Below are 115343 nucleotides of genomic sequence, written 5' to 3' on the forward strand. Positions count from 1 at the left end.
GCAGGGCCTGACCGAGAGCCCCACCATGCCCCTTGCGGACACCCTGCGGACCATGGAACTGCTCGACGGCGTGCGGGCCCAGCTGGGCCTGAGCTACGCCAACGACGCACGGCAGTAGTTCCTGAACGCAAAAGCAGGCCCCCACCGAAGTGGGGGCCTGCTTTTTTTGAGCTATTTCAACCGGTTAGTTCAACCGAGGGAAATTAGTTGCCCGTGAGCTTCTCGCGCAGAGCGGCAAGTGCTTCGTCGGAAGCCAGCGTGCCGGCGCCCGTCTCAGCAACAGCCGGCTCGGAGGAGTAGCTCGTGGTGCCGGATTCGGAAGTCTCCGAAGCAGCTGCGATGTCCTCGGAAGCGTGCTGTGCAACCTGCTTCTTGTGGGCTTCCCAGCGAGCCTGGGCGTCAGCGTACTGCTGCTCCCAAGCGGCACGCTGGGTCTCGTAGCCTTCGAGCCATTCGTTGGACTCGGGGTCGAAGCCCTCCGGGTACTTGTAGTTGCCGGCTTCGTCGTACTCTGCGGCCATGCCGTACAGAGCCGGGTCGAACTCGGTGCCTTCGGGGTCTACGCCCTCGTTGGCCTGCTTCAGCGACAGGCTGATGCGGCGACGCTCGAGGTCGATGTCGATGACCTTGACGAACAGTTCGTCTCCAACGGAAACAACCTGCTCGGCCAGCTCTACGTGGCGGACTGCCAGCTCGGAGATGTGGACCAGGCCTTCGATGCCGTCTTCGACGCGAACGAACGCACCGAACGGAACCAGCTTGGTGACCTTACCCGGCACAACCTGGCCCAGGGCGTGGGTGCGGGCGAAGGTCTGCCACGGATCTTCCTGCGTAGCCTTCAGCGACAGGGAGACACGCTCGCGGTCGAGGTCAACTTCCAGAACCTCAACGGTGACTTCCTGGCCAACTTCAACGACCTCGGAGGGGTGGTCGATGTGCTTCCAGGACAGCTCGGAAACGTGGACGAGACCGTCTACGCCGCCCAGGTCCACGAATGCACCGAAGTTGACGATGGAGGAAACAACGCCCGGACGAACCTGGCCCTTTTCCAGCTTGTTGAGGAACGTGGAGCGAACCTCGGACTGCGTCTGCTCGAGCCAGGCACGGCGGGACAGAACAACGTTGTTGCGGTTCTTGTCCAGTTCGATGATCTTGGCTTCGATCTGCTGGCCGATGTACGGAGCCAGGTCGCGGACACGACGCATCTCGACGAGGGAGGCCGGCAGGAAGCCGCGCAGGCCGATGTCCAGGATGAGGCCACCCTTGACAACCTCGATGACGGTACCGGTAACGACGCCGTCTTCTTCCTTGACCTTCTCGATGTCGCCCCAGGCGCGCTCGTACTGTGCGCGCTTCTTGGAGAGAATCAGGCGGCCTTCTTTGTCTTCCTTGGTGAGAACCAAAGCTTCGACCTGATCGCCAACAGAGACAACGTCTCCGGGATCAACGTCGTGCTTGATGGAGAGCTCACGGGAAGGGATGACACCCTCGGTCTTGTAACCGATGTCGAGCAGGACCTCGTCGCGGTCAACCTTGACGACGGTACCTTCGACGAGATCGCCGTCGTTGAAGTACTTGATCGTTGCGTCAATGGCGGCGAGGAAGTCCTCGGCAGTACCGATGTCGTTGATGGCGACCTGCGGGGTACCGGACTTCTCGGTGGTGGTGATGGTCATGTAGTTGGGACTCCGATGTGGAAGTTGTTTTGTATTCCGGATGCGCTCCCACCGAACTCAGAGCAGCCGTTCAGGCCTGCCTCAAGACAGTGCTTGTTTGTCCGGAGATGGACAGAATTGGTAATTACTGCGCAATTACGCGCCAGATCAGTCTAGCCGCAGCCTGCAACTCAGGTCAAAGCACCGGGACCACTTTAAAGGAAGTAGTCGGATTCCGGGTCAGAAATGGGTGCTGCAGTAGGGTGCCGGACCAGCGGTGAAAAGTGCATCAAGGACTTCCAACGCTGCTTGGCTGCCCCGTATTCCGCCCGCTGCCGCCAGCGTGGGGGCGCTGACACCGCCCAGATACAGCGATCCCAGAGCTGCAACGTCAATCTCGGCAGCCACGGTTCCCTCCTGCATAGTTCCCTCGTGCACGGTTCCATCCTGTATCGCGCCGGCTTCAACCGGCCTGGCACGCCCGCTGCCGCCCTCGACGTCCAGCTGCCACACGCCGTCGGCCATCCCCAGCGGATCCCGGACCGTGAGGACCACGGAGCCCGCCCCTGTGTAGTGCCGGGATTCAAGGGCTGCCCTGGTGTCCAGGATGCGCAGCCACAGGACGTCATCCACGCTGGTGACGGAGTACCGGCGACGGTCCGCCAGCATCCAGGGCAGCGGATCGGCGACGGGTGCCGCATCAAAGGTCAGCCGGTCCACCAGGTCCATGGAGCCAAGATAGCGCCAGAGTTCACGGTAGGCGTCGTCGCTTGCCGCCACCAGATCAGTGACCTTTACTGTGTGCGGCTCGGTCCGCCAGCCCAGGGACTTGTAGGCGGCGTAGCCGTCCGGGACGCCGTTGGCGTTGTAATGAAGAACACCGCGCAAAGCCTTGTCCGGCTCGAAGCTTTCTTCGCTCCAGGCGGCGGAAGCACGCATCCAGTAGCGGTGCTGGCGCCCCATGGCACCGTTCGTCCGTTCCAAGTGGGCACGGTAGATGTCCGGAGCCAGGAACCGCAGCTTGGCACTGTCCGCCACAGCAATGCTGCCCGTGGTGCCAGAGGTGAAGCCCAGGCCGCCGCGGGTATCCAGCCTGATCTCCGCCGTGGAGGTGGCAGCTCCGAACCCGAAGCGGCCGTAGATGGTCGCCTCAGAGGCCGTAAGCCCGGCCAGCGCCAGCCCCGCTTCCTTTGCCCGCTGCAGATCGCTGGTGATCATGCTGCGGAGGATTCCGCGGCGGCGGTGCGTCGGCCGCACCGTCACGGCCGTGACCAGATGCGCCGGCAGCAGCCGCCCGCCGCCCACGTTCAGGGAATTGACCATGGTGGCGTAGGTAGCCACCGGTACGGCCGGGTCCAAGGCGGAGTCCGGGGCCGTGTCGTCATAGACGGCGGTCAGGATGCGGCCGTCCCGCTGACAGGCGTCCACCTCTGCGGGGAGGTGCTTGGGATCGCCCCGTTGTTCATGGAACCCCAGGTTGACCGCCTCGAGCCAGTTGGCGGTTCGCGCGTCGTCGTTCTCCGGTGCAAAGGAAGTTGTCCGCAACCCGCTGCTCAACCCACTGGCCACTGCCGCATCCTGCATTATGTTCCCCCAGTTGAGTTCGCCAGTTGAGTTCGCGCTTGGTGCGCTTTAGTGGCCCGCCTCGTGCCAGCTGACGCCGACGCCCACGGAGACGTCCAACGGAACGGACAGATCCGCTGCCGAGCCCATCTGCTCCCGGACCAGCTTCTCCACGGCGTCCCGTTCCCCGGGGGCCACTTCGAGCACCAGTTCATCATGGACCTGCAGCAGCATGCGGGACTTCAGGCCCTGGGCCTTCAGCTCCGTGTCGACTCCGAGCATGGCTTTCTTGATGATGTCCGCAGCAGAGCCCTGGATGGGTGCGTTCAGGGCGGCGCGTTCCGCCATTTCGCGCAGCTGCCGGTTGTCACTGGAGAGGTCCGGCAGATAGCGGCGGCGGCCCTCAATGGTGGAGGTGAAGCCGTCCTTGCGGGCCTGCTCGACGACGCCGCGCAGGTAGTCGCGCACCGCCCCGAACCGGCTGAAGTAGTCACGCATCAGGGTGCGGGCTTCATCCACCGGAATGGCGAGCTGCTTGGACAGGCCGAAGGAGCTCAGGCCGTAGACCAGGCCATAGGACATGGCCTTGACCTTGGACCGCATGGCGCTGGTGACTTCCTCCGGCGGAACCCCGAAGATGTGCGAGCCGACAAAACGGTGCAGGTCCTCCCCCGCCTGGAACGCTGCGATCAGCCCTTCGTCACCGGACAGATGCGCCATGATGCGCATTTCCACCTGGGAGTAATCGGCAGTGAGGAGGGTTTCATACCCTTCGCCCACGGTGAAGACTTCCCGAATCCGGCGGCCTTCTTCGGACCGGATGGGAATGTTCTGCAGGTTCGGGTTGGTGGAGGACAGCCGTCCGGTGGCGGCCGCAGTTTGGACATACGTGGTGTGCACGCGTCCGTCGTCGGACACGGCCTTCCGCAGGCCCTCGACGGTCTGGCGCAGCTTAGTGGCGTCGCGGTAGGCCATCAGGTTGGCCAGGAACGGATGTCCGCCGGTCTTGATGATCAGATCGGAGAGGGCATCAGCATCGGTGGAATAGCCGGTCTTGATCTTTTTGGTCTTGGGCAGTCCGAGTTCATCGAAGAGCACCATCTGCAGCTGCTTGGGCGAACCGAGGTTGATTTCCTTGCCGATGATGCTGAACGCTTCGCTGCTGGCCTGCGCGATGGTGGCGCTGAAATCGTCCAGCAGCCGGTCCAGTTTTTCGGTGGACACTGCGATGCCGGCCAGCTCCATTTCGGCCAGCACCTCGGACAGCGGCAGTTCCAGTCCGCCCAGGAGCTGGTTGGCGCCGCGGTCCACCAGCTGTCCCGCAAAGTGCTCGCTCAGCTGCAGCGCCGCAAAGGCCTGCATAACGGCCGGCGACGCAACGTCTTCTTCCTCAAGCTGCAGCTGGAGCTGGTTGGTTCCGGGAGCGGACGGAGTCAGGGACATCCGCAGGTGGTGCTGGCTCAGGTCCGCCAGGTCATAGCTGCGGCGGTCCGGCTGGATCAGGTAACCGGAAATGGCGGTGTCGTCCACCTCTCCGGCCAGATGCAGTCCGCGCGCGGCCAGTGCCTTGTAGCTCTCCTTGAAATCGTGGACCACCTTGGGCGCATCCAGATCCGCCAGCCAGCCGGCAAGCACCTGCTCAGTGTCGGCGTCGATCTCCGTTAGCGGGATATAAGCGGCCGCATTGGCGGTAACCAAAGCCAGTCCGATGACGTCGCGCCCTGCCGCCGCACCCTCGGTGACCAGCTGCACGGCGGTCTTGGCCTGGTTGGTGGAGTCGATCCATGCCTTCAGTGCGGGAGCATCCGTGATCACCACATGCTCCGGAGGCAGCAGTTCGTTCCCGGCGGAGGTGGTTTCCTCCTCGCCGTAAACGTCGAAGAGGCGCTTGCGGAGCGCATTGAACTGCAGGGCATCAAAAAGGTCTTCGATGGCTTCGCGGTCGGGGCGCTGGGCCGCCATGGCGTCCAGGTCCACCGGCAGGTCCAGATCCCGCAGCAGGCGGTTCAGGCGGCGGTTGCGCTTGACGTCCTCAATGTTGGCGCGGAGGGAGTCCCCCACTTTGCCCTTGATGCTGTCCAGGTTTTCGAGAATGCCCTCGAGTCCGCCGTACTGCTTGATCCACTTGGCAGCGGTCTTGGGGCCCACCCCGGGCACGCCGGGAAGGTTGTCGGCGGATTCCCCCACCAGGGCAGCGAGGTCCGAATATTTATCCGGCGGGACCAGGTACTTTGCCTCGACTGCGGCAGCGTCCATGCGCGGCAGGTCGGAGACACCCTTCTTGGGATAGAAAACGGTGACGCGGTCATCCACAAGCTGGAAGGCGTCGCGGTCTCCGGACACCACCATGACGTCCCAGTTCCGGGCCGAGGCCTTTTCCGCCAGCGTGGCCAGGATGTCGTCTGCCTCGTAGCCGTCCATGGAAAGGGTGGGGATGCGCATGGCTTCCATGACCTTGATGATCAGGTCTATCTGGCCGTGGAACTCCTCAGGAGTCTTGTTGCGTCCACCTTTGTATTCCGTGTACTCCTCGGAACGGAAGGTGGGGGTGTCGAGGTCGAAGGCCACCGCCACGTGGGTGGGCTTCTCCTCCTTGATGAGGTTGATGAGCATGGAGGTGAACCCGTACACCGCGTTGGTGTGCTGACCGGTGTCAGTGGAGAAGTTTTCCGCCGGCAGGGCGTAGAAGGCGCGGAAGGCCATCGAATGGCCGTCGATCACCAACAGCCTGCTGTGTCCCCCGGCAGAAACGGTTCCGAGCGTTTCCTGGACGGCCGCGTCACTAGATGCGGGGGTCTGTTCAAGAACGGTTTCAGCAGGGGTTTCGGCTTGGATATCGGCCAGTTTGGTAGATTCACTCACAGGTGTAAGCCTAGTTGGCATGAGCGACATTTTCACGCCGGGCGCCGGCGCACCGGCCGAGCCAGCCAACGAGTACACCGATCAGTTGAACGAGGCGGGAGTCCCGCCTGAAATGCACAGCTGGCTGAGTGCCAACGGAGTCGGGCCCCTGGTCGTGAAGATGGGTATCCGTTTTTCGGAAATGAGTGCTGAGCGGCTGGTGGCCACCATGCCCGTGGCCGGCAACGAGCAGGTGGCCGGGATTCTGCACGGCGGCGCCCATCTGGTGCTGGCCGAGACTCTGGGTTCTTTCGGTGCAGCGCTGCACGCGGGCCCCGGGCGGCAGGCCCTCGGTATCGAAATCGGTGCCACCCATCACCGCGCCATCGCGTCGGGCACCGTTACGGGGACGGCAACCGCCATTCATCTGGGTGGCACCCTGGTGACGCATGAAGTGGTCATGACCGACGAAGAGGGCCGCCGCCTGAGCACTGCGCGCATCACGAACATGATCCGCGACGCCCGCTGAGACGCCCCCGCCGCTCGGTCACGCCACCCGAACTCCGGGAGAAGCAGGCGCTGCTGATCTGTAGCGGTGACCCGTGGGCGTGACGGTTTCAACGGTATGGGCGGCACCGAGCTCACCGTTCGATACCGAGCAGGCCCAACCCGGCGCCTCTTTGGCGTGATTGCAGGCCTCGCACAATCCCTGCACATTGTTGGCGGTGGTTGTGCCGCCAACATGCCAGGGTTTGATGTGGTCGAAGTGCCGGATGGGCGCCCCGCACCACGGCATCCGGCAGTTTTGGTCCCGTGCGGCTATGAAGCGCGCCAGTCCTGCCGGAACCAGCCGCGCCTTCGAATCCATGTCGACCAGCCGGCCGGTGGACGGAGCCGTAAACAGCCGCCGCAGCCACACCTCCGTTGCCGTGTTGCCGGAACTGCCGGAGTTGCGGGAACCGTCGTTGCTGACCGATGCTTCGAGCTTCCCCCGGACCAGATCACGGGCAAACTGTGCCGGGATTACCCCATACCCGGGAAGGACAGCAGGCTCGGCAACACCGGCCAGCAGCGTCTGATCCGTCATGACCAGCTGTACCTCCACGCGCACATCACCTGCCTTGGACCGCCCGGTGATGCGCTCCACCAGCGTGTCAGCCATGATTTGGCCGCGGCCCCGCGAATCCCCCGCCGCCCGCAGCCGGTCCGCCTCCCGTGCAAGCGTGGCGAAGACCTCCACCCCATGGGCGACAGGCAGCAGTCCGGTCAGATAGGTCATGGTGTCCGGAGCCGGACGGCAGGACACAAAACGCTCTGACTCGGCCTTGGCAGCCCGGTTCACCACTGACGCCGGATCCATCCCGTAGGCAAGGCCCTTAATCCGCGCGATCAGCTGTCTGTCCCCCAGCGCTTCGAGTTCTGCCGGATTCCCCGCCAGCATGTCATCGATCCGTTGCCGGTCCGCAAGTGTGAGACATGCGGTTTCCCTGGCAAGGATCGTTGCCCGCCATTCGCTGATGAATCCCCCGGACAGGGCCTGCAGGGTTTTCGGCATTTCCTTGGTCAGGATGCGGGCCAAACCAAGCAGCTGGGTTCCCCGGTGCGGTGATTCCCGTCGGGCGAAGCCAATTTGAGCCCCGATGCCTTTACCCAACTGCTCCTTTTGAACTCCGGCGTCCGCTTGACTGCGGCGTACCGCAGAGTCGACGAGGGCAGCGGCCCGCGCCTGGGCGGCCGACGCTGCAGCTTTGAGTTCTTCCAACGCGCGGATCTGGTCAATCAACTCCGGCCCCGCAGGGCATGCCGGGCCGTCCGCTTCTGCCGGCCCTGCTGCAACTTTGGCCAGCTCTTCCATCCAGATACGGATAGACGCATCCTGAGCTACAACCCGTGGTTTATCGAACATACGTACTATTTTATTGGTCCACGACGACGATAAACAGGGATAATCGCTTACAGAGTTACTGGTGATCTACTCGAATTAAGGGAAAGCCCCGGTCTTGCGCGCGTAGTGCAGCCACGCCGCCTCACCAGACTCACCAAGACTCATCTACCGGCGCAGATCATATCGCCGCTGCAGCACTGCACTCCCCAAGGAACGCTCCTTCACACCGGCAGGATCAATACCTTCCACCACGTGCGCCAGCTCGCGGCCGCTGCCCGGGGAAATGGGCAAAACGGTGACCACCAGTTCATCCACCAGCCCGGAATCCAGAAACTGCCCCGCCAGGTTTCCACCCCCGGTCAACACCACGTCCCTCTGGCCGGCGTCGTGCAGGATGTCCGGATGGAATTCAGCAACATCGCCGCGCACAAAAGTAATATCCGCCCCGGAAATCCCCGGAAACTCGTGATGGGTAAAGACCCACACGGGAATGCTCCCGAACGGCCAGGACCCGGGATCCGCCACGAAAGAGCGGTAGGTTTCAGCTCCCATCGCTACCGCACCGGCAGCGGCGAGGAATTCTGCGACGTGCGCCTCCGCCTCCGGGGCACCCGCATGCTCCGGGGCACCCGCAAACGTCCGGAGCCATTCCCCCGGGCCCGGCGCCTGCGCGATGAATCCATCCTGCGACGCTGCAACATAGTAGATAGTTCCGGCCATGCCGCCCATGCTAGCCGCGCGGCTCCGCAAGCACAGGCCCCGGCGCGGTCCTCCGCCTCGGCCCAGCTGAATCCCGCAGAATCGAGCTGAGGAATACCTCACCCTGCCCGCCGGTTGGGACCTACTGGAGAGCAGCGCGAACCACCAGCGCCGGGACCTGCCACTGGGCAACTGCGGCGCGATCTACAGAAAGACTTTTTTGTGAACCTTTTTTCACCGTTGACCCTCGGCGGCATTGAACTGCCCAACCGCCTGATCATGGCGCCGCTGACACGGACGCGCAGCGGCCGCGACGGCGTACCCACAGCCCTGATGGCCGAGCACTACAGCCAGCGTGCTTCCCTGGGCCTGATCGTCAGCGAGGGAACCTATCCCTCGTTCGCAGGACAGGGCTTCACGGGTCAGCCCGGCCTGGTGACGGATGAGCAGATTGCCGGCTGGAAGAACGTTACGGATGCCGTCCACGCTGCCGGAGGGCGCATTGTTGCCCAGGTCATGCATGCCGGCCGGGTGACCCACCCGGGAACCAACGGCGGCCGCGAGGTGGTGGCTCCCAGCGCCATCGCGATTGACGGCGTCACCCGCACCTACGACGGCAAGCAGCCCTTCCCTGTGCCCCATGCCCTTACCGAGGCCGAACTGCCGGGTGTCATCGACGAATTCGTTGCCGGTTCGGCGGCGGCCATGAAGGCAGGGTTCGACGGCGTCGAACTGCACGGCGCCAATGGTTACCTGCTCCATGAATTCCTGTCTGCGGAGTCCAACCAGCGCACCGACAGCTACGGCGGAACTCCGGAGAACCGCGCACGCTTTGTCATTGAGGTCTATCGGGCGGTGGCTGAAGCCATCGGCGCTGACCGCACCGGCATTCGGATTTCTCCGGAGCACAACGTCCAGGGTGCACTGGAAACCAACCCGGCAGAGGTCCTGGCAACGTACACCGCCCTGGTGGAGGGCATTGCACCCCTGAAACCGGCGTTCCTGAGCATCCTGCACCAGGACCCCTCGGACATCATGGTTCAGGCACTGCGCCGCAGCTTCGGCGGCCCGGTCCTCCTGAACTCGGGCTTTGGCGTCATCACGACCCGGGAAGAAGCCATTGGCATGATGGAGGACGACCTGTGCGACGGCGTGGTGGTGGGCCGGCCCGCAATCGCGAACCCGGACCTGGTGCGCCGCTGGCAGGAAGACCTGCCTCTGAACACCCCTGACCCGCGCACCTTCTACACTGACGGCGCTGCCGGCTACACGGACTATCCCGCCTACGCTGACGCCGTCTAAGGTCCGGGGGCAGCTGTAGGGGCACCGGAAACAAGCACGGAAAAGCCCGGCGACGACGGCCACCTCAGTGGCCGCCGTCGCCGGGCTTTAGTGTTTTCCGGTTAGCGCTAGGCGGCAGCCCTCCCGCTAGAAGTGCAGAGCCGGGACAATCAGGTAAACGCCGAACAGCACAGCCGCCCCGCACAGTGCAAAGCACGCGTACGCGCCGGCCTTGACCAGCACGAGCCTGCCCTGGGCTGCGGGGCTGGGCCGGGCATCGGATGAGATTGCATAAAGGCGTACGCCGGTTGAATACAGCCCGACGACGAGGAGTGTCGCCACAAGGGTGACCAGGGCCACCACAAGGTAGGCAAGCCAGTCGATGCTCATTTGGAGTGTTCCTTATCCATGGGTCGGGCGGATGCTTCCGGTGCCCCGGGGGAAACCGAGCTCCCGGAGCGGGACTTGCCCTTCTTGATGCGCACAGCACCGCCGGCATTGTCGATGTTGCTCACGGCATTGTCATGGCCCACCCGGTTGCGGCGGGACCAGAGGAAGATGAACAGGATGATGGCCAGGCCCAGGATGCCGTCAATGGTTACGCCGATCATTCCCGTACCGGCCACCGCTGCAGCCCCAGCTCCCATGACAGCAGCGGCCGGGAGGGTGAGCAGCCAGCCGCCGGCAATCCTGCGCGCCGTACCCCAGCGGACCTCGGCACCCTTGCGTCCAAGGCCGGATCCAATCACCGAACCCGAGGCGACCTGTGTGGTGGACAGGGCCATGCCCAGATGAGTCGACGCCAGGATCGCTGCCGCCGTGCTGGTCTCGGCCGCAAATCCCTGAGCCGGTTTGACGTCCGTCAGGCCGGTGCCCATGGTGCGGATGATCCGCCAGCCGCCGGCATAGGTGCCTGCGGCGATGGCGAAGGCACAGGCTGCAACCACCCACAGCACCGGGCCGGTTCCAACGGTCTGGAAACCGCCGGAGATCAGTACCAGCGTGATCACGCCCATGGTCTTCTGAGCATCGTTGGTGCCGTGCGCCAGGGCCACGAGAGAGGAGGAGAAGATCTGTGCGTAGCGGAAACCGCCGCGCTTGCGGGGCAGCTTGTCGCCGGAATCCGGATCATGCCGGCGCGTGATGGAGTAAGCCAGCTTGGTGGCCAAATACGCTACGGACAGCGCAATTGCCGGTGCGATGAACGCCGGCAGGATGACCTTGGACATCAGCACGGAATAGTCCACGGCGCCAAAACCCGCACCCACAACCGCCGCGCCGATCAGACCGCCGAAGAGAGCGTGGGAGGAGCTGGAAGGAAGACCCAGCAGCCACGTGATCAGGTTCCAGATCACAGCGCCAAGCAGACCGGCGAAGATCATGACCGGGGTGATTTGGATGCCGCCGTCGCCTTCGCGGATGATGCCGCCGGAAATGGTCTTGGCTACCTCTGTAGACAGGAAAGCCCCCACGAGGTTCAGCACCGCCGCCAGGGCTACGGCGGTCTTTGGCTTGATTGCGCCGGTGGCAATGGGGGTTGCCATTGCGTTGGCTGTGTCGTGAAAGCCGTTGGTGAAGTCGAAAAATAATGCGAGCGCAATCACCAGCGCCACCATGAGGGTGAGGTCCACCAGGTACCCTAACTGAAAAATAAGAAGGAAATAGAAGTCCGTCAAAACATTCGCGGCCGCATCCGGGGCCTTCGATACTGCAGACCGCGGCGGCAGCATATCTCCGGTGTGCGCCGAAACGCTCCTGATGTGCGGGCGCACTGTCCCCGAGGGGACCAGCACCCAGAATATGCCAGATAGATCCTATGCTCTGAACCAACCAGGGACACAAAAGCCGGGGTGTGTGTTTGGTCTCGAACAGGTGTGCCCAGACCGGCAGGCACCCCTGGACACGCCCCTAGATCCGCAGCCCTGTAGTGGGCGGCGCTGTGCCGAGTTCCACGTCAATCAGGGTGTTGGGCGCCGGGAGGATGACCCGGCGCGTGTGGGAGGTGGCACCGTCCGGCTCCACGACGGTCAGGATGTACGTTCCGGGACGGGGAAGCGGCAGCTCGTAGTTGCCGGCGTTGTCTGAGTGCACGGCAACTGTTTCTCCCTCCGACGGCCGTACAAGGACCACCAGGGCCCCGTCCACCGGACGGTTGTCGTGGGTGATCTTTCCGGTAAGGGTTAGCCGTGCCTTGAACCGGATGTCATGGCTGTGCGGAACTCCGGGAAAGGTGAGGGTCTCTGAAACGGGCCGCCACTGGTGCTGGGTCGCGATGAGGAGGTACTGGCCGTCTCCCGGGAGCACGACGGCGTAGCGCCCGCGGTCGTCCGCCCGGTCCCAGTCCACCTGCTGGCCCCGGCGGTCCGTGGCCAGGACCACGCCGCCGGGAACCGGGGTCCGGCCGTCGTCGGCCAACAGAGTTCCGGTAACCATAATCTCCTGCTTGGCGTCCACCGGGGGCGGCTGGACCTGGCCGGGCTCCGCATGCAGCGCCGGGTGTGTTGCCTCCCGGCGCACGGAGCGGGGAATGAAGCAGGAGATGCCCGTGGCCAGCAGCGCGGCACACCCGGCCATCGCGAAGATTGCCCGGAAAGCGTCCACCCCCGGAAAGACGGTGCCGTCCACTCTGATCGTGATGGAAACAAGAATGGTGGCAACGGCAGCACTGCAGGTTGAGGTACCCACCGACCTCAGCAGAGTATTCACGCCGTTGGCTGCTGCGGTGTCAGTGAGCGGAACGTTGCTCATGATGAGAGTTGGCATGGCTGCCATGGCTACGGCGGTTCCGACGGAAATGATCACGGCGCCGATAATGATGCCCGTGACGGTGTGGACAAGTACCACCCGTGACATGTAGCCCGCCGCCATGACGGCACAGCCCAGGACCATGGTGGATTTCGCACCGAAGGTATTGGTGACAAAGGCGGACAGCGGCGCAGCCGCCACCATGGCCAGGCCGGCGGGGATCATGGTGAGCCCGGCCACCAGCACGCTCAGCCCGAAACCGAATCCGCTCTCCTTGGACAGCTGCAGCTGCTGGGTTGTGACCAGCATGTTGGCATACATGGAGAATCCCACCAGGACGGTCGCCGCGTTCGTCAGCAGCACCGGACGCCGCGCCGATGTCCGCAAATCCACCAGCGGCTGCCCCTTGCGCAGCTCCAGGGGAAACCAGAACGCCAGGAGCACTGCGGCGGCAGCAAACAATCCGAGGATTGCGTCACTGGTCCAGCCCCAGACACCGCCCTTGCTGATCGCCAGCAGCAGCGCCGTCATGGCGCCCGAGAGCAGCAGTGCACCCTCATAGTCAAAGCGGCCGGGCGTGCGGACCCGGGACTCCGGTACAAAAACCACGACGGCGGCAAAGATGACCACCGCGATGAGGCCCACGACCCAAAAGGTCGCCTGCCAGCCCAGGTTTTCGTAGATGAATCCTGACAAGGGCAGTCCCAGGGCGCTGCCGATGCCGAAACTGGCACTCATGAGGGACACGGCCCCGGCAATTTTTTGCTGTGGCAGCGCGTCGCGCAGGATGCTGATTCCCACCGGGATCACCGCTCCGGCAAAGCCCTGGAGAGCACGTCCCACCAGTGCCCAGAAAAATGTTCCGCCGACGGATGCGGTGAAGGCGCCAACGACCATCATGGCCATGGCGATCAGCAGCATCCTTTTTTTGCCGAACATGTCGGCCAGTTTCGAAACGATGGGTGTCGCCACTGCGGCCGTGAGAAGGGTGACAGTCACGAGCCAGGACACGTCGTCGCTGGTCACACCGAAGATTCGCGGGTACTCCGGAAGCAGCGGCACCACCGCCGTCTTCTCCAGGGACACGGCGATTCCGCCGCATCCCAGGGTGGCGATGACCACCCAGTCCGGAAATTTCCGCCTGCTGCCCCCGTTGCCGGTGCCGGTCCGCTCCGATGGCGCGTTGCTCATCGGAGTGCTGCTAGCCGCGGGAGATGGGCACCTTGGTGGATGAAGACCCAACCTCAGGCACCGGCACCCGAACCTCCAGGACGCCGTCGTTGTAGGACGCAGTGACGTTGTCCTGGCTGGATCCGGCGGGCAGGGGAATGTCGCGCGTGAAGGAGCCGTAACGGAATTCGCTGCGGTAACCGTTCTTGTCCTTGTGTTCGGACTCTTCGCGGCGCTCGCCCTTGATGTGCAGCACACCGTCACTGACGGAAACGTCCAAGTCCTTGTCCGGGTCGATGTTGGGCAGTTCGGCCTTCACCACCATGCTGGAACCGTCCCGGTATTCCTCCACGGGAAACGCCGGCACCTCCCAGTCGCCCTCGAAGAATTTGCGCACTGGTTCGGGCAGTTCAAACCGGTCACGCCGCGCTAGTCCAGCCATGGGAAATCTCCTTGCAGCTCTGATGATGCGAGATAAAGCTCGGTCTGTGGAACACGCTGTGCGGTTCACACGCTACGCGCGGCACGCTCGCCCGCTCAACCATCCGAGGCCGTCCGGGCGTCTGAAGCACCGGAACAACATCTGTTTGCTCCGTCCCGGCGGCGGGGACCCCGTGGGGGCTGGTGTGGCCATTTTGCCGCACGTAGTGTTTTTGATGCGCGCCCCTTGAGATATTCCTGGCTGCCGTTCACTGCGGCCCGGTGCCGGTCTCGGCATCGCCGATGAAAGGTCACAACCCATGGCACAAAAACGGGACAAAAACACCCTGTCGGTTAATCCGCTCTTCGCCCGTCCGGGTGAAGACACCATTGCACTGAAAACCAAGCTGGCCGACGGACAGATGATGCCGGAAACGGCATATCAAATTGTTCATGACGAAACCATGCTGGACGGAAACGCCCGGCTGAATCTGGCTACGTTCGTAAGCACCTGGATGGACGACCACGCCAACAGGCTGTACGCCGAGACATACGACAAAAACATGATTGACAAGGACGAGTATCCGCAGACCGCCCAGATTGAGCAGAACTGCTGGAAGATTCTTGCCGACCTGTGGCACTCGCCGGACCCCGAAGGAACCATCGGCACCTCCACTGTGGGTTCCTCGGAGGCCTGCATGCTGGGCGGACTCGCGCTCAAGCGGCTGTGGCAGAGCGCCCGCAGGGCGGACGGGAAGCCAACGGACAAACCCAACCTGGTCATGAGTTCTGCAGTCCAGGTCTGCTGGGAGAAGTTCTGCAACTATTTCGACGTCGAGGCCCGGCTGGTGCCCATCAGCGAAGAGCACAAGTGCCTGGACGGCTTCGAACTGGAAAAGTACGTCGATGAAAACACCATTGGTGTGGTTGCCATCATGGGCGTCACCTACACCGGCATGTATGAACCGGTAAAGCAGATCGCCGCGAAGCTCGACGATATCCAGGCCTCGACGGGACTGGACATCAACATTCATGTGGACGCAGCATCAGGCGGAATGATCGCCCCGTTCATCCAGCAGGATCTTGAGTGGGACTTCAAGATCGACCGGGTCCACTCCATCAGCACCTCGGGCCATAAGTACGGGCTTGTGTACCCGGGACTCGGCTGGGTGGTGTGGCGCGAACGCCAGTGGCTGCCCGAGGACCTGATCTTCTATGTGAGCTATCTGGGCGGAGACATGCCCACGTTCGCCCTGAACTTTTCGCGGCCCGGAGCCCAGGTCGTCCTGCAGTTCTATTTGTTCCTGCGGCTGGGGCGCGAGGGGTACGCCAAGATCCAGCAGGCCTGCCAGGACGTTGCGGTCTATCTGTCCTCCGGCATCAGTGAAATGGGACCGTTTGAGTTGTGGAACGACGGCACGGACATCCCGGTGTTTGCCTGGCGGCTCAAAGAGGGCCACACGGACAAGTGGACCCTGTATGACCTGGCCGAACGGCTGCGAACCAGAGGGTGGCTGGTGCCGGCTTATCCCATGCCCAGCAACCTGGAGAAGCTGACAGTAGAGCGGATCGTCGTCCGCAACGGCCTCAGCATGGATCTGGCGGACAGTCTCCTGGAAGACATCCGGAAGGAAACCGAGTACCTCGATCGGCTTGAATCGCCGATGCCGCAGGAGTCAGCACAGCCTGGCTTCCATCACTAGCCTCGGGAGGTGAGTGCAATGAGTGATCCCACTGCATCGAGCGGTTCATCAGCGGCGGGTTCGGGCGCATCCGGCCCCAAGACACCTACGCCGACTCAGACATCGAAAAAATCCAAGCAGGCCGCGACCATTACCATTGGCGCCCTGGCCGTCATGAACATCGTGGCGGTGGTCAGCCTCCGGGGCCTGCCCTCGGAGGCGGAATACGGACTGAGCTCCATCTTCTACTACGTGCTCGCTGCCGTGGTGTTCCTGATTCCGGTATCCCTGGTGGCCGCAGAGCTGGCAACAGGTTGGCCGGAGACCGGCGGTGTCTTCCGCTGGGTCGGTGAGGCCTTCGGGCCGCGCTGGGCCTTCCTGGCCATGTTCATGCTGTTCATCGAAGTCACCATCTGGTTCCCCACCGTGTTGACCTTTGGTGCGGTGTCACTGGCTTATACCGGGGAGAACCAGAACATAGACGCGCAGCTGGCAGGCAACAAAGTCTTTGTCCTGGCCGTGGTGCTGGTGGTGTACTGGCTCGCGACGTTCATTGCCTTCCGCGGAGCAGCGGCCTTCTCCAAGGTCAGCCAGTGGGGCGGGATCGTCGGCACCATCATTCCGGCGATCATCCTCATCGTTCTTGGATTTTCCTATTACTTCGCGGGCAACACCCCGCAGATCCAGATGGGCTGGGGAGAGCTCATCCCTGATTTCTCCAACTTCTCCAACGTGGTGTTGGCGGCGAGCATCTTCCTGTTCTATGCGGGCATGGAGATGAACGCCATCCACGTAAAGGAAGTCAAGAATCCAACCCGCGATTATCCGATTGCTGTGCTCATTGCGGCGGCTGGAACGGTCATCATCTTTGTCCTGGGCACGCTCGCCATTGCGTTTGTGGTTCCCCAGGCGGATATCAACCTGACCCAAAGCCTGCTCACGTCCTACAACGACATGTTCGAGTGGGCCGGAATTGGATGGGCGGGCCCGATTGTCGCAGTCATGCTTCTGATCGGTGTACTGGCCGGCGTGGTCACGTGGGTGGCTGGCCCCTCAACGGGCTTGCTCACCGTCGCAAGGGCAGGTTACCTGCCCCGCTTCTGGCAGCACACCAACAAGCACGGCATGGGTACCCACATCCTGTTCTTCCAGGCCTTCGCTGTTACCGGACTGGGCTTCATCTACGTTGTTCTTCCGTCAGTGCAGGCCGCGTATCAGATCCTGAGCCAGCTCACGGTGATTCTTTATCTGATCATGTACCTGCTGATGTTCGCCGGCGCCATTTACCTGAGGTTCAGCCAGCCGAACCGGCCGCGCCCCTACCGGGTTCCGGGCGGGAACGTTGGCATGTGGCTTATTGGCGGTCTCGGATTCCTGGGGTCCCTGGTGGCCTTTATCTTCAGCTTCATTCCCCCGGACCAGATTTCCGTCGGATCGCCCGCTGTGTACGTGGGCATCCTGGTGGGAGGGGCGGCGGTGTTCGTGATCCTGCCGCTGGTGATTTACGCTCTGCGCAAGCCGCACTGGCGGGATCCTGAGAGCAACTTCGAGCCGTTCACGTGGCAAATCGAACACACCCACCCCGGCACGGTGTCCAAGTCCTCCGTTCCGACTTCGGTGCTTGTCGAACAGGCGCTCGCGGGCACATCGGCGTCATCCGGTTCGGACGCCGCAGCCGGACCGGCAACCGGAACAGCAGCGGGTGACTCCGCGGCTCAGCCGGGCGGGACCGGCGGCACCGGCAAACCACCGATTAGGCCCCGGCCCGGGCCCGCCGTAGGAGGGAGCGCAGCCCTATGATGCCGGACAAATCAGCTATCACCCGGGCCGTTCAAACGGCGTACTCGGACCATGCCAAGGACACCGGCGGTGCCAACGCCAGTTACATTCCATATTTGGCGTCCGTGGACCCGTCCCTGTTCGGCGTGTGCGTGGTGACGGCCGACGGCGACGTGTTCGAAGCCGGTGACACCGGATTCGAATTTGCCCTGGAATCCATTTCCAAGGTGTTTTCCATGACCCTGGCGATGCAGGACGTGGGGCTGCGGGAATTCCATGACAAAGTGGGTGCCGATCCCACCGGCGAGCCGTTCAACTCGGTGATGGCTGTGGCGATGCACGACAACAAGCCGGTTTCGCCGCTGGTGAATGCGGGGGCCATGTCCACCGTGTCACTGATCCCGGCAGAGTCCCCGGATGATCGGTGGGAGAAAATCCTGGACATGCAGAGTGCTTTTGCCGGCCGGAAAATCAAGCTCAGTGACGCCGTCAATGACTCCGAGCAGTCCACCAACTTCCACAACCGCGCCATTGCGTGGCTGCTGTACTCAGGCGGAACGATGTACTCGGATCCAATGGAAGCGTGCGAGGTGTACACCCGGCAGTGCTCCACGTTGGTGACGACCAGGGATTTGGCGGCAATGGGGGCCACCGTGGCTGCCAGGGGGCGAAACCCGGTCACGGGAAAGCAGGTGTTCGATGCGTCCCTGGTGCCGCCGATCCTGGCGGAAATGACCATGGAGGGAATGTACACGTCCTCAGGGGACTGGGCCTACAAGGTGGGCCTTCCGAGTAAGAGCGGCGTGGGCGGGGGAATCCTTGCCGTCATGCCGGGAACCCTGGCAATAGCTGCCTTCTCTCCCCCGCTGGATCCGGTGGGCAACAGTGTCCGGGGGCAGAAAGCCGTGGCGCAGGTGGCTGCGGCCCTGAACCTGAACATTTACAACTCGACGGACTACGCCGAGCAATAAGGCGACGCCCAGTAATAAGCAGCGAGCAGTTAGCGAAAGTTGAGGTCGGCCGTGATCCGTTCCGCGGCCGACCTCAACTGTGGAATAACCGTCTCCTCCAAGGACTCGTCGGGATCCCGATGGGTCTGCAGGGACACGTTGGCGGCCGCCACTACTTTGCCCGCGCGGGACACCGGCACGGCCACCCCGCGCAGGCCCCCTTCCAGTTCGTCGGTGACCCGGGACCATCCCCGGCGGCCGGCGAGTTCCACCTCCGCGCGCAGCTCTGCCGGACCGGAGACGGAGTGCGGAGTAAATGGCTGGAATTCGACGGCGGCCAGATGGGCTTCACGCTCGTCCGGTTCAAGTGCAGCGATCAGGACGCGCCCCATGGACGTCGCCCATGCGGGAAACCTCGTGCCCACGTTGACGGAGACGTGAACCAACCGGGGCGCCGTAAAGCGTGCCACGTAGACCACGTGCATGCCGTCGAGCACACAGAGGGACGTGGTTTCCCCCAGATCCGCGGCGAGAGCCTTCAAATGGGGCTCCGCGACCGATGGCAGGGTCAGTGTTGCCAGGAAGGCTGAGCCAATGTCCAGGGAACGCGGTGCCAGTTCGAACACGGTGCCGTCGCTGCGCAGGTATCCCAGGTCACGGAGGGTCAGCAGGAAACGCCGGGCCGCGGCCCGGCTCAAGTCCGTTGCCGCCGCCACTGCGCTAACGCTCAACCTCGGGTGCTCGGGCGTAAAAGAACTCAGCACCGCGAGGGTCTTCTCCGTCGACTTTACGTAGTATCCGTCTTCAGCCCCCATTTTGCCCATCCTAGCTGGCGCCGTCCCGGCTGCCGCTGCGCACCCGCTGATACTGCGAGGCCAGCCGCACCGGGGCGTTGGGCGCCCCATAGCCGTCATACCGCGACCGGCGCTCCACCACCTCGAAGAACACGTTTCCCACCGTTGCTGTGTAGAAATGCAGGAATTCACCGTCCTCGTCCCTGTCATACAACAGATTCAAGGACTGGAGGTTCTCCAGCAGTGCCGCGTCCAACCGGAACCGTGCCTGGAGATCCTCGTAATAGTTGTCCGGGACCGGCAGGAAATCCAGCCCCCGCTGCCGTGCCTGCCGCGCCAACGCGACCACGTCGCTGCAGCCAAAGGCCACATGCTGCGGATACTCCGGACCGCCGTGGGAACCCGACTGTTCCAGTGCCATCGGTGCGATGTTCAGAGCCAGCCGGACAGCCCCGTCACTGCTGCACATCACCTGGCTGCGAACCAGGCCCATGGGGCTCGGAACTTCCTGTGACGCGCGTGGCACCAGGGAAAGGGTGGACTCGTAGAACAGCACAGCCTCGTCGAAGTGCTGCCAGGGCTGGGAGAGGTTGATGTGGTCGATGTGCGTGATCAGCGGCTCACCTTCGACGACGCCGTCGGATCCAAACTCCTCCGCCCATGCAACTGTTCCGTCCCCTGTGGCCTCACACAGGAAAATTTCAGTGGAATCCGGAGCCGACACGGCTTGCAGGACGGCTTCGTCAGCCTGGCTGCGCCTGCTGACCGGCTGCGCTTTCAGCTGCACGGCCCGCGAAGCCGCAGCCGGTGGATCTTGAACATCAAGTCCCAGCGCGGAAATCGCGGGAGCCAGGCCGCGCGCCTGCTGCTGGTTGATAATCACCCGCGCCCCGCCGGCACTCCACAGCCGGACCGGCTTTGTCCGGTGGGTGCCCACACAGCTGAAACCCAGTTGGAACAGCATCCCTTCCACGTCACCGGGGTCCTCCGCCAGCACCTCGGCGAAATTGAAACCGGTTGGCTCGGCCACGGCAGGGAGGGTGGCGAGGTCCATGGGATACCTGCGTGAGCCGGCGTCGTTCCCTGAAAGCTGGTTCTGCTCCGCGAGGCGCACGGAAGTCCGCTCTTCCAGCCAGATCAGCGAGCGCATGGCGTCCACAGCAGTGCGGTCCTCGGAAGTCTGCCGAAAGACATCGTTGAAAACCTCCAATGACACCGGTCCGTTGTAGCCGCTGCGGACCAGATGCACCATAAAGGCCGTCAGGTCAAAGGCGCCCTCGCCGGGAAATACCCGGTAATGCCGGCTCCAGGACAGCACGTCGAGGGACAGCTCCGGGGCGTCTGCCAGCTGGACGAAGAAGATTTTCTCAGCCGGGATTTTTTCAATTCCGGACGGGTCCGCACCGCGGGAAAGGATGTGGAAGCTGTCCAGGCAGGTTCCCACATTGGGGTGATCCGCCAGGTCGACAATCCGCTGGGCGTGCTCGTAGTCATTCACGTACCGTCCCCAGGCCAGCGCTTCATACGCGAGCCGGATTCCGTACCCTGCGGCAACCTCCCCCAGCCTGCGCAGCTGGGAGGCAGCAACGCCGTCGTCGTCAATGCTGGCGGTGGCCACGTTGCTGCACACCAGCATCGTGTCCGCACCCAGGCGGTTCATCAGCGAGAATTTGGCCTCCGCACGGTAGAGGTTCGCCTCCAGGAGATCTTCACTGACGCCTTCAAAGTCCCGAAACGGCTGGTACAGATCCAGGCTTAGGCCGAGGCTGGCCGCCAGAGCCCGGATATCCTCCGGACTGTGCGGCGACACGAGAAGGTCCTGCTCAAAAATCTCGATACCGTCGAACCCGGCGGCCGCACAAGCCCTCATTTTTTCTTCCAGCGTGCCGCTTAGGCACACCGTTGCAATGGACGTACGCACAGTGCCCCTCCCTTACAGTCCGCGCTCGATCAGATCCAGGAAGTCTGCGCGCATCAGGTCCGGATCCGGCCGGATGCCGGTAATCAGTTCAAACGCGTCCACAGCCTGGCCCACGGCCATATTGCCGCCGTCCAGCACGGCGCAGCCCCGCGCACGGGCGGCCCGGACCAGTTCCGTCTCCAGCGGGCGGTAGACGACGTCGGCAACCCATTGCCGGGGTGACAGCAGTTCCGGGTCCAGGGGCAGCCCGGGGTGGGAGTGCATTCCCACCGGAGTGGCATGCATGAAGCCGTCCGCTTCAACCAGCACGGCAGGAAGATCCGCACTGTCCGCCGCGGCCACGGTCTGGCCGGGAAAGAGCCGGCCCAGTGCCTCGGCGCGTTCGGCAGCACGGGAGTACTCGACGTCGATCAGGGTCAGGTGTTTGGTGCCCGCCTTGAGCAGGGCATACGCGACGGCGGAGCCTGCGCCGCCCACGCCCAGCTGCACCACGCGGTCCAGGACCGCGTCAGGAAGACCCGTTGCCAGTGCGGACGCGAATCCGGAGAAGTCAGTATTGTGTCCGATGAATTTTCCGTCCCGGATCAGGACGGTGTTCACGGCGCCCAGCCGGGCGGCGTCGTCGGACACCTCGTCCAGGCAGCGCAGGACGAGCTGCTTGCACGGGTGGGTGATGTTGAAGGCGTTGAAGCCCAGATCGCGTCCGCCGTGCAGCAGGGACTTCAACGCGGCTTCGATACCCTCCCCTTGCCCGAGTACCGATAAATCCACGGGCCGGTAGAGATACCGCAGCCCCAGCCGGTCGGCGGCATGCTCGTGCATGGGCGGCGAGAGGGACGGCGTAACGCCCTCGCCAATGAGGCCAACCAAAAAAGACTCCGATGGATTACTCACGAAGCGCGTCCTTTCGCGGTGCGGGGCGGGGCTTCCCGCGCCGGCTGGGCGTAATACTGCGGCGTAAAAACGTTGCCGATGCCTGCAACTGTGAGCTACATTACTTGAACTGTTCGAAATATGCACACATGTGCGGATAGCGCACACTGTTCCGTTTACTCATTCCTGCAGCACACCCTCCACAGGAGACCCCCATGACTGAGACTGTCCCAGCGGACAAAGTCCACACCAAGACGCCCAAAAAGGCGGCGGCAGCCAGCTTCATGGGCAGCGCCGTTGAGTACTACGACTTTTTCATCTTCGGATCCGCCGCGGCCCTGATCTTCCCCTATGTGTTCTTTCCGGACTCCGGCACGCAGGCATCGATCATGTCGCTGGCAACCTTCGGCTTCGCCTACGTTGCCCGCCCGGTGGGCGCAGTGGTGCTCGGCCACTTCGGTGACCGGGTGGGCCGCCAGAAAGTCCTCATGTTCACCCTGGTCCTGATGGGAGCGTCGACCTTCCTGATCGGCTGTCTTCCCAGCTTCGACGTCATCGGCTGGTGGGCTCCGGCCCTGCTGGTGCTGTGCCGGCTGATGCAAGGCCTGTCCGCCGCCGGAGAGCAGGCCGGAGCCAGCTCACTGACACTTGAACATGCACCGGATAACCGCCGTTCCTTCTTCACCTCCTGGACGCTCACCGGAACCCAGGGCGGGCAGATTCTTGCCGCGCTGGTCTTCATCCCGGTGCTGGCCCTGCCGGATGAGATCAAGTACGGCATCGGATGGCGCATTCCGTTCTGGCTCAGCGCCGTGGTGGTCGTGGTGACCTACTTCATCCGCCGGTCGCTGCATGAAACCCCCACCTTCGCCGCAGCGAAGGCCAACAATGAAATCTCCCGGCTCCCCGTCGGTGACCTGCTGGCCCACCACTGGCGGGATGTACTGCGCGTCATCTGCTGTGCCTTCATTGCAGCGGTGTCCACCGTGTACGGCACGCTGGCCATCAAGTACGGCACCGAGGTGGGCGACGTCGACGCGAGCATCACCCTCTGGCTTGTGGTAGCCGGAAACGTTGTCGCGCTGGGTACACAGCCGCTCTTCGGCATGCTGGCTGACCGGATCGGACGCAAGCCCGTGTTCATCTACGGTGCCCTCTCGTCCGCTGCAGTGATGCCGTTCTATCTGTTGTCGATGGAATCGGGAAACACGCTGCTGCAGTTCGCACTGTCCGTGGCAGTGTTCTCCTGCGGCTACGCTGCCGCCAACGCGGTGTGGCCGTCCTTCTACGCCGAAATGTTCAGTGCCAAGGTCCGTTTCTCCGGGCTGGCAATCGGCACCCAGCTGGGCTTCCTGATGGCCGGCTTCGCACCGTCCATCGTGGCAGCACTGGGCGGACTGGAGCCGGGCGGCTGGGTGGTCATCAGCCTGTTCACCGCGGCGATCAGCATCATCGCTTCCGTATCGGCCCTGACGGCAAAGGAGACGTATCGGACGCCGACGGCGGAATTGGGAATGGCCAGGAGCACTCCGAAGGCGTAATGAGCACGTGCCGCGGCTGGATCTGAACACGGGGTCGGGAGCCATCCTTGAGGATGGCTCCCGCCAGCCGCTAGTACCTCCCCATCCGCTGCTTCCGTGCGGTCCAGGCCAGATAACCGCCCAGGGCACCGGTGGAGGCAAGGCCGGCAGTCATCAACGGGGCCTGCCAGGACTTCCAGCGCTCAGCGTCCCCCAACGCCAATTCGCCCACCCCGCGGATGAAGGCCGCCGCAAAAATGGCAGCAACCATCCGGTTGCCCACCTTCTCCAGCCGCACCACCAGCGGCGCGAGCTCTTCGGCCCGTAAATGGATCTCCAGGCCTTCAAAGTCCAGTGTCGTCAGCAGCCGACGCACCTGATCGGGGAGCTCCGCGCTGAGCTCCAGCGTCTCGGCACCGGCCTGCCCCAGACGCCGGACAAAGGTCACCGGATTCATCTGGCGCATGGTCATCCGCCGGGCGTACGGGGCCAGGGTCTCACCCATGCTGAAGTCCGGATCCAGCACCTCCCCCATGCCCTCGGTCATGATCAGCATGCGCAGCAGGAGCGCCATTTCCCGGGGCAGCTGCAGGTGGTGGTTGCGAATGATGCCCATTGCCGCGTTGATAATCCGGCCCACGGGCGCGTTTCCGAGTGTCCTCCCGTCATAGAGGCGTATCAGCTGCTGCAGGTCAAGGCGGAGCTGGATCCGGTCCACGCGGCGGGACGTTGGGCACATCCGGATCAGTGCCGAGGCCATCCGCTCCGAATCCTTGCGAAGCACCGCGACAAAGAGCGCCGAGAGCTGGGAGCGCAGCCTGTCATCCACCTCCCCCACCATTCCGAAGTCAATCAGTCCGATCCGTCCGCCTTTTTCCACGAAGATGTTCCCCGGATGGGGATCTGCATGGAAGAAACCGTCCTCGAAGACCATCTTCATTTCCGCGGCGGCGGCGTCGGCGGCGAGCGCCCTGCGGTCAATCCCGGCGGCATCGATTGCCGCGGTGTCCGTAACCTTTAGTCCGTACAGGCGCTGCTGGGTCAGGACCTTGGATGTGCTGAAATCGGCATACACCTTGGGAATGTGGACAGACGCACTGTCCTGGAAGTTCAGGGCAAAACGGTTGGTATTGCGGGCTTCCTGCTGGTAGTCCAGCTCCTCACGGAGGGTCTCGGCGAACTCCTCCATCAAACCCTTGACGTCGTAGTCGCGAGCCGCTTCCCAGTGCCTTCCCGCATAGCCGGCCAAACCCAGGAGGATATCCAGGTCCTCATTCACTTCCTCTTCCACACCCGGACGGCGGATCTTCACCACCACGTCGGCGCCGCTGCGCAGCCGGGCAGCGTAGACCTGCCCAATGGAGGCACTGGCCAGCGGCGCGGTGTCGAAGGCGGAGAACCTTTCCATCGCGTCCGAGCCCAGTTCCGCCTGCAGCACCGGCTGGATCTGATCCCAGGGCACAGGCTCGGCTTTGTCCTGCAGCTTGGCCAGTTCCTGCTGGTACCTGGGCGGCAGCAGGTCCTGCCGGGTGGACAGCAGCTGCCCCATCTTCACGAAGGTGGGACCCAGCTCCTCCAGCGCCCGGCGCAGGTATTCCGGGGCGTTTGCCGCGCCCGGCGGCCGGTCTGAAGGTTGCGGCCTGCGCCGGAAGGGCAGCCGGTTTTCCAGGCCCGAGGCAGCGACCAGGTAGCCAAACCCGTTGCGGTACAGGATTTCGGCGATCTGGCGGTAGCGGTCGAGGTGGGTCTTCATGCGTGGGCTCCCGTCCCGGAGGCAGGCCGTGGAACACTGCAACCGTATCTGAAACCCTACGGCCGGGCAGGGAGGTCCTAACAGGGTGCACCTGCCCTTTCACAGCCGGGGGCACGCGCTTAGACTCGGAACCCACCGATGAGGGAGACGTTCGTGGATATACCAGCCGCACTCCGGGACCTGAGCCTGGAGGACAAGATCGCACTTCTGTCCGGAGCGGGGTTCTGGGAAACCGTTGCCCTGCCCAACCATGGAATCCGCCCCCTGGTGCTCTCCGACGGTCCACACGGCGTCCGGAGGCCGTCCGGCGAAGCCGTCCTGGGGCTCGGTGAGTCCTTTCCGGCCACCTGCTTTCCCGCAGAATGTGCCACCGCCTGCTCCTGGGACCGGAGCCTGCTCACTGAACTTGGCACCGCCGTCGCACGCGAGGCCCGGCTCCAAGGCGTGGATGTCCTGCTGGGTCCGGGGCTCAACATCAAGCGCTCGCCCCTGTGCGGCCGCAATTTTGAGTATTTTTCGGAGGATCCGCTGCTGGCCGGGGAGCTGGGGGCGGCGTGGACGAGGGCGGTCCAAGCCGCCGGGGTGGGGACGAGTCCCAAGCATTTCGCCGCCAACAACCAGGAGGCGGATCGGATGCGGGTGGATGCAGTGGTTGACCAGCGAACCCTGCATGAGATTTACCTGCGTGCGTTCGAGATTGTGGTGCGTACGGCGGAACCGTGGACCATCATGGCTGCCTACAACAAGATCAACGGACTGCACGCCGCCGAGAGCCCGTGGCTGCTCGGGGTGGTGCTGCGCGGAACTTGGGGCTATGAGGGAGCCGTAATGTCGGACTGGGGTGCCGTGACCAACCGTGCGGCCGCGCTCGCTGCCGGACTGGACCTGGAGATGCCCTCCAGCGGCGGCCTGGGTGCCCGGGAAATCACCGCCGGGCTGGACGCGGGAATGGTCACGGAGGAACAGATTGACGCTGCGGCTGCCCGGATCCTGCGCCTCGTGGACCGCGTACCGCCCCGATCAGGCAGCGGCACAGCCGACACAGCGGGGACAGCCGACACAGCGGGGACAGCCGACAGCGGCGCAGCGGTGTATGCGGCCAGTCACGACCTGGCGCGGCGGGCGGCAGCGGCGTCGATGGTCCTGCTCAAGAATGAGGGCAGTATCCTTCCGTTGCAGACCGACGGCGCCGTGGCCGTTATTGGCGAGCTGGCCCGCACCCCCCGGTACCAGGGAAGCGGTTCCTCCAAGGTGAATCCGGTCCGCCTTGTCAGTCCGCTCGACGCCCTGCAGCAGGAGCTGCCCGAGCTCTTGTTTGAACCCGGATACGCCCTCCCCGCCAGTCCGGCTCCGGAGCCCGAAGCAACTCTCCTGAGCCAGCCCGGGGCCGGGCCGGTCGACTTGATCGAAACGGCCGCGGCGGCCGCCGCGGCAGCCGTTACCGCCGTCGTCTTCCTGGGGCTGCCCGACGAGGCGGAGTCCGAAGGTTATGACCGCACCACTCTGGACCTGCCCGACGAGCAGCTCGAGCTGCTCACCGCCGTTCTTCAGGCGAATCCGCGGACCGTGGTGGTGCTCTCCAACGGCGGGGTGGTGACCACGGCCTGGGCAGATCGTGTTCCCGCCCTCCTGGAAGCCTGGCTTCCGGGCGAAGCGGGCGGGTCGGCGCTGGCCGACGTCCTGCTTGGCCGGGCGGACCCCGGCGGACGGCTGGCCGAAACGATTCCCGTCCGGTTGGAGGACACCGCCGCTTACGGCAACTACCCGGGCGAAAACGGCACCGTACGGTACGGCGAAGGGGTGCTGGTGGGCTATCGCTGGTACGACACCCGGCGCCTGGAAGTGGCTTTCCCCTTTGGGCACGGGCTCTCCTACACCAGTTTCGGCTACACGGACCTTGATATCCGCAGCACCGGTGCCGGCGCAGACCAGGAAGTGCACGTGGAACTGACGGTCACCAATACGGGCCGCCGCGCCGGCAGCGACGTGGTGCAGCTGTACGTGGGCGCTCCGGATGACGACGGCGCCCAGCTGCGTCCGCTGCGTCCGCTGCGGGAACTGCGCGGGTTTGAAAAAGTGCACCTGGGTCCGGGTGAATCCCGCCGGCTGAGGTTTTCCCTCGATGCCCGCGCGCTGTCGCGTTTTGATCCGGAGAGCATGTCGTGGGTGGCCGACGCCGGCGAGTACCGCATTGAGGTGGGGGCGTCCTCCCGTGACCTCCGGCTGGCCGCGGTTGCCGCCCTTGACGGAACCGTTCCCGAGCCTTCGCTGAGCACGGCCTCCTCCATTCAGGAGTGGCTGGCGAATCCTGCCGCGGCTGCGGAACTGGTGTCCGCGCTAACCGCCGCGGCTATGGCGGGGATGGATGCTGCCGGTCAGGACAACATGGCCGGTCAGGACAACACAGGCGGCATGGATAATACCGGGAGTCTGGCTGCTTCCCTGGCACTGGTGGGCAATATGCCGTTGAACCGGATGGCACGGTTCCCCGGCAGCCCCGTAACGCCCGATCTGCTGAAGCAGCTGGAAGGTTGGCTGCAGGGCACCCGCGGCGCACAGTGATGTGCCCGGCTCCACCAGCTTTTAAGCGATGCCCCAGCCTTCGTCCGCAGGGAGGATGGCGCCCGTAACGTTGGCGGCGTCGTCGCTCAGCAGATAAGTCATGGGCGAGGCGATTTGCGCAGACTCGATGTCGGGGGACGTCAGCGACAGTGACGGAACCGGCCCGGCGCCGCCCAGTGAGCCGTAATTGGACTCAAGCGCAACCTTGGTGGGCCGGGGGATGACCGCGTTGACCCTGATGCCGCGCGGGCTGTATATGAAGGCCGCGCTGCGGGTCAGCCCAATGACGGCATGTTTGGAGGCGGTGTAGGCAGCTCCCGCGATCGAACCGCGGAGCCCTGCCTGGGAGGAGACGTTGATGATGGACCCGCTCCCCCGGGAAAGCATCACCGGAATCAGCGTCGCGACAAACGGAACGGTCCATCCACGTTGATGCGGAAAACGCTCTCCCACAGCTCGTCCTCCACCTCATGCAGCGCAACCATGTCGTCGGCGATTCCCGCTACGATGGCGAGTCCATCCAGCCGGTTTCCGACCTCCGCCGCAATCTTGTCGACACCGGATTGGGTGGAGATGTCAGCTACGACGCCGCTGACGTCCAGATCCTGATTGCGTTCCAGCAATGCTTCCATCCGCAGGGTGCTGAGATCGACGGCCAGCACGCGTCCGCCTTCACGGGCGACCCTCAACGCGGTTGCGCGTCCAATCCCCGACCCGGCACCGGTCACCACCACCGTCTTGCCGTCAAAACGGCCTTCGACCAAAGGCTCGCGCCAATCGTTGGGCGCCGGGGGCGGAGCAGACGGAAAGAGGTGGGCCGTTGCCGGATGAACCGACGGCTGATCGATGAGCCGGTTGGCCGCTTCCACCATGAGGTCCAGATGTTCCGTAGTGATGACGCCGTTGCTGAGCGTCGCCAAGGTGGAAAGCGGCAGCATGCGGATCGCATACAGTGCCCGTGCATCCGGACTGCGGCGGGCCAGCAGGTCGATCAAGACGGTGCGCCCCGTGGGGTGGTCAAGCCAGTCGCCAATCAGGGATTCAGCGCTGAGATGTTGTACGGGATCCGGCATCAAGGCTCCGTTCCGAGCGGCGTCAGCCGCGGCCCGGAAGGGTACTGGCCCGGTCCACGGCCGCAGCCGCACCTTGCATCCAAGGGCAAATGCTGCTGGGTCGAGTATCCCACGGGGGATGCTCCTGCGGCTCCCGCGGACGGCGCAAAGGGACCCCGGTGCAGCAAAACGGTCGCTGCCGGGTCCTGCGGTCCCTAGGCGTCGGCGGCGACGGCGACGGGGAGGTGCTCGGCGGGCAGCCGGTCCCGGTCGTAGGTGATCTCCGTATACCCGTGCGGGGCGGGATTGCCGTCCGGGCCAAGGTTCACGAAAACAATCCGGTCGATCGTCAGGATGCTGCGACGGGTCACCATGTTGCGCACCTCGGCCCGCATGGTCAGTGACGTGCGGCCAAATTTGGTGGCCCGCAAACCCATTTCGATCAAGTCGCCCTGCTGGGCGGAGCTGACGAAGTTGATCTCCGACATGAATTTGGTGACGACTCGACCGTTGCCCATCTGCAGGATGGCGTAAATTGTGGCTTCTTCATCGATCCATCGCAGAAGGCTGCCGCCGAACAGTGTGCCGTTGGCGTTCAGGTCTTCCGGACGGACCCATTTCCGGGTATTGAAGTTGATATTCTGGAGATCCATATTTCAAGGTTAGCGAGGCCCGGCGGGCTTAGGCGGACGGCTGTGACCGCGCAGACGGACGGCCGTCACACCCGTCACGCCGGTGTTTCGCTCCCGCCCCGGCGCTGCGCCGTTCCGCTGGGAACCCGGTGACTGAAAACACCCCGCCGTCGGGAGGGTTTCCGGTGCCCGGCTGCAGTCCTCCATGTTGACCGGATACGGACCCGGTGTTAGTTTCAGGCTCCAAAACCAACTTGGCTTATCACAGCGAAGATCCTCCGGCCGGGAGCCCTCCATGACCCTTTCCTTTGCCCAGATTGCCCTTGACTCCGTGGAGCCCCGCCGTCTGGCCGAGTTCTGGATCCAGGCACTGAACTACCGGGTTGACGAGGAAGAAGAGGGCGTCATTAGTCTGGTCCCCAGGAATGGTGACGGTCCGCCGATCGATATCCTGACCGTGCCGGAGCACAAGACAGTGAAGAACCGTCTGCACCTGGACCTGCGGGCCACGGGCTCCACGGGCTCCGAAGAAGTCCGGCGGCTGCTGGACCTGGGCGCCGTCCGGGCGGACGTCGGCCAGAATCCGGACGTCACCTGGACGGTGCTGGCCGACCCCGAGGGCAATGAGTTCTGCGTCCTCGGAACCTCCGGCGAATAGTCCCGGCCCGCGCAGAGGACTAGTCGCGGCTAGGGCGTCCCGTTCCCGTCGTCGGTCCCGGTTCCAGGTCCGGCCTGCCCAGTCCTGCGGCCTCGTCCCTGCGGTCGGCAGGACCCTGGTCCAGTCGGAAGGGCGGATACTCGTCCCGCATCAGCGCAGCATAGGCCAGCACCCGGTAGGACCAGCGGTTCAGTCCCATAATGAGGTCAAAGAGGTGCCGCGGATAGCTGCCGCGGAACAGCAGGATGACCGCCGCGATGAGGACCAGCAGCGCCAGCAGAGATAACCCCTGGCTGCTCACCACATCGGGGGCGCTCTCCCACCCGTTCTCCCAGGCATCGGTCCACATGCCGCCCGGAACCATCCCGGTCCAGTTTTCGGTTTCCTGCCCTCCGGAAACGTAGAACCTGTTGACGACAATTGCTGCTTCAGAGAACGCACCGACCACCAGTGCCTGCGGTATAACGAGGAGCCACCACTTCACCAGCACCAGCCAGCGGGAGAGCTGCCGGGGGTAGTCAACACTGAAGTCCGCCGGATAGTCCGTACGGTCCAGCGTGAACGGCGGATACCGGTCGGTGCCCAGGACACGGGTGGCATAGAACGTTACCCGCCAGCTCCAGCGCACCACGCCCACGTTGAAGTCAAACAGTCCGTGCGGGTACCGGCCGGTGAACAGGATGGCAAAACCGGCAACCACGGTGGACACGAAGAAAGCTATCCACAGGAAGAACAGCACAATGTAGTGCGGGATTGCCAGGAACCATTTGACCAGCCACATCCAGCGCGAGAGGTTCGGATCGATTTCTCCGTAGAGCCGCACCGGATAGCGCGGACCGGTCAGTCCCGGATCGCGCACGCCAACCCTTGCCGCTGCGGTGGCCCCGCCGGGCCTGACAGGGCGGTACCCGGAGCCCGGTGGCTGCCCCTGCCCGTAGCGGTCCTGCATCTGGCCGTAGGTCTGCGGGGTACCCGGCGTCTGAACAGGTTGCCCCGGCCCTCCAAGTTGCCCCGGCACACCAGGTTGCTCCCCTACAGCACCCGGCCCGACCGGGCGGCGGCGCAGCCCCGATGATCCGATCACCACGAGGGCAATTCCAGCTACGAGGAAGACGATGCTGGAGATCAGCAGGATCCAGGTGACCGGCTGGAGCAATTCGGAGCGTGCACCCACTTGAAGCTCCGCTGAGACCGGCCGGCTCCCGTCAGCATTCATCACCACTGCGGACCAGTCACCTTCGTCCAGGTTCCATTCCAGTGACTGCTCGCCGGTGCCGCTGGATGCCGCCGCCCAAAAGCCCTGCTCAACCGGAGGCGCAGGAGCCCGGGTTCCGTTCACCTCCTCGTACTCGGCGCGGAACGGACGGAAATCCACTTCCTGCAGCTCGCTGTACTGCACGTCAAGGAGGTAACGGTCCACCTCATCACTCGGGCCAATACCGATAAAGAGTTCCTGGCCGGACTGAGTTGGCTCTCCCTGCACCAGCAGGGTTGCCACCTGATCATCCGAGCGCACCCCGTTGACTTCAAGGTCCGGCACGATCAGGGCGTACGAGTCAACCTCGTAGACCTCCTCGGGAACGGAGAGGTAGCGGTCATCGCCCTGGCCTGCGTTGAATATCCCGACAGCGGCGGCTCCCACCGCCAGTCCCAGCCCAATAAGCATCAGCAAACAGCCGATGACGAACATGACAATCCTGCCGGTCCTCATGACGCTTTCCCGCCCGGTCCACCCCTATCCAAAGGGTTGTCCGGCCGCGCCGCAGAGTCAACACCGTGAACCCGCCACCCTCATCCCGGCCGGGATCCAGCGGCTCTTTGCACTGCGTCAAAAGTTGATCATGTGCCCGGTCAGGCCGTGGAACGCCTCCTGCAGTGCCTCGCTCAGCGTGGGGTGTGTGTGCACATTCCGCGCCAGCTCATAAGCGGTCAGGTCCCATTTCTGCGCCAGTGTCAGTTCGGGCAGAAGCTCGGACACATCCGGTCCGATCAGGTGTCCGCCAAGCAGCTCGAGATGCTCTTTGTCCGCCACCAGTTTCACGAAGCCGACCGGCTCGCCCAGACCGTGGGCCTTGCCGTTGGCCGTGAACGGGAAGGTGCTCACCACCACGTCATGGCCCTCATCGCGTGCCTGCTGCTCGGTGAGTCCGAAGCTGGCCACCTGCGGCTGGCAGAACGTGGCCCGGGGCATCATGCGGTAATCCCCCAGCGGCATGGTTTCCGCTTTGCCGATGGTTTCCGCCGCCACCACCCCCATGGCCTCGGCCACGTGGGCCAGCTGCAGCTTGGCTGTCACATCGCCGATGGCGTAAATGTGCGCAACGTTGGTCCGCATGAATTCGTCAATGGCGATGGCCCCGCGGTCGGTAAGCTGCACACCGGTCTTTTCCAGGCCGTAACCCTCCGTCCGCGGCGCAAACCCGATGGAGAGCATCACCCGGTCCGCTTCGATGGATCCGTCCTTGCCGTTCTTGTCCTTGTAGGTCACGGTCACCGAGGAACCGTTGTCGGTCACCGTTTCCACCTTGGTGGAGGTCAGGATCGGTATCCCCAGTTTCTTGTACTGCTTGGTGATTTCCTTGGACACGTCTGCATCCTCGTTGGGCAGCGCCCGGTCCAGGAACTCGATGATCGTGACGTCCACCCCGTAGCTGCGCAGCACATAGCCAAACTCCATGCCGATGGCGCCGGCGCCGACAATCACCATCTTTTTCGGCAGGTCCCGGTCCATGATCTGCGCCTCGTACGTCACCACGTTGTCCGAGAGCTCGACGCCGGGCAGCAGGCGCACATAGGTTCCGGTGGCAATGATGGCATTGTCGAAGGTAATGGTCTCGGAGCCGCCCTTGGACAGGGAGACCTCCACGGTGTGGTCATCGGTGAACACCCCGTGCCCGTCATATTCGGTGATCTTGTTCTTCTTCATCAGGAAGTGGACACCCTTGACCCGCCCGTCCGCCACCTGCCGGCTGCGGTCGAACGCAGCACCGAAATCGAAGCTGACGTCGCCGCTCATGCCGAATGTTTTCGCCTGGTTCGTGAAGATCTGGGCCAGTTCGGCATTGCGAAGCAGCGCCTTGGAGGGAATGCATCCCACGTTCAGGCAAACGCCGCCCCAGTACTTCTCCTCCACCACTGCCACGCTCAGGCCCAGTTGGGCGGCACGGATCGCCGCCACATAACCGCCAGGACCGGCTCCCAGGATAACGACGTCGTAATGTTCACTCATGCTGCCAACTCTCCTTATGCACACTGCGGTGGATTGAGGATGGGACTAAAGCTGGGTTAAGACTCCCACAGGGAGTCTGCGGACTCCATCACAAATACCCCCGGTAGCCTGCCCAGGCACGGCGACGCTCCGGAAAGGGATCGGATTCAATCCGGTCTTCACGGTCGAAGATCCGGGTCTGCCGCTCCACAGGCTCGTAGGGCGGCCAGTCCGGCCCCGGATCGCCCGTCTTCGCCAGGCTCAGCAGGGTTCCCTGGAACCGTGCCGATAGCTTTTTCAGGGCCGAGGCCCCTCCAAGGAGGGACAATGCACGGGTGATGGGCTCACCGGTTTCACCGAACATCACGGGCACGTCCATGGCGTGGGTCGCACCGAAACCCAGCAGGTTCATCATTGGCGTGGCGAAGTCATACCGGTAAGACCAGGTTGGAGCCACCAGGGAGTGGGACTCGGCCACCACAGTGGACGGATACCAAAAGACGAGGTCACCGCTGATTTCCACCGACCGCTGTTTGGACGGATAACCCGGATAAGCGGCCAGCACGCGCGACTGCGCCGCCGGGTCGGTGCCCGCGAACATCTTTTCGATGCGGTCCGGAGTTGAAGGAAGGATGTCCACCACTTTGGCGAACAGTGCCCCTTCCTGCGCCATCGTTCCCAGTACAAGCGGCACCGGAGCAGATTTGCCCTTCATGAAGGCGTCAAAGGGATGTTCCGGCAGGAATTCCCCGTCAATCACCGGTGACACACTCAGCGATCCCGGCTTGTCGGCCGGGCCTATTTTGGACGTCAGCCGGTTGGTTGCCTGTACCAGGGCGGCGGCCGGTAGGACGGTCAGGGCTTCGGCGGCGTCAGACAGGGGCACCTTGAGGATCTTCAGCAAATCCCGTGCCCAGGAGGCGTGGAGCTCCGGGGAGTACGCGCTGGAGGGCGCCGGGCTCTGGGCGTAGGCCTTGTGGAACAGTCCTCGGGCGGCCGGAATGCACATGAGCGACGTCACCGAGATGCCGCCGGCGGATTCGCCGAAGATGGTCACATTTCCCGGATCGCCGCCAAAGTTCGCGATATTGTCCCGAACCCATTCCAGCGCAGCCACCTGGTCCCGCAGACCGAGGTTTGAGTCGAACGTCCGTTGGGCGGTCGAGAAGGAGCTGAAATCCGTGAAGCCCAGGGCGCCGATCCGGTAGTTCAGAGATACGTAGAGCGCTTCGCCAGTCCGGACCAGATGGGAACCGCGGTAGGTTTTTACGGTGGAGGACCCGGAGCTGAAGGCGCCGCCGTAAAAGTACACCAGCACGGGAAGTTGGTCCGCGGCCGGTTCCAGGGGCGCCGAGATGTTGAGTGTCAGGCAGTCCTCGTCCATCGGTGCCCGCCTTCTGGAGCCGGTCAGGGACGGGTTCCGGGACTGCGGCGGCGCTGCCCCGAAGGCGCTGCCGTCCAAGACCCCGTTCCACCCGGCCGCCCGCTGCGGTGACCTCAGCCGCAGCTCTCCCACCGGCGGCGCAGCATAGGGGATGCCGCGCCAGGTCCGCACTCCGTTGGCCACAATTCCTCGGACCAGGCCGTTGTCCGTAGGAATCAGCAGGGATTTAAGGTCAGTGGTCATGAGCTGCTCGATTCCGGTCGGCGGTCACGGTGCGGCCCTAGAACCATAGACCCCGACGGCGCGCGTGTCCTAGACACGAGCCTCATCGGAGCTTCGATCACCGTCAACTCGTCTGCGGCCCGTGATGAAACCGCCGGCCGGACCCGGTTTTGGCACCGGGTCCCGGGTCATACCGTGGGCAGCACCCCGTGGGGATACTCCGCCGAACGGCCTTGGAATGCCAGGACCGCCGGATTCAGGATCCGCCCATTCCGAATTTCAATCGCACGCCGCACGCTCGACTCCTCATCCCAGGCGTCAGGCCCGGACATTACCGTGCGGAGGAAAGGAAGCACTGCCTCGCTGATTTCCCACGTCGCCGAGTCCCACAGGTGGGACGGACTGTGATCTACGGCGTAGTACCGGACGGCATTGCCCACCTCGAAGACGGGATCGGCAAAGCTGGTGGGCTTGGCCCAGGAGAAGCCCATGCCTTCGTCGCAGGAAACATCAATGATCATGCTGCCCGGGGCAAAAGCAGCCAGGTCGTCTTCCTGCAGATAGGTCAGGGGGGCGTTGGGGTCCTGCAGGGTGCAGTTGACCACCAGATCGAACCCGGCGAGGTACGGCGCCAGCGGTTCGCGGCCGTCGTCGGTAATGACGTGGCTGAGGTGGGGCAGGTCGGCGTCGCGCTCAAAGCGTGAGATCCGCGCGGAGTGGATGGGCGAGCCGACGGCGGCGGTGTCCCGGTTCGTGAGCACCTGAACGTCGTGGATTCCCAATGCATTCAGGGCGGTGACGGCGCCGCGGGCAGTGGCGCCGAAACCGATGACCGCGGCGCTGAGCCGCCGGCCGTAGTCGCCCGTTGACCCGGCAAGCTCCAGCGCGTGCAGAACCGAGCTGTAACCGGCCAGCTCATTGTTCTTGTGGAATACGTGGAGTCCGAATCCGCCGTCCGAGTTCCAGTGATTCATGGCTTCAAAGGCAATGAGGGTCAGCGACTTGTCCACGGCCAGCTGGGTGATGACGCTGTCCTGGACACAGTGAGGCCAGCCCCACAGCACCTGACCGTCGGAAAGTTCGCGCAGGTCCTGCGCCTGCGGCTTGGGCAGCAGGACCACATCCGACGCGGCTATGACCTCACCGCGCGGAGCCATCCCGCCCACAAGGGGAGCCAGCTGATCATCACCGACGCCAAACCGCTCACCGTAGCCCTGTTCAAGGATGATCCGGGCCCGCAGATCGGCGTCGATCCGTTCCAGATGGCGCGGATGCAGCGGAAGGCGCCGTTCATCGGTCTTGCGTGAGGTCGCAATGACCCCCAGGGTCCTCAGCGAGCTGTCCGTGAATGTGCTGCTCATGCGTACTCCCAAGTTTCACCCGGCGAGGTGCCGGGGCTACTGAGACTACTCCCTGCACCGCAGTAGCCAGCGGTACACAGCTAGGCGGCGGCGAAGGCCAGTTCGCGCGAACGCACCGTAGCCGGCTGCACCGTGGCGGCGGCAACGCGCTGCAACCGGCGATGCACCAGAATCTCCTTCAGGCACAAAAGGGCCACCGCAGCTACGTTGAGGGCGGCTTTGGTGCCGGTTGACCAGTCGGTCGTGACGCACAGGATCCAAACACTCAGCAGGACGGGCACGTCCATGACGCGCAGGCCCTTCACCGGTCGGTCCTTCCACGCAGTTGCTGCAGTGAAGCCATGATAACTACTCCCCCAAAAAGACCGAGACTAAAAACCGAGACCACGCAATTAAGCCGCATCCAATGCAGCGCATTCAATGAAGGGCAGGCAAGAAACAAACTGTCGGTAATTATTACCACATTCCGGCAGTGCGCCGGAACTCAGGACATCCTCACTGAATAGTGACGGAACCTCCGCCCACATTCCAGCGGGCATCGAGCCGGACATTTTCCAGCATCCGCCGGTCATGGGACACCAGCAGCAGGGCTCCCTCGTAACTCTCCAAGGCCTCTTCCAGCTGCTCGATGGCCGGCAGATCCAAGTGGTTGGTCGGCTCGTCGAGCACCAGCAGGTTCACCCCGCGCGCCTGCAGCAGCGCCAGCGACGCCCGGGTCCGCTCACCCGGGGACAGGGAGTCCACCCGGCTGGTCACCTGATCGGCCTTGAGCCCAAACTTGGCCAGCAGGGTGCGGACCTCGGCGCTGTTCATTTCCGGAACGGCCGCCTCAAAAGCGTCTCCCAGCGCCATTGCATGGTCCAGCTGCCCCCGGGCCTGGTCAATCTCCCCCACGGCCACTGACGACCCCAGCGATGAACTGCCGTCGGTAGGTTCCAGGCGTCCCAGCAGCAGCGCCAGCAGGGTGGACTTTCCGGCGCCGTTGGGACCGGTGATGCCGATCCGCTCCCCGGCATTGATCTGGACCGAAACCGGTCCCAGCGTGAATGATCCGCGCTGCACCACCGCGTTGTTCAAGGTTGCGACGACGGAGCTGGACCTCGGAGCTGAACCGATGGTGAACTGCAGCTGCCATTCCTTCCGCGGTTCCTCCACCTCATCCAGTCGCGCAATCCGGGATTCCATCTGCCGCACTTTCTGTGCCTGCTTTTCGGAGGATTCCATCGACGCCCGGCGCCGGATCTTGTCATTGTCCGGAGATTTCTTCATGGCATTGCGGACACCCTGGGAACTCCATTCCCGGGTCGTGCGGGCACGCGATACCAAATCCGCTTTCTTGTCAGCGAATTCCTCATACGCCTCGCGGGCATGCCGGCGTGCAACGCTCCGCTCCTCCAAAAAGGCGTCGTACCCGCCGTCGTACACAGCCACCTTGTTCTGCGCCAGGTCGAGTTCCACCACCGTGGTCACGCAGCGTGCAAGGAATTCCCGGTCATGCGAGACGAGGACCACGCCCCCGCGCAAACCCTGAACAAACTCCTCCAGCCGTGCCAGCCCGGCCAGGTCCAGGTCATTGGTGGGCTCATCCAGCAGCACAATGTCGAACCTGCTCAGCAACAGGGCAGCGAGCGCCACCCGGGCCGCCTGACCGCCGGACAGCGATGTCATCAGCGCCTCTGCGCCCACGTCCAGTCCCAGCTCGGCCAGAACAGCGGGAATCCGGTCCTCGAGGTCCGCGGCACCGCTGGCCAGCCAATGGTCCAGCGCGACGGCGTAGGCGTCGTCGGCCCCTTTGGCTCCGGATCCGAGGCCCTCAGCCGTGGCTTCCATCGCTTCCGTGGCTGCCGCTGCACCGGTGCGGCGCGCAATGTAACCGGCCACGGTCTCACCTTCCACGCGCTCGTGCTCCTGGGGCAGCCAGCCGATAAAGGCGTCGGCGGGAGCAGTGGACACGCTGCCGGCCAGGGGTTCCGCTGCACCGGCAAGCAGGCGAAGGAGGGTGGATTTTCCGGCGCCGTTGGAACCCACCACGCCCACGACGTCGCCCGGCGCGACAGTCAGATTCAGATGCGAGAAAAGGGTGCGGTGTGCGTAGCCGCCGGACAGATCCCGGGCTACGAGTGTTGCAGTCATACCTCCATCCTATTTTGTTTGCGGCCGCCGGTTTTTCGGCGGTGAAATTTGCCGTGTTGCCTGCCCACCCGTCGCCGTACCCTTATCCGGGGCACCGGTCCGGCGTAAGTTTGGCCCATGAACTCGACCTCTCCCACCGGTCCCGGCGCATTGCGCCTGATCTTTCCGCAGTGGCAGGGCGCCTCCGGGCCCGCCACCCACCAGTTGCATCCGGGGGTGGACGCGCACGACACCCAGTTGTCCTTCAACCTTGGTCCGGCCCTCCTGGAGCTGATGGCTCCGGACCATGACGGGGCCACTGCATATGTGCCCGTCAGCACGGACACCACCGACGAGGCGCTGGCAACAGTCGACGGCATCTACGCGCGCGACGCAGTGGTCCGCCAGCTGATGGAGGCACTGAAGATTCTGCGCGACGCGGAACCGACGTCGGTGGTGACCTTCGGCGGCGAGTGTTCGGTCAGTGTGGCTCCCTTCAGCCACTTGGCCTCCGTTTACGGTGACAGCCTTGCGGTGCTGTGGATCGATGCCCATTCCGATACCGGAGTCCCGGGCGATTCCTACACCGGATTCCGTTCCATGGCGCTGGCGACCCTGGCGGGTGAGGGAGATGCCGGAATTATCGCTGAACTGCCGGCGCTGATACCGCCGGCAAACATTCTGCAGGTCGGCCTTCGGCACTGGGACAGCGAGGGCATTGCGGTTAAGGAACGCCTGGGCATCCAAACTGTTGGCATTACGAGCACTCCCCGCGACAACCGCCAGGTGCTCGAATGGATTGCCGGAACCGGCGCACAGCAGTTGGCCATCCACATTGACCTGGATGTCATTGACCGCCGTGACTTCACCGGTTCGGTGGGCCAGGACACTGACGGGATGCGGATGTCCGAGCTCGTGAGCCTGGTTTCCGACGCCGCCGCAGTGGCGGATATTGTCGGGCTCAGCCTGACCGAGCATATTCCGATGGAACTGGTGCGGCTCGGCGGCCTGCTGCGGGATCTTCCGGTCTGACGGGACATCAACTGCGGCCGGCGCTGCGCATCGCTACCGCGCCGTTTTATTCCCGCCTCACCGCTGTTCCCGGAAGGCTCCGCGCATAGCGGAACAACTATGCATGAGAACCATCAGCGTGCTTATGGTGGGCACCGACACTGATCCCCATGAAAGGACTCACCATGTCACGCATTGCCATCATCGGAGGCCACGGCAAGGTTGCCCTGCATCTCGCCAGGGACCTGAGCGCCAACGGCCACCAGGTCACCTCGCTGTTCCGAAATCCCGATCACACGGCCGACGTCGAAGCCACCGGAGCCACCGCCGTCGTCGCCGATGTCGAGAATCTCTCCACTGACGAAATTGCGCAGAAGCTCGCCGGCCAGGACGCCGTGGTGTGGTCTGCCGGCGCAGGCGGCGGAACGGCTGAACGCACCTATGCTGTGGACCGCGACGCCGCCATCCGCTCCATGGACGCAGCCAAGGCTGCCGGTGTTTCGCGCTACGTCATGGTGTCCTACTTCGGCGCCGGACCCGATCACGGTGTTCCCGAAGATGACGGGTTCTATGCCTATGCCGATGCCAAGGCTGCGGCCGATGAATACCTTCGCGGCAGCGGACTGGATTGGACCATTCTCGGACCGAGCGCCCTGACCCTGGATCCGGGCACGGGAAAGATCGAAACCGGTCCCGGCGTCGAGGGCACCCAGGTCTCCCGCGAGGATGTGGCGCTGGTCGCCGCTGCCGTGCTGGACCGTCCCGCCACCATCGGGCAGACTATCGAATTCAACAACGGTTCGGTTCCGGTCGACGCCGCCCTTGACGCTTTGAAGGAGCAAAACTCATGAGTCTTGTTGTAGTTGCCACGATGGTGCCGAAGCCTGAGTTTCGGGATGACGTGATTGCGACTTTGGAAGACGTGATCGCACGCGTCCACGCCGAGGATGCCGGCTGCGAGGTCTACAGCCTCAACGAGGGACCCGACCGCCTGGTCATGATCGAAAAGTGGGCCAGCCCCGAAGATCTGCAGGCCCACTCGACAAGCCCTGCCTTCCAGGCCCTGACCGCTGCCCTTGAGGGCAAGATGGCGCAGGACATGGATGTCCAGATCCTTCAGCCCCATCCGGCCGGCACTCCCGGCCAGGGCCAGGTTTAGGCTTACAGCCGAGTATTCAGAGGCCCCGAAAACCCCTGCTCTGGGGTATTTCGGGGCCTCTTTGGCATCCCTGTGTGATCAACACCTTCTTTCAGTCCGCGCCCGGCCCGGTAAAATTGGTAGAAGAAGCCCGGATTCGTATGAAAGTTAGGAGCCATTGGACCTCACCACCACACTGCGCCGCATTGACTACGGCGAGCCTTCGGAGCACGGCGCAACGACCTATCTCCTGCACACCGCCGCCGGAACGTTTCGCACCCAGCCGGACAACATCCGGCCCCGGTCCCTGGCCCTCGCAGTGCCTGTCAGCTCCGATCTTCCCGCCCGGCCCCGCCTCACGCTGGTGCTCGACGACGAACGGAGCGTCGTGGACTGGCGGCCTGCCATTGAGGAAGAGCAGCCGCCGGGCGAAGTGTCACTGCAGGAAGTTGAGTGGGACGGGCACTTCGGCTTGGCTGTGGACTACTACGACACTGCCGCAGCGGCCGCGGCCGCACCGGACACCCGCTGGGCAGTCGTCCGCAGCGGCCCCGACCGCAGCTTCGTGATCGGCCCCACCGCCGACTATGCCGCAGCTTTCCGAGTAGCCCTGGATCACAATCTCTCCGACGACTACCGCGCTGATACTTTCGACGACAGGTACATGGTGATACAAGCCTCCCTCGCCGAGTGGGCCTGCTACGCCGCCGAGGGCCCGCGCGCTGACAGCTGAGAACGCGCTGACATCTGAGATCCCGCCCGCTGTGCAGCCGCTCAGCGAATGCTCTCGTACGCCTCGAGTGCGTGCCGGCGGGACTCTTTAAGGTCCACGAGCGGCTCGGGATAGGCGGGTGTCAGTGCGTCAGGCACCCAGCGGGCGATGTAGGCGCCGTCAGGATCAAAGCGCTTCGCCTGCGTTTGCGGATTGAAGATCCGGAAGAACGGAGCTGCGTCCGCGCCGGAGCCTGCGACCCACTGCCAGTTGGCGGGATTGCTCGCCGGGTCTGCGTCCACCAGTGTCTCCCAGAACCATTCCTCGCCCACCCGCCAATGGATGCCCAGGTTCTTGATCAGGAAGCTGGCAGCCACCATGCGCACCCGGTTGTGCATCCAGCCCATGCTCCACAGCTGCCGCTGGCCGGCGTCGACCAGTGGAATCCCTGTTCTGCCGGCCTTCCACGCGTCAAGGGCATCGAGGGCATCCAATTCATCCGGCCGGGACTCCGACGGCGCCGGCACACCCTTCCCGCGCAGGATCGCCGGGGTCTGCGGTCCGGAGCCCTCCGGATGTTCCCAGGGAAACCCGTCGAAGGCGGGCCGCAGGTTTTTGGTGGCCAGATCCGGGTTGTGGAAGAGCTGGTGCCAGCAGAACTCGCGCCAGCCGATCTCGGTGCCGAACACATCGGGGCCGGGTCCGTTCCCGCGGACGCGCGACAGTTCGTGCCAGACCTGGAACGGACTCACATGCCCCCACCGCAGGTACGGGGAAAGCCTGCTGGTTCCGGGCTTCGCCGGGCGGTCGCGGCCGTCGTCGTATTCCTGCACCGGGCCGGCCAGGAAGTCGCTGAGGGCGGACAGGCCGGCTTCCTCACCGGGGGTCCAGGCTTCCGCCAGTCCTGTAGCCCAGTCCGGATGCAGCGGCAGCAGGTTCCAGTCCGCCAGGTTCTCGCCGGCAGGGATGCCGGCTGGCGGAGCAGCGGCTCTCTCCGGCGCCGAGAGGGGTGCCCGGAAATCCATTGCGGAGACGGTCCGCCAGAACGGGGTGAAGACCCGGTAGGGTCCGCCGCCGCCCGTCCGCACGGTCCAGGGTTCGTGCAGCAGCGACGCCTGGAAGCTCTCCGCCTGCACATCCGCACCGGCGGCCCGCTCCTTGACCGCGGTGTCCACCTCCCGCTCCGGCCCGCCGTAGCGCCGGTTCCAGAAGATCCGCTCCGCACCAGCCTCCTGTACGAACGCGGGAACAACTCTGCCCGCCGGGCCCCGCAGCAGCACCAGCGGAATGCCCAGGGCCTCAAGGTCTTCCCGCAGCGTCTTTAGTGCGTGGTGCAGCCACCACTTCGCGGCGGCACCCAGCGGACGGATGCCCGGTGACTCCTCATCCAGAACATAGAGGGCTGCCGCGCCGCCGCCATGGGCTGCGGCCAGCAGCGCCGGGTTGTCCGCTGTGCGCAGGTCGTCGCGGAGCCAGGCGATAGAGACCACGGGCAGGTCCTTTCGTTGGATAACACGACACTACCCGTGGCCCGGGCCGAATGGCCCCGGCCATTACGGAACTGCCGTTTGGCCCTCGCCTGCGGACTCATCGAAATCTCCTGCCTGGCGCCGGAACCGGGTCAGGATCTCCGTCAGTGCTGTCAGGTCCTCCTGGCCGAACCCCGGACGGGAAAACACCTCCTGGTTCAGCGCCGAAGCGGCCCTGGGCACAAGTTCCCTGCCGGTAGGAGTGATTTCCACCAGCACGGTCCGCCCGTCGGACGGATGCGGCCTCCGTGCAGCCAGCCCCGCCTGCTCCAAGCGGTCCACGGCATTGGTGACCGACGTCGGATGCACCTGCAGTCTTGCCCCTGCCTTCGCCATCGGCAGCGCTCCGGTGGCAGTGAAACTCAGGAGCGCCAGCAATTCGAAGCGGGAGAAGGACAGCCCAAAAGGCTTGAGGACACTTTCAACCCGGGTCAGCAGGATCTGGGAAGTGCGCATGACAGCAGTCACTGCCGCCATGCCGGTGGCGGCGTCACTCCACCCGTGTTCCTCCCAGTGTCGCCGGGCCTCGGCTATGGGGTCCTGGACCAGAGGTTTCGGTGTCACCCGCGCAGCTCCGGGAACTCGTCATCCCGGTACTCGATCCCGGTCCGCACGGTGCCGCCGTCGTTCTCCAGGGCGCGCAGCTGAACCCGTCGGATCTTTCCGGACATGGTTTTGGGCAGCTCATGGAATTCCAGCCGCCGGACCCGCAGGTACGGAGCCAAATGTTCGCGGGCATACCCAAGGATCGCCAAAGCTGTGTCCCGGTTCGGCTCCCATCCGTCGGCGAGCGCAACGTAAGCCTTCGGCACCGCCAGGCGCAGTTCGTCGGGGGCCGGAACGACGGCGGCCTCGGCCACCGCAGGATGCTCAATCAGGACGCTTTCGAGTTCAAACGGGCTGATCTTGTAATCGGAGGCTTTGAACACGTCGTCGGTACGCCCTACATAGGTGATGTAGCCCTCCGGGTTCCGGACCGCCATGTCTCCGGTATGGAAATAGCCGCCCTCCATGGCTGCTTGGGTGCGTTCAGGGTCGCCCCGGTAACCGGTCATGAGGTTCAACGGGGTACCGGCAAGGTCCAGGCAGATTTCACCCTCGTCTGCCGCCCGGCCCGTTGCGGGATCGATGAGGACCACCGGAACGCCGGGCAGCGGACGGCCCATGGAGCCCGGGTGCAGCTCGGCTCCCGGAGTGTTTCCCACCAGGGCGGTGGTTTCGGTTTGGCCGAACCCGTCCCGGATGGAAAGCCCCCAGGCCGACTGCACTTTGGAAATCACCTCCGGGTTCAGCGGCTCGCCGGCACCGATGAGTTCACGCAGGTGTTCCGGACGTTCCCCGAGGCTGGATTGAATCATCATCCGCCAAACCGTAGGCGGCGCACACAGGCTCGTCACTCCGGCCCGGTGCATCTGTTCCAGCAGCGCCGCCGGACGGAACCGTGCGTAGTTGTAGATGAAGATCGTGGCCTCGGCGTTCCACGGGGCAAAGAAACTGCTCCAGGCGTGCTTGGCCCAGCCCGGGGAGCTGATGTTCAGGTGCACGTCCCCCGGCTGCAATCCCAGAAAGTACATGGTGGACAGATGCCCCACCGGATAGGACACCTGGGTGTGCTCCACCAGCTTCGGCCGGCTGGTGGTGCCGGAGGTGAAGTAGAACAGCAGCGGATCCGCGGCATCGGTGACAGTTTCCAGCGGCACCGGCTCCGCAGCGTAGGCCTGCGCGTAGTCCAGCCATCCGCTGTGCAGCGGCGCGGCGTCCCCTCCGCCCACCAGGATTCTCTTGTAGGACCCGGGCACGTCGTCGAACTTCGCTGCATCGCCCGCATTCGCGATCACCCAGCGCGCTCCTCCGCGGCTGATCCGGTCCGCGAGGTCCGTGCTTCCGGCAGCGGAGGCCGTTGGCATGATGACGGCACCCAGCTTCATGGCCGCGAGCATGGTCTCCCACAGCTCCACCTGGTTGCCCAGCATCAGCATCACGGGGTCGCCCTGCTCGACACCCTGGGCCGAGAGCCAGGCGGCTACCTGGTCGGAGCGGCGAACCATGTCATCGAAGGTGTACTTCTGCTCCGATCCGTCCTCTTCCACAATCCACAGGGCACAGGCGGCGTTGCCGCGGGCCATGGCGTCGAACCAGTCCACAGCCCAGTTGAACGGCCCCTCCAGCCGCGGCCAGGAAAAGGATTCCACGGCCTTTTCATAGCTGCCGGACAAGGCCAGCAGCTCGTCGCGCGCGGTACGGAACGTAGTGGTGGCGCTGTTCTGGTTCATCGTGCTTCTTCCTCGTCTTTGGGGGTGCCGGCTGTGATAGTTGATGAGGCGTGGCCCGGACCGGTCCAGGTGAACACCGGCTCTTCCTTGGCCAGGAAGGCGCGGACACCAATGACCGGATCCGGTGCCGCCGCCATGTGCTCCTGCCAGCGGTTGCTGGCCTCCTCCAGCGCGTTCCGGCTGCCGGGGACCGCGATAATGTCCACCAGTTCCTTCATCGCCTGCAGGGAGAGCTGGGATCGGCCGGCCAGACGGTGCGCAAAGGAGGCGACGTCGGTCCAAAAATCGGCCTGCGGAATAACCCGCTCCACCAGGCCCAGCCGCAGCGCCTGTTCGGCCGGGACAAAGTCGCCGCTGAACAACAGGTATTTGGCGGCGCCGGGACCGGCCAGCCGGACCAGCCGCTGGATCCCGGAGAGCGGATAGACAATGCCGATCTTGGCCGGCGTGATGCCAAAAACGGCCCGGTCCGAGGCCAGCCGGAAATCGCACGCTCCGGCCACCTGCCAGGCTCCGCCCAGGCAATAGCCGTCCACGGCGGCAATGACCGGCTTGGGGAACGCGGCAATGGCCTCCTCCCCCGCCGTGACATCACCGCCGTCGTGCAGTCCATTGTCCGGATTGTGCAGGATGGCCTTCAGATCGGAAATATCCGCACCGGCAGAGAAATCTTCTCCGCCGCCGCGAATAATCACCGTCTTGACGGCGGGATCCTCCGCCAGCGGGGCGAGCAAGCCGGCGAACTGCCGCCACATGCGCGAGGTCAGGGCGTTGCGGCGGCCCGGATTGGACATGCTGACCGTGGCCACCGGACCGTCCATAGTGACCTGCAGGGTGCCTTTGCTCATGGAGTTCCCAGCCTGTTCCCCAACGCCTCAGCCGCGCAGCTTAACGTTGATCTGCTTGGTCTGGGTAAACCCTGCCAGCATGCCCTCCAGCGACACTTCGCGGCCGATGCCGCTTTGCTTGTAGCCGCCATAGGACTGACCCACCACCTGGCCGCCGCCCTGGTTGACCTGTACCCAGCCGGCGTCGACCCGGTGGGCGGTGTTCAGGGCATTGTCCAGGTTGTGCGACCAGACATAGGCAGCGAGCCCGTAGTGGGAATCATTCGCCATCCGGATCACGTCTTCCGTATCCCGCCACGGAATGGCGACCAGCACCGGTCCGAAAATCTCTTCCTGTGCGAGACGGAAATCGTTGCGCCCCCCGCCGAAGACGGTGGGCAGGTGGAAGTAGCCCTCCGTGAGCGGCCCCTCCGTGGGAACGTCGCCGCCCAGCAGGGTCTTCATGGAGCTGCGGCCGTCGTCGAGGTAGCCGCTGATGGAAGAGAACTGGCTGTTGTTGATGATGGCGCCCATGTCCGTGGCCTCATCCAGCGGGTTGCCCACCACCAGGGCGCCCAGCTTCACGGTGAGCCGTTCCAGGACCTCGTCGTAGATGTCCTCGTGGAGGAACAGCCGGGACCCGGCCGTGCAGCTTTGGCCCTGGCGGGTGAAGCGCGAGGCCAGGAGCAGTCCGTCAATGAGGTCCTCGTCCACGGCATCCGGAAAGACGATCGACGGGTTCTTTCCGCCCAGCTCCAGGGACACATGGGCCAGCCGTTCACCGGCGGTGCGGGCGACGCCGCGGCCCACCTCGGTGGAACCCGTGAAGGAGACCTTGTCCACGCCCGGATGCTCGGCCAGGGCCGCGCCAATGACGCTTCCGCGGCCGGTGATGGCGTTGACGGTTCCGGCCGGAAGGTGCCGGGAACAGATTTCGGCCAGCAGCAGGATGGTGAGCGGCGCGTCGTCGGCAGCTTTCAGGATGACCGTGTTTCCGGCCGCCAAGGCAGCGGGCAGCTTGAATCCGGCAATCATGAGCGGGGAGTTCCACGGCAGGATACAGGCCACGACGCCCAGCGGTTCCAGCCGCGTGTACTGCAGCTGACCGTCCCCGGCCGGCAGCGTCACGCCCTTAACCTCACCGGCGATGCCGGAAAAGTAGCGGAACAATGCCACCAGAGTGGTGACCTCCGGACGGGCCTGGGTGCGCAGGGCGTTGCCGGTGTCCAGGGCCGTGAGGCGGGCGAAGTCTTCCGCCCGCGCCTCGATGTCATCCGCGATCAGTGACAGCGCCCGCGCCCGGGCGGTGAAGTGGAGGTTGCGCCAGCCCGGAAATGCTTCCCGCGCGGCACTCACCGCACGGTCAACATCCTCGGGACCTGCGGCGGGAACCCGTGCAATCACGGTTTCCCGCTTGGCGGGGTTCATCACGTCGCGCCAGGAGCCGGAGACGGCTTCCACCGGTTCCCCGCCGATCCACATGGGCTGGTCGACGCCGGACAGAAACGAGCTGTAGTCCGAAGTCTCGTGAGCTTCGGCCGCCGAATCCGACGGAATGTTGAGCTGGGTCATGATGCCTCGTTCTCGAGTGGGATGGGCGGGGAAACTGGCAGTGCTTACTGGCGGTGCTTATTAGCGGTGCTTGAAGTCCGGCTTGCGCTTCTCAATGAACGCCGCCATGCCTTCTTTCTGGTCTTCCAGGGCAAAGACGGAATGGAACACCCGGCGCTCCAGACGGATGCCGGAGTCCAGGCTGGTTTCAAAGGCGGCATTCACCAGTTCCTTGCCGAGCATGGCCACGGGAGCGGACATGGAAGCGATCGTCTCGGCGGTGGAGCGGGCGTCGTCGAGCAGGTCAGCGGCCGGCACAACACGGGAGACCAGGCCTGCGCGTTCGGCCTCTTCGGCGCCGATGGTCCGACCCGTGAGGATCATTTCCATAGCCTTGGCCTTGCCCACCGCACGGGTCAACCGCTGCGATCCGCCGATGCCGGGGATAACGCCGAGCTTGATTTCGGGCTGGCCAAACTTGGCCGTATCCGCGGCAATGATGAAGTCGCACAGCAGCGCCAGTTCACAGCCGCCACCCAGCGCATGGCCGGCGACGGCGGCAATCACCGGGGTGCGTACGGCAGCCAGGGTGTCCCAGCCACGGAACCAGTTCCCCAGGTACATGTCCATATAGGTCTTCTCGGACATTTCCTTAATGTCGGCGCCGGCGGCAAAAGCCCGTTCGGATCCGGTGATGACAATGGCGCCGACGTCAGGATCATTGTCCAGCTCCGTCGCGGCCGACACCACGTCCTGCATCATCCCGAAGTTCAGGGCGTTCAGCGCCTTGGGCCGGTTCAGGGTAATGATGCCAACCCGTCCGCTGCGCTCCAGGAGGATGTTTTCGTACTCGCTCATACTGCTCCGCTCTGTTCTGCCGGCTGCTGGCCGGCGGTATTGCTGTTAATGTCACCGGTGCTGTTAATGTCACCGGTGCTGTTAATGTCACCGGTGCTGTTCGTGCCACTGGATCCTGCACGAATGGTTTTGATGACGGCGGAAAAGTCTTCTCCCCCGCTGCCGGATTCCGTAAGCTCCCGGAAAATCTCCCCGGCTCTCCGGCCCAGTTCGGCGCGGACACCGGTGGAGTCCAGCGCATCTGCGGCGAGACCCAGGTCCTTGGCCATCAGGGCCGCGGCGAAACCGGGCCGGTAATCCCGGTTGGCCGGGCTGGCCGGAACCGGACCGGGAACCGGGCAGTTGGTGGTCAGCGCCCAGCACTGGCCGGATGCCGCCGAGGCAACATCAAACAGTGCCTGATGCGTCAGGCCAAGCTCTTCGCCCAGGACAAACGCTTCGCTGACGGCAATCATGGACACGCCCAGGATCATGTTGTTGCAGATCTTGGCTGCCTGGCCGGCTCCCGGCCCGCCGCAGTGGACCACGCGCCCGCCCATCACGTCGAGCAGGGGCAGCGCGGCGGCAAAGTCCTCCTCCGCGCCGCCCACCATGAACGTCAGGGTTCCGGCCTCGGCACCTACCACTCCGCCGGACACCGGGGCGTCCAGTCCGCGGTGGCCGGTCTCCAGCATCAGGGCGTGGGCCGTGGTGGCGTCGTCCACCGAAATGGTCGAGCATTCCAGGAACAGGGCATCGGGAGCTGCTGCCGCGAGCAGACCCAGCATGTCGCCGTCTCCTGACAGGGCATTGAGCACATGCGTTCCCGTGGGCAGCATGGTGATGACGATGCCGGCGCCGGTCACCGCTTCGTCAGCGGAGGCAGCCATTCGAACCCCGGCTGCGGCGGCCTTCTGCGCTGCGGCCGGAACCGGGTCATATCCGGTGACGGAATAACCGGCGGCAACCAGATTGGCGGCCATGGGGCCACCCATGTTGCCCAGCCCGATAAAACCTATCTGCATTCCCTGCTCGTGCGTCTGCGTAGCCTGCTCGTCCGTCATCGCTGCTCCTGGCTGATCAATTCGTCGCTGCTGATCGCGTTGTCGTTGCGGATCGCTTTGTCGTTGCTGGTCACTGTGTCGTTGGTTCCATGGGCCTTCCGGTGCTCCCACAGGTCGGGACGGCCGTCGAGCGGAGCAAAATAGGAATCGACGTCCCCCTGCCTCACCTCCGCCAGTGTGGCCGGCATCCACTGCGGACTGCGGTCCTTATCGATGACCTGGGCCCGGACGCCCTCAGCGAAGTCCGGCGCGGTTAGGGCATGGAGTGAAACGCGGTATTCCTGTTCCAGCACGCTGCGCAGATCCGGAAGATCCCGCGCCCGGCGCAGTGACTGCAGCGTTACCTTGAGCGCCGACGGGGACTTTGTCAGCACGACGGCGGCCGCCGCGTTCGCGTCCCCGGACTCCGAGCGGAGCAGTGCATCAATGATGGTCTCCACATCGTCGTAGGCGAAACACTCGTCAATCCATTCCCGGGCTGCCGCCAGGGACGGCTCCGGTGCCTCCTGCGCAAAGTCCTGCAGGACTTCATCTGCCTGCCGGTGCTCCAGCTCAGCAGACAGTTCCCCAAGCCGGGAGCTGTCCACATAAACATCCGCCAGACCCAACAGCAGGGCGTCGGCTCCGGTCATGGTTCCGGCGGTGAGGGCTGCGTGAGTGCCCAGCTCGCCGGGTGCCCGGGACAGCAGGTAGGTGCCTCCGATGTCGGGAACAAAGCCGATTCCCGTTTCCGGCATACCCACTTTGGTGCGTTCAGTGACAACCCGGTGCCGCGCATGCGCGGAAACGCCGACGCCGCCGCCCAGCACAATGCCGTCCATCAGAGCGACATACGGCTTGGGGTAACTGCTGATCCGGGCGTTGAGTTCGTACTCCTCGGCCCAGAAGTCTGCTGACTCCCTGCCGCCGTTGCCGGCATCGCGGTACAGGGCCACAATGTCACCGCCGGCGCAGAGCCCGCGCTCTCCGGCACCGGACAGCAGGACGGTGGCCACGCCGTCGTCGTGCTCCCAGGCATCCAGGGCTTCCCCGATCAGGGACACCATATTGGCCGTGAGCGCATTGATTGCCTTGGGGCGGTTCAGGATGAGGTGTCCGAGATGCCCGCGGCGTTCGAGACGGATCTCAGGCTCGGACGTTTCAGGTGTATTGGGTGCTTCGGTCATTTCAGGCCTCCGCCAGTGTTCGCCCGACAATGAGCTGCATGATCTCGTTGGAACCTTCCAGTATTTGGTGGACCCGCAGGTCCCGGACAATTTTCTCCAAGCCGTACTCGGAGAGGTAGCCGTAACCGCCGTGCAGCTGCAGCGCTTCATTGGCGACTTTGAACGCATTGTCAGTGGCCACCCGTTTGGCAATGGCACAGAGTTTGACGACGTCGTCAGTACCCCGGTCCAGTGCATCGGCACCCCGCCACAGCATGGTGCGTGCTGTCTGCAGATCCATTTCCATATCCGCCAGACGGAACATGAGGGACGACTGTTCGATGAGTGGTTTGCCGAAAGCCGTGCGCTCCTTCAGATAAGCCACGGTTTTGTCCAGCGCGGCCTGCGCACCGCCCAGAGAGCACGCTCCCATGTTGAGGCGTCCGCCATTCAGACCTTTCATGGCAATGCCGAAACCGGAGCCCTCTTCACCGAGGCGGTTGGCTACCGGCACCCGCAGATCGGTGAAGATCACCTGTGCGGTGGGCTGCGCGTTCCAGCCCATCTTGCGTTCGGACGGCCCAAAGGAAAGCCCCGGCGTGTCAGCCGGCACTACGATGGCGCTGATGCCGCGCGGGCCTGCACCGCTGGTGCGGGCCATGACGATGTAATAGCTGGAGGACCCGGCCCCGGAAATGAACTGTTTGACGCCGTTGAGGACATACTCATCGCCGTCGCGTTCAGCCTTGGTGGCGAGCGCAGCCGCATCCGAACCCGCCCCGGGTTCCGTCAGGCAGTAGCTTCCCAGCGACTGCATGGACGCCAGCTCCGGAACCCACCGGGCACGCTGGTCCGCATTGCCGAAGGTGTCGATCATCCACACCACCATGTTGTGGATGGAAATATAGGCGGCAATGGAGGGATCCGCTTTGGAGAGTTCTTCGAAAATCAGCACGGCATCCGACCGGGAAAGACCGGAGCCGCCGTATTCCTCTGCAGCATAGATGGCACCCATGCCAAGTTCTCCGGCCTGGGCCAGCACGTCCACCGGGAAATGCTTTGTTTCATCCCATTTCGCCGCGTTTGGCGCGAGGGCGTCGGAAGCGAATTCCCGAACCATATCCCTAATGGCCTGCTGGTCCTGCGTCAGTTCGAACATGGTCCGCCCTTCATTGGTGCCGTGACGCCCAACATACTTGGACTCCCTAGTAATTACTAGGGGTTCCAAGGACTCTTTCTTCCGGGCACCTCTGCTGCGGCGGTTGTTAGCGGACTTTCCATTGCGGACAGCGTCATAGTTAGACCACCACGGGCAGTGTCTGCAAGAATTCCCGAACCGGCTGTTACTCCCAGAATCCCGCTGCGCCGCCGCCGTTGAGTGCGGCCCTCAAACGTCCGATATCAGCTCTTTATTCCCGCCCCGTCACGGGGCTTCATGCGCGTTCACCCGGCGCCATGATCCTTGGCATGCCCCTGCCGCGGGGCCTAGCGTTGCGAAGCTGCGGGCAGTTCTCCCGCACCCCCATGAACCCAGCTGGAATTCATCCCGCTGGATTCACCTCCCCCGCCAAAGGAGTACCCCCATGCTTATCTCCGGCCTTATTGTCGGCATGGCCCTGGGCTTTGTCATGCAGCGCGGGCGCTTTTGCGTCACCGGCGCCTTCCGCGACGTCTGGGTCACGCGCAACACGCGCTGGCTGACCGCCTTTCTTGTGGTGGTGGCGGTCCAGAGTGTAGGCGTTTTCGCCCTGGACGCCGCCGGCGTCATTACCCTCGCTTCCGGCCCATTCCCGTGGCTGGCCACCATTGTTGGCGGTTTCATTTTCGGATTCGCCATTATTCTTGCCGGCGGCTGTGCCACTGGAACGTATTACCGTGCCGGTGAAGGACTGGTGGGGAGCTGGCTCGCGCTCATCACGTACGCGCTCTTTGCCGCCGTCATGAAGACGGGACCGCTTTCCGGCTTCAATACCTCCATGCGCTCCGTGACCATTGAACAAAGCAACTTCTATTCGGTGCTCAACGTCTCACCATGGGTCTTTGTGGCCCTTCTGGTGGCCGGGGTAGCCCTGGCGGTGCGCCACCACCTGAACAAGCCGCGGTTCAAAATGGCCGCACCGCCGGCGTCAAAAACCGGACTGGCACATCTGTTGTTTGAAAAGCCCTGGAATGCCTTTGCCACCGCAGTGGTTATTGGCCTGATCGCCATTGCCGCGTGGCCGCTGAGCTGGGCCACCGGCCGGGAGGCCGGGCTGGGGATCACCACACCGTCCTCCAACGCGGTCAACTACCTGGTTACGGGAGATCCCGAACTGGTGGACTGGGGCGTACTCCTGGTTGCCGGCATTCTTCTCGGCTCCTACATCGCCGCCAAGGGCAGCGGAGAGTTCCGCATCCGGGTTCCCGACGCCGCAACAGTGGTGAAGAGCCTGAGCGGCGGTGCCCTTATGGGGATCGGAGCTGCACTGGCAGGCGGGTGCACCATCGGCAACGCCATGGTCGAGACCGCACAGTTCAGCTTCCAGGGCTGGACGGCACTGGTGTTCATGATTTTGGGCGCCGGGCTGGGGGCACGGCTCACCATTATGAACCGCCGCCCCTCCTCCGGATCCGGTCCGGCCAAGGTTCCCGCCCGCGCCGCAGCGCACAGCTAGTCAGGTAACTAACACCCCCGACAACAACCGTCCCGCCCATAAACCGGCGGCTCCCGAAAGGAAACATCCCCATGGCACAGGTAACCCTCGAAACCAACGGACAGGTCTGCCCCTTCCCCCTCGTCGAAGCCAAGGACGCCATGACCACCCTGGCAGCGGGTGACGAACTGGTGATCAACTTTGACTGCACCCAGGCCACCGACGCCATTCCGCGCTGGGCCGCTGAAAACAACTACCCGGTCACCGATTTCTCCAAGATCGGTCCGGCGGAATGGTCCATTACGGTCCAGAAGGCCTGAGCCTCCTGAACTCTGACTTGCGGCACCCCAGAAAACCCGGGGTGCCGCAGTCAGTTCTAGCCGCAGTCAGTTCTAGCTGGCAGTCAGTTCTGGCTGTTGGATCGTGCGGCAAAAGCAGCGAGCCGCTCCCGGGTGTCCGCTGAACCCGCCATCGACGCGATGGTTTCAGCTTCCTCCTGCAGGTGGGCCTCATAGGCTGCCAGGCTCCGCGCACGCAGCAGCCGCTTGGTGGGGCCGAGCACGGCAACGGCTCCCGCCGCCAGTTGCTGTCCCAGCTCCTGTGCCCTGCGGGCAAGGTCCTCCGCGGCCGCCACTTCGTTGATCAGACCCCACTCGAGGGCATCGGCGTGATTGGCCACCCTACCCGTGAGACACATTTCGGCTGCGCGTCGCGGGCCCGCCAGTTCGGGCAGCAAATAGGACACCCCGCAGTCAGGCGTCAGTCCCACCCCGGCATAGGCGCTCAGGAACCGGGCCCGCGGCGAGGCAAGAACGAAATCCGAGTTCAGCGCCAGGCCCAGACCCGCACCGGCTGCAGGTCCGTTCACCACCGCGATGCTGATCAGGCGGGAGTTGGCCAGCGCCAGGACTGCTTCATGCAGCTTGCCGGCCAGCTCCTTCAGGAAACCGCCCTGATCCGCGGCTGCAGCCATTGCTGCCACATCACCTCCGGCACAGAAAAACCGGCCGTTGCCCTGCAGCAGCAGGACATGGCAGTCCGTGCGGGTTTCCGCCTCGGCGAGCGCTGCGTAAAGTTCCTCAGCCAGGACCAGGCCAAGGGCATTCGCCTGGTCCGGGCGGTTCAGTGTCAGCCGCGCCAGCGCGCCGTCGTACTCGAGCGTGAGATGGCGGTAGGTCATGCGGCAGGTCTCCTCGTGCGTGGGCGGTCATCCGGCTGCGTGCCAGTCTAACCGGGCAGGTCAACATCTTCCCCTCCGCCGCCCGCTGGGACAGAATGTGGGCCAACAGGTCCGCTGATGCGCATTGGTGCTGACGCGGCAAGCAGTCGATTATGGGGGTACCGCGTGTCCGTCAGTCCGCTTCTTTCACTGTCCCGCAGCCAGACGCTGGGCGATCTTCCCCGACGAAGCGCTCAGCGCTTTCCCACCCGGACCGCCGTCGTTGACGGCACCACCCGTCTCACCTTCGCGGACTTCGAGCGGGCGGTAGCCGCGGCAGCTTCCGCCCTGCAGGCCCACGGAATCGCACCGGGCGACCGGCTGGCCCTGCTTTCCCGCAATACGTGGCAGTTTGCGGCGCTGGCCTTTGCCACCGCCCGCGCCGGTGTGGTCCTGGTGCCGATCAACTTCATGCTCGGACCCGACGAGGTGGCCTACGTGCTGGATCACAGCGGCGCCACCGCATTTGTGGTCCAGGACGCGCTGGTTCCGGTTGCCGAGGCCGCCATGAAAGCGGCGGAAACCGACGTCGTCGTTGTCCGTTCCAGCATCTGCAGCGGTCCGGTGCCGGCTGGCTGGGAGGATGTGCAGGATTGGTTCGCATTCGGCGGCGGGACAACGGAGCCTCCCCTGGTGGCGGATGATGATCCGGTGCGGCTGATGTACACCTCGGGCACGGAGTCACGGCCCAAGGGGGCTCTGATGTCCAGCCGGTCGCTGATGTGGGAGTACGTCTCCGCGGTGGTTGACGGCAACATGAGTTCCGATGACGTTGATCTGCACACGCTGCCGCTGTATCACTGCGCCCAGCTGGACTGTTTCCTGGGCCCGGACATCTATCTCGGTGCCACCAGCATCATCCTTCCGGCACCCGACCCGGCGGCCATCCTGGCAACCATTGAACAGGAAAAGGTCACTAAGTTCTTCGCTCCCCCGACGGTTTGGATTTCCCTGCTGCGCTCGCCGCGGTTCGACACAGCCGACCTGTCCTCGCTGCGCAAGGGCTACTACGGCGCATCCGCTATGCCCGTACAGGTGTTGAAGGAGCTGCAGGAGCGTCTGCCGGACGTGCGGTTCTGGAACTTCTACGGCCAGACGGAAATGGCGCCGGTGGCCACCATCCTCGGTCCGGAGGACCAGCTGGCCCATGCCGGGTCAGCGGGCCGGCCGTCGCTGAACGTGGAGACTGCCGTGGTGGATGATGAGGACCGGCCTGTGCCGGCCGGCACCGTCGGCGAGATCGTACACCGCAGCCCGCACGCCACCCTGGGCTATTACCGCGATCCTGAGCGGACCGCCGAGGCTTTCGCCAACGGCTGGTTCCATTCGGGTGATTTGGGGTATTTCGACGACGAAGGCTACCTGAGCGTGGTGGACCGCAAGAAGGACATGATCAAGTCCGGCGGAGAGAACGTGGCCAGCCGTGAGGTGGAGGAGGCCATCTATCTGCTCGACGGCGTTGCCGAAGCTGCAGTGTTTGGGGTCCCCCATCCGCACTGGGTGGAAGCCGTCGCCGCGGTGGTGGTTCCGCGGCCGGGCGTTGAGATGATGCCGGAAGAGGTCATGGCGCACACCCGCAGCCTGCTGGCCGGTTACAAAACACCCAAATACGTGGTTATCGCCGAGTCGCTGCCCAAAAACCCCAGCGGCAAAATCGTCAAGCGGCAGTTGCGCGATCAGCACACAGGACTGGGTACTGTGGTGGCGTGAGACGGATCACACTCGATAACCGGTAAAAGGAAGCGCACCTCCATGGAACACAGGTACCTCGGCAACAGCGGGCTCAAGATCTCCGAAATCATCTACGGAAACTGGCTGACCCACGGCTCCCAGGTGGAGAACGACATCGCCACCGAGTGTGTCCGTGCCGCACTGGAAGCCGGGATCAGCACCTTCGACACCGCTGATACCTATGCCAACACAGCCGCGGAGACGGTCCTGGGTGCCGCCCTGAAGAATGAGCGCCGGGAATCGCTGGAGATCCTGACGAAGGTGTACTGGCCCACTGGTCCTGCCGGACACAACGATTCCGGCCTGTCCCGCAAACACATCATGGAATCCATCAATGGTTCCCTGCGGCGGCTGCAGACGGACTATGTCGACCTGTACCAGGCGCACCGCTATGACTCGGAGACGCCCCTGGAGGAAACCATGCAGGCCTTCGCCGACGTCGTACGGCAGGGCAAAGCCCTGTACATCGGTGTCAGCGAGTGGAACGCCGAGCAGCTCCGTGCCGGACAGGCACTCGCCAGGGACCTGGGATTCTCCCTGATCTCGAATCAGCCGCAGTACAACATGCTGTGGCGGGTCATCGAGGCAGAGGTGGTTCCGGCGTCGGAAGAGCTGGGTATTTCACAGATTGTCTTCTCCCCCATGGCCCAGGGTGTCCTCAGCGGCAAGTACAAGCCGGGAGCGGACCTGCCCGAAGGCAGCCGTGCCACGGACTCCAAGGGCGGCGCGAAGATGATTAGCAGGTGGATGAACGACGACGTGCTGGCCGGTGTGCAGAAACTGCAGCCGATTGCCGATGAAGCCGGCCTGACGATGGGCCAGCTGGCTGTCGCCTGGGTGCTGCAGAATCCGAACGTGGCGGCCGCTATCATCGGCGCCTCCCGGCCGGAGCAGGTCACCTCGAATGTCCAGGCGGCGGGAGTGGAACTTAAACCCGATGTCCTGGCCCGCATAGACGACGCCGTGGGCTCACTTGCCGAGCGTGATCCCGCAAAGACCCATACCCCGGAGAGCCGTCCCTCCTAGATGCCTGATGAACACTTGAAGACACCGCCTCCGCTGGCTGGCCGCACGGCAGTCATCACCGGAGTCAGCCGGCGACGAGGGATCGGCTTTGCCGTAGCGACCCGACTGGCACGGATGGGCGCGAGCCTTTATCTGGCGCACTATTCCCCGCACGATGCGGACCAGCCATGGGGCGCAGACTCGATTGACGACGTCGTCGGCGCACTGCAGGGCTTCCTCACCGACGGGGCGCAACTGGAGCACGCCAGCATCGACTTGGCGGATGCCGGCGGTGCGGAACAGCTCATTCGAAACGCTGCCGCTGCCCTGGGACATCTGGACATACTGATCTGCAACCATGCGCGCAGCGGCGGTGACGGAGCGCTGGCGGAGATGACAGCCGAGAAGCTCGATGCCCACTGGCAGGTCAATACCCGCTCAACCCTCCTGGCCACCCGCGGGTTTGCCCGGCAGCACGACGGGCGCCCCGGAGGGCGGGTTATCTGGATGACGTCGGGGCAGATCAACGGCGGGATCATGGAGGACGAGATTGCCTACGCAACGTCCAAAGCCGCTCTGGCGGGGATCACCCCATCGGTGGCAGCGGACCTGATCCGCCGGGGAATTGTCCTTAACACCGTGAACCCCGGCCCGGTGAACACAGGCTATCTGGACCTTGAGACCGCCGACCGTTCCCCGGAAGTCGTTGCCGGGGTCCTTTCGCGGTTTCCCGGCGGCCGCTTCGGTGAACCGGATGACCCCGCCCGCCTCATCGCTTGGCTGGTCAGCGACGAGGGACGGTGGATGGTGGGACAGGTGCTCACCAGTGACGGCGGGTTCCGCTAAACAGTCCCCCGGGAATTACCGGGGTTTAGCCGGAAGCTAACCAGGTCTGGAAGGGTGTAACCAGGTCTAGAAGGGTGGCGGGTCGTCGCCGTAGTCGGTTGGGTCCGGGTCCGCGGCCGGTCCCTGAGACGACCGTCCGATTGCAGCGGGTCCCGCGGCTTCCCCATCTGGTCTCCCGTCTGGTCCGGCGCTAAGTCCTGTGGCCAGGGTGAGGTGCGGATCGGTCCGGTAGGTCCGGCCTCCCGGTGACGTCCACTCAATAATTCCGGGACTGTGTTGGTGTGCTTTCCAGAAGCCCCGGGACTTGAACATGTGATGCCGCTTGCACAAGTGCTCCAGGTTGTCATGATCGGTGCTCCCGCCGTGGGACCAGGGTTTGGTGTGATCAATTTCGGCGATCACGGCGTTGGTCCGGCATCCCGGGAACCGGCAGGTTCCGTCCCGGGCCCGCAGCCAGCGCTGCAGCCCGGCAGGTACTTTCCGCCGCCGCCCGACCCGCAGGATCTCGTCAGTGGCCGGGTTTCGTTCCACCGGGGTCCAGTGCGCTGCCTGCCGGGCCAAACGGCGGGCAGTTTCGGGGCTGATCGGCCCGTATCCGTGCAGTTCGGCAGGCTGTTCATCAGCACCGAACAGGGTCTCGGCGGTGATCAGGACCAAGATCTCGGTGCGGGCCCGGGCACGTGCCCGGGCATGGTTGTCCTTGGTACCGCGGCTGTCCCTGACCCTGTCCCTGCGGTCCCGGTCGCCCGGGCCGTTGCCGTTGTGGCCGGCTTGGGTGTTCCGCCGGTCTTTGTCGCCAGAGCCGGGGTTGCATCTGTCCCCGTCACCGGTGTCCGCTTCGCTGGCAGGCTCACTTCGTTCGAGGTTATGGCTGTGCGTTGCATCCTCGTCACCGTCGAGCAGGTCAGCCAGAATGTCCGCCCGCAGCTGATCCACTCCCCGCGGATCCCCCGCACCCTGCTCACCCCGCGCCGCCGTGGTCAGCTGCGTATAAACCAGCTGCGCCCTCGCAGCCGGCAACAACGCCGACAACCACGACATCCCGTCCTCATCCGGCACCAAACACACCCGCCGGCGTTCAAAAGCACTCTTATGCCGGACCGGAACGGTCTCCGGATACCGATTCTCCCGCAACCTTCTGGCCTTCACCCGGAACTGGGACGATGTCTGCCCCGCACCCGCGGCCTCCAGCAGGGAAGCCTCGAAGGCGGCCAGTTCGGAGTCTGGGACGTTCTGGGATTGGTCCAGCACCGTCTGCACATGCCCGTAACCCAGGGCCCCGTCCTCCAGCCGGGCCAGGGTTGAGGTGTGGGTGGTGCACAACCGTCCCGCCTCACTCATCAGCATCTTCGCGGTGTTCGTGGGAAGGTGCAGGATGGCTGCGGCTTCCTCCGCGGCCAGGCTAAAGGTCAGGGTCGGATCTTCCCGGCCAACATCTTCGAGCAGCTCATCACGGAAGAGGGTTTCCATCCGGTGCAGCACCTTGGCCTGCTGGGCCTGCGCCCACCGCACCAACGCATCCAACCGGGACAACACCACACTGGCTTCATCCTGGGTCAAGGCCTCCGCACCCTGCAGGACCAACGAACCGGTAAGACCGTCGCGGTACGACGGATCTATGTGAGCGGTACCGGGATCCCTCGGGGCACTGTCCGGCTCAGCGTTGTAAATCGACAGGCTCGGGCCGGCATGCTGCCCGGCACCGAATGCTTCACCGGTGCCGCCGCGTCGAAAAGATCCGTTCTGATCCATGACTTCAGGCTGCCACCTGCCACCGACATTTCCGTCCCGAAAACAGCCCCAAAAGCGCCCAAAACAGAGACTTTCGAGAGCTCAAGATACCCGTCTTTTCGGAAGAACTACTTGGGAAAGGGAGCGCTTACCTGCGGAGCAGTCGCCAGAGGATGCACATCTGGGTCATTGAAGGGCTCGGTCCCAGCACAGCCAACCGAACCAACACAAAAGCGTGGACCACCCCCTGAATAACCAGGAGCCGGTCCACGCTTCGTGCCTGAGAGTCAGGAAGCTTCGAAACCCGTCAGCCCGCGTGAGCCACGGCAGGAACCTTCAGCAGGTCCTCCTTGGCCGGACGGATCATAAAGAAGCCAATCGGTGCGGCCAGAAGAATCGCCGCACCTGCCCACATGAATGCCGACGAATATCCGCTGACCAAGGCACCGGCCTGGGCTCCGGGGAGCACCTCGTTGCTGCTGAGGTACGCCGTCATGGCGGCGGTATAGATAGCCGTGAACAGGGCCGTGCCAATGGAACCGCCAATCTGCTGTGTGGCGGAAACAGCGGCACTGGCAACGCCGGCGTCGTGCTCGTCAATCCCGGCGAGCGCAACGTTCTGCAGCGGAACAAAAATCATCGCCAGGCCGAAGCCCAGAAGAATCAGCCCGGGCAGGACCTCCAGGGCGTAGTTGCCCTCCACAGTAATGAAGGACAACCAGAAGAGGCCGACAGCGCCAACCACAGGCCCCACCGTCATCGGCAGGCGGACACCCGTGCGGGGCAGGAACTTGGACAGCACGCCTGCACCAGCGGTGATAGCGAGCGTCATCGGAAGCGACGCCAAGCCGGACTTCAGCGGTGAGTAGCCCAGGACAATCTGGAAGTAGAAGACGAGGAAGAGGATTCCGCCCAACAGGGCTGCGCCGGTCAGGGCCGAAATCAGGAAAGCACCGCCGCGGACCCGGTTGGCCAGCACGCGCAGGGGAAGCAGCGGGTTGGATACCTTGGATTCCACAAACACGAAGGCAGCGAGAACGACGGCGCCGGCTGCCAGGAAGCCGATGGTTTCCACCCGCGCCCAACCGTTTTCAGCCTGGGCGAAACCGTAGACCAGCGAGGCGAGTCCGGCAACGACGAGGATGGCACCGGGAAGGTCGTAGCGAGTGTTGCCGTGGGCCTTGCTCTCACGGATCAAAGGCAGACCGGCAGCCATGGCGACGACGGCGATGGGGACGTTCACGAGCAGGCACCAGGTCCAGGAAGCGTACTGCGTCAGGACGCCGCCAAGCAGCAGGCCGATGGCTGCACCGCCGCCGCCAATCGCGCCGTACACGGCGAAGGCTTTGATACGGTCCTTGCCCGACGGGAACGTGATGGTCAGAATTGCCAGCGACGCCGGTGCCAGGAGTGCAGCAAACGCACCCTGCAGGCCACGGGCGGCAAGCAGCATTTCAGTACTGGAAGCAAAGCCGCCCAGCGCTGAGGCAAGGGCAAACCCAAACATGCCCACCATGAAGGTGCGCTTGCGGCCCCAGTAGTCCGCGATGCGTCCGCCAAGAAGCAGCAGGGACCCGAAGGCCAGGGCGTAAATGGTGACTACCCAGGTCCGGTCGCCGTCGGACATGCCGAGATCCAACTGGGCGTCCGGCAGGGCGATGTTGACGATTGTCCCGTCAAGGACCACCATCAGCTGGGCCAGGGCGAGAACAGACAAGAGGAGCCAGCGGTGCGGATGCGCCGAGTGGTCAACGGCCGGAGGCGATCCGGCGGGGGTGGTGCGGTCCATGTACGGGAAATCCTCATTCAAAACGAACTGGTTGGTTGGCTTAGCTAGACTACAGGCATGAGAAGCGACGGCGAAGCAACACGGGCCAGAATCATGGCTGCAGCACGGACTGAGTTTGCCCGGTATGGACTGGCCGGCGCACGTGTGGACCGGATAGCCGCGGAGGCCAAAGCCAGCAAGGAGCGCCTCTATGCCTACTTCGGCGACAAACGCTCGCTCTTTGCCGCTGTGCTGAAGGACAACCTGCAGGAAACTACGGATCAGGTTTCGAGGGACGCCACAGACTTGCCGGGATTCGTCGGCGCGATGTTTGACCACGCCGTGGAAGAACCCGAGCACCTGCGCATGCTGGACTGGGCACGGCTTGAAGAGGAGCCCAACCTGCTCCCGCCGACACCGTGCGGCCGACCAGGCCCCCGCAACGAAGACATCGTCAGCGCCCAGAAACAAGGCCTCATCGATCCAGACTGGGACCCGGACGAGTTAATGGTTCTGCTCTTCTCCCTGGCCACGGCCTGGGCACAGTCACCTGAAACCCTCTTCACGGGAAAGCCGGAAGGGTCCGGCAAATCACGGGACCGGCGCCGAAAAGCTGCCGTTGCCGCGGCCCGCCGCCTCCTGGAGCCAACGCCGCAGACCCAACAGAGGCACTGACCGCGAACGGGTGACACCAGCTACCGCAATACGGCGACTTGGTTCATTGGCTCATCCCCCGTGCATTGCCATACTGGGAAAGTCTTCGCACGATTCCTCCTCTGCCGAAAGGCCACCCTGTGCCAGAGCGAACCATCGTCATCACCGGGGCAAGCGACGGCATCGGTGCCGCAGCAGCCCGCAGCCTGCACAGCTTAGGCAACCGGGTCGTCGTCGTCGGCCGGTCGCCGGAGAAGACCGCCGCCGTAGCCCGGGATCTGGGCGGCGCCGACTATTACTTGTCGGATTTCTCCCGACTCGACGACGTTCGCGCCTTGGCTGCCACACTGCTGGAGCGCTATCCGCGCATCGACGTCCTCGCCAATAATGCCGGCGGCATCATGGGCCGGCGTGAAGAAACCGAGGACGGCCACGAAAAGACACTGCAGGTGAATCATCTGGCCCCGTTCCTGCTCACCAATCTGCTGCTGGACCGGCTGACGGAATCACAGGCAACCGTCGTCAACACGTCCAGCGCGGCCAACAGCATCTTCGCCCGTTTCGATATCAACGATCTGGAGTCCCGCCGAAACTACACGCCCAACCGCGCGTACGGAAACGCGAAGCTGGCCAACATCCTGTTCACCCGGGAACTGGATGCCCGGTACCGTGCCCGGGGCCATTTCAACCGCAGCCTTTCATCCCGGCGCGGTGGCAACATCTTTCGCCGCTGAATCCACCACAATGATGCGCCTGGTGTACCGGACGGTCCTCAACCGATTCCTGATTTCCCCCGAGCAGGGCGCAGAAACGCTGGTATGGCTGGCCACTGCGGACCCGGGACAGGACTGGCAGCCCGGCAAGTATTACTACAAGTGCAAAATCTCCACCGCCAATAAGGACGCTTACGACGCAGCCCTGTCCGCCCGGCTGTGGGCAGAAAGCGCCCGGATGGTGGGACTGCCGGACGACTGACGGGTCGTGGCGGGGCTTGGCCTCTGTTACCCGCGCACAGGCTTGGCTACCGTTGGAGAACGGGGGTGGCCGCCGAGGAGTGAGCACCTATGTACGACTCATCCGGCATCAACGTTTCAGTGCCGCCGTCCGGGCCGGGCTGCGTGGAATGCAGTGCGGACGGGGGCTGGTGGTTCCACCTGCGCCGGTGTGCCGAATGCGGCCATATCGGCTGCTGCGACAACTCTCCGGGACAGCATGCCACCGGCCACGAGCAGTCAACCGGCCATCCGGTGATCCGCAGCTATGAACCCGGTGAAGCCTGGTTCTGGGATTACCGGACCAGTTCCGTCTTTGCGGGCCCGGAGCTCGCGCCGCCGCTAAGCCATCCGCTGAGCCAGAGCGTGCCCGGGCCCGCTGAAAAAGTTCCACCCGGTTGGCAGAGTGAACTGCACTAGTCAGCGCCGCCCGCTGACCTGGGTTTCAGGCGATTGGTGCACAAATCACGTCAGTCAAAACCGCACGTGCCGCTGGCGTAATCTGGAGTCATGGCACGCACATACATAGTCACTGGATCAGGATCGGGAATCGGCGCCGCTACAGCCGAACTGCTGCGCGAACGCGGCAACACCGTTGTGGGAGTGGATCTTCGCGGTGCTGAGGTCGAAGCGGACCTGAGCACTGCCGAAGGCCGCCGCACAGCGGTTGACAAGGCTGTGGAGCTCGCCGGCGGCAAGGTGGATGCAGTCATTGCCTGTGCAGGCATCTCTGCACCCGCGCCCATCACGGTTGCCGTCAACTTCTTCGGAGTTACCGAATTCCTCGAAATGCTGGCCCCCACGCTGGCCAAGAGCGATGCGCCGCGGGCGGCCGTCGTCAGTTCCATGGCGTCGCTCCAGCCCAACTCCCCCGAGCTCGTTGACGCAATGCTGGCAGGCGACGAGGCCCGTGCGCTGGAAATCGGTGCCGCCCTCGCCGAGCAGGGTCCCCGCGTTGGATACCTCAACTACCCCTCCTCCAAGCGGGCACTCAGCCGCTGGGTTCGCCGCGCAAGCGTCACCGACACCTGGGCCGGCGCCGGCATCCCCCTGAACGCCGTTGCCCCGGGCACCGTGCTCTCGGCAATGACCAAGGAACTGCTGTCCACCCTCGAGGGACGCGAAATGGTGGACTCCTCAGTCCCCATGCCGCTGAACGGGCATTCCGACCCCATTGTCATTGCACGCCTGCTCGCCTGGCTGACCAGCGAAGAGAACACGCACACCACGGGTCAGACCATCTACACCGACGGCGGCGCAGACGCCACGCTGCGCGGAGACGACATCTGGGGCGCATAGCAGGTACCCCCTGACCGGCTGTTACTTCTGTCGGACAACCGTTGAAGCAGCCCCGGAACTCTTGTTCCGGGGCTGCTTTTGCTTGCGGCGCAGGATGCCCAGCCGCAGGGACAGGTACGCAAGGCCCCCCGCAGGGATCGGCAGCCAGAACTGCACCAGCCGCCAGGACAGCACTCCCAGGACGGCAGCATGGTCCGGCGCGCCAAAGGCCACGAGCATGGGCACCAGCACTCCCTCCACCAACCCGAGGCCGCCCGGGGTGAGCGGCGCCAGGGCCACCAGGTTGGCGAGCGAATAGGCCAGCAGCAGTTCTGCGGGATGAAGGACGTGCCCGTAGGCGGCGAGGAAAACCCAGAGGCACGCAGCGTCGAGCACATAACGCAGCGCGGCGAGGACCACCGCTGCCGCGAACCTGCGCGGGTCCCCGCGGAACATCTGAACCTCGGCAGCGATCGTCCGCACAAACTGCTCGGCTGAGGCGGGAGAAATCACCCTGATGGTTCGGGCCGCACTGCTTGCGATGCGGACAGCTCCGTCCAAATGCCGGTCCAGCACCGTGAGCACGGCCACGGACAACACCAGCAGCCCCAGGACCACGGCCCCGGCAGTACTGAGATAGCGTCCTGCCGCAGAGGTGCTGTGAACCGTCAGCAGTCCCGCACTGAACAGACCGGCCAGCACCAGATTGGCTCCAACCACCTGGACGGTCGCGGCGCTCAGCGCGTTTTCTGACTGCACTCCGCACCGGGTAAGCAGGCGGAAGCGGGCGGCCGCCGACGTCGTCCCGCCGCCGGGAACGGTGTGGTTGACGGCCAGGTCTGCGAGATCAATGCGGAACAGGGTGAAGAATCCCGGACGCTCCTCTCCCGGCAGTACCTCGCGGGTGAGCCAGCTGTAGCTGGCCAGTGATCCCGTCTCCAGGAGTACGGCGAGAAGAACAAGGATGACCGGCAATCCCAGGACGGCGGAAACAATATTCCCTGATCCAGCCAGCTGCGGCAGGACGATGTATTCGACTACCAGCACGACAGCCAGTACAGCGGCCGCCCACCTCAGCAGCCGTGAATGCGCCAAACGGTGCCAGGCCTGGTGCAGGTGCTGGGGCATCCTTCAAGAACAGCAGAAGGGCGGCGTCCAGACCAGAGCGGAGGGGAACGCGCCCCCTGTGAAGTTCCATCACAAGAGAGCCGGGCCCAAACTTGCCCTCCGCAGCAATTTTCTGACACGATGTTGGCATGATGCTGACACAGTGTTGGCATATGTATCCACAACCCACGGAGATTCCCATGTTTTTAGCGCTGCGTGAACTGCGCTTCGCCAGGGCCCGGTTTGGCCTGATGGGCGGCGTCATTGCCCTCATCGCCATCCTGATGGTCCTGCTGTCCGGCCTGTCCTCCGGTCTCGTCAATGACGGCGTCTCCGGGCTCAAGTCCATGCCCGCCACAGCTTTCGCTTTCAATGAAGGCACCAAGACCGACAACGCGTTCTCGCGAAGCGTCGTCGATGAGTCCCAGGCCGAAGCATGGCGCAGCCAGCCCGGCGTTGCGGATGTCACACTGATGGGTGCTTCCATGATGAACGGCACCACCGGTGACGGCACCCAGGTTGACCTTTCCCTCTTCGGTGTTGATTCCGACGCCTTCCTCGCGCCGGAAATCGGTGAGGGACGCGCGGTGTCCGCGCCGAACGAAATTGTTGTCTCCCCTACGGGAGCAGATGAAGGGCTGGAGCTGGGCTCCGTTGTCACCCTGGAGCGGATCGGCACGGAGCTGACCGTGGTTGGCTACACAGCCGATCAGGCCACCTTCGGGCACGTGACCGTTGCCTACCTTCCCCTCAGCACCTGGCAGTACATTGCCGGCGGCGACGCGGCCCCCGGGGCACCCTCGGAGGCCGACACCTCCGATACGTCGTTCAACACGGCCAGCACCGTGGCGCTGCTCGCCGAGGACGGTGCCGATATTGACTTCGCTGCAGGTGACGAAGCTGCCGGAACCGTCACATCCACCCTGAAGGAATCCTTCAATGCGTCCCCCGGCTACAGTGCAGAAACCCTGACCCTGCAGATGATCCAGGTTTTCCTGTACGCCATCTGCGCACTCGTTGTCGGAGCCTTCTTCACCGTGTGGACCGTCCAGCGGAAGCACGAACTGGCCGTCCTGCGTGCCATCGGCGCCTCAACCGGCTACCTGCTGCGCGACGGTCTGGCCCAAGCTGCCATCGTCCTGGTTGGCTTCACCGCCGCCGGCGTGCTGCTTGGCCTCGGGATGGGTGCCGGGTTGTCCGGCACTGCCATGCCGTTCGCCCTGGAAGCCGGCCCCATTGGCCTCGCCACGGCTCTGACCATCCTGCTGGGACTGATCGGCGCCGCCGCCGCCATCATTCGAATTTCCCGGGTTGACCCCCTGGCTGCTCTGGGAGGACAGCGATGAATACAACGACCGAACCAATCACGGACACTGCCCTGGGGCTGGTGATCGAGGGAGCCAGCCTGGCCCTCGGCGACGGTGACGCCACCGTACAGGCCCTGGATAATATCTCCCTCACGGTTCGCCCGGGCGAGCTTGTCGCCGTCGTCGGACCCTCCGGAGCCGGCAAGTCGAGCCTTCTCGCCGCGGCCGGCGCTCTCACCAGCCCCGACGCCGGAACCATCTCCATCAACGGAACAGACCTCGCAACGCTGAACAGTGCTGCCCGCGCCCGCTTCCGGCTGCGTAACATCGGCTTTGTCTTTCAGTCCGGGAACCTGATTCCGGCACTGACGGCCGGTGAGCAGCTGGAACTGGTGCACCGGATGGCGTTCGGCAAGAAGAGCTTCGACCCGCGGGAGCTGCTCGCAGCAGTTGGAATGGACCACAAGCTCAAGAGCCGGCCCGACCAGCTCTCCGGCGGTGAACGCCAGCGCGTGGGAATTGCCCGGGCCCTCGTGACCCGTCCGCCGCTGCTGCTGGTGGACGAACCCACGGCTGCCCTGGACCGGCGCCGCAGCCAGGAGGTCGTAGCTCTGCTGGCCCGCGAAACCGCTGAGCGCGGCGTTGCTACAGTTATGGTGACGCACGATCATGACGTTCTCCACCACTGCCACCGCGTGGTGGAGATGGTTGACGGACGGCTCATCAGCTAGATATCAAACACAGCAAGTAACAGGAGAGCATGTGCCCCGCATAACCGCCCCCACGGTCGCAGAACACCGTGCGGCCCAGCAACGGGCGCTTCTTGATGCGGCACGCACTCTGCTGGCACGAACGGGTGAGGCTCCCAGCATGGCCGATGTGGCCGCGCTGGCGGGCCTCGCCCGCCCCAGTGCCTACCAGTACTACAAGTCCAGGCAGGACCTCCTGCATGCACTTGTCCTGGATGTCTTTCCCCGCTGGGCACAGCGGGTGGAAGAAGCCATGCGTGCCCAGCCCGAACCGGCCGACCGCATTCTCGCCTACGTCCTGACCAATATTGCCCTGGTTGCCGAAGGCGAGCATGCCGTGGGCAATGCACTGGCCGCCGTGGCGCCCAGTGAGGAACTAAACACCCAAAGCGCCATCATGCATTCACAACTTCTGGATCCGCTGGTCGGCACGCTCCGCGAGCTGGGCGCCGAGGACCCGGCGGCCACGGCGGAACTGATCAACGGCATTGTTCACACAGCCACCAAGCAGCTGGAGTCAGGCACACCGCAGCAGGCCGTGAATGCACGCGTCACCGAGCTCCTGGAACCCTACGTCCGGCAGCACCGCAGCGAAGATGCCGGAGAGCAGCAGCCATGAATGACCCCCGCACCGGGACCAACACCGCCTCCCCCGGCACCTCTGCCGCTGAGTCCCCGTCCCGCACCGGCCGCAGCAGCAGGACAGTGATTCTGGCCCTCGACGTCGTACTCATCATCCTGTTCGCCGCGCTGGGACGGGACACCCACGAGCACGGGCTGGATCCGGCCGGCATCCTCGTCACCGCCTCTCCGTTCCTGGCAGCCTGCCTGGCCGGCTGGGTACTCCTGGCCCGCTGGAACTCCCCGGCGTCGCTGTGGCCGGCAGGTGTCGCCCTGTGGCTCATCACCGTGGTTGCCGGACTCGGTGTGCGGGCGCTTTTCGGCGGCGGCGTCGCCCTGAGCTTCGCCGTCGTGACACTGTGCGTCCTCGGCGCCTTCCTGCTGATTCCGCGCGCGGCCGCGCATCTGTGGGCCCGTAGGAAGCGCTGACCCGCTGCTTCTTCCTGCAGCAAGCGCCGGTGCTTCCGATAGGCTCGCAGTAGTGCGGCCTCCAGCACCGAAGCATCAGCCTCCACCCCAGCCAGCATTTTCGAAAGGCTCACCATGATCACCGCTTTTGTCCTCATCCAGACTGACTCCGCCCGCATCCCCGAGTGTGCCGAGGAGATCTCGGAGATCGAAGGCATCAGTGAGGTCTACTCAGTCACCGGCGAATGGGACCTCATCGCCATCGCCCGGGTACGCCGCCACGAGGATCTCGCCGACGCGATCGCCAACCGGCTCTCCAAGGTCAACGGCGTCATCGGCACAACCACCCAGATCGCTTTCCGCGCGTACTCCAAGCACGATTTGGACGCCGCTTTTTCCCTGGGATTCGATAGCTGACATCGCCTGATTCCGCGTTGCATATCACAAAATAGCGGCAGGCGGAACACGATTTCATAACAATTCATAAGGCCCTTACCTCCCCCGGCCAGGGTGGGTAAGGGCCTTTCCCGGATGATGTCCGGCACCATATCTGTCGTTATGGGGACACATTTCGGACGCGAAAACCGACGCACCCGGCGGGACCAAAACGGCTGAATAGAACCAGGTTTTTTCTTCCCCCGGTACTACTGGGTGACCTCGATCCAACGGTCAAGAGCCGCCTGGGCCGCACCGGAGTCGATCGCCTTTTCTGCACGGCGGATCCCCTCCGCCAAACGTTCCGGCAGGCCCGCGTCCGCCTGCGGGTCCAGTGCAACCAGCGCGGCACCGGCGTTGAGGACAACGGCGTCACGGACCGGCCCCTTGTCACCGGCCAGCACACTGCGCACCACTGCGGCGTTCGCGGAAGCATCCCCGCCCCGCAGATCGTCCAGGGTCGCCCGGGGGATCCCGAGGTCCAGGGGATCCACCGTTGACACCTCTACGGCCCCGTTACGGACTTCCCAGACAGTGGAGGCGCCCGTCGTCGTCATTTCATCCAGGCCGTCATCCCCGCGGAAGACGAGGGCGCGAACTCCGCGGGCCGCCAGGACTCCGGCCATCAGGGGTGCCAGCCGAGCATCGGCCACCCCGATCGCGGAAGCGGCGGGGCGGGACGGGTTGGTGAGCGGTCCCATGAAGTTGAAGGCAGTGGACACACCCATTTCCCGCCTCGGCACAGCTGCGTGCCGCATGGACGGATGGAAGACCTGAGCGAAACAGAAGGTGATGCCGGCCGTGGCCGCTGCCTCCGCCACCCGGTCTACGGGGAGGTCCAGGCGCACCCCGAGTGCCTCTATGACGTCAGCGGATCCCGACGACGACGACGCTGCCCGGTTGCCGTGCTTGACCACTTTCGCTCCGGCCCCGGCGCAGACGAGGGCGGCCATGGAGGAGATATTCACTGTGTTGTGCCGGTCACCTCCCGTGCCGACGATGTCCAGGGTCTCCCCCGGAATATCGATGGGACGGGAGTTCTCCAGCATGGCCTCCACCAGGCCGGTCAGTTCCTGGACCGTCTCCCCCTTGGACCGCAGGGCCACCAGGAAGCCTGCCATCTGGGCGTCCGAGGCTTCGCCGGCCATGATGGAATTCATTGCCCATCGCGTCTGTTCAGTGCGCAGATCCTGACGCAAAATCAGGGCGTTGATGAGCGTCGGCCAAGTGTGTTCGGAGCTCGGATTCGTAGTCACATCCCCTAGGTTATCTACGAATCGTAGAAAAAGCGGATTTGTTTCTGACGAGCCACTTCCGCGCCGTTACTGGGATCCGCGGGGTTTCGGCACTATTTTGACGCGCCGACCGTCTATATCTGTTGGAGAACTGGAGAGTTTTACGTCCATAATGTCTATGTGACAACAGCGACCCATGCCCCCAGTACCCCGGCTCACCCCACGCTGAACCGCCCCAATATGGTTTCCGTCGGAACCGTAGTGTGGCTGGCCAGCGAACTGATGTTTTTCGCCGCTCTCTTCGCCATGTATTTCACCCTTCGCTCCACTTCGAGCGATCTGTGGGCCATGGAGACCGAGAAGCTCAACGTTCCGTTTGCGTTGGCGAACACGGTGATCCTTGTTCTTAGTTCCGTTACCTGCCAGTTCGGCGTCTTTGCCGCAGAACGTCTTCAGCCGCGCCGCACGGGAGGACTCTTCCAAGTTTCCCGCTGGGGCATGGTCGAGTGGTTCCTCCTCACCTTCCTCATGGGTGCAGTCTTCGTGTCCGTCCAGGCTTACGAATACGCGATGCTCGTTACCGAAGGGGTGTCGATCTCCTCGAACTCCTACGGTTCCTCGTTCTACCTGACCACGGGCTTCCACGGCCTCCACGTCGCCGGTGGACTCATCGCGTTCCTGTTCATCATCGGACGTGCCTACGCAGCGAAGCGTTTTGGACACTTTGAAGCCACCTCCGCGATCGTGACCTCGTACTACTGGCACTTCGTGGACGTAGTCTGGATTGCCCTGTTCGTCATCATCTACTTCCTCAAGTAACACCTGCTTGAGTCGGCAATTACCAAAGAAATCCACAGTGGCACCAGCACACCAAAGACCACACAAGTTAGGAACCACCAAGTGAAGGCACTATCGCAAAGGCGACGTCATCCCCTAGCAGCAGTTGCGCTGCTGCTGCTGGGACTCCTCGTTACGGGTGGGCTCTACGCAGCTGTCAGCGGGGCCAATGAGGCCCAGGCTGCCAGCACCGCCTACACGGCCGATGACGAAGACCAGGGCGAGAAGCTCTTCATCGCCAACTGCGCCACCTGCCACGGCATGGACGCATCGGGATCCGCCAACGGTCCCTCGCTCATCGGCGTGGGAGCCGCATCCGTCGACTTCCAGGTCGGCACCGGCCGTATGCCCATGGCCATGCAGGGCCCGCAGGCACAGCAGAAGCCCGTTCAGTTCACTGAAGAACAGACCAGCCAGCTTGCCGCTTACGTGGCAAGCCTCGGTGCCGGTCCTGCCGTGCCGGACGCTGAAACCGTCGACGCAGCCGGCGGCAACGCTGCCGAGGGCGGCGAGCTGTTCCGCGTCAACTGCGCCATGTGCCACAACGCAGCAGGCGCCGGCGGTGCCCTGACGCAGGGCAAGTTCGCTCCCTCCCTGGAGGGCGTCTCGGAGAAGCACATCTACGAGGCCATGGTCACAGGCCCGCAGAACATGCCCGTCTTCAACGACGCCAACGTCTCCCCCGAGGACAAGCAGAGCATCATCGCCTTCCTGAAGAACATTGAAGCCAACGGCTCCCCGGGCGGTGCCGAACTCGGCTCGCTGGGTCCGGTTTCCGAAGGCCTGTTCATCTGGACGGCCGGCCTCGGCCTCGTCATTGCTTTCACCATTTGGTTGACCTCCCGGTCTTCCTAGACATCACCCGCGCTCACCCCCCGGGGTGACATCACAGTTACACATAGGTCTATAAATGCAGTTTCAAGAGAAGGATGAGGGGGATCATGGGCGACCATAGTCACGGCAGTCCGAACACCTCGGGCACCGTCGCTACGGCTGGCCAGGACGGCGAAGAGAAGTTCCGGAATCCCGGTCTTCCTCCGCACCGTCCTCGCCTGGCCGATACGAATCCCCAGGCTGAGAAGCGCGCCGAAAAGCAGGTGGCGGCACTGTTCGTCATCTCCATCATCGGTACGCTCGTGTTTTTCATCGGGTACTTCGGCATCAAGCTCGAAGGCGGCCACACCATTGCCGACATCCGGGTGCAGAACCTGCTCCTGGGGCTGGGTACCGCCTTCGCCATGCTGGGTATCGGCGTCGGTATTGTGCACTGGGCCAAGACGCTCATGCCGGACCACGAAGTCACCGAGGAACGGCATGAAATCCGTCCCGAGGAAGACCGTGTTATTGCAGAGAAGATGGTGGGCGACATCATCGAGGAAACGGGCATCAAGCGCCGTCCGCTGATCCGCAACACGCTTCTGGGCGCAATGGTCCTGGCACCGCTTCCGGCCATCGCGGTCTTCCGCGACCTCGGCCCGCTGCCCGGAGACACCCTGCGGCACACGATGTGGGCCGACGGCGTGCACCTGACGCGCGATCCCAGCGGAACCCGGATCAAGGCTTCGGACGTAACCCTGGGTTCGGCCTTCCACGTCATTCCCGAGGGCCTGAACGAATCCGAGCACAAGCTCGAGGAAAAGGCCAAGGCTGTTGTCCTGCTCATGCGCCTGGACCCGGAATCGCTCAACCCCTCCCCCGGACGCGAAGACTGGAACGTGGACGGCATTGTCGCCTACTCCAAGATCTGCACCCACGTTGGCTGCCCGGTGGCGCTGTACGAACAGCACACCCACCACCTGCTGTGCCCCTGCCACCAGTCCACCTTTGACCTCACGCAGGAATGCAAGGTCATTTTCGGACCGGCCGTTCACCCGCTTCCGCAGCTGCCCATCGCAGTCGATGAAGACGGTTACCTGATCGCCACCAGCGATTTCCATGAACCCGTTGGACCGAGCTACTGGGAGCGTGGCTAAACCATGAGTGTTCCCTCCGCTACCCCCTATGAGCCCAAGACCCGTCTTGGCCGCGTCACCAACTTCGTCGACTCCCGCGTCAGCGGTTCGGCCATGGTCAAGGAGTTCGGCCGCAAGGTCTTCCCGGATCACTGGTCCTTCATGTTCGGTGAAGTTGCTCTGTACTGCTTCGTCATCCTGCTGCTCTCGGGCACCTTCCTGACGTTCTTCTTCGACCCGTCCATGGCCGAAACGCACTACCACGGAAGCTATGTTCCGCTGCAGGGCGTTGAGATGTCCGTGGCCTACGAGTCCTCGCTGAATATCTCCTTTGATATCCGCGGCGGCCTCTTCATGCGCCAGGTGCACCACTGGTCGGCACTGCTCTTCGTAGCCGCCGTCTCCGTGCACATGCTCCGCGTGTTCTTCACCGGCGCATTCCGCAAGCCCCGCGAGCTGAACTGGGTGGTGGGCGGTGTCCTGCTGATCCTCTCCCTGGCTGCAGGCTTCACCGGTTACTCCCTCCCCGATGACCTGCTGTCCGGCAACGGCCTGCGCATCATCGACGGCGTCATCAAGTCGGTGCCGGTGGTTGGCACGTACATCAGCTTCTTCCTCTTCGGAGGGGAGTTCCCGGGCACCGACATCATCGGCCGCCTGTACATGCTCCATATCCTGCTGGTTCCCGCCCTGATCCTGCTGATGATTGCCATCCACCTGTTCATGGTTGTCATCCACAAGCACACTCAGTTCCGCGGCCCCGGCCGTACGAACATGAACGTAGTGGGCTACCCGGTTGGTCCGGTTTACGCTGCAAAGGCCGGTGGATTCTTCTTCATCGTCTTCGGCATCATCGCCATCATCGCCGGCCTGTTCACGATCAACCCGATCTGGAACTACGGCCCCTACGATCCCTCCCCCGTTTCCGCCGGTACCCAGCCTGACTGGTACATCGGCTGGGTTGACGGCGCACTGCGCCTGATGCCGGGCTGGATTGGGAACATCCCGATGGAGTGGAACATTCCGTTCCCGTGGGGCACCAACACCCTGTCCTTCAACGTTCTCTTCCCGGCGCTGGTACCGGCAGGCATCGTCTTCACGCTGCTGTTCACCTGGCCGTGGATCGAAGCCTGGCTGACCAAGGACAAGCGCGTCCACAACCTGCTGGACCGTCCGCGCAACGCTCCGTTCCGCACCGGCGTCGGCGTTGCCGGCATCATCTTCTACTGCACCATGTGGGCTGCCGCCAGCTCCGACCTCATCGCCACGCACTTCCACGTGTCGCTGAACGATGTGACGTACTGGCTGCGCTTCCTGGTGATCTTCGGACCGCTGATCGGTTTCGCCGTGGCTCGACGCATCGCCCTGGCGCTGCAGCGCAAGGACCGCGAGATCGTTCTCCACGGTGTGGAAAGCGGACGCATTGTCCGTCTGCCGCACGGTGAATACATCGAGGTTCACGAACCTGTGGACGAGTTCAAGCGCTACAAGCTCGTTGACTTTGACTCCCCCGAAGCGATTCCGGCCCAGCCGGACGCCCGCGGCAAGGTCTCGGGCAAGGAGAAGCTGCGCGGCCGCCTGTCAAGGTTCTTCTTCGAAGACCGCGTTGCTCCGGTGACGCCTCGCGAGCTCGAGGATGCGCACCATCACGAATCACCCGCTGAAGTTGAAGCGGCTGAGGAAGACCAGAATTCCATCACGAATCGGTAGTCCTGAGCACTGATACCCAGTACGGCTAAAGGAGCCGGCCAGCAAATGCTGGCCGGCTCCTTTTGTCTTGTGGCCCCGGCTCTTGTCCGGTTACCGCTGCAAAAGCTTGAGGGGAGGTTCCCGGCATCTGCCGGGGACCTCCCCTCAAGCTTGTCTGTCTTTAATCCAGCGTAAGTTGTTAGTCCAGAGTGAACGGGCTCTTTGCCGGAAGCGGGTGCCTGCGCTTGAACGCAGACGGCTCGGCAACCGGGGCGGAACCGATCCCCAGCTTGGTGAAGTCCAGATTGGCGTCCCGAAGCACCACCAGCATGCCCTTGACCGCCTTGGGCACGTCCGGGACGAGACAGAATATGTTCAGTTTTCCGGCAGTGAACTCGCTCTCCTCCACCGTGCCCAGTCCACGCCAGGAAAAGTAGGACGCCAGTGCGGTCCGGGCCTTGTACTCGAGGTACCGGTCGCGTTCCGTGCCCTCGGCGGACTTGAGCGCGTATTGTGCAACAACCCAGAACTGTTCCTCAGCGGGAATTTCCGCATAGCCCAGTTCGGCTGACTTAGCTGCAAAGGCGGCGAACTTCACGTCGGCAGCGGCTTCGTCGACTCCGGCAGTGGCGCTGCCTGATCCCATGAATCCAACCTTGCCCTGGTTGAGCATGAACTCCTGGGAATCCTCGTCATACATCGCTTCGCGGAAGTGCAGAACCCCCTTGTTGTCGCGCCGGTACATCACGGTGATGCTCATGTAGGTAGCCTTTCTGGCTGGTGTTGGTCATTGGGGTTCCGGCCCGCCACCCTCTGCGACTCGTTGCGGAGGGTAGGAACAGGAGCAGGAACCCGGTTACAGGGTCCTCAGGAGCCTTGGTGCCGGTGCGGATGGTAGGAGCGGGGCGTACGCATTCCAGGCCGCTGCAGGGGCACCCAGAGCTTGTAGCGGTCAGCGCGGTAGTAGGAGACTGAATAGTCCACCATGGTCCGGGACACGTAAGCGTGGCGCTGAATCTTCAGCAGGGGCGCGCCGAGCTCAACATTGAGCAGCCGCGCGGTGGAAGCCGAAGCAGCAGTCGCTTCGATGGTGTCCTCTCCCCACTCCATCACCATTCCGTAGCGTTCACTCAGCACCCGGTAGAGGGAGGTGGGCGGCTCCTCGTCAAGCATTCCCGGAACATGGACAGCCGGGATGAAGTTCTCATCAACACTCATGGGCTCGCCGTCGGCGAGCAGTTGCCGGCGGAAGCGGACAACCGGCTGGCCCGGATCGATCTGGAGCTCACGCGCCACCAGACGGGATGCGCCCACCTGCTCGAAGCTGAGGACACGCGCGTCGGGAACCATGCCGCGGCGGGCCATCTCCTCGCTGTAGGACGTGAGCTTAACCTGCAGGTCCAGCTTGGGGCGGGCAACAAAGGTGCCAAGACCAACCACCCGCTCCAGAACCTCATCCGCCACCAGAGCATCGATGGCCTGCCGCACCGTCATCCGGGCCACACCAAAGTGGTCTGCAAGCAAACGCTCTGACGGAATCGCTGCACCCGCCGTCGCCTGCTCTTCCACAAAACGCCGCAGGATGCTCTGCAGCTGCAGATGCTTGGCCACGCCTGTTCCGGCGTCGATAGTCTCCTGCATTCCGCGCAGGGCCTGCTCCGTCATCTTTGCCCGGTCCCGGAGTCCGTTCTGACGCGCATGCGGTCCCTTCCCTTCGTGCTGGTGCTCCTCCAAGAATAGCCGGATCCCCGGGCCTCCGTGTCCCGGACCGGACTCCGCCCGGCACCCCGAGCACCGCCGCCCGGGCGCACGACAAAGGGCCCGCAGTTTCCTGCGGACCCTTTGTACCTAGTTCTATGCAGTTATGTTGTGGTGCAAAGCCCTAGTGGGCGTGGGCACCGCGGCTGTACTCGTACACCCAGCCGACCAGCGCGATGAGCGCCAGGCCTGCACTGATGAACAGGACCCACCAGCCAACAGCCATGCCCAGGAAACCGCCTGCGGCGGAAAGGCCGAGCAGCAGCGGCCACCAGCTCCAGGGGCTGAAGAAACCCTGTTCGCCGGAACCCTCATGAATCTCGGCGTCGAGCCGGTCTTCCGGACGGGGGCCGACGCGCTTGCCGGTGAAGCCGATGTAGAAGGCAATCATGGCGGACATGCCCGCGGTCAGGAACAGGGCCAGGTAGCCCACGGGTTCCATCCACTCGACCATGTAGCCGTAGACAACGCCCACCACGAGGAAGAACGGTGCCATATAGGCGAAGAGCTTGGTCTCTACCTTCACTTGGCCTTCTCCTTACGATCAGCAGCGCCCAGAACCTTGCCGGCGGCCGAATCATCGGTCACGGTCTGCTGCAGTTCAGGGTGGTGCAGGTCCAGTGCGGGACGTTCCGAACGGATCCGGGGCAGGGAGGTGAAGTTGTGGCGCGGCGGCGGGCAGGACGTGGCCCACTCGAGCGATCCGCCGAAGCCCCACGGGTCATCAACTTCAACCTTCTTGCCGTGGCGCCAGGTGATGTAGACGTTCCAGAAGAACGGAATCATGGACGCACCCAGCAGGAAGGAGCCGTAGGTGGAGAACTGGTTCATCAGCGTGAAGTTGTCTTCCACCAGGTAATCGGCGTAGCGACGCGGCATGCCGATGACGCCCAGCCAGTGCTGGATCAGGAACGTGGCGTGGAAGCCAACAAACAGCATCCAGAAGTGGATCTTGCCCAGACGCTCGTTGAGCATCTTTCCGGTCCACTTGGGCCACCAGAAGTAGAAGCCGGCGAACATGGCGAACACAACGGTTCCGAAGATCACGTAGTGGAAGTGTGCCACCACAAAGTAGGTGTCAGAGACGTGGAAGTCCAGCGGCGGCGAGGACAGGATGATGCCGGTCAGGCCACCGAAGAGGAACGTGATGAGGAAGCCGATGCTCCAGAGCATGGGCGTCTCGAACGTGATGGATCCCCGCCACATCGTGCCGATCCAGTTGAAGAACTTCACGCCCGTAGGCACCGCAATCAACATGGTCATGAACGCGAAGAACGGAAGCATGACGGCGCCGGTGACGTACATGTGGTGGGCCCACACGGTGACGGACAGGGCAGCGATGGCGATCGTTGCGTACACAAGGCCCTTGTAGCCGAAGATCGGCTTGCGGCTGAAGACCGGGAAGATCTCCGAGACAATGCCGAAGAACGGCAGGGCGATGATGTAAACCTCGGGGTGGCCGAAGAACCAGAACAGGTGCTGCCACAGGATGGCACCGCCGCGCTCGGGGTCAAAGATGTGTGCTCCGAACCGCCGGTCCGCACCCAGTGCGAACAGTGCTGCTGCCAGGGGCGGGAACGCCATGAGGACCAGGATGGCCGTAACCAGCGTGTTCCAGGTGAAGATCGGCATCCGCCACATGGTCATGCCCGGGGCACGCATGCAGATGATGGTGGTGATGAAGTTGACCGCACCCAGGATGGTTCCGAAACCTGACAGAGCCAGGCCGAACACCCATAGATCCCCGCCGACCCCCGGCGAGAACGTGGTGTTGGACAGCGGCGCGTAGGCGAACCAGCCGAAGGAGGCGGCACCCTGCGGAGTGATGAAGCCGGCAACGGCAATGGTGCTGCCGAAGAGGAAGAACCAGAAAGCCAGGGCATTCAGTCGGGGGAACGCGACGTCGGGAGCCCCGATCTGCAGCGGCATCATGACGTTGGCGAAGCCGGAGAACAGCGGTGTGGCGAACATCAGCAGCATGACCGTGCCGTGCATGGTGAACAGCTGGTTGTACTGTTCCTTGGTCTGCACAATCTGCATGCCGGGTTCAAACAGCTCGGCACGGATGACCAGAGCCATCACGCCTGCGAGACAGAAGAAAATGAATGATGCGATCAGGTACATGTACCCGATGGTCTTGTGGTCAGTGGAAGTGATCCAGCTGACAATAATGCGCCCCTTGGAGACGGGGACGACGCGCGGTGCAACCTGAGTTTCTTCCGAAGTGTATTCGAGAGTAGTCACAGCTTCCTCCTACCTCCTTACTTCGCTTGATTCTGAGTTGTACACGCGGTCGTACTCGGAACCGACCTGACCGTCGGGCAGGCTAGCCACATACGCGTCATATTCGGCTTCCGAAACTACCTTGACGTTGAAAAGCATTTCCGAGTGGTACTCGCCGCAGAGTTCGGCGCACTTGCCTTCGTAAGTGCCCTCGATGCCGGGAGTGATGTTGATGTAGTTCGTCCGTCCCGGGTAGAGGTCCATCTTCTGCAGGAAGGCGGGAACCCAGAAGGAGTGCTGCACGTCGCGGGAGTTCAGCTGGAGCTCAACGGTCTGGTTAACCGGCAGGTACAGGGTCGGCATTTCCGACTCTGCCTTCTCCTGGCCGTCCAGGTTCACCTGGACGTTGAGGTCATATTTGTCCTCGGTGACGTAGTTGAAGTCCCAGGACCATTGCTTTCCACGGACGTCCACAACGACGTCGGGGTCATCAACGCGCTCACTGATGGCGCGGATGTCCTGATCCGTGAAGTAGAACAGCACCAGGACCATGAACAGCGGAATGGCCGTGTAGAAGATCTCCAGGGGCAGGTTGTAGCTGAGCTGCCGCGGGTAGCCGGTTTCATTCTTCCTGCGCCGGTAGGCAATGATGCACCAGAGAATCAGCGCCCAGGTGAGCACACCAACCGCCAGTGCCGCGATCCATGAATTGACCCAAAGGTCCATGATCCGGCCGGTGTGGTTGGTAGTGTCGCGCTCCGTGGGCAACCATCCCCGTTGGGCTTCTGCTGAACAACCCGATAAAAACAACGCGCCGGCCGACGTTACGGCTGAGATCTTAAAGATCCTGGCGCGTCGGCTGCTGGTTCGGTCCTGCGAACTCACAGACGGCCCTTCCTCTTGTTACGTGCAAGTGCGGCACAGCGGACAGACGAATCCCCCAGCTGCGCACGATCAGTTTTACTACTACGTGTAGAGCTTACCCGCACGCGTGGCCATCCAGTGACAGACCGCACCGCGTCCTTGGCAAAATACCGTGTGTTACGGCCAACAGCCGCACGGCCCCGTCAGTGAAACGGGGCCACGGGACGCAGCTTAGTGGAACGAGTCTCCGCAGGCGCACGAGCCGCCTGCGTTGGGGTTATCGATGGTGAACCCCTGCTTGGAAATGGTGTCCTCGAAGTCGATCGAGGCGCCGGACAGGTACGGAACGCTCATCTTGTCCACGATGACCTCTACGCCGTCGAAGTCGCGGACAGCGTCGCCGTCCAGGACACGCTCGTCAAAGTAGAGCTGGTAGATCAGGCCGGAGCAGCCGCCGGGCTGAACGGCCACGCGAAGCCGCAGGTCGGTCCGGCCTTCCTGCTCCAGGAGGCTGCGGACCTTTCCCGCAGCAACATCGGAGAGTGCAACTTCGTGGGTGGGCAGCTCTGCTTCGGGAGCGGCTGCCGCATCCACGCTGGTGCCGGTTTCGCTGGTGGAAGTGCTCATTGCTTCTCTCTTTCCTCACGTGGACCGTGCACGGGAGGGCAGTTGCTCCCCCGAAGGCTCCGGGCCAGGTCCTTCTCCATGGTACGTCGGTGCTTACACCCAGACGCAACGCGTCCGGGCACGAAAAGATTTCCATGCCCGGACGCGGCGCGTTTTCAAAAGAGCAGGCTAGGACTTCGATGCCTGACCGAGGCTGGCCAGCAGCAGTGCTTCGGCGAGCACGGCGTTACGGAAATCACCCAGGTCCAGTGACTCGTTGGCGCTGTGGGCACGCGAATCCGGGTCCTCGACGCCGGTAATCAGGATCTGCGCCGAGGGGAACAGCTCCGTCAGGTCGGCAATGAAGGGAATGGAGCCGCCCATGCCCGATTCCACCGGCTCGACGCCGCCCCAGGCTTCGCGCAGTGCCCACAGGGCGGTGCGTGCCGCCGGAGCAGAGGTGTCTGTGGCGAACGCCTGCCCCTGCTCCCCCGGGATGAAGGTGACCTTCGCTCCGAACGGCGCGTGTGACTGAACGTGGCGTTCGACGGCGGTCATGGCCTCCGCCGGATTCTGTCCCGGCGCCAGGCGAAGGCTGAACTTGGCCCGGGCCTTGGGCTGAATGGTGTTCGAGGACATGTCCACGGACGGAACGTCGATGCCGATGATGGACAGCGCCGGCTTGGTCCACAGCCGGGACGCGATGGACCCGGTACCGGCCAGCTGCACGCCGTCGAGCACCGAGGAATCCTCGCGGAAGTCCGCCTCGGCATATTCCACGGCGGCGGTGTCGGAGGACGCAAGGCCCTCAATGGCGACGTCACCGGCGTCGTTGTGGAAAGTGGAGATCAGGCGCGCCAGCAGCGTGGGCGCATCCAGCACCGGCCCGCCGAACATGCCCGAGTGCACGGCATGGTCCAAAACCTGGACCTCCACCGTGCCGTCCACCAGTCCGCGCAGGCTGGTGGTCAACGCCGGGACGCCCACTTTCCAGTTGCCGGAGTCCGCCACCACAATGACGTCCGCTTCGAGCAGATCGCGGTAGGTTTCGAGGAAATCGCGGAACGTGGGAGAACCTGCTTCTTCCTCACCCTCGATAAAGAGGGTGATGCCGACGCCGGAGTCCTCCCCCAGCACCGTATCCAGCGCGCGGAGGGCACCAATGTGAGCCATGATGCCGGCTTTGTCATCGGCGGCCCCGCGCCCGTAGAGCCGTCCGTTGCGCTCGGTGGCGACAAACGGCTCCGTCTCCCACAGGGACAGGTCCCCGGGAGGCTGGACGTCGTGGTGTGCGTAGAGCAGGACTGTCGGCTTCCCGTCGCGGGCCGGGCGGCGGGCGACAACAGCGGGGCCACCTGGTTTGCCGTTATTGTCCACCCGCAGGATCTGCACATCGGTGAGTCCTGCCCCGCGGATCAGGGCGGCCACGGCCTCGGCGCTTTCGTTCAGGCGTTCCGGGTCAAAGGAGTCCCACGCGATGCCGGGGATCGAGACGAGGGACTTGAGCTGCTCAACCGTGCGGGGGAAATCAGCTTCCACGGCGGAGCGCAGAGCATCCACATCCACTGACGGCGAAGGGGTTTCTGGTATCAAAGTCATAACAAAACAGTACATGCGCCCCTGCCGGGTCAGCATAGGGACTGTGAACCGGTTCCGAACCCGGCCGCTGAAGGCCGGCGTCAAGGTATCCTAGAGGGGTGTTCGGACGAAAGAATGAAGCGCCCACCGCGCAGGAAACTGTGGACCAGGCTGCTGCGGCAGCCCAGACCAGCTCAGCCCGCACGGCCGCGGGGAAGGGAGTTCCCACCCCCAAGCGCCGGGACCAGGTTGCAGCGCGCCAGCGCCCGCTGGTCCCCACAGACCGCAAGGCGGCGAAAAATGCCAGCCGTGAAGCGATGCGCGAGGAACGGCTGAAGACCCGCGCCGCCCTCGACACCGGCGACGAGCGTTACCTTCCGCTGCGTGACAAGGGACCCCAGCGCCGGTTTATCCGCGACGTGGTGGACTCCCGCTGGAACCTGGGTGAGTTTGTCATGATCGCCGCCCTTGTCTTTGTGGTGGTCAGCTTCATCCAGAACCTCACCGTGCAGAGCATTGTCATGCTGGCCTTCTGGGTATTGATCCTGGCCGTCATCCTCGACAGCTTCATCCTGCGGGCGATCATCCGCCGCCGCCTCACCGAGAAGTTCGGCAGCCCCAATTCCGGTGACGTCTGGTACGGCGTCTCCCGCGCCCTGCAGCTGCGCCGCTTCCGCCTTCCGAAGCCGCAGGTCAAGCGCGGCGAAAAGCCCGCTTAATTGAGGTTCTGCGAGCCGGTCTAGCTTGGCTGCTCCTCAGGACTCAACGACATAAAGGAAGGGTTGCTTCCCCGGTACTCCGGGAAGCAGCCCTTCCTTTTGTGTATTACTTCCCTGAGCGGGCCAGCTGCCGGTTGATCCTGGCTGCCCAGAACGGTCCCTCATAGAGGAACGCGGTGTAGCCCTGCACCAGGGTGGCCCCCGCAGCCAGGCGTTCCCGTACATCCGCTGCTGTTTCGACTCCGCCCACGGAGATGATCACCGGACCGTTGGGACCGAGTGCGGCGTGCAGCCGCTGAAGGACTTCAAGGGACCGGCGGCGCAGCGGAGCACCGCTCAGCCCGCCCACTCCACAGTCCATGACCTTATGCGGGTCCGTCACCAGATTCTCGCGGGTGACGGTGGTGTTGGTGGCAACCACGCCGTCGAGGCCGAGGTCCAGGGCCAGCCGGGCAACGTCGTCGATATCCTCGTCGGTGAGGTCGGGGGCGATCTTCACCAGCAGGGGAACGTGCCGGCCGGCGGCGGCGTCAGCGGTCTCGGAGACGGCGGAAAGCAGGGGGCGCAGGGAATCAATGTTCTGCAGCAGGCGAAGCCCCGGCGTATTGGGCGAGGACACATTGACCACCAGGTAATCGGCCTGGGGAGCAAGCTCCCGCGTGCTTGTCAGGTAATCGTCCACCGCATCGGCCAGGTCCACGGTTTTGGTCTTGCCGATATTGACGCCGATGATTGGCCGGTTTTGGCCCCAGGCCCGCTCCAGCATGCGACGGGCACGCGCCACGCGCGGAGCAACAGCGGCGGCGCCGTCATTGTTGAAGCCCATCCGGTTGATGACGGCCCGATCTTCGACCAGCCGGAAGAGCCGGGGCTTCGGGTTGCCCGGCTGCGCGCGGCCGGTTACCGTCCCGATTTCCACGTGGCCAAAACCCATGTTGGTCAGCGGAACAATACCCGAGCCCTCTTTGTCGAAACCTGCGGCCAAACCGAAGGGTGACGGGAAATCGAGTCCCAGAGCCCGTACTCGAAGCTTCGGGGACGGCCGCATGAAGCGGCGCATTACCGGTCCGGCGGGAGTCAGAGCTGCCGCCTTGATGAGGTCAAAACCGATTTTGTGGGCCTTTTCAGGATCCATGCCGGAGAAAACAACACGGAAGAAGGCGGGATAAACGCGCATGATTTCATGCTTCCACTGCGGGGTCCCCGTGCCAAATTCCGGGTCAGCGCCGGATGGACGATGACGCACCCGCCTGCAGATATAGGAAGATGGAGGGATGGATGCGCAGTGGAGACCGGACTTCCTCGGGAACGGCTTCCAATGCCTGACCCTGGACCTTGGCGAAGACGAAGAGGGTCCAGTCGTCGCCACCCTGGTCTCCCATACGCCTGAGCCGCCGCCTCCGCCCACCTTCGGCGGCCGGGCACGGGAACTCCTGCGCCGGCTGCATGCCCCCGTTCCGGCCGAACCGGTGCAGGCCGTCCTGTACATCCACGGGTGGACCGACTACTTTTTCCAGACCGAGCTGGCGGACTTTTGGGCCGGACTGGGGGTGGCGTTCTACGCACTGGATTTGCGCAAGTACGGCCGCAGTCTTCGTCCGGGCCAGTCCGAGGGGTACATCACGGACCTGCAGGAGTACGACGCCGACATTGAGGCGGCAATGGCCGCCCTGACCGAGCACATACGGTCCCGCCGGGGAGCAGACACGCCGGTGCGGATCAGCCTGATGGCCCACTCCACCGGCGGACTGGTGGCCTCACTCTGGGCCCACCGGAACCCCGGCCGCATTGAAGCACTGATCCTGAACAGCCCCTGGTTGGAGCTGCGGGGTTCGTGGATCGTGCGCACTGCCACCGCCGGGCTGCTGGAACCGCTGGCGCGCCTGCGGCCCAAGGCTCGGCTGAAGGTTCCCGAGCTCACCAATTACTGGCGCAGCATCAGCCGCCAGGGCGACGGCGAATGGGACCTGGATCCGCAGCTGAGGCCGCCCTCCAGCTGGCCGATCCGGGCCGGCTGGATCAGTGCGGTACTCAACGGGCATGCCCAGGTGGCGCGGGGGCTGGATATCAGGGTTCCGATCCTGCTTCTGGCCTCCGCCACCTCCACGGTGGCCGTCTCCTGGAATGAGGCCATGAAAACCTCGGACAGTGTCCTGGACGTAACCCTCATGGTTCAGCGGGGCCTGCTGCTGGGCCCCCAGGTCACCGTCTGCAGATTCGAAAACTCCCTGCACGACGTACTGCTCTCAGCCCTGCCGGTCCGTCGCCGGGTCTACGGGAAGATCGAGCAATGGGCACGGGGCTTTGTGCTCCTGTCCCCGCCGGACCGCCGCCGGTAGAGCCCTAGGCCGGAGCGGCCTGATCCACGGCTCCGCCGTAGCGCCGGTCCCGCCGGGCGTAGATTTCCACTGCTTCCCACAGAGTGCGGCGGTCCACATCCGGCCACAGGGTGTCCATGAACACCATTTCCGCGTAGGCGGACTGCCAGAGCATGAAGTTGGACAGCCGCTGCTCGCCGGAGGTCCGCAGGAACAGGTCCACATCCGGCAGATCAGGTTCATCCAGATACTTCTGGATGGTCTTTTCCGTGATTGAGCCGGGGCGCAGTTTCCCGCGCGCCACGTCGGCCGCAATTGCTGACACCGCGTCGGTGATCTCGGCCCGGCCGCCGTAGTTGACACACATGTTCAGGGTGCACACCGTGTTGTCTTTGGTGGCTTCCTCGGCGATTTCCAGTTCCTTGACCACGGACTGCCACAGGCGGGGCCGGCGCCCGGACCAGCGGATCCGCACGCCCCATTCGCTGAGCTGGTCCCGCTGCCGGCGCAGCACGTCGCGGCTGAAGCCCATGAGGAAGCGGACCTCTTCCGGGGACCGTTTCCAGTTCTCGGTGGAGAAGGCGTAAACGGATACGTGCCGGATGCCCATTTCCACGGCGCCGGCCATCACATCCAGCAGGGCCGCCTCGCCTGCGCGGTGTCCTTCCGTTCGCGGCAGTCCGCGCTGGTTGGCCCAGCGTCCGTTGCCGTCCATCACGATTGCCACGTGCCGGGGCACCAAATCGGCGGGCACGGACGGCGGCACCGCACCGGAGGGGTGCGGTGCGGGACGCACCGGTGCTTGGGACTTCGAACGCACGTTCAGACACGCTCCACATGTTGAAGGGATTTGACGACCCGTTCCAGGTGCCATTGAAGGTATCCGCCGACGAGGCCAGCGGATTCGCGCCGCGCCTGCTGTCCGGCGGCATCGGCGGTTGGCCAGTCTCCGGAGAGCAGGGCTGCCAACAGCACCATGGTGTCGGGTGAGGGGGAGGCCGATCCGGGCGGACGGCAGGCTGAGCAGACGGCGCCGCCCAGGGCAGCGGAGAATGCCGTGTGCGGGCCAGGGGCACCACAGCGGGCGCAGACGGTGAAGCTCGGCGCCCAGCCGGCCGTGGCCAGAGCCCGCAGCAGGTAGGAGTCCAGGATCAGCTCCGGAGCGTGGGCTCCGCGGTTCAGCGCCGCCAGGGCACCGATGACCAGGTGATAGTGGGCGTTGGCGGACTCGCCGTCGACGTCGGTCAGCCGCTCGGCAGTTTCGGCGATGGCCGCAGCGGCAGTGTAGCGCGCATAGTCAGAGACGATGCCGTGCCCGTAGGCGCCCAGCGTGGTGGCCTGCGTCACGATATCCAGGTTCCGCCCGGAAGACAGCTGCAGGTCCGCCACCATGAACGGTTCCAACCGGGCACCGAACTTGCTTGAGGTCCGCCGCACGCCCTTTGCCACGGCGCGCACCTGCCCGTGGCCACGGGTGAGCAGCACCAGGATCCGGTCCGCTTCGCCCAGTTTGTGGGTGCGCAGGATGACACCCTCGTCCCGGTATGTCCGGGATGCAAATGATTTTCCTGCCACGAACCCTATTTTCCCACGGTTTGGTGCTGCTGCGGCGCACCCGGGCCCACGGCTCCGGCGCGCCGCAGCAGCACGCTCTGTGTCAGGCCCGGTCGCGGATGGCCCGGTTCACGGCCGAGATTACTGCCTTGAGCGCAGACATGGTGGTGTTGGCGTCGATGCCGACGCCCCAGAGCACCCGCTCCCCCACAGCCAGTTCCACGTAGGCCGCTGCCGCGGCATTGCCGCTGGCGGACAGGGCATGCTCGGTGTAATCCAGCAGCCGCACGTCGATGCCGTCCTCACCGAGGATTTCCAGCAGGGCGGCGATCGGGCCGGTGCCGGAAGCCGTGCGCTTCTGCTGCACTTCTCCGTTCATCAGCACGGCCGTCATCTTGAAGGTGCCGTCCTCCGCTGTGTCCGCGTTGACCGACGAGAGGGCGTAGTGTCCCCAGGGTTCGCCGTCGGACTCCGGGGTGGAGGGCAGGTACTCATCCTGGAACACCTTCCACAACTCGGCGCCGGTAATCTCGCCGCCGGCGGTGTCGGTGCGGCGCTGGACCACGCCCGAAAATTCGATCTGCGCACGGCGGGGCAGGTCCATATTGTGCTCGTTCTTGAGCAGGTAGGCCACGCCGCCCTTGCCGGACTGGCTGTTCACCCGGATCACGGCCTCGTAGGTGCGGCCAATGTCCTTGGGATCGATCGGCAGGTACGGCACCGCCCAGGGAATGCCGTCCACCGTGGTGCCCGCGGCGGCAGCATCCTTTTCCATAGCCTCGAAGCCCTTTTTGATGGCGTCCTGATGTGAACCGGAGAAGGCGGTGAAGACCAGGTCTCCGCCGTAGGGGGAACGCTCGGGGACGGGCAGCTGGTTGCAGTACTCGACGGTGCGGCGCACGTGGTCGATGTTGGAGAAATCGATCTCAGGGTCGATGCCCTGGCTGAACATGTTCATGCCCAGCGTCACCAGATCCACGTTGCCGGTGCGCTCTCCGTTGCCGAAGAGGCAACCTTCGATGCGGTCGGCGCCGGCCAGATATCCCAGTTCGGCGGCCGCCACCCCTGTGCCCCGGTCATTGTGCGGATGCAGGGACAGGATGATGGAGTCGCGGTTCGCCAGGTTGCGGTGCATCCACTCGATGGAATCGGCGTACACGTTGGGCGTAGCCATTTCCACGGTGGCCGGCAGGTTCAGGATCATCTGCCGGTCCGGGGACGCCTCCAGGACTTCGGCGACGGCGTTGGAGATGCGCAGGGCAAAGTCCAGTTCGGTTCCGGTGTAGGACTCGGGCGAGTATTCGTAAGTGACGTCGATGCCGCGCAGCTGCTCTTCATACTTTTTGCACAACCGGGCACCGGTGAGCGCTATGTCCACGATCCCGTCCTGATCGGTGTTGAACACCACTTTGCGCTGCAGGATCGAGGTTGAGTTGTACAGGTGGACGATCGCCCGGTCCGCACCCTCAAGGGAATCATAGGTGCGCTCGATCAGGTGTTCCCGGGACTGGGTCAGGACCTGGATGGTGACGTCATCGGGGATACGGTCCCCCTCGATCAGCTGGCGAACAAAGTCATAGTCCAGCTGGGAAGCGGACGGAAAGCCCACCTCAATCTCCTTGTAGCCCATTTCCACCAGGAGGTCGAACATCTTGTGTTTGCGTTCCGGGCTCATCGGGTCGATCAGGGCCTGGTTGCCGTCCCGCAGGTCCACGGCGCACCAGCGCGGGGCTTTGGTAATGAGCTTGTCCGGCCACGTGCGGTCAGGCAGCTCAAAGCTGACCTGTTCCTGATACGGAACGTATTTGGAGACGGGCATTCCCGAGGGCTGCTGTGCATTTCGCATGTCTGTGGGGCCTTTTCTAGGAGTTCAGAAGAGCGGCCGGGCAACACAAACTCCGCAGCGAGGGGTCGGCCTATACGTTGGATATGGCCTCGCCGCGGCAGCTAAGGAGAAGGAGCTCTGCGCGCACGTGACCACCCTAACAGCGCAGCAGGGGCCAACCCAATTATTAATTGCCGAATGCGGTCTGGCACGTAACCTGGGCGGCGGTCTGTCCGGACAGGCCGCCCACATCGCCGGCACTGGGCATGGTGTTTCCGGCGGCGAAGTCCTCACCAACCTGCACACTCACGCCAATGACCAGATTGCTGGCAACAACCTGGACAGCCGGGATGCCCAGAGCGGCAGCCACCTGCTCCGCCATTTCCTGATATCCGGGTCCGTAGAAAACCTGGGTGGCGGGACTGGAGACAGCCGCCTGTCCCCCCGCGGACGCCTGGGCGTATCCCTCGGAGAGCAGGTAGGCGGCGAGTTCCTGGTCGCGGCTGCCGGCGTCGCCGCTCTTCCCGGTGGCGTCCAGAATGGTGACCGGAACGGCCGCGGGGTCAATGACAGCCGGTTCCTCCGGCGCTGCCGGAGGAACCGTTCCCTCATCAGAGGGACTTTCCGGGGCCGGCTCCGCAGTGGGCTCGGTGATGTCCCGGTCCTGCACCAGGGCTTTGAACAGCGGCGTGGCCGCGGCTTCATCCAGGACCAGGCGGTTGTTGTCGTATTCATAGGGAACCACCGGCGCCGTCACGAACGCGACGCGGTCCAGGTCAACATCCTTCAGCCGTCCGGCCAGGGCGATGAGCGAGGAAACTTCGGTCAGTTCCTTGTCCACCGTCAGGTTGCGGGTGACGGTTTCAGCAATGGAGTAGAGCTTGGGAAGGTTGTTCAGCGTGCCTTCTTCGTTGACCTTGCGCACCATGGAGGCCAGGAAGCTCTGCTGGGCGCGGATGCGGCCCTCATCGCCGCCGTTGCCAAAGCCGTGGCGGGTGCGCAGGAAGGCAAGCGCCTGGTCGCCTTTGACGCTGCTGACGCCGGCGGGAAGGCTCAGCCCGGACAGTTCATCCTCCACGGGCTGGTTTACGCAGACCTCCACGCCGCCCAGGGTGTTGGACAGTTCCTTGACCGCGTTGAAGTCCGCCATCATAAAGTGGTCCACGCTCAGCCCGGTGAGCTCGTTGATGGCGGCGACGGTGCACCCCGGCCCGCCGTTGCCCAGGGCTCCGTTGAGCTGGCCCAACTCCATGGCCGGGTAGACGTCGCCGGTTTCCGGGTCCAGGCATTCCGGCAACGGCACCAGCAGGTCACGCGGGAAGCTCACCACTGTGACATGGGACCGGTCGGCGGCCATGTTGACCAGCATCATGACGTCGGAATTGTTGCTGTCCTGTCCTTCGCGGTTGTCCGTGCCCAGGACCAGGATCTGCAGCGGATCGGTGTTGGCGTCCACCGGGAGGGCGGATTCCTGATTCGAGCCGAGGTTCAGCGGACGGGTCTCGAAGTTCTGCTGCAGCCGGATGGCCTGCACGGCCACGAACACCAGCCCGGAGACCAGCGTCAGTGAAAGCACCAGGGCGATCGTCCGCAGCACCGGGTGCCCGACGCTTCGGCGGCCCAGATGCCGGCCGCCCGGAGCGGCTGCCGGAGAGAGGCCAAAAGCTGAGTTCCCGGAGGGCCCGGCACCTGTATCGGCACGGCGAGATGACATGAGCCGGTCCCCTTCAATAATTCGCGTTCAGCAGTTCAATCGGTGGTGCCGGCAGTTGCATCTGCGCCTGCGGCAGTTCAAAGTGTACGCGGCGCCCCTGAGAATCATCTCCAGGGGTGCCGCCGCACGGTGGAGCTAGAAGCCAAGTTTTACCAGTTGCTTGGGGTCCCGCTGCCAGTCCTTGGCAATTTTCACGTGCAGGTCCAGATAAATCCGCGTACCCAGCAGTGCTTCGATGGCCACGCGTGCATTGGTGCCGACTTCCCGGAGCCGGGCGCCGCCCTTGCCAATAATGATGGCCTTCTGCGAGGACCGCTCAACGTACAGATTTACCCTGACGTCCAGCAGCGGATTGTCATCCGGACGCCCCTCACGCGGAACGATCTCGTCCACCACCACGGCCAGCGAGTGGGGAAGCTCATCCCGTACGCCTTCCAGGGCAGCCTCACGGATGAGCTCGGCAACCATGACGGCCTCAGGCTCGTCGGTCAGCTCCCCGTCCGGGTAAAGCGGCGGAGACGACGGCATGTAGCCGGCAAGCACTTCGGCCACAGTGTCCACCTGGAAACCGTCAGCGGCGGATACGGGCACCACGTCAGCCCATCCTGCTTCGCCCAGGACCTCGTTGCCCAGTGCGGTAACGGACATCAGCTGCTTGGCCAGGGCGGCCCGGTCCACCAGGTCCGTCTTGGTGACCAATGCCACGACGGGCTTATTCTTCAGCGCCGCCAGCTGCTTGGCAATGTAGCGGTCACCCGGACCCACGGCTTCGTTGGCCGGCAGGCAGAACCCAATGGCATCCACTTCGGCCAAGGTGTCCGCCACGAGGTCATTCAGGCGCTTGCCCAGCAGCGTGCGGGGGCGGTGCAGGCCGGGGGTGTCCACCAGGATCAGCTGGGAATGCTCGCGGTGCACAATGCCGCGGATCGTGTGGCGGGTGGTCTGCGGCTTCGCCGAAGTGATGGCAACCTTCTGGCCCACCAGGGCATTGGTCAGGGTGGACTTGCCGGCATTGGGCCGGCCCACCAGGGAGACAAAGCCGGCGCGGAACTGTGGATCAGTCATTACGTGGTACCAATTCTGTTGAGGAGACGCGGGATGAGGCCCTGCCGTCGTCGGAATGTGTTTCTGGATCGGCGTCGTCGGGCTGTTTCCAGGCGATGATGTGGGACACCCGGTTGCGGCGCCCTTCCAGGCGCTCGGCGTGCAGGACAATGCCGTCAACCACCACTTCGCTGCCCACAATGGGCACGCGGCCCAGCGCCTTGGCCAGCAGACCTCCCACGGTGTCCACTTCATCGTCCTCGAGGTCGACGTCGAACAGCTCGCCGAGGTCATCGATGCCGGCACGGGAGCTCACGCGGTAGCGGCCGCCGCCGAGGTTTTCAATTTCAGGCCGTTCGGAATCATACTCGTCCACGATCTCGCCCACGATTTCTTCAATCAGGTCCTCGAGCGTGACCAGGCCGGCGGTGCCGCCGTACTCATCGATAACCACCGCCACATGGGTGGACTCACGCTGCAGCTCCTGCAGCAGTTCGCTGACCGCCTTGGACTCCGGTACGTAGCGGACGCCGCGGGCAAAATCCTCTACGCGGTGCTGCCCCGGCTCCCCCGAGCCGGAATGCATCTGCGCCGCCACATCCTTGAGATAGAGGATGCCCACAATCTGATCTGCGCTGTCCTCGATCACCGGTACGCGGGAGTACCCCGAGCGCAGGAACAGTGACATGGCCTGGCGCAGGGTGGAACCGGCCTCAATGCACACCATGTCGGTGCGCGGCACCATCACCGAACGGACCTTGGTGTCACCGAGTTCGAAGACCGAATGGATCAGCTCCGCTTCGGTGTTCTCGATCATGTCCGCCTCCGAGGCGCGGTCCAGCAGCTCGCGGAACTCCTCTTCGGTGAAGAACGCGGCGTCCGGTCCCTGTGTGCCGGGAGCAACGGCGGTGCCCAGCCGTACGAGCCATCCGGGAACCGGGCCCAGGACAACCCGGAGGAAACGCACCAGCCCGGCGGTAAGGACAACGACGGCGGTAACGTGCTTGCGGCCGATCTGGCGGGGAGAGACTCCCACCAGAACAAAACCGATGGCTGCCATGACCACGGTGGCCAGCAGCCCTGCCAGCCAGATGTTGTCCAGGAGCATCTGGAACAGGGTGGCCACCGTGACAGCGGTGGCCATTTCGAACCAGACGCGCCAGAACCGGAGCGCATGCATGTGCGCCACCGGGTGCTGCAGGATCCGGCGCAGCGGTTTGCCCGCCTTGCCCTGCAGCAGTGCTTCGGCTTCATGCCGCGGAAGGTATCCGTAGGCGGATTCCGCGGCAGTGAGCAAGCCGGCCAGGACCATGAAGGCCACGGCCATGAAAATCAGCAGGGCAACGCTCAACTGCGCGTCTCCTTCGGAGCCTCACGGCCCAGATAGGAGGACAAAAGCTCACGCTGGAGGCCGAACATTTCCTTTTCCTCTTCGGGTTCCGCATGGTCGTACCCGAGCAGGTGCAGCACACCGTGAGTGGTCAGCAGCAGCAGCTCTTCCTGCATGCCGTGGCCTGCTGTTTTTGCCTGCACGGCGGCTACCTGCGGGCACAGCACAATGTCGCCCAGAACCCCGGCAGGTGTCGGACGTCCCGGAACCCCGGGACGCAGCTCATCCATGGGGAAGGACAGCACGTCGGTGGCGCCGGGAATGTCCATCCACTCGATGTGCAGCTTCTCCATGGCTTCCTCGTCCACCAGGATGATGGACAGGTCCGCTTCCGGATGCACGTACAGGCTTTCCAGGAGGTAACGTCCCAGCCGGGACAGTTCCTCTTCGTCCACCTCGACGGCGGATTCGTTGTTGACTTCGATGCTCACTTGGCCGGACCCCGTCCTGCTGCGGCTCCGCGGGCAGGGCCCGCTGACGACGCGCGCCGGGATTCGTCCCATTCGCTGTAAGCGGTGACAATGCTGCTCACGAGGGAATGCCGGACTACGTCCGAGGCATGCAGTTCCGAGAACGCAACGTCATCAATGTCGCCGAGGATGTCGTGGACGATGCGCAGTCCGGAGGCAGTGCCGCCGGGCAGGTCCACCTGGGTCACGTCTCCCGTTACCACCATCTTGGAGCCGAAGCCCAGGCGGGTCAGGAACATCTTCATCTGCTCCGGCGTGGTGTTCTGGGCTTCATCCAAAATGATGAAGGCATCATTGAGCGTGCGTCCGCGCATATAGGCCAGGGGTGCAACTTCAATGGTTCCGGCAGCCATCAGCCGGGGAATGGAATCCGGGTCCATCATGTCGTGCAGGGCGTCATACAGGGGACGCAGGTACGGATCGATCTTGTCGCTCAGCGTTCCGGGCAGGAAGCCAAGCCGTTCGCCGGCTTCGACAGCCGGGCGGGTCAGGATAATCCTGTTGACTTCCTTCTGCTGCAGCGCCTGCACGGCCTTTGCCATGGCCAGGTAAGTTTTGCCGGTGCCCGCCGGTCCGATTCCAAACACAATGGTGTTTTCATCAATCGCGTCCACATAGTTCTTTTGGTTCAGCGTCTTGGGACGGATGGTGCGGCCGCGGGTGGAGAGGATGTTCTGCGTCAGGACTTCCGCCGGGCGCTGGGCGCTCTGGTCCCGGAGCATGGTGATCAACTGCTCCAGCAACTGGGGCGTGACCTTGGTCTGGCTCCGTGCCAGGATCCGAACTTCGTTGACGAGACGGAGGGTCAGTTCAACAACAGCAGCGGGTCCCGAGATGGAAAGCTCGTTGCCGCGGACGTGAAGATTGGCCTCCGGGTAAGCGGACTCAATGATCTTGAGCGCCTCGTCGTTGGCACCCAGAGACTGGACCATGTGTTCCGTGGAATCAAAGATGATGGTCTGGCGATCCAGTCCGATGGTGCCAATTCCTGAGGATTCAGTCATATATTCGGCCTTCCCAGGCCTTTCATCGCCCCTTTTGAAGAGTGAGTTGTTTGTGCTTGGTGTGGTGCCCCGGCCTAACAAGTTATGGGACCGGCAATCGGGAGCTCGGCAAGTTAAGACAGGCACTTCAATATTACTTGATACCACGGCTCACCGTCTGCTCCAGCCGGTGAGCCGTTTTGTCCGCCTGTGCCGGATGCGGCCGCGGCGGGCGGCCGACAACACGGTTGGTGCTCCGGACGCCGGGTCTCAATCGGGTCTCAGTCCGGTCGCAGGACGGTTAAGAGCGCAAATCCGGCCTTTCGCATGTGCCAAGCTGGGGATGACCGTTCAGCGAAAGGAGGACAGAAAATTGCATGAAGCACCGCAACGGCGCCTGCCGCACCGCCGGATCGCCCTGGGCCTGCTCGCAGCATCTTCACTCCTCCTCAGTGGCTGCGGCGTAGTCGCAGCCACCCCCACCACCTCCATGCCTACGCCCTTTGATGAGGCTGCAGGTTCCGTGTCCGCCCCGCTGAGCGTTACGGCTCCTTCGGAAGGAAAGCCGGCGCCGGGACGGCTTCCGGTCTACTGGCTCGGAGTGAACGGTTCAAATGTTCACCTCTACCGGGAGTTCCAGCCCAGCGAAACGAGCGGTGATCCGATAGTCGAGGCTGTAGTTGCCATGACGTCCGACAAACCGGCTGATCCGGATTACTTCAATCCCTGGAGCAAAGCCGGCAGCGTCACAGCCTCAATATCCGGCAAGAACGTGATCACGGTTGATATCTCCTCGGACGCTTTCAAGACTTCCCTCGATGCCGGCATGGCGCACCGCGCCGTCCAGCAGCTCGTGTATACGGCAACCGCTGCGGCTTCAAACGCCGGGCTTACCACGGTGAAGTATGAGCCCTCAGTGGTGCTTCTGGTGGACGGCAAAGCAGGTTACCGGGCATTCGGGCATGAGCGCCTGGAAGGGCAGCTCCAGCGGGATGCTTCACTGATGGCCCCGATCTGGATCATTGATCCGCAGCAGGGGGACGGAACCGGCCCTTCGCTGCGGGTTCACGGAACCGCAGTGTCGGAAGGCGGCCAGGTGTCCTGGCGTGTCGAGCCGATTGTTGACGGCCGGCCCGCCGAGGATGCCGTCCAGACCGGTTATGCCGAACTGGAGGCACCCACCGGCGGCACATCCCTCTACAGTTTCAGCGTTGATCTGGCGCCGGGCGAATACAGCGTAAGCGTTTTCCACGGGGCTGAACGGGCCGATGAGGACTCCAAACGCGTCACCGTGTATTCCGACGTGAATTAGCCCGGCTTTACCAGCGGCCGAGCGCATAATTCAGGACGGCCAGCGCCGCCGGACCTGCGGTGGATGAACGAAGAACGTGCTGCCCCAACCGGACCGCCACGGCCCCTTCGGAACGCAGGAGCTCAACTTCAGCGCCGCTGATTCCCCCTTCGGGTCCCACCACCACGGCAATGCTCAGCGGCCGGCCGCCGCAGCGGCGCCGTGCCTGCTCCACCGCCGGTACCAGCGCGCCGTCGGCCTCTTCATGAAGCACAAGCACCAGGTCCACATCCGCCAGCCTGCGCACCAGCGCCTTGGTATCGAGCATTTCTTCGGCTACCGGGATCTGGGACCGGCGGGACTGCTTGGCCGCCGCCGTGAGGATGCCCTGCCACTTCAATTGCCCCTTGGCGGCTTTGTCGGCACGCCAGCGCACGATGCTCCGCTCGGACTGCCACGGAATCACCGCCTGCACGCCCAGCTCGGTGGCTGCCTCAACGGCCTGCTCGTCCCGGCCTCCCTTGGCGAGGGCCTGAACCAGCACCAGCGTATCTGCCGCTTCGTTTTCCTCGGTGACGGACTCCACCGCAACCTCCAGCCGGGACGGCCCGGCAGCGGCAACCGTACCCGTGAGCCGGCGTCCGGACCCGTCCACGATATCCACCGGTTCCCCGGGCGCCAGGCGTTTCACGGCAACTGCGTGGTGGGCTTCAGCCCCTTCGAGGACAAAAAGGGAACCGGCCCCGGCGGCCCGGACGGCATCCGGGTCACCGAAGAAGATCGGGTTGGTCATGTCAGTGGTTGCCCAGGCGGTCCCGCAGCCGGGCAAAGACGCCGGTGCCGCTGCCGGCCAGACGACCCTCGGCATATTCCTCACCGCGCAGCTGCGCCAGCTTGCGCAGCAGTTCTTCCTGCTCCGCATCCAGCTTCTGCGGGGTTTCCACGTGCAGGTGGACCAGCAGGTCTCCCCTGCCGTAGCCGCGCAGATGGGTCACGCCAAGTCCCTTGAGGGTGGTGACTTCCCCGGACTGAGTGCCGGCCTTAACCGCAATCTCCCGGTCGCCGTCGAACGTCTCGAAGTTGATGGAGGACCCAAGCGCCGCCGCCGTCATGGGCACGGTCAGCGTGGCGTGCAGGTCATCGCCTTCGCGGACAAAGGTAGGATCGGCATTTACCCGGATTTCCACGTACAGGTCGCCCTGGGGTCCGCCGGCCGTACCGGCTTCGCCCTGTCCGCCCAGCTGGATGCGGGTGCCGGTGGCTACACCGGCGGGAATCTTGATGTTCAGGGTACGGCGGCTGCGCACGCGGCCTTCGCCGGCGCACTCGTGGCACGGGTCCGGGATAACGGTTCCGTAGCCCTGGCAGGACCCGCACGGCGCGCTGGTCATAACCTGGCCGAGAATGGAGCGCACGGCACGCTGTACCTGGCCGGATCCGTGGCAAATGTCGCAGGTCCGGGGTGAGGTTCCCGGCTGGCAGCAGCTTCCGTCGCAGGTGGGGCAGGTGACCGCGGTGTCGACCTCGATCTTCTTGTTGGTGCCGAAGACGGCATCCTTCAGATCGATGCGCACATTGATGAGCGCATCCTGGCCGCGGCGCGTCCGTGAAGCCGGTCCCCGGCCGCCGCCTCCGCCGCCGCCAAAGAAGGTGTCGAAGATGTCCTGGAAGCCGAAGTTCTGGCCGCCGAAGCCGGCGCCGCCGCCAAAGCCGTTGTCGTTGCCGTTCTCGTTGCCGGTGGTGTCATAGATGCGGCGTTTCTGCGGGTCCGCGAGCACCTCATAGGCGTGGGTGACGGCTTTGAACTCGTCCTGCGCTCCGGGAGCAGAGTTAACGTCCGGGTGGAGCTTGCGGGCAAGCTTCCGGTACGCCTTCTTGATTTCTTCGCCCGTGGCGTCGCGTCCGACACCCAGGACCTGGTAGTGATCGCTCACTCGTGCACATCGCTTCCTGTAATTGGCAGTATCCGCGTTGTTACCGCGCCGCCCTCCGTCCGGAGGCGTCCACCGGCTGCTGTCGCCCGCGGGCGGCGGCAACCGGCGTAATGCTGCTGTATTCGTCTAACGTTTTTTAGTTGTTCAGTATTCGGGAAAGATAACGGGCCACGGCGCGCACTGTGGCCATGGTGTTGGGGTAGTCCATGCGGGTTGGTCCGAGCACCCCCACCTTTGCCGAAGAATCGGGTCCGTAACCGGTGGCTACGACTGATGCCTCTGAAAGGGATCCATGCGGGTTCTCCCGTCCAATCCGCACCGAGACACCTCTGGCGTCCTGCTCCATTTCGGACAACAACCGAAGCATGACGACTTGTTCCTCAAGTGCCTCCAGGATGGGGCCTATCGTCAGGGGAAAGTCTACTGTGGAACGGGCCAGATTGGCGGTGCCGGCCATGACCATGCGGTCTTCCCGGTTGATTCCGGCCAGCTGCTCCAGACAGTGCGCCAGCGCCGCGGCGTTCCGCCTCTTCGGGGCAGGAACCTGGACGAGGCAGTCGGCCAGTTGTCCGGTTATCCGGGTCAGCGGCGTGCCGCTGAGTGCGGACAGGAAATGCTGCCGCAGCTCCAGCAGGTCCGGCTCGGTCACCTGGTCCGGAACCGTGATGACACGCTGCTCCACCCGTCCGGTGGTGGAAATCAGGACCACCAGCACCTGGGCCGGCGCCAGCAGGACAAATTCGATGTGGCGGACCTTGGCGTTGCCGAGATGCGGATACTGCACCACAGCCACCTGGTTGGTTAGCTGCGAGAGCAGCCGGACGGTCCGTTCCATGACGTCATCGAGATCCTCTGCACCCTCCAGCAGGGTCTGGATAGCTTTGCGCTCTGCGGCGGACAGCGGTTTGACGTCTGATATCCGGTCCACGAAAAGGCGGTAACCCTTGTCGGTGGGGATGCGTCCGGCGGAAGTGTGAGGTGCGACAATCAGGCCCTCTTCTTCAAGGGCCGCCATGTCATTTCGAATGGTGGCGCTGGACACTCCCAGCTGGTGGCGTTCCACCAGTGCTTTGGATCCAACGGGTTCGCGCGAATGCACGTAATCCTCAACAATGGCCCGGAGCACCTCGAGTCTGCGTGGCTCACTCATGGTTTTCCCTCCCTTGCTGATGTCCTGCCGGTGCTGATGTCCTGACAGCGGTGCCGAACAGGCATGCGGATTGGCGCCGGGCTGGTTAGCACTCACCCTGCCCAAGTGCTAAGTCTAATACGGATCGGCGGCGTTGCTAGCATTGAGGAGCCCGTGCCCGCACGTGCCGAATCCGCGCAGGAACCAACCGCAATCAGAGTGAGGGATACACCCGTGTCGAATTTTTCGTGGGGCCCGCAGGACATTAGCGCCCCGGCCCGGCGGGTATTGCCCAAAGTCGGCGCCGAGATCGGGCTCGTGCTTGAAGACGTGCACAGCGGCTGGGTTGGTGCCGTGGTGCGCGTCGAGAAGTCCGGCGGCCTGCATCTGATGGTCCTGGAGGACCGGCGCGGCAAGACGAAGTCCTTCGAGCTGGGGTTCGGATTCCTTTTGGACGGGGAGCCCGTCGAGGTGGTTCCGGCTGTCAAGGCTGCGGCCCCGGTGTCCCGGCGGACGGCGTCGGGCTCTGTCCGGGTGGACAACGTCCGGGCGCGCACCGCGAGGGCCAGCCGCATCTGGGTGGAGGGAAAGCACGACGCGGAACTGGTGGAAAAGGTGTGGGGTGATGATCTGCGCGTGGAGGGCATCGTCGTCGAGCCCCTGCACGGCGTGGATGATCTTGCCTCCGCTGTAAAGGATTTCAGCCCGGGCCCCGGACGCCGGCTGGGCATCCTGGTGGACCATCTGGTGTCCGGGTCCAAGGAGTCACGGATAGCTGCCGAAGCCATGGCCGTTCCGGGCGCCCGCGGGAACGTGCTGATTGTGGGCCATCCGTACGTGGACGTGTGGCAGGCCATCAAGCCGCAGACCATCGGCCTGGCAGCCTGGCCCGTGGTGCCCCGCCACGAGGACTGGAAAACGGGCATTCTGAAAGGCCTGGGCTGGCCGCACCGGGACCACACCGATGTTGCCATGGGCTGGAAGAAACTGCTGGGCAGCGTCAATTCATATGCCGATTTGGAGCCGTCGCTGCTGGGGCGGGTGGAGGAAGTTATCGACTTCCTGACCGTCCCTTAGCGGCTCCACCGCCGTGCCGTTGCGGGCTGGAGCTCCTCCAGCCAGTAACCTAGATGAGATATGCAGCAGCCGGACGGCCCCAGTCCGCACCGCCGCACCGGGCCAGGCGTCCAGAGTCAAAAGGAAACAGCAGTGTCGAACATCCGTCAAAATGACCAGCACCGCCCCGACGACCGGGGTCCGGCCCAGCGTCCCCCCTATCAGGGCGCACCGGCCAACGCGCTGCCCCTCACCGCTTCCGAGGACCGCCAGTGGGCAACCATGGCGCACTTCGGCGGCATTCTGGGCTTCATCCCCTCGATGATCATCTACCTGGTATTCCGCGACCGCGGCCCGTTCACGGCGCAGGAATCCAAGGAAGCGCTTAACTTCACGCTTCCTCCCACCATCATCGCCATGGTCGCCTGGCTGCTGTCCTTCATTCCGGTGATCGGCTGGGTCTTCGCCATCCTGAATGCCCTGCTGTGGGTTGCCATCGCGGTTTCCTCAGTGGTCGCCGGCATTGAATGCAACCGCGGACGGCCTTACCGCTACCCGCTGAACCTGCGCCGCATCCAGTAAGGCCGGGACTGGATCAGCCCGGCGGCGGACCTCAGTCCGGCAATAGGACCTAGTCCGGCAGCAGGCGGCGGACGACGGCGTCCGCCAGCAGGCGGCCCTTGGTCGTCAGCAGCACGCGGCCGGTCAGGGCGGCCTTCGCGTCCACCAAACCGTCGGCCATCAAACCCGCCACGGCGAGCCGGCCCGAATCCTTGAGCCGGGACAGTTCCAGGCCTTCAGCCAGGCGGGTGCGCAGCATGACGTCTTCCACGTACCGGGTTTCGGCATCCAGGGTTTCGCGCCCGACGGCGGGTGACTCCCCCGCGGCAATCCGCTGGGCGTAGGCGGTGGGATGCTTGGCGTTCCACCAGCGCACGCCGCCGGCGTGAGAATGGGCGCCCGGGCCGATGCCCCACCAGTCGTCGCTGCGCCAGTAGGCCAGGTTGTGCCGGCACTGGTCCGCGGGTGTACGCGCCCAGTTGCTGACCTCGTACCAGGACAGTCCGGCCGCCGTCATCAGCTCGTCGGCCACGAGGTATTTGTCCGCGTGGTCGTCGTCGTCGATCGGCGGCACTTCACCGCGGCGCATGCGTGCGGCCAGTTTCGTGCCCTCTTCGATGATGAGGGCGTAGGCGGAGATGTGGTCCGGCTCGTAGCTCAGCGCCTCGTTGACCGAAACCTTCCAGTCCTCCAGGGACTCCCCCGGCGTGCCGTAAATCAGGTCAACGCTCACGTTCAGTCCGGCGTCGCGCGCCCACTTCACTGCCTCCGGAACGCGCGACGGCGTGTGGGTGCGGTCCAGCACTGCCAGCACGTGCGGCACGGCGGACTGCATGCCGAAAGACACGCGGGTGAACCCGGCGTCAGCCAGCAGCTGGAGGGACTGCGGGGTCACCGAGTCCGGGTTGGCTTCCGTGGTGACCTCCGCGCCCGGTTCCAGCCCCCAGGCATCAATGGCCGTCTTCAGGATGCCCGTCAGGTCCTCCGCGGGCAGGAGCGTGGGCGTACCGCCGCCAAAGAACACCGTCTTCAGCGGGCGGTGCGGCAGTCCGGAGGCAGTGAGTGCGCGCGCAGCGAACCGGACTTCCTGCTCCGCAGTGCCGCCGTAGGCTGCCTGCGAGGCACCGCCGCCCAGCTCCGTGGCGGTATAGGTGTTGAAGTCGCAGTAGCCGCAGCGGACGGAACAGAACGGGATGTGGACATACAGACCAAAATTCCGGTCCGCCGCTCCGTCCGCTGCCTGGGCGGGCAGGAGACCGTCGGCGGGTGCCGGGTCTCCGAGGGGTAGTGCGCTGGGTGTCACTTCTTGGCTTTGTCCTTGGACTCGTCGGAGGAAAGTGCTGCCACGAAGGCTTCCTGCGGAACTTCCACGCGGCCCACCATCTTCATGCGCTTCTTGCCTTCCTTCTGCTTTTCCAGCAGCTTGCGCTTACGGCTGATGTCACCGCCGTAGCACTTGGCGAGCACGTCCTTGCGGATGGCGCGGATGGATTCGCGGGCAATGATCCGGGAGCCGATGGCAGCCTGGATGGGGACCTCGAACTGCTGGCGCGGAATGAGCTCGCGCAGCTTGCCGGTCATCATCACGCCGTAGGAGTAGGCCTTGTCCTTGTGCGTGATGGAGCTGAAGGCGTCCACCTGTTCGCCCTGGAGCAGGATGTCCACCTTGACCAGGTCGGCCACCTGTTCGCCGTCGGCCTTCCAGTCCAGCGAGGCGTAGCCGCGGGTCTTGGACTTGAGGATGTCGAAGAAGTCGAACACGATCTCGGCCAGCGGGAGGCGGTACCGGATTTCCACCCGGTCCTCGGAGAGGTAATCCATGCCGCCCAGGACGCCGCGGCGGGCCTGGCACAGTTCCATGATGGCGCCGACAAATTCGTTGGGGGCCAGGATCGTGGCCGATACCATCGGCTCGCGGACCTCTTTGATCTTGCCTTCGGGGTACTCGCTGGGGTTGGTGACGGTGACGACCTTCTTGTCCTCGAGCGTCACCTCGTACTCCACGTTGGGCGCAGTGGAGATCAGGTCCAGGTTGTACTCGCGTTCGAGCCGTTCACGCGTGATTTCCAGGTGCAGCAGGCCCAGGAAGCCCACGCGGAAGCCGAAGCCCAGCGCCGCCGATGTCTCGGGTTCGTAGACCAGCGCGGCATCGTTGAGCATCAGCTTTTCCAGCGCGTCGCGCAGCACCGGATAGTCGGCGCCGTCGATCGGGTACAGCCCGGAGAACACCATGGGCTTGGGATCGGCGTAACCGGGCAGCGATTCAGCGGCAGGCTTAGCCAGGTTGGTGACGGTGTCGCCAACCTTGGACAGCCGCACGTCCTTCACGCCCGTGATCAGGTAGCCCACCTCGCCGACGCCCAGCCCCTTGGACGGGGTGGGTTCCGGCGAGCTGACACCGATTTCGAGGAGTTCATGGCTGGCCCGGGTGGACATCATCTGGATGCGTTCACGCGGAGACAGCGAGCCGTCGATCACTCGGACATAGGTGACCACGCCGCGGTAGGTGTCATAGACGGAGTCGAAGATCATGGCACGGGCGGGAGCATTGGGGTCACCCTGCGGTGCCGGAATCTCGCGGACGATCTGGTCCAGCAGGGCTTCGACGCCAACACCGGTCTTGCCGGAGACCCTCAGGACGTCCGCCGGATCGCCGCCGATCAGCTTTGCCAGTTCCTCGGCGTACTTTTCCGGCTGCGCTGCCGGGAGGTCAATCTTGTTGAGGACCGGAATGATGGTGAGGTCGTTTTCCATGGCCAGGTACAGGTTCGCGAGGGTCTGGGCCTCGATGCCCTGGGCAGCGTCCACCAGCAGCACGGCGCCTTCGCACGCGGCCAGGGAACGGGATACCTCGTACGTGAAGTCCACGTGGCCGGGGGTGTCGATCATGTTCAGCGCGTAGGACTCGCCGTCGACCTCCCACGGCATGCGCACGGCCTGCGACTTGATGGTGATGCCGCGTTCGCGCTCAATGTCCATGCGGTCCAGGTACTGGGCCTTCATGTTCCGGTGCTCGACGACGCCGGTGGACTGGAGCATGCGGTCGGCCAGGGTGGACTTGCCGTGGTCGATGTGGGCGATGATGCAGAAGTTTCTGATGATCGCCGGATCCGTCGCGGCAGGCACCGGTGAGAAGCGGGCCATAGGTGACACTGTGGCGGTTCCTTTACTGTTCACAGGACTTCACGGCGGCTGCGGCGCAGGCCGCGTGCCGGAACCGGACAAGGCGCGGTTCATCGTTTTTCCTGGTGGTTTAACTGCTGAATTAACAGTCTCCCACGAATGCCAGCCCGCGCTGGAACCGCAGAACGTAATAGCGTGGGCTCATGTCCTTCTCCAACCGCTCCCTTCTTTCCCTGGCCCGCTCGGCCATCCGCCTGCTGACGCGCCCCTCAGCGGGTACCGGAACCGCGACCAAGCCGGGCCGTTCCAACCCCGGTTCGTCCAACACCCGAAACAAGACCGCCGCTCCGAAGCCGGCAGTGAAGAAGTCGCCGGCCCGAAAACCGGCAGCGAAGAAATCCCCAGCACCGAAACCGGCGTCCAACTCATCTGCCTACCCGGGCGACTACCGGGGCAAGGTCACTCCCGTCTACTCCCCGTCGCCGGATGGATCCCCCGATCCGGGCGAAGTGGTGTGGGCATGGGTTCCCTATGAGGACGACTATTCCCAGGGCAAGGACCGTCCGGTGCTGTTGATCGGCCGCACCGGCTCGCGGCTGCTCGCCCTGATGATGACCACCCGGGACCGCAACAACGGCCGGGAGTCCGATCCGGACTACGTGGATGTTGGCACCGGACCCTGGGACAGCCAGGGCCGGCCGAGCGAAGTCAAGCTGGACCGCGTGCTGCAGCTGGATCCGGCTGCGGTAAGGCGGCAGGGATCGATTATGTCCGCCGCAGCGTTTCAGCGCGTCGCCTCACGCTTTACTGCCCGGAACTGATTGCCCGTACCCCGCGGAGCCGGGCCGCGCACCGGGGGAAAACCCCGCCGTCGGCCGCTTGTCCCCGCCAATGGGCCTTCGGGCCCAAGTTCTGCTAACATTTATTGCTGTGTGTCCGCGCAGGTCGACGGGCACTTCAGTTCAGGCGCCATTACGGTATCCCCACGCCGCTCAGTCAATGTCTGGGCTGAAATTCCCTCACCGACCAAGTCCGCAATACAAAGAGAGTTTATATAAGTGGCCAATATTAAGTCCCAGAAGAAGCGCATCCTCACCAACGAGAAGGCGCGCATGCGTAACAACTCGGTGAAGTCCGAGCTGAAGACCGCAATCCGCTCCGTTGACGCTGCCCTGAAGGCCAGCGACAAGGATGCAGCAGTCGCAGCAGTGGCCACTGCCAGCCGCAAGCTGGACAAGGCTGTCAGCAAGGGTGTTATCCACAAGAACAATGCTGCCAACCGCAAGTCGGCCATCTCCAAGAAGGTCAACGCGCTCTAAGGCGTTGTTCTTGCATTAGTCTTATCGGTCTGGCCGGTCCCTTCGGGGGCCGGCCAGACTGATTTAAGCGGCGGGCCTTAGCCAGTGGCAGGGGTCCCGGCTTTCGCCGGGGCAGGTCAGCGTCCGGCGGCAGCGAGCGAGATGACTGTCACGGCGTGTTCGACGGCGTATACCGGATCGCGTCCGGCCCCCTTGACCTGTGCATCAGCTTCAGCCAGCACCTGAACGGCTTTGATGAGGGATTCCTGCGACCAGTGCTGGGCGTCGCGCCGCGCCTGGTCCACCTGCCACGGCGCCATGCCCAGTTCCTTCGCCATGGACGCCGAGGAGCCGCGCAGGTTCGCCACCTTGGCCACGGCCCGCACCTTCATGGCCAGCGCGCCCACCAGGGGAACGGGATCGACGCCGGTATCCAGGGCGTGGCGCAGCATGGACAGTGCCTGTCCCCCGCGTCCGGCCAGCGCTGCATCGGCCACCTTGAAGGCAGTGGCCTCCACCCGGCCGCCGTAGTACTTCTCCACGAGTTCTTCGCTGATCTCGCCGGATGCGTCGTTGATCAACTGCCGGCAGGCTGCCGCCAGATCCGCCAGTTTGGAGCCCACTGCGGCAACCAGGGCGCGGGAGGCTGCCGGGTCGATCCGCCGTCGGGCGGCTTTGAATTCCTGGGCCACAAAGTCCAGCTTCTCGGCGTCCTTCTTGAACGGCTGGCACTCCACCACCGGAGCTCCGGCGGCCTTGACCGCATCCAGGAGTTTCTTGCCGCGGTTGCCGCCCCCGTGGCTGAGCACCAGCACCGTGTCGGGCGCGGTGTCCGTGAGATACGCGAGCGTGTCGGTCAGGAACTCATCGTTCATGGCGGCAAGATTCGAGGCCTCGATGAGTTTGGCCTCACCGAAGAGCGACGGGCTCGAATGCAGCATCAGTTCACCGGCGGCATAGGTTGCCGCGTCCAGGCGAACGATTTCCGTGTCCGGCTGGTCCTGGCGCAGGGTAGCGCGGATCCGCTCCATGGCGCGGCCGGCCAGATAATCCTCAGGGCCGCTGAGCAGCACCACCGGAGCGGGTTCCACCTCACGCCAGGAGACAATCTTTCCCGCAGACTTGCCGGTGGACTTCGCGGCACTGCGCTTACTGGACGGAACGGCCGGATTCACAGTGAACAAACTCCTGGGATGGGAACAATCGGAAATGACGTTTGGGAACACTCCAACATTACCTGCCAGCTCCCGCCGGCACCTTTAGGGCTGAGTCGCTGCAACGACTCAACGCCCGTCCAAGCGATCCCATGTCAACGACGATCCGTCCGTCTCCAGACTGATGGAGCCAAGTTCATCTGTTCGCACGACGGCGGTTCCTGACCGTTGCAGAACTTCCAAAATTTCCGCTGCCGGATGACCGTACTCATTGTCGGCGCCAACGGAGATCAGTGCCAGGCGCGGATTCAGTTCCTCGATCAGCCCGGTACCGCCGTTGCGGGCTCCGTGGTGGGGTACTTTCAGGACGTCCACTCCGGCATCGCGCAGCCAGGCATGCCGGGACAGCAGGGCACCGGATGCATCCTCCTCAATATCCCCGGTAAGCAGCATTGTGAAACCGGGTCCCTCCGGCACGTCCCGTCCAGGTTCCACCGTCGGCCCCACTGTCATCAGGATCACGGAGCTCGCGTCGTTTTCACTAGCCTGTCTACCCCGGGCGGGTGGCCACAGCACTTCCCATTCCACGGCGCCGGCTTGAGAGGTCATGCCCTCGGCCATCCGGGTCAGTTCGGCTCCGGAGTCTGCGAGCAGTGTCCGCAGGGGGTCGGGAAGATCCGCTTCAGCCGTCGAATAGGCGACGTGGTTCACCTCCCTGCCCCGCAGCACACCTTCGGCTCCTCCGTAGTGGTCCAAATGGGCATGGGACAGGATGAAAAGGTCCACGGTTTCCACCTGCAACCGCTTCAAGCAGTTATCCATGGAATCCGGATCGGGTCCGGCGTCGATCACCACGGCACGATGTGCTGCCGTCCTCACGACCAGTCCGTCGCCCTGACCCACATCACAGGCAGCGGCCATCCATTCAGTGGGCGCAGGTCCTGGGCGCAGCTGGGTCCAAACGGCGGCAGCGCCGGCTGGTAGTAGCAACAGTGCTGCAGCAAGGGCCAGGTGTCGGCTGGTGCGGACAGGGGCAGAGCGGACCGGTGCAGAACGGGCCGATGCAGAGCGGGCCGGCTGCATTGACTCCGGCGACGACCCAAAGCGCCACAGGTGCCAGACACCGGTGCCGGCAGCCAGCACCATCAGGATCACGCCCGCAACGCCGGATGGCCACGGCACCAGCGAACCGGGAAGCCCGTCAAAGAAGCGGGCCACGCCTGCCGTCCAGGCCGCACCTGCACCGGAAATCAGCACGAACGGTCCGGCCGCAACCGGTACCGTGGCCGCTACAACGGCACCCAGCATTCCGACCACCGTCACCAGCGGCACGACGGGCGCCACGGCTACATTCGCAGGCAGGGAAAACGCCGGAACCTGCGGCTGCAGGAGCACCAGAACCGGTGAACAAAAAAACTGTGCCGCCATCGGCACGGCCAGGGCGGCTGCCAGCGGCCAGGGAAGCCGTCTGGCCAATAGTTCCGTCAACCGCGGGCCCAACAGGATCAACCCGGATGTTGCCAGCACCGAGAGGATGAAGGCGTAGCTTCCGCTGAGCCAAGGATCCACCGCCAGCAGGACCGTAATGGAAAGGCAGAGCAGAGCTGCCGGCAGCTTTCCCCGTCCGGACAAGACGGCGATGGTCCCCAGGCTACCCATGACCGCAGCTCTCAGGACACTGGCATCCGGGCGTACCACCAGCACAAAGCCCAGCAGCGCCGCTACTCCGGCCGCGGCGGCCCAGCCCCGCGGCAGTCTGACAGCCCGCGCCATCAGAAAAACGAACGCCAATAAGTACCCGCAGTTGGCTCCTGAAACAGCTGTGATATGAGTGAGTCCGGTGTTTTTCATGGCTGTTTCCAGCGCGTCGTCCAGCGTGCTGCGGTCCCCCAGGACCATCCCGGGCAAGAGACCTGCTGCGTCCCTGCCCGTAAGTCCGGCGTGTTCAGCTGCCACAGCTGAGAAGCTTCGGCGTATACGTGCCGTTTCGCCGTACCACCCGTCGGCGGCTTCCACCTCAGGCTGGCCGTTTGCGTACAGCAGGGCCACTGAACGCTCACCGGGATCCGTGGCCTGCAGCGATCCGGCCGCAGCGAAGTGGTCTCCGAGCTGAATGTCCGAGTAGCCGCTGCCGCCGATCACCAAGACTGTTGCGGCAGCGGAGAACCTTTGACCGCCGCTGGTGGCCTGCTGAAGTACTGCCTCGGTGATGTACCGGGAATCGCCGCTGAAGCGATCGGCCGCCACGGCCCGGGCATCCGTGGACGCACGAAACTCGCCGGTGACCGTCCTGCCTTCGGAGATGACTGCAGCGATGGGCCCGGCCGTCCGTTCCGCGGTCAGGGCGCCGGCGCAAACACAGACCAGCGCGGCAGCAGCGGCCGGAACCGCAACTGCCCGGACGAACATCCCGCTGCGGCTATGAAGCCTGCTTTCCTGGCTTGAAGTCCGGCGGCTTCCTGTCCGCCGCAGTGCCGGGACCAGGACCAGAAGGATGATCGATACCAGAGCCAGGATCGCCCCGAGCACTCTTGCTTCATGGCCAGGGAGGCGTACTGCGAGGAACGCCGCCGCCCAGGCCGCGGCGGCTACCGGCACCAGCCGGAACTCCAGCAGGGGATGGATTCGTGCATCAGCAGGCCTTTCCGGCACCAGGGCACGAATCCGCTGGGCAACCCTGCTGACACCGGGACGGAAGTGGCCGCGCGAAACCATCGCAGGAACCCGAGGGGCCTCAGGGGGCCACGGACCGGGAGGCTCCGGTGCATCCGTGCCGGGAGGCTGGACGTCCCCCCGAAGCGCGGCGGCCGTGTACCGGTGCCAGCCGCTGACCCGAACCCTCCGGCCCTCGTGGAAACCATCCACGCCCTGCACCCGGAGCACGTCGTCACTGGACTCTGGCTCGTCGGCGGAGCCTTTGCCATCCATCATGAAGCCGCTGTCAGACGGTAATGAGCAGCAGCAGAGCGGCCATCATGGCTTCACCAATGCCGGGAACCGCATCCAGATCCTCAGGCCGGGAGAAGCTGCCGTGCTCCTCGCGCCAATCAATGATCCGCTGTGCAATCACGGGTCCAACCCGGGGCAGGGAATCAAGTTCCTGCAATGAGGCGGAGTTGATGTTGACCAAAGCTCCTGAACTGTCTGCTCCCGCGGTGCCGCCTGGTCCGCCGGCACCGGTTCCACCGGCGCCCGGCCCGCTTTCCGGCGCACCCGCCCCATCGATGCCCGACACCGGCGGCGGAGTTCCCGCGTTTTCTCCAATGCGGGGAACAACCACCATCATTCCGTCCTGCAGTGGAGCCGCCAGGTTCACCGCGGCAAGATCGGCGTCGGTTGTCGTTCCTCCCGCGGCATCCACTGCATCGCCAGCCCTGCTGCCGGAAGGAACACGCACCACTCCGGGACGGCTGACCGCGCCGGCGACATGGATGACCAGAACAGACGGAACAGCGGTTGGCTCTGCCGTCCCCGTTCCCGGCGCTGGTTCGCCGGCAGAGCCGGTTACATCGGGTGTTGGAGTCGGCTCTGGCCCATTTTCATTGCCTGCGGCAGTCGCGGACTCCGGGCGCGGGGTGGAGTTCGCCTCTCCCGCAGCGAGCTCAACGCTGCCGGCCTCCGTATCCGTACCGCCTACCCGGAGTACGGAGAGACCTGCCGTCAGGCCGATCAGCAGACAAACGGCAAGGACAGCGCCCCGAAGGGACATCAGCCAGCGGCGCCGGGGTGCTTGCTGTGCGGTCGAGGGTGCCGTGTCCCAGCGGTGTTCTGCCATGGGACCCAAACTAGGCGCCGCCGGGACAGGCCGCTGCGAGATTACGGGCTGTGTGCAGAACATCTGCTGTTCCAGCTCGTCTGAGCACCTTGTGCAGGAAGATGAGCGGACTACCACGATTGGGTCACTGCCGAAATTCCGAAGATGGACCTCGGCAGGACGGACCAGCGGCCGGCGACTTGATGACAATCGATGACCCAACGGCACGGGTACCCTACCGACACATTGATCGGCACCCTTGCTGAGCCGAACCCGCTCAGGCTGCCGCCAGATGCGAACAAGGATCTGGGAAAACGAATACGCTTCGAAGGCGTCGTCGGCGAATTGTGGCGTCCGTTGCGGATTGAAGTGTCTGCAGACCGTACAGCACCGCTCAGAGTCGCCGTCGAGGACTTTTCGGGGAACGACAAATTCCGACAAAGAAAGCAGCACCCGCTTCGAAATCCGGGGCGGAATCGAGCAGCGCATCAAGCTGTTCCGCTTCGAAAGGCACAGTTTAAAGCGTGCCTTTGGGGCTCTGCACGTCTTCTGTGTCGCGGTACCACCACAATCCTGACCGCTCGCGAGAAGTGACATACGCGTCGGTCAGGAATTCATGGAATGAGAGACACCGGGAACTGAGATGGGACACGCCAGGAGAGCCTGTCTCGTTATCCGTGTCCGATTGCCAAGGCGAAGCTCGGAAGGCGTCGCGTTCAGGATACGTAGCCGATGCCGGGGAAGCGGGCGAGGATTGCATCGGCTGGGATGTTGTATCTAGTGCGGAACTCCTGGGAGCGGCTGCCCCCGGGCCCAGGTACAGGGGGGGCTCAGGCTTGTCCGGCGCCTTGCCGGTGCCCGCGGGCTTTTCCGGGGCATCCGTCGCTCTGCCCGGGGCCCATTCGTCCAGGCCCTTCAGGGGGCGTCCGATGAGCAGCAGCGTTGCAGGGGACGCAGCCAGCAGGGCAAGCGCGAAGACTCCACCACCACCCGCCGGCGGGGGCAGCTCAAGTGCCGTTGGTCGGCGTAGCGGGGTCCGGGTATCGGTGCGAGCCCAAATGGGACGGGTTCCGGGCAGGCGTCTAGGTCGGGGGCGGGGCACCCACATCTGGTCCCGCATGCCGGGATCTGACCGGACGTTTCCCCGCTCCAGTTGAGGCAGTCCACGAGAAGCTGTCACTCGGGTACGTCCTGGATGCAGAGGCGGTCATCCGGTCGGGGGAGCGAAACGATTTCGCTGCTTGGGCAGACGTGGCTCACAGGCTAGCGGACTGACAGAGTTCCGGATTCACAGGCTCGCGGACCCTAAGCGCCACCTCATCCAGGAGGGGTGGCGGTTGGGGGTTCTCTATGACGAAGATCAGGCAGGTACGAGGCCGAAGTACAGCTTGTAAGACCCCCCATTGCCGTTGAGGAACGGACTTTCGATGCGGTAACCAATCCCGTGGAACTCGGAGTTTCCTTCGGGACGCGTGGCTGTCAGCACCATGTCGCGGGCACTGACACGCATGTTTGTTCTGCCGATCGTGTCATCTCCCAGGTCAAAGAGGTCGAAGAAGGCTCCGCCGAGTTCGGGCACGACCTTCCCAAGAAGCGCATCGGCCGCCACGGCAACAATTGGGCCCACGACAGGGATGCTTTTAAGGGCTTTGACGCCTTCGTCGTGCGCCATCCGGAAGGCTTCCTCCATGTTCTTGCGGTCTTCACTCACATCGCCGAAGTCGTGCTCCATCAGATGGATGTTGATTTCCATGCCGTATGGCCGCCCGCGCCACAGCTCGATCGAGTCTGGCTGGGAGTGGTTTGAGTTCACGCCCTCATAGACCCGGGTTGTGACACGGTTTTGTCCCACTGGTGTGAACACTCCCAGGACTGCATAGGTCTCGTCAGCCCCAGTTCCGGCATCCTCTCCGGTTTCCCGGAAGCAGTAGAAACCGGTGAAGTGGAGCACCACATCACCGAGGTGTTTCGCCCCGGTGTCCGGCCACCAGCAGATGTCTCCATGCTGGAAGGAATTGGCCCGCCCGCCTTCGGGAAAGTTCTGCTCATCACTCGTGGGGTAGCCCAGATAGGAGGTCTCCCAGCCCAGCTCAGACCAGAGCTTGCGTATGTCGCCGTAGATGGCATGGGCGCCGGTTTCCGGTGTCCAATAAATGGAGGCGGTTCCCCCGTTGAAGTGGTTGAATCGGCCTACTCCGTCTGGAGTGGGCAGCTCGTCCGTGCTCGGTGCACCGTAGTTCAGTCCCCCAACTTCAACCCATTTTTGGTAAATAGCTCCATGGACAAGGTAGGCGGCCGACGAGTGGTCGTCGTAGCAGATGCACTTTCCATCGGGCAGCGTCCAGATTTGACCAATGGTCTTGTCCACCGGCTCGCCCAGTGCTGCGACCCCACCCAATGCATCGTATTTTTCCTTAATGCGGCCGTCCTGGCGCAACGGCCGTGTAGCAACATCAGGTGTTTGACGAACATCCAACTTTCCGCCACCCGATATTGGGTCTGTGTTTTGACGCATTACCATCAGCTCCTCTACCGATCAACCTGGTTGGTTGGCACCATGGTATGGAGGGAAGAACAACGTTCAGCGCACCTAGTCGCATCGGGAAAAACCGCTTGACGAAAGCGAGCTGAAATGCTTTACCTGCCTGGTTACTCATGCCCAGACCTACAGCCTGCGCTCACTCATACTGGTTGAGCACGGAGGCCTCCATGGATCTGGACCTGTCCTGCGTAGAGAGTTTCGTCGTACTCGCCTATGAGAGGCATTTTGGTCGTGCTGCAGCCTGCCTGAACCTCAGCTCTTCCGCACTCTCCAAACGCCTCGCCCGGCTGGAGAGACAAGTCGGTGTCCGGCTGATTGACCGGGACCCAGGCGGGTATGTTGAGCTGACGCCTGCCGGAGACCGTTTCATCAGCCACGCCCGCGAACTCCTGCGCCATGCCCGGGAGGCTCGCCGACATGCGCTTCAGGGGGAGGGAAGCCCCATCGTCCACTTGGGCATTCCCGGATCGCCCTCCGACCACATACCCGTGCCGACATGGAAAACCATGGTTACTGCCATCGCTCAGACTCTCCCAACCTGCCGCCTGCAGGCATGCAGCGTTCCCTATGGCCGGGTGGAGGAAAGCGTACTGACGGGCCGCGTAGACGTTCTTCTCAGCACCGGAGAGTTTGATCATTCTGGCCTCTCAACCACAGTGTTGATGCGGGTGGGCAGGGTGCTGCTTGTGCCTGTGCACCATGAACTTGCCGGGGAGAGACGTATTCGCGCTATGGATATGGCGGATCTCCCTCTCATCCGGGAACCAACCGCCACAACCCGCTGGATGAAACCGTGGCTTCTGGGCGACCTCCGAGATCCGGCAGACACACCCACAGTAGACGTTAGCGCCCGGACGCTGGCCGATGTCCAGAAAGCAGTGCTGGATGGGAGGGCAGCAACCGTCGCATCCGCCACGCTCGTTCCGATGGTGCGTCCGGGTCTGACGGCCCTCCCGTTGCGGGATGTTCCATCCATACCCTTGTTTGCCGTGCGTCGGCGTCACGACGAACGCGATGAAGTCCTGACGGTGATTGAAGCCCTCCGTGTACTCACCGCCGCCTTCGTGACCACTCACTCACAGGAAGTACCGGATGGCTCTCAAGCGGTAGCGGCCCCAGCGAACTCATAACCGCATTAACCGCAAGACTGTCCAATGCAGGCAGCTACGAAGGTTTAGCAGCCCGGGCCAGGACTGCGGCGGCGGAACAGTCCCGCAGCCGCCGTCACAAGGTTAGGCGGCTGTTGTGCCGGCCTCCCTGAACATCGGGATGTTCTTCGCACTGCTGTTCATCGCTGCATACCGGTTACCCGGTGGGGTCGCGGCCACCGTCGGGGCCGTGCAACCGCTCCTGATCGCGGTCATCGCCTCCGGCTGGATCGGAGAGAAACTGACACCGGCAAAACTCACGGCAGGGATTGCCGGCCTGATCGGTGTGGCCATGCTCGTCCTCCAATCCCAAGCCCGGCTCGATCTCATCGGGGTCATCGCCGCCCTTGGCGGTGCGATCGCCATGGCGTGCGGTGTGGTCCTGACCAAGAAATGGGGCAGACCCGACACCCTGTTGGCCACCACGTCCTGGCAACTCGTCGCCGGCGGACTCTTCCTCACCCCCATCGCTTTCCTCGTCGAAGGCCCACCACCGGCCCTGACCCTGCCGAACATCGCCGGGTACCTCTACCTCGGTGTCATCGGCACTGCCCTGGCCTACACCCTCTGGTTCCGCGGGATACACCTTCTACCAGCATCAACCACGGCGATCCTGGGTCTTCTCAGCCCACTCGTCGCCACCCTCGCAGGATGGACACTCCTCAGCCAAGCCCTGACCCCGGTCAACTAATCGGGGCGACTATCATCCTCAGCACCCTCGTCCTGAGCACGCTCCGACCACCACCGAACACGACGGCCATCCCATATCCCGCTTCCCTCCAAACCACTCCGGGAGCAGAAAACGCACGGTGAACGATCCCCAAGCGTGACCCGCATGTCCCGCCATAGGACGCGGAGCACCCGAACTGTCATGGCAGATTTGAATAAAGAGCACGGCTTCTAGCCCGGTCCGCCTGCCCGTAAGCCGATCCCTACCACCGCGCATATCGATCCGCGGTGGCGTCTAGTACGGACCGGAGCACCTCATGACCACTTATGCCCTCACCGCCGCCGCCATAGGCCAGCTCGGTCGCATGGTTGTCGCTGACCTGCTTGATTCACGGCGTCGCTCTGGCCGACCTTTACGCGGTCTTCCGTGACCCTGCAAAGACGCAGTCGCTCGTGAACAGCGCGTCCGCAAGCCGGTCGCTGACCGCACTTGTTCGTTGCGGTATCGAGAGTATCTCGAACGATCGTTCACTGACTGGTTGAGACCACCATCGTTTTCGTTCACCCGTGCTCCCTCAGACCCCTTAAAAGTGGTTGGCTACGTGCGGGTTACCTGTCTCGCCTTGATCCGTCTCCCCAAACCTTGACTTGCCCCCCCGGGAGAGCAAAAAATGTGCCATGACCAGTTCCGCACCTAATATTCCGCGGCCACCGTGGTACAGGCGTCGATGGGTTACGGCGGCGCTGAAAGTGGTGGCGAAAGCCCTGGCAACGCTTCTGATAACGCTTCTGGGAGCGGTGGCCGCCATCGCGATCGCACCGTTGACTCCTTGGTTCGACCGCGCGTTGAGTCAATGGAAATACGTCGATCCCACTTGTGCGGATCCTCAGGGACATACCTGCGTACGATGGTCAAACGGCCATGCATGCCTTCGATGGTCGTCCTGGTTCCGGATGGGTGCCAACTACTGCATCCCCCGACAGCGAGGACTTCAGTTTAGATGCATTAGGCTCGTTCGATGACTCGATCACCTTGGATTTCGACAGTCCTCAGCAGATCGCTCTAGTGTGCGTGCTTAATGGCAATGGCGCCAGCTGGATTTCCTACATGCGTGCAGACCGCGTTCGCACTGTGGAGGTCAGTCTTAGTCTCGGTGACCGGGAGAAACCACTCACGCGCCGTACCTCGTTGCGCACCCTGCCAGAATATGAGATACAGACCCGTCAGAAGCTCGAGCTGCCCGGCTCAGCACCTGTGTGGCAGAAGAACGAACCGTCATACGATCGGCTAAAGCTTACGCTGCCCGAGCGCTGGATGGGCATAGCTGTCGACGATCCGCATACGATTCCGACCATCGATCTCCCAACCCATCAGGTGATGCTCGCCAAGGTGGAGGTATGGGTTCACGCAGAGCAGTGACGTCTGGTTCGCGTTAGCGGTTCCGCCAGCCTCCCATCCAGAACAGACGGAACAGCGGTTTGCTCTGCCGTCCCCGTTCCCGGCGCTGGTTCGCTGGCAGAGCCGGTTACATCGGATGTTGGAGCCGGATCGGGCCCATTTTCATTGCCTGCGTCAGTCCCGGACTCCGGGCGCGGGGTGGAGTTCACCTCCCCCGCAGCGAGCTCAACGCT

Annotated in this window: 99 protein-coding genes and 2 pseudogenes (1 of these 101 only partly in view); 41 read left to right on the forward strand and 60 right to left on the reverse strand. The window is 64.0% G+C overall.

The features are described from left to right. Nucleotides 1-118, forward strand: the 3' end of a protein-coding gene (locus KG104_RS09950; protein ID WP_372434112.1) for a Gfo/Idh/MocA family protein. 989 nt of this gene lie to the left of the window's left edge; only the last 118 of its 1107 coding nucleotides appear in the window; the start codon falls outside the window, past its left edge; its stop codon occupies nt 116-118. Between the two features lie 85 nt (nt 119-203). Here the strand turns inward: KG104_RS09950 and rpsA are convergent, their stop codons facing one another. From rpsA to polA, 3 genes are all read right to left on the reverse strand, one after another. Then, nucleotides 204-1676, reverse strand: coding sequence for a 30S ribosomal protein S1 (gene rpsA / locus KG104_RS09955; protein ID WP_104054165.1), 1473 nt, complete (start codon nt 1674-1676; stop codon nt 204-206). 219 nt (nt 1677-1895) lie between these two features. Continuing rightward, on the reverse strand, nt 1896-3224 hold the full coding sequence (locus KG104_RS09960) for a GNAT family N-acetyltransferase (RefSeq protein WP_207346919.1): 1329 nt from the start codon (nt 3222-3224) through the stop codon (nt 1896-1898). Between the two features lie 63 nt (nt 3225-3287). Then, nucleotides 3288-6080, reverse strand: coding sequence for a DNA polymerase I (polA, locus tag KG104_RS09965; protein WP_420481767.1), 2793 nt, complete (start codon nt 6078-6080; stop codon nt 3288-3290). Between the two features lie 19 nt (nt 6081-6099). On the opposite strand from polA, the gene KG104_RS09970 reads away from it, so the two are divergent. Next, the gene (locus tag KG104_RS09970) at nt 6100-6588 is read left to right on the forward strand and encodes a hotdog fold thioesterase (RefSeq protein ID WP_207346921.1); all 489 of its coding nucleotides are present in this window, start codon (nt 6100-6102) and stop codon (nt 6586-6588) included. An 18-nt stretch (nt 6589-6606) separates the two neighbouring features. Here the strand turns inward: KG104_RS09970 and KG104_RS18095 are convergent, their stop codons facing one another. Together KG104_RS18095 and KG104_RS09980 are read right to left on the reverse strand one after the other, a co-directional pair. Beyond that, a complete protein-coding gene (locus tag KG104_RS18095; protein ID WP_237686881.1) occupies nt 6607-7965 on the reverse strand; it encodes an HNH endonuclease in 1359 nt (452 codons plus the stop codon). Nucleotides 7966-8109: 144 nt separating this feature from the next. Further along, nucleotides 8110-8664, reverse strand: a complete 555-nt coding sequence (locus tag KG104_RS09980) for a dihydrofolate reductase family protein (protein ID WP_207346922.1) — start codon at nt 8662-8664, stop codon at nt 8110-8112. A 201-nt stretch (nt 8665-8865) separates the two neighbouring features. Between KG104_RS09980 and KG104_RS09985 the strand changes: the two genes are divergently transcribed. Then, nucleotides 8866-9945 carry an alkene reductase gene (locus KG104_RS09985; protein ID WP_207346923.1) on the forward strand — a complete coding sequence of 360 codons (1080 nt, stop codon included), beginning with the start codon at nt 8866-8868 and terminating at the stop codon, nt 9943-9945. 126 nt (nt 9946-10071) lie between these two features. Here the strand turns inward: KG104_RS09985 and KG104_RS09990 are convergent, their stop codons facing one another. The 4 genes from KG104_RS09990 to KG104_RS10005 all read right to left on the reverse strand — a co-directional run bounded on the left by KG104_RS09990 (nt 10072) and on the right by KG104_RS10005 (nt 14281). Further along, entirely contained in the window at nt 10072-10314 is a 243-nt protein-coding gene (locus tag KG104_RS09990; protein WP_181032289.1) for a hypothetical protein, read from the reverse strand. Beyond that, nucleotides 10311-11555, reverse strand: coding sequence for an inorganic phosphate transporter (locus KG104_RS09995; RefSeq protein ID WP_273545191.1), 1245 nt, complete (start codon nt 11553-11555; stop codon nt 10311-10313). The genes KG104_RS09990 and KG104_RS09995 overlap by 4 nt, the downstream gene beginning before the upstream one ends. Nucleotides 11556-11832: 277 nt before the next feature. Continuing rightward, nucleotides 11833-13860: an MFS transporter gene (locus tag KG104_RS10000; RefSeq protein WP_207346924.1), complete on the reverse strand. Its 2028-nt coding sequence runs from the start codon at nt 13858-13860 to the stop codon at nt 11833-11835. Between the two features lie 10 nt (nt 13861-13870). Then, the gene (locus KG104_RS10005) at nt 13871-14281 is read right to left on the reverse strand and encodes an Hsp20/alpha crystallin family protein (protein ID WP_104054157.1); all 411 of its coding nucleotides are present in this window, start codon (nt 14279-14281) and stop codon (nt 13871-13873) included. Nucleotides 14282-14579: 298 nt separating this feature from the next. On the opposite strand from KG104_RS10005, the gene gad reads away from it, so the two are divergent. The 3 genes from gad to glsA are packed head-to-tail and all read left to right on the forward strand — an operon-like array spanning nt 14580 to nt 18691. Then, nucleotides 14580-15962, forward strand: coding sequence for a glutamate decarboxylase (gene gad / locus KG104_RS10010; RefSeq protein WP_104054156.1), 1383 nt, complete (start codon nt 14580-14582; stop codon nt 15960-15962). An 18-nt stretch (nt 15963-15980) separates the two neighbouring features. Beyond that, complete coding sequence (gadC, locus tag KG104_RS10015; RefSeq protein ID WP_104054155.1) at nt 15981-17741, forward strand: glutamine/gamma-aminobutyrate antiporter GadC; 1761 nt, start codon at nt 15981-15983, stop codon at nt 17739-17741. Next, on the forward strand, nt 17738-18691 hold the full coding sequence (gene glsA / locus KG104_RS10020) for a glutaminase A (RefSeq protein WP_207346925.1): 954 nt from the start codon (nt 17738-17740) through the stop codon (nt 18689-18691). Before gadC ends, glsA begins: the two co-directional genes overlap by 4 nt. Before the next feature lie 29 nt (nt 18692-18720). Here glsA and KG104_RS10025 read toward each other — a convergent pair whose 3' ends face one another. The 3 genes from KG104_RS10025 to KG104_RS10035 are packed head-to-tail and all read right to left on the reverse strand — an operon-like array spanning nt 18721 to nt 22279. Then, nucleotides 18721-19485 carry an IclR family transcriptional regulator domain-containing protein gene (locus KG104_RS10025; RefSeq protein WP_207346926.1) on the reverse strand — a complete coding sequence of 255 codons (765 nt, stop codon included), beginning with the start codon at nt 19483-19485 and terminating at the stop codon, nt 18721-18723. A gap of 10 nt (nt 19486-19495) precedes the next feature. Next, complete coding sequence (locus KG104_RS10030; RefSeq protein WP_207346927.1) at nt 19496-21385, reverse strand: bifunctional sugar phosphate isomerase/epimerase/4-hydroxyphenylpyruvate dioxygenase family protein; 1890 nt, start codon at nt 21383-21385, stop codon at nt 19496-19498. Between the two features lie 12 nt (nt 21386-21397). Continuing rightward, nucleotides 21398-22279, reverse strand: a complete 882-nt coding sequence (locus KG104_RS10035; protein WP_104161151.1) for a shikimate dehydrogenase — start codon at nt 22277-22279, stop codon at nt 21398-21400. Between the two features lie 194 nt (nt 22280-22473). On the opposite strand from KG104_RS10035, the gene KG104_RS10040 reads away from it, so the two are divergent. Continuing rightward, on the forward strand, nt 22474-23799 hold the full coding sequence (locus KG104_RS10040; protein ID WP_207346928.1) for an MFS transporter: 1326 nt from the start codon (nt 22474-22476) through the stop codon (nt 23797-23799). 70 nt (nt 23800-23869) lie between these two features. Here KG104_RS10040 and KG104_RS10045 read toward each other — a convergent pair whose 3' ends face one another. Next, a complete protein-coding gene (locus tag KG104_RS10045) occupies nt 23870-25531 on the reverse strand; it encodes an ABC1 kinase family protein (RefSeq protein ID WP_207346929.1) in 1662 nt (553 codons plus the stop codon). A 153-nt stretch (nt 25532-25684) separates the two neighbouring features. Between KG104_RS10045 and KG104_RS10050 the strand changes: the two genes are divergently transcribed. Then, nucleotides 25685-28093 (forward strand): glycoside hydrolase family 3 C-terminal domain-containing protein, encoded by a 2409-nt coding sequence (locus KG104_RS10050; protein ID WP_237688576.1) that lies wholly within the window; start codon nt 25685-25687, stop codon nt 28091-28093. A 21-nt stretch (nt 28094-28114) separates the two neighbouring features. Here the strand turns inward: KG104_RS10050 and KG104_RS10055 are convergent. Next, a pseudogene (locus KG104_RS10055) lies at nt 28115-29166 on the reverse strand (SDR family NAD(P)-dependent oxidoreductase). Between the two features lie 194 nt (nt 29167-29360). Continuing rightward, nucleotides 29361-29798 carry an acyl-CoA thioesterase gene (locus KG104_RS10060; RefSeq protein WP_207346931.1) on the reverse strand — a complete coding sequence of 146 codons (438 nt, stop codon included), beginning with the start codon at nt 29796-29798 and terminating at the stop codon, nt 29361-29363. Nucleotides 29799-30072: 274 nt separating this feature from the next. On the opposite strand from KG104_RS10060, the gene KG104_RS10065 reads away from it, so the two are divergent. Then, nucleotides 30073-30435, forward strand: a complete 363-nt coding sequence (locus KG104_RS10065; protein ID WP_207346932.1) for a VOC family protein — start codon at nt 30073-30075, stop codon at nt 30433-30435. A gap of 19 nt (nt 30436-30454) precedes the next feature. Here KG104_RS10065 and KG104_RS10070 read toward each other — a convergent pair whose 3' ends face one another. The 6 genes from KG104_RS10070 to KG104_RS10095 form a co-directional block, all read right to left on the reverse strand. Further along, on the reverse strand, nt 30455-32146 hold the full coding sequence (locus KG104_RS10070; protein ID WP_207346933.1) for a DUF4389 domain-containing protein: 1692 nt from the start codon (nt 32144-32146) through the stop codon (nt 30455-30457). A 117-nt stretch (nt 32147-32263) separates the two neighbouring features. Then, nucleotides 32264-33664, reverse strand: a complete 1401-nt coding sequence (gene lpdA / locus KG104_RS10075) for a dihydrolipoyl dehydrogenase (protein ID WP_104161158.1) — start codon at nt 33662-33664, stop codon at nt 32264-32266. Between the two features lie 88 nt (nt 33665-33752). Further along, entirely contained in the window at nt 33753-35270 is a 1518-nt protein-coding gene (locus KG104_RS10080) for a carboxylesterase/lipase family protein (protein ID WP_207346934.1), read from the reverse strand. Between the two features lie 167 nt (nt 35271-35437). Next, entirely contained in the window at nt 35438-36610 is a 1173-nt protein-coding gene (locus KG104_RS10085; RefSeq protein WP_207346935.1) for a N(5)-(carboxyethyl)ornithine synthase, read from the reverse strand. Nucleotides 36611-36690: 80 nt separating this feature from the next. Next, a complete protein-coding gene (locus tag KG104_RS10090) occupies nt 36691-36915 on the reverse strand; it encodes a hypothetical protein (RefSeq protein ID WP_207346936.1) in 225 nt (74 codons plus the stop codon). A 190-nt stretch (nt 36916-37105) separates the two neighbouring features. Then, nucleotides 37106-38743: an ABC-F family ATP-binding cassette domain-containing protein gene (locus KG104_RS10095; protein WP_207346937.1), complete on the reverse strand. Its 1638-nt coding sequence runs from the start codon at nt 38741-38743 to the stop codon at nt 37106-37108. 117 nt (nt 38744-38860) lie between these two features. Here KG104_RS10095 and KG104_RS10100 point away from each other — a divergent pair, with 117 nt between their 5' ends. From KG104_RS10100 to KG104_RS10115, 4 genes are all read left to right on the forward strand, one after another. Continuing rightward, nucleotides 38861-39754: an arginase family protein gene (locus KG104_RS10100; RefSeq protein WP_207346938.1), complete on the forward strand. Its 894-nt coding sequence runs from the start codon at nt 38861-38863 to the stop codon at nt 39752-39754. A 164-nt stretch (nt 39755-39918) separates the two neighbouring features. Next, nucleotides 39919-40584, forward strand: coding sequence for an SDR family oxidoreductase (locus tag KG104_RS10105; protein ID WP_207346939.1), 666 nt, complete (start codon nt 39919-39921; stop codon nt 40582-40584). Further along, entirely contained in the window at nt 40581-40892 is a 312-nt protein-coding gene (locus KG104_RS10110; protein ID WP_104054137.1) for a putative quinol monooxygenase, read from the forward strand. Before KG104_RS10105 ends, KG104_RS10110 begins: the two co-directional genes overlap by 4 nt. A 157-nt stretch (nt 40893-41049) precedes the next feature. Further along, nucleotides 41050-41604 carry a hypothetical protein gene (locus KG104_RS10115; RefSeq protein ID WP_104054136.1) on the forward strand — a complete coding sequence of 185 codons (555 nt, stop codon included), beginning with the start codon at nt 41050-41052 and terminating at the stop codon, nt 41602-41604. A 41-nt stretch (nt 41605-41645) separates the two neighbouring features. On the opposite strand, the gene KG104_RS10120 is transcribed toward KG104_RS10115, so the two are convergent. The 9 genes from KG104_RS10120 to KG104_RS10160 all read right to left on the reverse strand — a co-directional run bounded on the left by KG104_RS10120 (nt 41646) and on the right by KG104_RS10160 (nt 51968). Continuing rightward, entirely contained in the window at nt 41646-43073 is a 1428-nt protein-coding gene (locus KG104_RS10120) for a cryptochrome/photolyase family protein (RefSeq protein ID WP_372434116.1), read from the reverse strand. A gap of 63 nt (nt 43074-43136) precedes the next feature. Then, a complete protein-coding gene (locus KG104_RS10125; protein ID WP_237688577.1) occupies nt 43137-43676 on the reverse strand; it encodes a MarR family winged helix-turn-helix transcriptional regulator in 540 nt (179 codons plus the stop codon). Next, on the reverse strand, nt 43673-45385 hold the full coding sequence (locus KG104_RS10130) for an AMP-binding protein (RefSeq protein ID WP_207346940.1): 1713 nt from the start codon (nt 45383-45385) through the stop codon (nt 43673-43675). The genes KG104_RS10125 and KG104_RS10130 overlap by 4 nt, the downstream gene beginning before the upstream one ends. Further along, a complete protein-coding gene (locus tag KG104_RS10135; RefSeq protein ID WP_207346941.1) occupies nt 45382-46233 on the reverse strand; it encodes an enoyl-CoA hydratase/isomerase family protein in 852 nt (283 codons plus the stop codon). The genes KG104_RS10130 and KG104_RS10135 overlap by 4 nt, the downstream gene beginning before the upstream one ends. A 27-nt stretch (nt 46234-46260) precedes the next feature. After that, nucleotides 46261-47784 carry an aldehyde dehydrogenase family protein gene (locus KG104_RS10140; protein ID WP_207346942.1) on the reverse strand — a complete coding sequence of 508 codons (1524 nt, stop codon included), beginning with the start codon at nt 47782-47784 and terminating at the stop codon, nt 46261-46263. A 60-nt stretch (nt 47785-47844) separates the two neighbouring features. Continuing rightward, nucleotides 47845-48621, reverse strand: coding sequence for an enoyl-CoA hydratase (locus KG104_RS10145; RefSeq protein ID WP_104054130.1), 777 nt, complete (start codon nt 48619-48621; stop codon nt 47845-47847). Beyond that, nucleotides 48618-49664 (reverse strand): 3-hydroxyisobutyrate dehydrogenase, encoded by a 1047-nt coding sequence (gene mmsB / locus KG104_RS10150; RefSeq protein WP_207346943.1) that lies wholly within the window; start codon nt 49662-49664, stop codon nt 48618-48620. Before mmsB ends, KG104_RS10145 begins: the two co-directional genes overlap by 4 nt. Then, the gene (locus tag KG104_RS10155) at nt 49661-50830 is read right to left on the reverse strand and encodes an enoyl-CoA hydratase/isomerase family protein (protein WP_207346944.1); all 1170 of its coding nucleotides are present in this window, start codon (nt 50828-50830) and stop codon (nt 49661-49663) included. Before KG104_RS10155 ends, mmsB begins: the two co-directional genes overlap by 4 nt. Nucleotide 50831: 1 nt before the next feature. Further along, nucleotides 50832-51968: an acyl-CoA dehydrogenase family protein gene (locus KG104_RS10160; protein WP_104161170.1), complete on the reverse strand. Its 1137-nt coding sequence runs from the start codon at nt 51966-51968 to the stop codon at nt 50832-50834. A gap of 424 nt (nt 51969-52392) precedes the next feature. Here KG104_RS10160 and KG104_RS10165 point away from each other — a divergent pair, with 424 nt between their 5' ends. Then, on the forward strand, nt 52393-53463 hold the full coding sequence (locus KG104_RS10165) for a YeeE/YedE family protein (protein ID WP_207346945.1): 1071 nt from the start codon (nt 52393-52395) through the stop codon (nt 53461-53463). Nucleotides 53464-53534: 71 nt separating this feature from the next. After that, the gene (locus KG104_RS10170) at nt 53535-53762 is read left to right on the forward strand and encodes a sulfurtransferase TusA family protein (RefSeq protein ID WP_104054125.1); all 228 of its coding nucleotides are present in this window, start codon (nt 53535-53537) and stop codon (nt 53760-53762) included. An 83-nt stretch (nt 53763-53845) separates the two neighbouring features. Here KG104_RS10170 and KG104_RS10175 read toward each other — a convergent pair whose 3' ends face one another. Further along, on the reverse strand, nt 53846-54622 hold the full coding sequence (locus tag KG104_RS10175) for an enoyl-CoA hydratase/isomerase family protein (RefSeq protein WP_207346946.1): 777 nt from the start codon (nt 54620-54622) through the stop codon (nt 53846-53848). 117 nt (nt 54623-54739) lie between these two features. Between KG104_RS10175 and KG104_RS10180 the strand changes: the two genes are divergently transcribed. The 3 genes from KG104_RS10180 to KG104_RS10190 are packed head-to-tail and all read left to right on the forward strand — an operon-like array spanning nt 54740 to nt 58243. Further along, nucleotides 54740-56371, forward strand: coding sequence for a fatty acyl-CoA synthetase (locus KG104_RS10180; protein WP_207346947.1), 1632 nt, complete (start codon nt 54740-54742; stop codon nt 56369-56371). A gap of 42 nt (nt 56372-56413) precedes the next feature. Continuing rightward, entirely contained in the window at nt 56414-57418 is a 1005-nt protein-coding gene (locus KG104_RS10185) for an aldo/keto reductase family protein (RefSeq protein WP_104054122.1), read from the forward strand. A 15-nt stretch (nt 57419-57433) separates the two neighbouring features. Beyond that, nucleotides 57434-58243 carry an SDR family oxidoreductase gene (locus KG104_RS10190; RefSeq protein ID WP_307858977.1) on the forward strand — a complete coding sequence of 270 codons (810 nt, stop codon included), beginning with the start codon at nt 57434-57436 and terminating at the stop codon, nt 58241-58243. Between the two features lie 66 nt (nt 58244-58309). Here the strand turns inward: KG104_RS10190 and KG104_RS10195 are convergent, their stop codons facing one another. Both KG104_RS10195 and KG104_RS10200 read right to left on the reverse strand, forming a co-directional pair. Beyond that, nucleotides 58310-59995 (reverse strand): HNH endonuclease signature motif containing protein, encoded by a 1686-nt coding sequence (locus KG104_RS10195; protein WP_207346949.1) that lies wholly within the window; start codon nt 59993-59995, stop codon nt 58310-58312. Between the two features lie 286 nt (nt 59996-60281). Further along, nucleotides 60282-61763 carry an MFS transporter gene (locus KG104_RS10200; RefSeq protein ID WP_207346950.1) on the reverse strand — a complete coding sequence of 494 codons (1482 nt, stop codon included), beginning with the start codon at nt 61761-61763 and terminating at the stop codon, nt 60282-60284. Nucleotides 61764-61820: 57 nt separating this feature from the next. Here KG104_RS10200 and KG104_RS10205 point away from each other — a divergent pair, with 57 nt between their 5' ends. The 4 genes and pseudogenes from KG104_RS10205 to KG104_RS10220 all read left to right on the forward strand — a co-directional run bounded on the left by KG104_RS10205 (nt 61821) and on the right by KG104_RS10220 (nt 64687). Continuing rightward, a complete protein-coding gene (locus KG104_RS10205) occupies nt 61821-62417 on the forward strand; it encodes a TetR/AcrR family transcriptional regulator (RefSeq protein WP_207346951.1) in 597 nt (198 codons plus the stop codon). 119 nt (nt 62418-62536) lie between these two features. Beyond that, nucleotides 62537-63371 (forward strand): annotated as a pseudogene (locus KG104_RS10210) (SDR family NAD(P)-dependent oxidoreductase). A gap of 89 nt (nt 63372-63460) precedes the next feature. After that, entirely contained in the window at nt 63461-63808 is a 348-nt protein-coding gene (locus KG104_RS10215) for a UBP-type zinc finger domain-containing protein (protein ID WP_207346952.1), read from the forward strand. A gap of 90 nt (nt 63809-63898) precedes the next feature. Further along, complete coding sequence (locus KG104_RS10220) at nt 63899-64687, forward strand: SDR family NAD(P)-dependent oxidoreductase (protein ID WP_207346953.1); 789 nt, start codon at nt 63899-63901, stop codon at nt 64685-64687. A 21-nt stretch (nt 64688-64708) separates the two neighbouring features. Here KG104_RS10220 and KG104_RS10225 read toward each other — a convergent pair whose 3' ends face one another. Next, entirely contained in the window at nt 64709-65794 is a 1086-nt protein-coding gene (locus KG104_RS10225) for a lysylphosphatidylglycerol synthase transmembrane domain-containing protein (protein WP_207346954.1), read from the reverse strand. Between the two features lie 179 nt (nt 65795-65973). Between KG104_RS10225 and KG104_RS10230 the strand changes: the two genes are divergently transcribed. The 5 genes from KG104_RS10230 to KG104_RS10250 all read left to right on the forward strand — a co-directional run bounded on the left by KG104_RS10230 (nt 65974) and on the right by KG104_RS10250 (nt 69275). Beyond that, a complete protein-coding gene (locus KG104_RS10230; RefSeq protein WP_207346955.1) occupies nt 65974-67119 on the forward strand; it encodes an ABC transporter permease in 1146 nt (381 codons plus the stop codon). Then, a complete protein-coding gene (locus KG104_RS10235) occupies nt 67116-67811 on the forward strand; it encodes an ABC transporter ATP-binding protein (protein WP_207346956.1) in 696 nt (231 codons plus the stop codon). The genes KG104_RS10230 and KG104_RS10235 overlap by 4 nt, the downstream gene beginning before the upstream one ends. Before the next feature lie 31 nt (nt 67812-67842). Continuing rightward, a complete protein-coding gene (locus KG104_RS10240; RefSeq protein ID WP_104054111.1) occupies nt 67843-68448 on the forward strand; it encodes a TetR/AcrR family transcriptional regulator in 606 nt (201 codons plus the stop codon). Then, the gene (locus KG104_RS10245) at nt 68445-68879 is read left to right on the forward strand and encodes a DUF3054 domain-containing protein (protein ID WP_207346957.1); all 435 of its coding nucleotides are present in this window, start codon (nt 68445-68447) and stop codon (nt 68877-68879) included. Before KG104_RS10240 ends, KG104_RS10245 begins: the two co-directional genes overlap by 4 nt. Nucleotides 68880-68993: 114 nt before the next feature. Beyond that, complete coding sequence (locus tag KG104_RS10250) at nt 68994-69275, forward strand: Lrp/AsnC family transcriptional regulator (protein ID WP_104054109.1); 282 nt, start codon at nt 68994-68996, stop codon at nt 69273-69275. 227 nt (nt 69276-69502) lie between these two features. Here the strand turns inward: KG104_RS10250 and trpD are convergent, their stop codons facing one another. Further along, the gene (trpD, locus tag KG104_RS10255; RefSeq protein ID WP_207346958.1) at nt 69503-70549 is read right to left on the reverse strand and encodes an anthranilate phosphoribosyltransferase; all 1047 of its coding nucleotides are present in this window, start codon (nt 70547-70549) and stop codon (nt 69503-69505) included. A 159-nt stretch (nt 70550-70708) separates the two neighbouring features. Here trpD and ctaE point away from each other — a divergent pair, with 159 nt between their 5' ends. The 4 genes from ctaE to qcrB all read left to right on the forward strand — a co-directional run bounded on the left by ctaE (nt 70709) and on the right by qcrB (nt 75027). Then, nucleotides 70709-71347, forward strand: coding sequence for an aa3-type cytochrome oxidase subunit III (gene ctaE, locus KG104_RS10260; protein ID WP_104054107.1), 639 nt, complete (start codon nt 70709-70711; stop codon nt 71345-71347). Nucleotides 71348-71428: 81 nt separating this feature from the next. Beyond that, a complete protein-coding gene (qcrC, locus tag KG104_RS10265; RefSeq protein ID WP_104054106.1) occupies nt 71429-72220 on the forward strand; it encodes a cytochrome bc1 complex diheme cytochrome c subunit in 792 nt (263 codons plus the stop codon). 86 nt (nt 72221-72306) lie between these two features. Then, nucleotides 72307-73338 carry a cytochrome bc1 complex Rieske iron-sulfur subunit gene (gene qcrA / locus KG104_RS10270; protein WP_104054105.1) on the forward strand — a complete coding sequence of 344 codons (1032 nt, stop codon included), beginning with the start codon at nt 72307-72309 and terminating at the stop codon, nt 73336-73338. 3 nt (nt 73339-73341) lie between these two features. Next, nucleotides 73342-75027 (forward strand): cytochrome bc1 complex cytochrome b subunit, encoded by a 1686-nt coding sequence (gene qcrB, locus KG104_RS10275; protein ID WP_104054104.1) that lies wholly within the window; start codon nt 73342-73344, stop codon nt 75025-75027. Between the two features lie 178 nt (nt 75028-75205). Here qcrB and KG104_RS10280 read toward each other — a convergent pair whose 3' ends face one another. The 7 genes from KG104_RS10280 to KG104_RS10310 form a co-directional block, all read right to left on the reverse strand. After that, nucleotides 75206-75766 carry a hypothetical protein gene (locus tag KG104_RS10280; protein WP_207346959.1) on the reverse strand — a complete coding sequence of 187 codons (561 nt, stop codon included), beginning with the start codon at nt 75764-75766 and terminating at the stop codon, nt 75206-75208. Between the two features lie 107 nt (nt 75767-75873). Continuing rightward, entirely contained in the window at nt 75874-76647 is a 774-nt protein-coding gene (locus KG104_RS10285) for a GntR family transcriptional regulator (protein ID WP_237686922.1), read from the reverse strand. 241 nt (nt 76648-76888) lie between these two features. Then, on the reverse strand, nt 76889-77290 hold the full coding sequence (locus KG104_RS10290) for a cytochrome c oxidase subunit 4 (protein ID WP_104054102.1): 402 nt from the start codon (nt 77288-77290) through the stop codon (nt 76889-76891). Further along, nucleotides 77287-79008, reverse strand: coding sequence for an aa3-type cytochrome oxidase subunit I (gene ctaD / locus KG104_RS10295; RefSeq protein ID WP_104054101.1), 1722 nt, complete (start codon nt 79006-79008; stop codon nt 77287-77289). The genes KG104_RS10290 and ctaD overlap by 4 nt, the downstream gene beginning before the upstream one ends. Nucleotides 79009-79017: 9 nt before the next feature. After that, nucleotides 79018-79872 (reverse strand): aa3-type cytochrome oxidase subunit II, encoded by an 855-nt coding sequence (gene ctaC, locus KG104_RS10300; RefSeq protein ID WP_104054100.1) that lies wholly within the window; start codon nt 79870-79872, stop codon nt 79018-79020. Nucleotides 79873-80082: 210 nt separating this feature from the next. Beyond that, nucleotides 80083-80478, reverse strand: a complete 396-nt coding sequence (locus tag KG104_RS10305) for a HesB/IscA family protein (RefSeq protein WP_104054099.1) — start codon at nt 80476-80478, stop codon at nt 80083-80085. A 168-nt stretch (nt 80479-80646) separates the two neighbouring features. Next, entirely contained in the window at nt 80647-82056 is a 1410-nt protein-coding gene (locus tag KG104_RS10310) for a dipeptidase (RefSeq protein ID WP_237685168.1), read from the reverse strand. A 98-nt stretch (nt 82057-82154) separates the two neighbouring features. Here KG104_RS10310 and KG104_RS10315 point away from each other — a divergent pair, with 98 nt between their 5' ends. Continuing rightward, nucleotides 82155-82754: a DUF3043 domain-containing protein gene (locus tag KG104_RS10315; protein WP_104054098.1), complete on the forward strand. Its 600-nt coding sequence runs from the start codon at nt 82155-82157 to the stop codon at nt 82752-82754. A 106-nt stretch (nt 82755-82860) separates the two neighbouring features. On the opposite strand, the gene KG104_RS10320 is transcribed toward KG104_RS10315, so the two are convergent. Then, nucleotides 82861-83931, reverse strand: coding sequence for a quinone-dependent dihydroorotate dehydrogenase (locus tag KG104_RS10320; RefSeq protein WP_104054097.1), 1071 nt, complete (start codon nt 83929-83931; stop codon nt 82861-82863). 97 nt (nt 83932-84028) lie between these two features. Here KG104_RS10320 and KG104_RS10325 point away from each other — a divergent pair, with 97 nt between their 5' ends. Then, nucleotides 84029-85093 carry an alpha/beta hydrolase gene (locus KG104_RS10325; RefSeq protein WP_207346961.1) on the forward strand — a complete coding sequence of 355 codons (1065 nt, stop codon included), beginning with the start codon at nt 84029-84031 and terminating at the stop codon, nt 85091-85093. A 4-nt stretch (nt 85094-85097) separates the two neighbouring features. Here the strand turns inward: KG104_RS10325 and KG104_RS10330 are convergent, their stop codons facing one another. The 8 genes from KG104_RS10330 to KG104_RS10365 all read right to left on the reverse strand — a co-directional run bounded on the left by KG104_RS10330 (nt 85098) and on the right by KG104_RS10365 (nt 94073). Further along, the gene (locus tag KG104_RS10330) at nt 85098-85892 is read right to left on the reverse strand and encodes an isoprenyl transferase (RefSeq protein WP_237688578.1); all 795 of its coding nucleotides are present in this window, start codon (nt 85890-85892) and stop codon (nt 85098-85100) included. Nucleotides 85893-85894: 2 nt separating this feature from the next. Further along, nucleotides 85895-86647 carry a DNA repair protein RecO gene (gene recO, locus KG104_RS10335; protein WP_104103741.1) on the reverse strand — a complete coding sequence of 251 codons (753 nt, stop codon included), beginning with the start codon at nt 86645-86647 and terminating at the stop codon, nt 85895-85897. An 82-nt stretch (nt 86648-86729) separates the two neighbouring features. Beyond that, the gene (leuA, locus tag KG104_RS10340) at nt 86730-88472 is read right to left on the reverse strand and encodes a 2-isopropylmalate synthase (RefSeq protein ID WP_104054093.1); all 1743 of its coding nucleotides are present in this window, start codon (nt 88470-88472) and stop codon (nt 86730-86732) included. Nucleotides 88473-88638: 166 nt separating this feature from the next. Then, complete coding sequence (locus KG104_RS10345; RefSeq protein WP_207346962.1) at nt 88639-90165, reverse strand: LCP family protein; 1527 nt, start codon at nt 90163-90165, stop codon at nt 88639-88641. Nucleotides 90166-90300: 135 nt separating this feature from the next. Continuing rightward, the gene (era, locus tag KG104_RS10350) at nt 90301-91230 is read right to left on the reverse strand and encodes a GTPase Era (protein ID WP_104054091.1); all 930 of its coding nucleotides are present in this window, start codon (nt 91228-91230) and stop codon (nt 90301-90303) included. After that, nucleotides 91223-92560, reverse strand: a complete 1338-nt coding sequence (locus KG104_RS10355) for a hemolysin family protein (protein ID WP_104054090.1) — start codon at nt 92558-92560, stop codon at nt 91223-91225. The genes era and KG104_RS10355 overlap by 8 nt, the downstream gene beginning before the upstream one ends. Next, nucleotides 92557-93030: an rRNA maturation RNase YbeY gene (gene ybeY, locus KG104_RS10360; RefSeq protein ID WP_104054089.1), complete on the reverse strand. Its 474-nt coding sequence runs from the start codon at nt 93028-93030 to the stop codon at nt 92557-92559. Before ybeY ends, KG104_RS10355 begins: the two co-directional genes overlap by 4 nt. Continuing rightward, the gene (locus tag KG104_RS10365; RefSeq protein ID WP_104054088.1) at nt 93027-94073 is read right to left on the reverse strand and encodes a PhoH family protein; all 1047 of its coding nucleotides are present in this window, start codon (nt 94071-94073) and stop codon (nt 93027-93029) included. The genes ybeY and KG104_RS10365 overlap by 4 nt, the downstream gene beginning before the upstream one ends. Before the next feature lie 352 nt (nt 94074-94425). Here KG104_RS10365 and KG104_RS10370 point away from each other — a divergent pair, with 352 nt between their 5' ends. Next, the gene (locus KG104_RS10370) at nt 94426-95364 is read left to right on the forward strand and encodes a GerMN domain-containing protein (RefSeq protein WP_181032290.1); all 939 of its coding nucleotides are present in this window, start codon (nt 94426-94428) and stop codon (nt 95362-95364) included. Nucleotides 95365-95371: 7 nt separating this feature from the next. On the opposite strand, the gene KG104_RS10375 is transcribed toward KG104_RS10370, so the two are convergent. From KG104_RS10375 to hrcA, 3 genes are all read right to left on the reverse strand, one after another. After that, a complete protein-coding gene (locus KG104_RS10375) occupies nt 95372-96136 on the reverse strand; it encodes a 16S rRNA (uracil(1498)-N(3))-methyltransferase (RefSeq protein WP_207346963.1) in 765 nt (254 codons plus the stop codon). 1 nt (nt 96137) lies between these two features. Continuing rightward, entirely contained in the window at nt 96138-97277 is a 1140-nt protein-coding gene (gene dnaJ, locus KG104_RS10380; RefSeq protein WP_104054085.1) for a molecular chaperone DnaJ, read from the reverse strand. 136 nt (nt 97278-97413) lie between these two features. After that, on the reverse strand, nt 97414-98427 hold the full coding sequence (gene hrcA / locus KG104_RS10385; RefSeq protein WP_104103747.1) for a heat-inducible transcriptional repressor HrcA: 1014 nt from the start codon (nt 98425-98427) through the stop codon (nt 97414-97416). 213 nt (nt 98428-98640) lie between these two features. Between hrcA and KG104_RS10390 the strand changes: the two genes are divergently transcribed. Further along, entirely contained in the window at nt 98641-99483 is an 843-nt protein-coding gene (locus KG104_RS10390; protein ID WP_207346964.1) for a DUF3097 domain-containing protein, read from the forward strand. A gap of 141 nt (nt 99484-99624) precedes the next feature. Continuing rightward, nucleotides 99625-100044: a DUF4870 domain-containing protein gene (locus KG104_RS10395; protein ID WP_237688717.1), complete on the forward strand. Its 420-nt coding sequence runs from the start codon at nt 99625-99627 to the stop codon at nt 100042-100044. 49 nt (nt 100045-100093) lie between these two features. On the opposite strand, the gene hemW is transcribed toward KG104_RS10395, so the two are convergent. After that, nucleotides 100094-101326: a radical SAM family heme chaperone HemW gene (hemW, locus tag KG104_RS10400; protein ID WP_104161189.1), complete on the reverse strand. Its 1233-nt coding sequence runs from the start codon at nt 101324-101326 to the stop codon at nt 100094-100096. Next, complete coding sequence (gene lepA / locus KG104_RS10405) at nt 101323-103176, reverse strand: translation elongation factor 4 (protein ID WP_181032291.1); 1854 nt, start codon at nt 103174-103176, stop codon at nt 101323-101325. The genes hemW and lepA overlap by 4 nt, the downstream gene beginning before the upstream one ends. 173 nt (nt 103177-103349) lie before the next feature. On the opposite strand from lepA, the gene KG104_RS10410 reads away from it, so the two are divergent. Both KG104_RS10410 and rpsT read left to right on the forward strand, forming a co-directional pair. Further along, nucleotides 103350-103967, forward strand: coding sequence for a type II toxin-antitoxin system PemK/MazF family toxin (locus tag KG104_RS10410; protein ID WP_207346966.1), 618 nt, complete (start codon nt 103350-103352; stop codon nt 103965-103967). A 237-nt stretch (nt 103968-104204) separates the two neighbouring features. Then, on the forward strand, nt 104205-104465 hold the full coding sequence (rpsT, locus tag KG104_RS10415; protein ID WP_104054078.1) for a 30S ribosomal protein S20: 261 nt from the start codon (nt 104205-104207) through the stop codon (nt 104463-104465). Nucleotides 104466-104581: 116 nt separating this feature from the next. On the opposite strand, the gene holA is transcribed toward rpsT, so the two are convergent. The 4 genes from holA to KG104_RS10435 all read right to left on the reverse strand — a co-directional run bounded on the left by holA (nt 104582) and on the right by KG104_RS10435 (nt 111867). Continuing rightward, the gene (gene holA, locus KG104_RS10420; protein ID WP_372434130.1) at nt 104582-105619 is read right to left on the reverse strand and encodes a DNA polymerase III subunit delta; all 1038 of its coding nucleotides are present in this window, start codon (nt 105617-105619) and stop codon (nt 104582-104584) included. Nucleotides 105620-105727: 108 nt separating this feature from the next. Continuing rightward, on the reverse strand, nt 105728-108529 hold the full coding sequence (locus KG104_RS10425) for a ComEC/Rec2 family competence protein (RefSeq protein WP_207346967.1): 2802 nt from the start codon (nt 108527-108529) through the stop codon (nt 105728-105730). A 10-nt stretch (nt 108530-108539) separates the two neighbouring features. Next, nucleotides 108540-109373: a helix-hairpin-helix domain-containing protein gene (locus KG104_RS10430; RefSeq protein WP_237685170.1), complete on the reverse strand. Its 834-nt coding sequence runs from the start codon at nt 109371-109373 to the stop codon at nt 108540-108542. Nucleotides 109374-110712: 1339 nt separating this feature from the next. Next, the gene (locus KG104_RS10435; RefSeq protein WP_207346968.1) at nt 110713-111867 is read right to left on the reverse strand and encodes an LGFP repeat-containing protein; all 1155 of its coding nucleotides are present in this window, start codon (nt 111865-111867) and stop codon (nt 110713-110715) included. Nucleotides 111868-112061: 194 nt separating this feature from the next. On the opposite strand from KG104_RS10435, the gene KG104_RS10440 reads away from it, so the two are divergent. The 3 genes from KG104_RS10440 to KG104_RS10450 all read left to right on the forward strand — a co-directional run bounded on the left by KG104_RS10440 (nt 112062) and on the right by KG104_RS10450 (nt 115131). Beyond that, on the forward strand, nt 112062-113024 hold the full coding sequence (locus KG104_RS10440) for a LysR family transcriptional regulator (protein ID WP_207346969.1): 963 nt from the start codon (nt 112062-112064) through the stop codon (nt 113022-113024). A gap of 115 nt (nt 113025-113139) precedes the next feature. Continuing rightward, nucleotides 113140-113733, forward strand: coding sequence for an EamA family transporter (locus KG104_RS10445; RefSeq protein WP_237688579.1), 594 nt, complete (start codon nt 113140-113142; stop codon nt 113731-113733). A 900-nt stretch (nt 113734-114633) separates the two neighbouring features. Beyond that, nucleotides 114634-115131, forward strand: a complete 498-nt coding sequence (locus KG104_RS10450; RefSeq protein WP_207346970.1) for a hypothetical protein — start codon at nt 114634-114636, stop codon at nt 115129-115131. Nucleotides 115132-115343 lie beyond the last annotated feature (212 nt).

Origin of the sequence: Arthrobacter sunyaminii, from assembly GCF_018866305.1 — a bacterium.
GTDB lineage: Bacteria > Actinomycetota > Actinomycetes > Actinomycetales > Micrococcaceae > Arthrobacter_B > Arthrobacter_B sunyaminii.

What these genes read in the sequence shown, in the direction of transcription:
- era (WP_104054091.1), bottom strand. Translation starts at nt 91,230, where the DNA reads ATGACTGATCCACAGTTCCGCGCCGGCTTTGTCTCCCTGGTGGGCCGG.
- KG104_RS09970 (WP_207346921.1), top strand. Translation starts at nt 6,100, where the DNA reads ATGAGCGACATTTTCACGCCGGGCGCCGGCGCACCGGCCGAGCCAGCC.
- KG104_RS10085 (WP_207346935.1), bottom strand. Translation starts at nt 36,610, where the DNA reads ATGAGCAGCACATTCACGGACAGCTCGCTGAGGACCCTGGGGGTCATT.
- KG104_RS10220 (WP_207346953.1), top strand. Translation starts at nt 63,899, where the DNA reads ATGGCACGCACATACATAGTCACTGGATCAGGATCGGGAATCGGCGCC.
- KG104_RS10100 (WP_207346938.1), top strand. Translation starts at nt 38,861, where the DNA reads ATGAACTCGACCTCTCCCACCGGTCCCGGCGCATTGCGCCTGATCTTT.
- KG104_RS10285 (WP_237686922.1), bottom strand. Translation starts at nt 76,647, where the DNA reads ATGCAGGAGACTATCGACGCCGGAACAGGCGTGGCCAAGCATCTGCAG.
- KG104_RS10365 (WP_104054088.1), bottom strand. Translation starts at nt 94,073, where the DNA reads ATGACTGAATCCTCAGGAATTGGCACCATCGGACTGGATCGCCAGACC.
- gadC (WP_104054155.1), top strand. Translation starts at nt 15,981, where the DNA reads ATGAGTGATCCCACTGCATCGAGCGGTTCATCAGCGGCGGGTTCGGGC.
- KG104_RS10060 (WP_207346931.1), bottom strand. Translation starts at nt 29,798, where the DNA reads ATGGATCTCCAGAATATCAACTTCAATACCCGGAAATGGGTCCGTCCG.
- mmsB (WP_207346943.1), bottom strand. Translation starts at nt 49,664, where the DNA reads ATGACGGACGAGCAGGCTACGCAGACGCACGAGCAGGGAATGCAGATA.
- KG104_RS10000 (WP_207346924.1), bottom strand. Translation starts at nt 13,860, where the DNA reads ATGAGCAACGCGCCATCGGAGCGGACCGGCACCGGCAACGGGGGCAGC.
- KG104_RS10130 (WP_207346940.1), bottom strand. Translation starts at nt 45,385, where the DNA reads ATGAACCAGAACAGCGCCACCACTACGTTCCGTACCGCGCGCGACGAG.
- KG104_RS10025 (WP_207346926.1), bottom strand. Translation starts at nt 19,485, where the DNA reads ATGGGGGCTGAAGACGGATACTACGTAAAGTCGACGGAGAAGACCCTC.
- KG104_RS10245 (WP_207346957.1), top strand. Translation starts at nt 68,445, where the DNA reads ATGAATGACCCCCGCACCGGGACCAACACCGCCTCCCCCGGCACCTCT.
- KG104_RS18095 (WP_237686881.1), bottom strand. Translation starts at nt 7,965, where the DNA reads ATGTTCGATAAACCACGGGTTGTAGCTCAGGATGCGTCTATCCGTATC.
- KG104_RS10235 (WP_207346956.1), top strand. Translation starts at nt 67,116, where the DNA reads ATGAATACAACGACCGAACCAATCACGGACACTGCCCTGGGGCTGGTG.
- KG104_RS10430 (WP_237685170.1), bottom strand. Translation starts at nt 109,373, where the DNA reads ATGGCAGAACACCGCTGGGACACGGCACCCTCGACCGCACAGCAAGCA.
- KG104_RS10070 (WP_207346933.1), bottom strand. Translation starts at nt 32,146, where the DNA reads ATGAGGACCGGCAGGATTGTCATGTTCGTCATCGGCTGTTTGCTGATG.
- leuA (WP_104054093.1), bottom strand. Translation starts at nt 88,472, where the DNA reads ATGCGAAATGCACAGCAGCCCTCGGGAATGCCCGTCTCCAAATACGTT.
- KG104_RS10250 (WP_104054109.1), top strand. Translation starts at nt 68,994, where the DNA reads ATGATCACCGCTTTTGTCCTCATCCAGACTGACTCCGCCCGCATCCCC.
- KG104_RS10305 (WP_104054099.1), bottom strand. Translation starts at nt 80,478, where the DNA reads ATGAGCACTTCCACCAGCGAAACCGGCACCAGCGTGGATGCGGCAGCC.
- gad (WP_104054156.1), top strand. Translation starts at nt 14,580, where the DNA reads ATGGCACAAAAACGGGACAAAAACACCCTGTCGGTTAATCCGCTCTTC.
- KG104_RS10040 (WP_207346928.1), top strand. Translation starts at nt 22,474, where the DNA reads ATGACTGAGACTGTCCCAGCGGACAAAGTCCACACCAAGACGCCCAAA.
- KG104_RS10205 (WP_207346951.1), top strand. Translation starts at nt 61,821, where the DNA reads ATGAGAAGCGACGGCGAAGCAACACGGGCCAGAATCATGGCTGCAGCA.
- KG104_RS10425 (WP_207346967.1), bottom strand. Translation starts at nt 108,529, where the DNA reads ATGATGGATGGCAAAGGCTCCGCCGACGAGCCAGAGTCCAGTGACGAC.
- qcrB (WP_104054104.1), top strand. Translation starts at nt 73,342, where the DNA reads ATGAGTGTTCCCTCCGCTACCCCCTATGAGCCCAAGACCCGTCTTGGC.
- KG104_RS10180 (WP_207346947.1), top strand. Translation starts at nt 54,740, where the DNA reads ATGCGCATTGGTGCTGACGCGGCAAGCAGTCGATTATGGGGGTACCGC.
- hrcA (WP_104103747.1), bottom strand. Translation starts at nt 98,427, where the DNA reads ATGAGTGAGCCACGCAGACTCGAGGTGCTCCGGGCCATTGTTGAGGAT.
- KG104_RS09980 (WP_207346922.1), bottom strand. Translation starts at nt 8,664, where the DNA reads ATGGCCGGAACTATCTACTATGTTGCAGCGTCGCAGGATGGATTCATC.
- KG104_RS10005 (WP_104054157.1), bottom strand. Translation starts at nt 14,281, where the DNA reads ATGGCTGGACTAGCGCGGCGTGACCGGTTTGAACTGCCCGAACCAGTG.
- KG104_RS10175 (WP_207346946.1), bottom strand. Translation starts at nt 54,622, where the DNA reads ATGACCTACCGCCATCTCACGCTCGAGTACGACGGCGCGCTGGCGCGG.
- KG104_RS10110 (WP_104054137.1), top strand. Translation starts at nt 40,581, where the DNA reads ATGAGTCTTGTTGTAGTTGCCACGATGGTGCCGAAGCCTGAGTTTCGG.
- KG104_RS10170 (WP_104054125.1), top strand. Translation starts at nt 53,535, where the DNA reads ATGGCACAGGTAACCCTCGAAACCAACGGACAGGTCTGCCCCTTCCCC.
- KG104_RS10325 (WP_207346961.1), top strand. Translation starts at nt 84,029, where the DNA reads ATGGATGCGCAGTGGAGACCGGACTTCCTCGGGAACGGCTTCCAATGC.
- KG104_RS10280 (WP_207346959.1), bottom strand. Translation starts at nt 75,766, where the DNA reads ATGAGCATCACCGTGATGTACCGGCGCGACAACAAGGGGGTTCTGCAC.
- KG104_RS10065 (WP_207346932.1), top strand. Translation starts at nt 30,073, where the DNA reads ATGACCCTTTCCTTTGCCCAGATTGCCCTTGACTCCGTGGAGCCCCGC.
- KG104_RS10310 (WP_237685168.1), bottom strand. Translation starts at nt 82,056, where the DNA reads ATGACTTTGATACCAGAAACCCCTTCGCCGTCAGTGGATGTGGATGCT.
- KG104_RS10195 (WP_207346949.1), bottom strand. Translation starts at nt 59,995, where the DNA reads ATGGATCAGAACGGATCTTTTCGACGCGGCGGCACCGGTGAAGCATTC.
- KG104_RS10375 (WP_207346963.1), bottom strand. Translation starts at nt 96,136, where the DNA reads ATGACCAACCCGATCTTCTTCGGTGACCCGGATGCCGTCCGGGCCGCC.
- KG104_RS10160 (WP_104161170.1), bottom strand. Translation starts at nt 51,968, where the DNA reads ATGTTCGAACTGACGCAGGACCAGCAGGCCATTAGGGATATGGTTCGG.
- KG104_RS10435 (WP_207346968.1), bottom strand. Translation starts at nt 111,867, where the DNA reads ATGCGTCAAAACACAGACCCAATATCGGGTGGCGGAAAGTTGGATGTT.
- KG104_RS10145 (WP_104054130.1), bottom strand. Translation starts at nt 48,621, where the DNA reads ATGAGCGAGTACGAAAACATCCTCCTGGAGCGCAGCGGACGGGTTGGC.
- KG104_RS10165 (WP_207346945.1), top strand. Translation starts at nt 52,393, where the DNA reads ATGCTTATCTCCGGCCTTATTGTCGGCATGGCCCTGGGCTTTGTCATG.
- rpsA (WP_104054165.1), bottom strand. Translation starts at nt 1,676, where the DNA reads ATGACCATCACCACCACCGAGAAGTCCGGTACCCCGCAGGTCGCCATC.
- KG104_RS10155 (WP_207346944.1), bottom strand. Translation starts at nt 50,830, where the DNA reads ATGACCGAAGCACCCAATACACCTGAAACGTCCGAGCCTGAGATCCGT.
- KG104_RS10225 (WP_207346954.1), bottom strand. Translation starts at nt 65,794, where the DNA reads ATGCCCCAGCACCTGCACCAGGCCTGGCACCGTTTGGCGCATTCACGG.
- KG104_RS10410 (WP_207346966.1), top strand. Translation starts at nt 103,350, where the DNA reads ATGTCCTTCTCCAACCGCTCCCTTCTTTCCCTGGCCCGCTCGGCCATC.
- KG104_RS10185 (WP_104054122.1), top strand. Translation starts at nt 56,414, where the DNA reads ATGGAACACAGGTACCTCGGCAACAGCGGGCTCAAGATCTCCGAAATC.
- KG104_RS10105 (WP_207346939.1), top strand. Translation starts at nt 39,919, where the DNA reads ATGTCACGCATTGCCATCATCGGAGGCCACGGCAAGGTTGCCCTGCAT.
- KG104_RS10095 (WP_207346937.1), bottom strand. Translation starts at nt 38,743, where the DNA reads ATGACTGCAACACTCGTAGCCCGGGATCTGTCCGGCGGCTACGCACAC.
- KG104_RS10135 (WP_207346941.1), bottom strand. Translation starts at nt 46,233, where the DNA reads ATGAGCAAAGGCACCCTGCAGGTCACTATGGACGGTCCGGTGGCCACG.
- KG104_RS10440 (WP_207346969.1), top strand. Translation starts at nt 112,062, where the DNA reads ATGGATCTGGACCTGTCCTGCGTAGAGAGTTTCGTCGTACTCGCCTAT.
- KG104_RS10200 (WP_207346950.1), bottom strand. Translation starts at nt 61,763, where the DNA reads ATGGACCGCACCACCCCCGCCGGATCGCCTCCGGCCGTTGACCACTCG.
- KG104_RS10345 (WP_207346962.1), bottom strand. Translation starts at nt 90,165, where the DNA reads ATGTCATCTCGCCGTGCCGATACAGGTGCCGGGCCCTCCGGGAACTCA.
- KG104_RS10080 (WP_207346934.1), bottom strand. Translation starts at nt 35,270, where the DNA reads ATGACCACTGACCTTAAATCCCTGCTGATTCCTACGGACAACGGCCTG.
- KG104_RS10230 (WP_207346955.1), top strand. Translation starts at nt 65,974, where the DNA reads ATGTTTTTAGCGCTGCGTGAACTGCGCTTCGCCAGGGCCCGGTTTGGC.
- qcrA (WP_104054105.1), top strand. Translation starts at nt 72,307, where the DNA reads ATGGGCGACCATAGTCACGGCAGTCCGAACACCTCGGGCACCGTCGCT.
- KG104_RS09990 (WP_181032289.1), bottom strand. Translation starts at nt 10,314, where the DNA reads ATGAGCATCGACTGGCTTGCCTACCTTGTGGTGGCCCTGGTCACCCTT.
- lpdA (WP_104161158.1), bottom strand. Translation starts at nt 33,664, where the DNA reads ATGAGTGAACATTACGACGTCGTTATCCTGGGAGCCGGTCCTGGCGGT.
- KG104_RS10450 (WP_207346970.1), top strand. Translation starts at nt 114,634, where the DNA reads ATGCATGCCTTCGATGGTCGTCCTGGTTCCGGATGGGTGCCAACTACT.
- KG104_RS10045 (WP_207346929.1), bottom strand. Translation starts at nt 25,531, where the DNA reads ATGAAGACCCACCTCGACCGCTACCGCCAGATCGCCGAAATCCTGTAC.
- KG104_RS10320 (WP_104054097.1), bottom strand. Translation starts at nt 83,931, where the DNA reads ATGCGCGTTTATCCCGCCTTCTTCCGTGTTGTTTTCTCCGGCATGGAT.
- KG104_RS10140 (WP_207346942.1), bottom strand. Translation starts at nt 47,784, where the DNA reads ATGACCCAGCTCAACATTCCGTCGGATTCGGCGGCCGAAGCTCACGAG.
- KG104_RS10215 (WP_207346952.1), top strand. Translation starts at nt 63,461, where the DNA reads ATGTACGACTCATCCGGCATCAACGTTTCAGTGCCGCCGTCCGGGCCG.
- glsA (WP_207346925.1), top strand. Translation starts at nt 17,738, where the DNA reads ATGATGCCGGACAAATCAGCTATCACCCGGGCCGTTCAAACGGCGTAC.